Source organism: Paenibacillus sp. VT-400, assembly GCF_001029205.1.
In the GTDB taxonomy this organism is placed as follows: Bacteria; Bacillota; Bacilli; order Paenibacillales; family Paenibacillaceae; genus Paenibacillus; species Paenibacillus amylolyticus.
On the sequence record NZ_LELF01000067.1, the window covers coordinates 1,499,455 to 1,614,797 of the forward strand.

The 115,343-nt window shown below is 46.5% G+C and carries 112 protein-coding genes (1 of these 112 running past the window's edge); 103 read left to right on the forward strand and 9 right to left on the reverse strand.

Features of this window, described 5'->3' with window-relative positions; translation table 11 throughout:
• The 67 genes from EL84_RS17465 to EL84_RS17790 all read left to right on the forward strand — a co-directional run.
• On the forward strand, positions 1-161 hold the 3' end of the coding sequence (locus EL84_RS17465) for a chemotaxis protein CheC (protein ID WP_091017763.1). The gene continues 460 nt to the left of window position 1, outside the view; 161 of the gene's 621 nt are visible here — the last part of the coding sequence; its start codon lies off the left edge, out of view; its stop codon occupies positions 159-161.
• Complete coding sequence (locus EL84_RS17470; protein WP_017689162.1) at positions 154-651, forward strand: chemotaxis protein CheD; 498 nt, start codon at positions 154-156, stop codon at positions 649-651. Before EL84_RS17465 ends, EL84_RS17470 begins: the two co-directional genes overlap by 8 nt.
• Before the next feature lie 4 nt (positions 652-655).
• Positions 656-1,099 carry a hypothetical protein gene (locus EL84_RS17475; protein WP_047842493.1) on the forward strand — a complete coding sequence of 148 codons (444 nt, stop codon included), beginning with the start codon at positions 656-658 and terminating at the stop codon, positions 1,097-1,099.
• A gap of 15 nt (positions 1,100-1,114) precedes the next feature.
• Positions 1,115-1,903 carry a FliA/WhiG family RNA polymerase sigma factor gene (locus EL84_RS17480; protein ID WP_017689160.1) on the forward strand — a complete coding sequence of 263 codons (789 nt, stop codon included), beginning with the start codon at positions 1,115-1,117 and terminating at the stop codon, positions 1,901-1,903.
• Between the two features lie 62 nt (positions 1,904-1,965).
• Positions 1,966-3,375: a DUF342 domain-containing protein gene (locus EL84_RS17485; RefSeq protein ID WP_047842494.1), complete on the forward strand. Its 1,410-nt coding sequence runs from the start codon at positions 1,966-1,968 to the stop codon at positions 3,373-3,375.
• Between the two features lie 52 nt (positions 3,376-3,427).
• Positions 3,428-3,742: a hypothetical protein gene (locus EL84_RS17490; RefSeq protein ID WP_036609332.1), complete on the forward strand. Its 315-nt coding sequence runs from the start codon at positions 3,428-3,430 to the stop codon at positions 3,740-3,742.
• 65 nt (positions 3,743-3,807) lie between these two features.
• The gene (locus tag EL84_RS17495) at positions 3,808-4,392 is read left to right on the forward strand and encodes a hypothetical protein (RefSeq protein ID WP_036670381.1); all 585 of its coding nucleotides are present in this window, start codon (positions 3,808-3,810) and stop codon (positions 4,390-4,392) included.
• A gap of 3 nt (positions 4,393-4,395) precedes the next feature.
• Positions 4,396-5,022 (forward strand): endolytic transglycosylase MltG, encoded by a 627-nt coding sequence (locus tag EL84_RS17500; protein WP_047842495.1) that lies wholly within the window; start codon positions 4,396-4,398, stop codon positions 5,020-5,022.
• A 296-nt stretch (positions 5,023-5,318) separates the two neighbouring features.
• The gene (rpsB, locus tag EL84_RS17505; RefSeq protein ID WP_047842496.1) at positions 5,319-6,017 is read left to right on the forward strand and encodes a 30S ribosomal protein S2; all 699 of its coding nucleotides are present in this window, start codon (positions 5,319-5,321) and stop codon (positions 6,015-6,017) included.
• Positions 6,018-6,132: 115 nt separating this feature from the next.
• The gene (gene tsf / locus EL84_RS17510; protein WP_036609326.1) at positions 6,133-6,783 is read left to right on the forward strand and encodes a translation elongation factor Ts; all 651 of its coding nucleotides are present in this window, start codon (positions 6,133-6,135) and stop codon (positions 6,781-6,783) included.
• Positions 6,784-7,015: 232 nt separating this feature from the next.
• Positions 7,016-7,744 (forward strand): UMP kinase, encoded by a 729-nt coding sequence (gene pyrH, locus EL84_RS17515; RefSeq protein WP_017689153.1) that lies wholly within the window; start codon positions 7,016-7,018, stop codon positions 7,742-7,744.
• Positions 7,744-8,298: a ribosome recycling factor gene (frr, locus tag EL84_RS17520; RefSeq protein WP_036670384.1), complete on the forward strand. Its 555-nt coding sequence runs from the start codon at positions 7,744-7,746 to the stop codon at positions 8,296-8,298. The genes pyrH and frr overlap by 1 nt, the downstream gene beginning before the upstream one ends.
• An 89-nt stretch (positions 8,299-8,387) precedes the next feature.
• A complete protein-coding gene (locus EL84_RS17525) occupies positions 8,388-9,155 on the forward strand; it encodes an isoprenyl transferase (protein ID WP_017689151.1) in 768 nt (255 codons plus the stop codon).
• Between the two features lie 16 nt (positions 9,156-9,171).
• Complete coding sequence (locus EL84_RS17530; protein ID WP_047842497.1) at positions 9,172-9,966, forward strand: phosphatidate cytidylyltransferase; 795 nt, start codon at positions 9,172-9,174, stop codon at positions 9,964-9,966.
• A gap of 70 nt (positions 9,967-10,036) precedes the next feature.
• Positions 10,037-11,176 carry a 1-deoxy-D-xylulose-5-phosphate reductoisomerase gene (locus EL84_RS17535; RefSeq protein ID WP_036609320.1) on the forward strand — a complete coding sequence of 380 codons (1,140 nt, stop codon included), beginning with the start codon at positions 10,037-10,039 and terminating at the stop codon, positions 11,174-11,176.
• A gap of 113 nt (positions 11,177-11,289) precedes the next feature.
• Positions 11,290-12,561, forward strand: coding sequence for an RIP metalloprotease RseP (gene rseP, locus EL84_RS17540; RefSeq protein ID WP_036609317.1), 1,272 nt, complete (start codon positions 11,290-11,292; stop codon positions 12,559-12,561).
• A gap of 62 nt (positions 12,562-12,623) precedes the next feature.
• Complete coding sequence (proS, locus tag EL84_RS17545) at positions 12,624-14,078, forward strand: proline--tRNA ligase (RefSeq protein ID WP_036670387.1); 1,455 nt, start codon at positions 12,624-12,626, stop codon at positions 14,076-14,078.
• 382 nt (positions 14,079-14,460) lie between these two features.
• Positions 14,461-18,780, forward strand: coding sequence for a PolC-type DNA polymerase III (locus EL84_RS17550; protein WP_047842498.1), 4,320 nt, complete (start codon positions 14,461-14,463; stop codon positions 18,778-18,780).
• Between the two features lie 256 nt (positions 18,781-19,036).
• Positions 19,037-19,498: a ribosome maturation factor RimP gene (gene rimP, locus EL84_RS17555; RefSeq protein WP_047842499.1), complete on the forward strand. Its 462-nt coding sequence runs from the start codon at positions 19,037-19,039 to the stop codon at positions 19,496-19,498.
• Between the two features lie 123 nt (positions 19,499-19,621).
• A complete protein-coding gene (gene nusA / locus EL84_RS17560; protein WP_047842500.1) occupies positions 19,622-20,719 on the forward strand; it encodes a transcription termination factor NusA in 1,098 nt (365 codons plus the stop codon).
• A 25-nt stretch (positions 20,720-20,744) separates the two neighbouring features.
• Entirely contained in the window at positions 20,745-21,050 is a 306-nt protein-coding gene (rnpM, locus tag EL84_RS17565) for an RNase P modulator RnpM (RefSeq protein WP_017689143.1), read from the forward strand.
• Complete coding sequence (locus tag EL84_RS17570) at positions 21,043-21,372, forward strand: L7Ae/L30e/S12e/Gadd45 family ribosomal protein (RefSeq protein WP_017689142.1); 330 nt, start codon at positions 21,043-21,045, stop codon at positions 21,370-21,372. Before rnpM ends, EL84_RS17570 begins: the two co-directional genes overlap by 8 nt.
• Positions 21,365-23,950 carry a translation initiation factor IF-2 gene (gene infB / locus EL84_RS17575; protein WP_047842501.1) on the forward strand — a complete coding sequence of 862 codons (2,586 nt, stop codon included), beginning with the start codon at positions 21,365-21,367 and terminating at the stop codon, positions 23,948-23,950. The genes EL84_RS17570 and infB overlap by 8 nt, the downstream gene beginning before the upstream one ends.
• A 25-nt stretch (positions 23,951-23,975) precedes the next feature.
• Complete coding sequence (gene rbfA, locus EL84_RS17580) at positions 23,976-24,335, forward strand: 30S ribosome-binding factor RbfA (protein WP_017689140.1); 360 nt, start codon at positions 23,976-23,978, stop codon at positions 24,333-24,335.
• A 19-nt stretch (positions 24,336-24,354) separates the two neighbouring features.
• Positions 24,355-25,332, forward strand: a complete 978-nt coding sequence (locus EL84_RS17585) for a DHH family phosphoesterase (protein WP_047842502.1) — start codon at positions 24,355-24,357, stop codon at positions 25,330-25,332.
• Positions 25,326-26,249, forward strand: coding sequence for a tRNA pseudouridine(55) synthase TruB (truB, locus tag EL84_RS17590; protein WP_047842503.1), 924 nt, complete (start codon positions 25,326-25,328; stop codon positions 26,247-26,249). The genes EL84_RS17585 and truB overlap by 7 nt, the downstream gene beginning before the upstream one ends.
• Positions 26,250-26,319: 70 nt before the next feature.
• A complete protein-coding gene (locus EL84_RS17595; RefSeq protein WP_047844250.1) occupies positions 26,320-27,258 on the forward strand; it encodes a bifunctional riboflavin kinase/FAD synthetase in 939 nt (312 codons plus the stop codon).
• 159 nt (positions 27,259-27,417) lie between these two features.
• Positions 27,418-27,687: a 30S ribosomal protein S15 gene (gene rpsO, locus EL84_RS17600; RefSeq protein WP_036609297.1), complete on the forward strand. Its 270-nt coding sequence runs from the start codon at positions 27,418-27,420 to the stop codon at positions 27,685-27,687.
• Positions 27,688-27,946: 259 nt separating this feature from the next.
• Positions 27,947-30,049 carry a polyribonucleotide nucleotidyltransferase gene (pnp, locus tag EL84_RS17605; RefSeq protein ID WP_036670397.1) on the forward strand — a complete coding sequence of 701 codons (2,103 nt, stop codon included), beginning with the start codon at positions 27,947-27,949 and terminating at the stop codon, positions 30,047-30,049.
• Between the two features lie 175 nt (positions 30,050-30,224).
• Positions 30,225-31,220, forward strand: coding sequence for a polysaccharide deacetylase family protein (locus tag EL84_RS17610; protein ID WP_047842504.1), 996 nt, complete (start codon positions 30,225-30,227; stop codon positions 31,218-31,220).
• Between the two features lie 99 nt (positions 31,221-31,319).
• Complete coding sequence (locus EL84_RS17615; RefSeq protein WP_036670399.1) at positions 31,320-32,603, forward strand: M16 family metallopeptidase; 1,284 nt, start codon at positions 31,320-31,322, stop codon at positions 32,601-32,603.
• Complete coding sequence (dut, locus tag EL84_RS17620) at positions 32,563-33,009, forward strand: dUTP diphosphatase (protein ID WP_017689132.1); 447 nt, start codon at positions 32,563-32,565, stop codon at positions 33,007-33,009. Before EL84_RS17615 ends, dut begins: the two co-directional genes overlap by 41 nt.
• Before the next feature lie 157 nt (positions 33,010-33,166).
• Positions 33,167-34,066 (forward strand): dipicolinate synthase subunit DpsA, encoded by a 900-nt coding sequence (dpsA, locus tag EL84_RS17625; protein ID WP_036609288.1) that lies wholly within the window; start codon positions 33,167-33,169, stop codon positions 34,064-34,066.
• The gene (locus EL84_RS17630) at positions 34,063-34,659 is read left to right on the forward strand and encodes a dipicolinate synthase subunit B (RefSeq protein ID WP_017689130.1); all 597 of its coding nucleotides are present in this window, start codon (positions 34,063-34,065) and stop codon (positions 34,657-34,659) included. Before dpsA ends, EL84_RS17630 begins: the two co-directional genes overlap by 4 nt.
• Positions 34,660-35,036: 377 nt before the next feature.
• On the forward strand, positions 35,037-36,257 hold the full coding sequence (dapG, locus tag EL84_RS17635) for an aspartate kinase (protein WP_036670402.1): 1,221 nt from the start codon (positions 35,037-35,039) through the stop codon (positions 36,255-36,257).
• 47 nt (positions 36,258-36,304) lie between these two features.
• Complete coding sequence (gene dapA / locus EL84_RS17640; RefSeq protein WP_036670403.1) at positions 36,305-37,183, forward strand: 4-hydroxy-tetrahydrodipicolinate synthase; 879 nt, start codon at positions 36,305-36,307, stop codon at positions 37,181-37,183.
• Positions 37,184-37,658: 475 nt separating this feature from the next.
• Positions 37,659-39,338 (forward strand): ribonuclease J, encoded by a 1,680-nt coding sequence (locus tag EL84_RS17645; protein ID WP_036609284.1) that lies wholly within the window; start codon positions 37,659-37,661, stop codon positions 39,336-39,338.
• A 232-nt stretch (positions 39,339-39,570) separates the two neighbouring features.
• Positions 39,571-40,332, forward strand: coding sequence for a ClpP family protease (locus EL84_RS17650; RefSeq protein WP_036609439.1), 762 nt, complete (start codon positions 39,571-39,573; stop codon positions 40,330-40,332).
• Positions 40,329-40,559 carry a YlzJ-like family protein gene (locus tag EL84_RS17655; RefSeq protein ID WP_036670404.1) on the forward strand — a complete coding sequence of 77 codons (231 nt, stop codon included), beginning with the start codon at positions 40,329-40,331 and terminating at the stop codon, positions 40,557-40,559. The genes EL84_RS17650 and EL84_RS17655 overlap by 4 nt, the downstream gene beginning before the upstream one ends.
• 90 nt (positions 40,560-40,649) lie before the next feature.
• Positions 40,650-43,388 carry an FtsK/SpoIIIE family DNA translocase gene (locus EL84_RS17660; protein ID WP_047842505.1) on the forward strand — a complete coding sequence of 913 codons (2,739 nt, stop codon included), beginning with the start codon at positions 40,650-40,652 and terminating at the stop codon, positions 43,386-43,388.
• Between the two features lie 198 nt (positions 43,389-43,586).
• Positions 43,587-44,414, forward strand: coding sequence for a spore cortex-lytic enzyme (gene sleB / locus EL84_RS17665; protein ID WP_047842506.1), 828 nt, complete (start codon positions 43,587-43,589; stop codon positions 44,412-44,414).
• 127 nt (positions 44,415-44,541) lie between these two features.
• Complete coding sequence (gene yfmF / locus EL84_RS17670; RefSeq protein WP_047842507.1) at positions 44,542-45,822, forward strand: EF-P 5-aminopentanol modification-associated protein YfmF; 1,281 nt, start codon at positions 44,542-44,544, stop codon at positions 45,820-45,822.
• A gap of 4 nt (positions 45,823-45,826) precedes the next feature.
• Complete coding sequence (gene yfmH, locus EL84_RS17675) at positions 45,827-47,107, forward strand: EF-P 5-aminopentanol modification-associated protein YfmH (protein WP_047842508.1); 1,281 nt, start codon at positions 45,827-45,829, stop codon at positions 47,105-47,107.
• 1 nt (position 47,108) lies between these two features.
• Positions 47,109-47,879 (forward strand): elongation factor P 5-aminopentanone reductase, encoded by a 771-nt coding sequence (gene ymfI, locus EL84_RS17680; protein ID WP_047842509.1) that lies wholly within the window; start codon positions 47,109-47,111, stop codon positions 47,877-47,879.
• A gap of 164 nt (positions 47,880-48,043) precedes the next feature.
• Positions 48,044-48,307 (forward strand): DUF3243 domain-containing protein, encoded by a 264-nt coding sequence (locus tag EL84_RS17685; RefSeq protein WP_017689119.1) that lies wholly within the window; start codon positions 48,044-48,046, stop codon positions 48,305-48,307.
• Positions 48,308-48,504: 197 nt separating this feature from the next.
• Positions 48,505-49,272, forward strand: coding sequence for a DUF3388 domain-containing protein (locus tag EL84_RS17690; protein ID WP_047842510.1), 768 nt, complete (start codon positions 48,505-48,507; stop codon positions 49,270-49,272).
• Between the two features lie 66 nt (positions 49,273-49,338).
• A complete protein-coding gene (locus EL84_RS17695) occupies positions 49,339-50,385 on the forward strand; it encodes a helix-turn-helix domain-containing protein (RefSeq protein ID WP_047842511.1) in 1,047 nt (348 codons plus the stop codon).
• A 73-nt stretch (positions 50,386-50,458) separates the two neighbouring features.
• Positions 50,459-50,623 (forward strand): hypothetical protein, encoded by a 165-nt coding sequence (locus EL84_RS32295; protein ID WP_167350848.1) that lies wholly within the window; start codon positions 50,459-50,461, stop codon positions 50,621-50,623.
• 155 nt (positions 50,624-50,778) lie between these two features.
• Positions 50,779-51,270 carry a YajQ family cyclic di-GMP-binding protein gene (locus EL84_RS17700; protein ID WP_047842512.1) on the forward strand — a complete coding sequence of 164 codons (492 nt, stop codon included), beginning with the start codon at positions 50,779-50,781 and terminating at the stop codon, positions 51,268-51,270.
• 319 nt (positions 51,271-51,589) lie between these two features.
• Entirely contained in the window at positions 51,590-52,177 is a 588-nt protein-coding gene (gene pgsA / locus EL84_RS17705; protein ID WP_017689114.1) for a CDP-diacylglycerol--glycerol-3-phosphate 3-phosphatidyltransferase, read from the forward strand.
• A 107-nt stretch (positions 52,178-52,284) separates the two neighbouring features.
• On the forward strand, positions 52,285-53,541 hold the full coding sequence (locus EL84_RS17710; protein ID WP_047842513.1) for a competence/damage-inducible protein A: 1,257 nt from the start codon (positions 52,285-52,287) through the stop codon (positions 53,539-53,541).
• 243 nt (positions 53,542-53,784) lie between these two features.
• The gene (recA, locus tag EL84_RS17715) at positions 53,785-54,849 is read left to right on the forward strand and encodes a recombinase RecA (RefSeq protein WP_036609261.1); all 1,065 of its coding nucleotides are present in this window, start codon (positions 53,785-53,787) and stop codon (positions 54,847-54,849) included.
• A gap of 282 nt (positions 54,850-55,131) precedes the next feature.
• A complete protein-coding gene (locus EL84_RS17720; RefSeq protein ID WP_047842514.1) occupies positions 55,132-55,869 on the forward strand; it encodes a regulatory protein RecX in 738 nt (245 codons plus the stop codon).
• A gap of 310 nt (positions 55,870-56,179) precedes the next feature.
• Positions 56,180-57,721: a ribonuclease Y gene (gene rny / locus EL84_RS17725; protein WP_036670418.1), complete on the forward strand. Its 1,542-nt coding sequence runs from the start codon at positions 56,180-56,182 to the stop codon at positions 57,719-57,721.
• Between the two features lie 153 nt (positions 57,722-57,874).
• Positions 57,875-58,669: a TIGR00282 family metallophosphoesterase gene (locus EL84_RS17730; RefSeq protein ID WP_036609256.1), complete on the forward strand. Its 795-nt coding sequence runs from the start codon at positions 57,875-57,877 to the stop codon at positions 58,667-58,669.
• Positions 58,670-58,786: 117 nt separating this feature from the next.
• Positions 58,787-59,047: a stage V sporulation protein S gene (locus EL84_RS17735; RefSeq protein ID WP_007430104.1), complete on the forward strand. Its 261-nt coding sequence runs from the start codon at positions 58,787-58,789 to the stop codon at positions 59,045-59,047.
• Between the two features lie 85 nt (positions 59,048-59,132).
• Positions 59,133-60,134, forward strand: a complete 1,002-nt coding sequence (locus EL84_RS17740) for a dipeptidase (protein WP_047842515.1) — start codon at positions 59,133-59,135, stop codon at positions 60,132-60,134.
• A gap of 193 nt (positions 60,135-60,327) precedes the next feature.
• Complete coding sequence (pduL, locus tag EL84_RS17745) at positions 60,328-60,900, forward strand: phosphate propanoyltransferase (protein WP_017689107.1); 573 nt, start codon at positions 60,328-60,330, stop codon at positions 60,898-60,900.
• Positions 60,901-61,212: 312 nt separating this feature from the next.
• On the forward strand, positions 61,213-62,769 hold the full coding sequence (gene miaB / locus EL84_RS17750; RefSeq protein WP_047842516.1) for a tRNA (N6-isopentenyl adenosine(37)-C2)-methylthiotransferase MiaB: 1,557 nt from the start codon (positions 61,213-61,215) through the stop codon (positions 62,767-62,769).
• A gap of 299 nt (positions 62,770-63,068) precedes the next feature.
• Entirely contained in the window at positions 63,069-63,482 is a 414-nt protein-coding gene (locus tag EL84_RS17755) for a RicAFT regulatory complex protein RicA family protein (protein ID WP_197997748.1), read from the forward strand.
• Positions 63,483-63,691: 209 nt separating this feature from the next.
• Positions 63,692-64,096, forward strand: coding sequence for a PaaI family thioesterase (locus tag EL84_RS17760; protein WP_047842517.1), 405 nt, complete (start codon positions 63,692-63,694; stop codon positions 64,094-64,096).
• 78 nt (positions 64,097-64,174) lie between these two features.
• A complete protein-coding gene (locus EL84_RS17765) occupies positions 64,175-64,978 on the forward strand; it encodes an NUDIX hydrolase (RefSeq protein ID WP_047842518.1) in 804 nt (267 codons plus the stop codon).
• Between the two features lie 38 nt (positions 64,979-65,016).
• Positions 65,017-65,574 (forward strand): cysteine hydrolase family protein, encoded by a 558-nt coding sequence (locus EL84_RS17770; protein WP_047842519.1) that lies wholly within the window; start codon positions 65,017-65,019, stop codon positions 65,572-65,574.
• Between the two features lie 197 nt (positions 65,575-65,771).
• Positions 65,772-67,226, forward strand: a complete 1,455-nt coding sequence (locus EL84_RS17775) for a nicotinate phosphoribosyltransferase (protein ID WP_047842520.1) — start codon at positions 65,772-65,774, stop codon at positions 67,224-67,226.
• Between the two features lie 399 nt (positions 67,227-67,625).
• The gene (locus EL84_RS17780; protein ID WP_047842521.1) at positions 67,626-68,276 is read left to right on the forward strand and encodes a hypothetical protein; all 651 of its coding nucleotides are present in this window, start codon (positions 67,626-67,628) and stop codon (positions 68,274-68,276) included.
• Positions 68,277-68,387: 111 nt separating this feature from the next.
• Complete coding sequence (locus EL84_RS17785; protein WP_047842522.1) at positions 68,388-69,407, forward strand: oxidoreductase; 1,020 nt, start codon at positions 68,388-68,390, stop codon at positions 69,405-69,407.
• 74 nt (positions 69,408-69,481) lie between these two features.
• Complete coding sequence (locus EL84_RS17790; protein WP_047842523.1) at positions 69,482-70,036, forward strand: hypothetical protein; 555 nt, start codon at positions 69,482-69,484, stop codon at positions 70,034-70,036.
• A 68-nt stretch (positions 70,037-70,104) separates the two neighbouring features.
• Here the strand turns inward: EL84_RS17790 and EL84_RS17795 are convergent, their stop codons facing one another.
• On the reverse strand, positions 70,105-70,623 hold the full coding sequence (locus tag EL84_RS17795) for a molybdenum cofactor biosynthesis protein B (RefSeq protein WP_047842524.1): 519 nt from the start codon (positions 70,621-70,623) through the stop codon (positions 70,105-70,107).
• Positions 70,624-70,794: 171 nt separating this feature from the next.
• Between EL84_RS17795 and EL84_RS17800 the strand changes: the two genes are divergently transcribed.
• From EL84_RS17800 to EL84_RS17830, 8 genes are all read left to right on the forward strand, one after another.
• The gene (locus tag EL84_RS17800; protein WP_047842525.1) at positions 70,795-71,922 is read left to right on the forward strand and encodes a CobW family GTP-binding protein; all 1,128 of its coding nucleotides are present in this window, start codon (positions 70,795-70,797) and stop codon (positions 71,920-71,922) included.
• Positions 71,923-71,995: 73 nt separating this feature from the next.
• On the forward strand, positions 71,996-72,331 hold the full coding sequence (locus tag EL84_RS17805; protein ID WP_047842526.1) for a four-helix bundle copper-binding protein: 336 nt from the start codon (positions 71,996-71,998) through the stop codon (positions 72,329-72,331).
• Positions 72,332-72,453: 122 nt separating this feature from the next.
• Positions 72,454-72,588 (forward strand): hypothetical protein, encoded by a 135-nt coding sequence (locus EL84_RS32750; RefSeq protein WP_256704105.1) that lies wholly within the window; start codon positions 72,454-72,456, stop codon positions 72,586-72,588.
• 280 nt (positions 72,589-72,868) lie between these two features.
• Positions 72,869-74,599, forward strand: a complete 1,731-nt coding sequence (gene argS / locus EL84_RS17810) for an arginine--tRNA ligase (RefSeq protein ID WP_047842527.1) — start codon at positions 72,869-72,871, stop codon at positions 74,597-74,599.
• A gap of 6 nt (positions 74,600-74,605) precedes the next feature.
• Positions 74,606-75,661, forward strand: coding sequence for an ATP-binding cassette domain-containing protein (locus EL84_RS30890; RefSeq protein WP_053061519.1), 1,056 nt, complete (start codon positions 74,606-74,608; stop codon positions 75,659-75,661).
• Positions 75,658-76,368: a hypothetical protein gene (locus EL84_RS17820; protein ID WP_047842528.1), complete on the forward strand. Its 711-nt coding sequence runs from the start codon at positions 75,658-75,660 to the stop codon at positions 76,366-76,368. The genes EL84_RS30890 and EL84_RS17820 overlap by 4 nt, the downstream gene beginning before the upstream one ends.
• A 99-nt stretch (positions 76,369-76,467) precedes the next feature.
• Complete coding sequence (locus EL84_RS17825) at positions 76,468-77,013, forward strand: hypothetical protein (RefSeq protein WP_053061520.1); 546 nt, start codon at positions 76,468-76,470, stop codon at positions 77,011-77,013.
• Positions 77,010-77,636 (forward strand): YdcF family protein, encoded by a 627-nt coding sequence (locus EL84_RS17830; RefSeq protein ID WP_047842529.1) that lies wholly within the window; start codon positions 77,010-77,012, stop codon positions 77,634-77,636. Before EL84_RS17825 ends, EL84_RS17830 begins: the two co-directional genes overlap by 4 nt.
• 184 nt (positions 77,637-77,820) lie before the next feature.
• Here EL84_RS17830 and EL84_RS17835 read toward each other — a convergent pair whose 3' ends face one another.
• Positions 77,821-79,911 (reverse strand): ABC transporter ATP-binding protein, encoded by a 2,091-nt coding sequence (locus EL84_RS17835; RefSeq protein ID WP_047842530.1) that lies wholly within the window; start codon positions 79,909-79,911, stop codon positions 77,821-77,823.
• Positions 79,912-79,923: 12 nt separating this feature from the next.
• On the reverse strand, positions 79,924-81,669 hold the full coding sequence (locus tag EL84_RS17840) for an ABC transporter ATP-binding protein (RefSeq protein WP_036609220.1): 1,746 nt from the start codon (positions 81,667-81,669) through the stop codon (positions 79,924-79,926).
• Positions 81,670-82,154: 485 nt separating this feature from the next.
• On the opposite strand from EL84_RS17840, the gene EL84_RS17845 reads away from it, so the two are divergent.
• Positions 82,155-82,451, forward strand: a complete 297-nt coding sequence (locus tag EL84_RS17845) for a HesB/YadR/YfhF family protein (protein ID WP_036609218.1) — start codon at positions 82,155-82,157, stop codon at positions 82,449-82,451.
• 76 nt (positions 82,452-82,527) lie between these two features.
• The gene (locus tag EL84_RS17850; protein ID WP_047842531.1) at positions 82,528-82,977 is read left to right on the forward strand and encodes an NUDIX domain-containing protein; all 450 of its coding nucleotides are present in this window, start codon (positions 82,528-82,530) and stop codon (positions 82,975-82,977) included.
• 99 nt (positions 82,978-83,076) lie between these two features.
• Here the strand turns inward: EL84_RS17850 and EL84_RS17855 are convergent, their stop codons facing one another.
• The 3 genes from EL84_RS17855 to EL84_RS17865 all read right to left on the reverse strand — a co-directional run bounded on the left by EL84_RS17855 (position 83,077) and on the right by EL84_RS17865 (position 85,453).
• Positions 83,077-83,589 carry a hypothetical protein gene (locus tag EL84_RS17855; protein WP_036609214.1) on the reverse strand — a complete coding sequence of 171 codons (513 nt, stop codon included), beginning with the start codon at positions 83,587-83,589 and terminating at the stop codon, positions 83,077-83,079.
• Between the two features lie 416 nt (positions 83,590-84,005).
• Positions 84,006-84,449 (reverse strand): DUF441 domain-containing protein, encoded by a 444-nt coding sequence (locus EL84_RS17860; RefSeq protein WP_047842532.1) that lies wholly within the window; start codon positions 84,447-84,449, stop codon positions 84,006-84,008.
• 5 nt (positions 84,450-84,454) lie between these two features.
• Positions 84,455-85,453, reverse strand: a complete 999-nt coding sequence (locus EL84_RS17865) for a YpdA family putative bacillithiol disulfide reductase (RefSeq protein WP_036609210.1) — start codon at positions 85,451-85,453, stop codon at positions 84,455-84,457.
• A 178-nt stretch (positions 85,454-85,631) separates the two neighbouring features.
• On the opposite strand from EL84_RS17865, the gene EL84_RS17870 reads away from it, so the two are divergent.
• The 6 genes from EL84_RS17870 (at position 85,632) to EL84_RS32300 (ending at position 90,874) form a co-directional block, all read left to right on the forward strand.
• On the forward strand, positions 85,632-86,225 hold the full coding sequence (locus tag EL84_RS17870; RefSeq protein WP_047844253.1) for a metalloregulator ArsR/SmtB family transcription factor: 594 nt from the start codon (positions 85,632-85,634) through the stop codon (positions 86,223-86,225).
• A gap of 448 nt (positions 86,226-86,673) precedes the next feature.
• Positions 86,674-87,783: a ribosome small subunit-dependent GTPase A gene (rsgA, locus tag EL84_RS17875; RefSeq protein WP_053061521.1), complete on the forward strand. Its 1,110-nt coding sequence runs from the start codon at positions 86,674-86,676 to the stop codon at positions 87,781-87,783.
• A gap of 56 nt (positions 87,784-87,839) precedes the next feature.
• Positions 87,840-88,178, forward strand: a complete 339-nt coding sequence (locus tag EL84_RS17880) for a L,D-transpeptidase (RefSeq protein WP_047842533.1) — start codon at positions 87,840-87,842, stop codon at positions 88,176-88,178.
• A gap of 114 nt (positions 88,179-88,292) precedes the next feature.
• Complete coding sequence (locus EL84_RS17885) at positions 88,293-88,832, forward strand: GNAT family N-acetyltransferase (RefSeq protein WP_047842534.1); 540 nt, start codon at positions 88,293-88,295, stop codon at positions 88,830-88,832.
• Between the two features lie 169 nt (positions 88,833-89,001).
• Positions 89,002-90,477: an aldehyde dehydrogenase family protein gene (locus EL84_RS17890; protein WP_047842535.1), complete on the forward strand. Its 1,476-nt coding sequence runs from the start codon at positions 89,002-89,004 to the stop codon at positions 90,475-90,477.
• 244 nt (positions 90,478-90,721) lie between these two features.
• Positions 90,722-90,874: a hypothetical protein gene (locus EL84_RS32300; RefSeq protein ID WP_164783094.1), complete on the forward strand. Its 153-nt coding sequence runs from the start codon at positions 90,722-90,724 to the stop codon at positions 90,872-90,874.
• Between the two features lie 122 nt (positions 90,875-90,996).
• Here EL84_RS32300 and EL84_RS32565 read toward each other — a convergent pair whose 3' ends face one another.
• The gene (locus EL84_RS32565; RefSeq protein ID WP_074094612.1) at positions 90,997-91,236 is read right to left on the reverse strand and encodes a hypothetical protein; all 240 of its coding nucleotides are present in this window, start codon (positions 91,234-91,236) and stop codon (positions 90,997-90,999) included.
• A gap of 422 nt (positions 91,237-91,658) precedes the next feature.
• Here EL84_RS32565 and EL84_RS17895 point away from each other — a divergent pair, with 422 nt between their 5' ends.
• From EL84_RS17895 to EL84_RS17945, 12 genes are all read left to right on the forward strand, one after another.
• On the forward strand, positions 91,659-91,979 hold the full coding sequence (locus EL84_RS17895; RefSeq protein ID WP_036609203.1) for a hypothetical protein: 321 nt from the start codon (positions 91,659-91,661) through the stop codon (positions 91,977-91,979).
• Between the two features lie 54 nt (positions 91,980-92,033).
• Entirely contained in the window at positions 92,034-96,038 is a 4,005-nt protein-coding gene (gene essC, locus EL84_RS17900) for a type VII secretion protein EssC (protein WP_047842536.1), read from the forward strand.
• Positions 96,039-96,054: 16 nt separating this feature from the next.
• Positions 96,055-96,885, forward strand: coding sequence for a hypothetical protein (locus EL84_RS17905; RefSeq protein ID WP_047842537.1), 831 nt, complete (start codon positions 96,055-96,057; stop codon positions 96,883-96,885).
• 6 nt (positions 96,886-96,891) lie between these two features.
• Positions 96,892-97,440 carry a WXG100 family type VII secretion target gene (locus tag EL84_RS17910; RefSeq protein ID WP_017689072.1) on the forward strand — a complete coding sequence of 183 codons (549 nt, stop codon included), beginning with the start codon at positions 96,892-96,894 and terminating at the stop codon, positions 97,438-97,440.
• Between the two features lie 186 nt (positions 97,441-97,626).
• Entirely contained in the window at positions 97,627-97,902 is a 276-nt protein-coding gene (locus EL84_RS17915; protein ID WP_017689071.1) for a WXG100 family type VII secretion target, read from the forward strand.
• A gap of 158 nt (positions 97,903-98,060) precedes the next feature.
• Positions 98,061-100,136: a membrane protein gene (locus EL84_RS17920; RefSeq protein ID WP_047842538.1), complete on the forward strand. Its 2,076-nt coding sequence runs from the start codon at positions 98,061-98,063 to the stop codon at positions 100,134-100,136.
• A 33-nt stretch (positions 100,137-100,169) separates the two neighbouring features.
• A complete protein-coding gene (locus EL84_RS17925) occupies positions 100,170-100,922 on the forward strand; it encodes a vWA domain-containing protein (RefSeq protein ID WP_017689069.1) in 753 nt (250 codons plus the stop codon).
• 10 nt (positions 100,923-100,932) lie between these two features.
• Positions 100,933-101,775 (forward strand): protein phosphatase 2C domain-containing protein, encoded by an 843-nt coding sequence (locus EL84_RS17930; protein WP_053061522.1) that lies wholly within the window; start codon positions 100,933-100,935, stop codon positions 101,773-101,775.
• Positions 101,776-101,964: 189 nt separating this feature from the next.
• Positions 101,965-102,771 (forward strand): SDR family oxidoreductase, encoded by an 807-nt coding sequence (locus EL84_RS17935; protein WP_047842539.1) that lies wholly within the window; start codon positions 101,965-101,967, stop codon positions 102,769-102,771.
• A 153-nt stretch (positions 102,772-102,924) separates the two neighbouring features.
• A complete protein-coding gene (gene hrpB, locus EL84_RS17940; RefSeq protein WP_047842540.1) occupies positions 102,925-105,444 on the forward strand; it encodes an ATP-dependent helicase HrpB in 2,520 nt (839 codons plus the stop codon).
• 308 nt (positions 105,445-105,752) lie between these two features.
• Positions 105,753-105,881 carry a hypothetical protein gene (locus EL84_RS32755; RefSeq protein WP_268794688.1) on the forward strand — a complete coding sequence of 43 codons (129 nt, stop codon included), beginning with the start codon at positions 105,753-105,755 and terminating at the stop codon, positions 105,879-105,881.
• A 442-nt stretch (positions 105,882-106,323) separates the two neighbouring features.
• Positions 106,324-106,929, forward strand: coding sequence for a general stress protein (locus EL84_RS17945; protein ID WP_017689064.1), 606 nt, complete (start codon positions 106,324-106,326; stop codon positions 106,927-106,929).
• A 177-nt stretch (positions 106,930-107,106) separates the two neighbouring features.
• Here EL84_RS17945 and EL84_RS17950 read toward each other — a convergent pair whose 3' ends face one another.
• Positions 107,107-107,499, reverse strand: a complete 393-nt coding sequence (locus EL84_RS17950; RefSeq protein WP_235431543.1) for a YidH family protein — start codon at positions 107,497-107,499, stop codon at positions 107,107-107,109.
• A gap of 72 nt (positions 107,500-107,571) precedes the next feature.
• Here EL84_RS17950 and EL84_RS17955 point away from each other — a divergent pair, with 72 nt between their 5' ends.
• The 7 genes from EL84_RS17955 (at position 107,572) to EL84_RS17985 (ending at position 113,996) form a co-directional block, all read left to right on the forward strand.
• The gene (locus tag EL84_RS17955) at positions 107,572-108,720 is read left to right on the forward strand and encodes an acyltransferase (RefSeq protein WP_047842541.1); all 1,149 of its coding nucleotides are present in this window, start codon (positions 107,572-107,574) and stop codon (positions 108,718-108,720) included.
• Positions 108,721-109,233: 513 nt separating this feature from the next.
• Positions 109,234-109,608, forward strand: coding sequence for a helix-turn-helix transcriptional regulator (locus EL84_RS17960; RefSeq protein WP_036609188.1), 375 nt, complete (start codon positions 109,234-109,236; stop codon positions 109,606-109,608).
• Between the two features lie 2 nt (positions 109,609-109,610).
• Positions 109,611-110,618, forward strand: a complete 1,008-nt coding sequence (locus EL84_RS17965; protein ID WP_047842542.1) for a Gfo/Idh/MocA family protein — start codon at positions 109,611-109,613, stop codon at positions 110,616-110,618.
• A gap of 269 nt (positions 110,619-110,887) precedes the next feature.
• On the forward strand, positions 110,888-111,328 hold the full coding sequence (locus tag EL84_RS17970) for a ribonuclease (RefSeq protein ID WP_047842543.1): 441 nt from the start codon (positions 110,888-110,890) through the stop codon (positions 111,326-111,328).
• 14 nt (positions 111,329-111,342) lie between these two features.
• Positions 111,343-111,618, forward strand: a complete 276-nt coding sequence (locus EL84_RS17975; protein WP_047842544.1) for a barstar family protein — start codon at positions 111,343-111,345, stop codon at positions 111,616-111,618.
• Between the two features lie 262 nt (positions 111,619-111,880).
• A complete protein-coding gene (locus EL84_RS17980) occupies positions 111,881-113,170 on the forward strand; it encodes an MFS transporter (protein ID WP_047842545.1) in 1,290 nt (429 codons plus the stop codon).
• 133 nt (positions 113,171-113,303) lie between these two features.
• Positions 113,304-113,996, forward strand: coding sequence for an ArsR/SmtB family transcription factor (locus EL84_RS17985; protein WP_047842546.1), 693 nt, complete (start codon positions 113,304-113,306; stop codon positions 113,994-113,996).
• Between the two features lie 191 nt (positions 113,997-114,187).
• Here EL84_RS17985 and EL84_RS17990 read toward each other — a convergent pair whose 3' ends face one another.
• Complete coding sequence (locus EL84_RS17990; protein WP_047842547.1) at positions 114,188-114,754, reverse strand: TraR/DksA C4-type zinc finger protein; 567 nt, start codon at positions 114,752-114,754, stop codon at positions 114,188-114,190.
• Between the two features lie 198 nt (positions 114,755-114,952).
• Between EL84_RS17990 and EL84_RS17995 the strand changes: the two genes are divergently transcribed.
• Positions 114,953-115,330 carry a DivIVA domain-containing protein gene (locus tag EL84_RS17995; protein WP_017689054.1) on the forward strand — a complete coding sequence of 126 codons (378 nt, stop codon included), beginning with the start codon at positions 114,953-114,955 and terminating at the stop codon, positions 115,328-115,330.
• Positions 115,331-115,343 lie beyond the last annotated feature (13 nt).

A 115,343-nucleotide genomic window follows, 5' to 3' on the forward strand; every position in this document is an offset into this window, starting at 1 on the left:
GCTTGCTGCAATTTGGCGAGATGGGTGACGCTGCATTGTTGATTGACACATCTTTCTTTGAAGGTGAAGATCAAGTTGAGGGTCAGTTTTTCCTCATTCCGGATCCACCATCCTTTGCAAAGATATTTGAATCGCTAGGGGTGCCACTGAGCCATGATTGAGGACAAAAGCGTCGTTAAAGTCGGTATGGCGGATTTAAACATCGCTCATCTTCCTGGTGTAATCCGTACGACTGGCTTGGGTTCGTGTGTGGGATTAACAATGTATGACCCACATTTGAAGCTGGCTGGAATGGCGCATGTCATGCTTCCTACTTCAGAGATCGCCCGTGAAGGGAAACTGAACACTGCGAAATATGCGGATACGGCGTTGCCTGAGCTTTTGGAAAAGATGATTAAACTAGGCGCTTCTCACTCACGTATTGTGTCTAAAATGGCCGGAGGCTCTCAGATGTTTGCCTTTGCTGGCGCTGGAGATACAATGCGTATTGGACCAAGGAATGCAGATTCTTGTCGAGAGTGGCTTCAAAAACTCAATATCCCTCTTCTAGCAGAAGATACGGGTGGGAATTATGGACGAACGATTGAGATGGATTGTGAAACTGGACTTTTGACTATTCGAAGCGTACAAATGGGTGTAAAGGAACTATAAGACTATGATAGGAAACTACCGCATTAATCTTGGAGCAGGCATCGTTGGGTTTATTCTTACTTTTTTTGTAGCATACAGCAGCAATGTGCTGATGACCAGTTTAATTCGCGGATTGATCGGATTCGTAGCCTGGTTTGTCCTTGCATATGGTTTACGCTGGGGATTGGGATTGCTGCTGAGCCCTCAGATTGAGGGAAATGGGTATGGTTATGATTCACCAAGTGCTCAAGATCAAAGAGGTTCACAGGTGGACATTAAAATCGAAGACGATGGACAAGAGCTGAATGATTTGCTCAAGAGTGGACAGAACGCTTCATCTGGGGACGATCTTCCGCCATCTGAGACGAAAGCTCCAACGGGATTCGCCCCTTTGGATCCGCCTAAACTTGTCCGGACCAAGGATCCGGAGGAATTGGCGCAGGCCGTTCGTCACCTGACAGACAAATAAGGAGGGTGAAAGTAATTGAACGAGCGTAAAGCTTCACATTTGAACCATTCTGATCTGTGGGAAAAGTGGAAAGAACATGGAGATCTTGAAGCCAAGAAAACGTTGATTGAAAAGTATCTTCATATTGTAAATTATGTATCCGGTCGACTGGCTGTTGGTTTACCCAAAAATGTTCCCAAGGATGACTTGGAGAGCAATGGCGTTATGGGGTTAATTGATGCATTGGAGAAGTTCGACTATGAACGTGGTCTGCAATTTGAAACTTATGCATCATGGAGGGTCCGCGGAGCCATTCTTGACGGTCTGCGTCAAGGTGATTGGGTTCCGCGTTCTGTGCGTGAGAAGGCCAAGCGAATTGAAGACGCCTACCAACAGCTGGAACAAAGTTATCTCAGGTCTGTTAGTGATGAGGAAATGAGCGAGTACTTGGACGTATCCACTAAAGATTTTCAACATATGCTTCAGGAAGTGGCAGTCATGTCACTTTGCTCGCTGGAGGACCCAATTCGTGAGGAAGAGTCTGAGACTCGTCTGTCTTTGATGGTGGATGAGAAAGCCAAAAATCCTGATTATAAAGTGAATGAGTTTTATTTGAAGGAAGCTTTGGTGCAAGGGCTTGACAAGTTGACGGTAAAAGAGAGAACGGTTGTTTCACTCTTGTATTACGAAGATCTTTCTCTTAGTGAAATTGCTGAGGTTATGTCTCTTTCTCCGTCTCGTATATCCCAGTTACATTCCAAGGCAATATTACGATTACGCGGCACGTTGGACAAACAGAAAGATTTGTTGATGCGTAAAGATTAATAGAGAGAAGTAATATCATTGGAGTTTGGGGAGTGGAAAGTCTAAAAGGGGGAAGAATTGCGGTGACACAGCGGACTGCTTTGGAACAATGTTTAAACATTGTTTTATCGGACGACAAATGCACAGCCTACCTTGAATTTTCCAAAGAGGAAGAAGGCTTTGCTTGCACGATCGATGAACTTGAACAATTTGTGGCAAACAAGGGCATCAAACAAGGTGTATCGCGAGAGGCATTATTACTTTTTGTGAACAACCCTGAAACCTATTTGAAAGATAAATACAAGATTGCAGAAGGTGTCGCTCCCATTCAAGGAACAGATGGATTCATCAAGGTTCTGGTTGGAATGGACGATACGAATGAACGACGACCACTGGAGTCGGAAGATGGAACTGTCGATTACAAAGAAGTGACCCGGTTAAACAATGTCCGTAGTGGCCAGATCATTGCAGAGCGGATCGCTCCTAGCGATGGCATACCAGGCAGGGCAGTAACGGGTGAGGAAATTCCTTATCGTCCGGGAAAAGAAGCTCGGTTTAAAGTTGGGAAAAACGTTGTGATTAACCCGGATGGTTCTGCGATGTATGCTGCACTGGATGGGCTGGTTACCAAAACGGACGGTAACAAACTGAATGTGTTTCCGGTTTATGAAGTCAATGGTGACGTTGACTACAATAACGGTAATATCGACTTTGTAGGCACAGTTGTCATACGAGGCAATGTACTTACCGGATTTAAAGTAAAAGCAGCAGGTGACATTCGTGTCGTCGGAGGTGTCGAAGGAGCTGAACTGGAAGCAGGCGGCTCAATCGAAATTACCGGTGGTATTATTGGTTATAACAAAGGACTGGTACAAGCAGGCCATAATGTTAAATGTACTTTCATTCAAGAAGGCAACGTAGATGCCGGTGAAGATGTTCTGGTTTCCCAAAGTATTATGCATTCCAATATTCGTGCTGGCCACGGTGTCATCTGTGCGGGAACCAAAGGCCTTATCGTTGGTGGCTCGATCCAGGCTGGTCAGAACGTCTCAGCGCGTGTTGTGGGCAACAGCATGTCCACGGTCACTTCCATTGAAGTTGGTGTGCTACCAAAGCTGCGTAACGAACTCAATGATTTGCGCAAGGAAGTCAGAGAGCAGATGGATTCCTTGGACAAAACGAAGAAAGCTTTGACATTGCTGGATCAATTAGCTGCCGCTGGACAACTAAGTCCAGATAAGATGTCGATGCGAATCAAGCTGAATGCTACGCAGAAATCTGCTCTTCGTATAAGTGAAGAAACGAAAATGCGTATCTTTGAAATTGAAAAGGCACTTGAAGATACAAGTAATGCTCGTGTTGATATTCTGAAGATGATTTATGGAGGCTCTAAAATAGTTATCGGCAGATACACGAAATTTATTAAAGATCCAGTGAGTCGAATTTCATTTTATTATCACGATGGTGATATTACGATGGTTCCATACGTTTAAGTACAGCATTCAGGCACAGGAAGAAATCCATTCGAAACCGTGAGGTGAGCGTATGAGTTTCAAAGCAGTGGAGTTGCAGATTGCGGTACCACGAACAAGTGAAGCGGGACGTTATCAAAGTGAAGCCCAGCAGCGACCGATTACGGATCAGAATCTTTTGGCAGAGCAAACGTCGAAAGAAGCAAATGAAGCAAGGCAACGAAGTGAAGCAATGGACGAAACTTCACAGACTTCGGTGCGTGATGGTCATAACCATGATGGAGATCAGCAGAGTGGTTCCGATGGACAGGAGACGGCTCAGGCTCAAGAAACTGTCAAACCTGCAGAGCACCCGTACAAGGGAAAACACATAGATCTGTCTTTATAATAAATGGTTGTTATGGACATGCAGTCTTGCGCACCGATGGTTGAATCAGAAGGAGAGAACCCAATTTGTCACCATGGATCATTATTGTCATATTAGGGGCCTGCGCCATCGCCTACGCTTGTATTATGCCACGGAAAAACAAGGTGCAAGAGCCTGGGCATCAACTGGTGCAGGAGATGGAATCTACGCTTGAGCACTACATGACCGAGATCGAAAATGATAATGATGCTCTTATTCAACGTGTGGCTGAAATGAAGGGAGAAGCGACAGCAGCCGATCAACGTATGCAATTGCAACTTCAGGAATTACAGCAGCGGTTGGATCAGCTGGAACAGAGCAAAAAGAATGAAGCTGTCGCATCACCTGTTCCACACTCCGGTAATGTATCCGTACAATCTTCCGAAGGTTTGCAAGCACAAGCGCTCGTGAAAAGTGTACAAGCAGAGGCGGCCCAGCAGGCGTTAGAAGCAGACCAACAGACCAGTGAAGTCGAATCTTTGCCTGGGCGTGAATCGATTAAAGATCGATATGCAGAACTCTTTAATCTACATGCTGAAGGTAAGTCGATGGATGCCATATCCAAGCAGACAGGCATTCAGCGAGGTGAGGTACAGTTAATACTGCAACTGGCAGAACGGGAGGAAAGCTAAGTCATGGACAAGCGATCCTTATGGATTGGTCTGGGGAGCGGCATGATTATTGGTGCGGTTTTGCTTCAACTGGCCACAGTTGGACAAAATGCATTGTCGGATAGTAATCTGGACCCCGAGCAGACTGCCAATATGACCAAAGAACAGCTTGAAACGGCCGCGAAAACCTTGGATATGAAGTTGGTCGGTTCTGAAGAGGAACTATACACAGAAGCAGAGTGGGTGGCAAAGAAAAAGCAGGAGAGCAGTGAGTTGCAGGGGAGTACAGCAACACCGCCAGAGACAGCAACCTCTACGGAAACACCTACCGAGCCTGAGAAGCCACAAGAGCCTGCTGCAAGTGAAGGTGAAGGGCAGAAAGAGATAACTGAGCCGAAGACAACAGAACCTGTAACGCCAAGCAATCCGAAAGGCGCAACAGTATCATTTAAAGTACGTTCAGGCAACAGTCTGGCGATCGTTGCAGCAAACCTAAAAACTGCGGGAATCGTAAATGATGCTCAAGCATTCATAAAGGCTGGCAAGGCTGAGCGAATCAATACCAAAATCCAGGTGGGTACCTATGCGCTTGAAAAAGGCGAAAGTTTCAAATCCATTATCGCAAAAATCACGAAAGAACCGTCAAACTGAGCATGCTCGGACAGGACGGTTTTTGCGTATTAAACGGTACATTTTCAAAGCTTGATAATAATTAGCGCCTGAGTTACATATCAAGTTTAAAATGATTCGATACTAGCAAAAAACGAAAAGTAGATTTTAGCTTCAAAGACTGTTGCATCGGACAGTCAGTTATGCTATATTAGATAACGGTGTTAAAACACACGCATGTGCTAATTTTGTTGAGGGTGCTTTCCTTATGGAGAGTCTTGGCGAAAAATGATGCCGGCGGAGGACACAATAAAAACCATATTAGGAGGTGTGTGAAGATGGCAGTAATCTCCATGAAGCAGCTTCTCGAAGCTGGGGTACACTTCGGTCACCAAACTCGTCGTTGGAACCCAAAAATGGATCGTTATATCTTCACTGAAAGAAACGGAATTTACATCATCGATTTGCAAAAAACGGTGAAAAAAGTCGAAGAGGCTTACAACTTCGTTAAAGGAATCGCAGGAGAGAATGGTACAATTCTTTTCGTGGGTACTAAGAAACAAGCTCAAGATTCCGTTAAAGAAGAAGCTGAACGTGCTGGTCAATTTTACATTAACCAACGCTGGCTTGGCGGTACCCTGACTAACTTCCAAACTATTCAAAAACGTATTGATCGTTTGAAACAGTTGGAAGCTTGGGAAGAAGACGGTACATTCGCTGTATTGCCTAAAAAAGAAGTTATCTTGCTTCGCAAAGAAAAAGATCGTCTGGAGAAATTCTTGGGCGGTATTAAAAATATGAAAGGCCTGCCAAGCGCCCTGTTCATCATCGATCCACGCAAAGAGCGTATCGCTGTTGCGGAAGCTCGCAAATTGGGTATCCCAATTGTTGGTATCGTTGATACTAACTGCGATCCGGATGAGATCGATTATGTTATCCCAGGTAATGACGACGCGATCCGCGCTGTTAAATTGCTGACAGGTAAAATGGCTGATGCTGTAATCGAAGCTAACCAAGGCGAAGAAACTTCCGCTTAATAGATTCGAACATATGTTATAAACTAAATGAAAAGGGTGGTTGGCAGGTGGATAACCTCTCACTGCCCTTTTTTTAGAGTGTACGTACAATACTTAATGTTGGAGGGAATTTATAATGGCAGTTAATGCGAGTGCAGTAAAAGAACTTCGCGAAAGAACGGGCGCTGGTATGCTCGATTGCAAAAAAGCACTGGAAGAAGCAAACGGTGATGTAACAAAAGCGGCTGAATTGTTGCGTGAGAAAGGTCTTTCTGCAGCAGCAAGCAAAGCAGGCCGTGCAGCAACTGAAGGCGTTGTTGAATCTTACATCCACGCTGGTGGACGTATTGGTGTCTTGGTTGAAGTTAACTGTGAAACAGACTTCGTTGGTAAAACGGATCAATTTAAGGATTTCGTTAAAGATGTAGCTATGCAAATCGCTGCAGCTAATCCTAAATTCGTTACACGTGAAGAAGTTCCTGCAGATGAGCTGGAAAAAGAAAAAGAAATCCTGAAAGCTCAAGCTCTTAACGAAGGCAAACCAGAAAAAATCATTGAAAAAATGGTTGAAGGCCGTATCGGTAAATACTACGAAGAGTACTGCCTGCTGGAACAAACTTTCGTTAAAGATCCAGACAAAACGATCTCTCAATTGCTGAACGAAAAAATCAGCCAAATTGGTGAAAACATCTCCATCCGTCGTTTCGTTCGTTACGAACTGGGTGAAGGTCTTGAGAAAAAAGTAGACAACTTCGTAGAAGAAGTTATGTCCCAAGTAAACAAATAAGACGGTTTCTATAAACCGGCGAGCAGAATTGATTTTCGAAGATATAAGAATGATGAAACTTCGAAGCGTAAACTCCCTTATATCTCAGGAAAACAGTGCCTTACCGGTTAAACGTTTTTCCTAAAAGAGCGGAACACAACTGTGTTCCTTTCTTTTTAAGCAGGAGGCCATGCGCGAGAAGTTTTGTTGGTTGAACACCAAGCGTGTTCGATTCAAAGTGGAGGGTGAATAATTGGAACAGCCAGTATTTAAACGTGTTGTCTTAAAGGTCAGCGGAGAGTCTCTTTCCGGTCAAAACGGCTACGGTATTGATGCAGATACGATCTCGTCGATTGCCCAACAGGTAAAAGAGGTTGTTGCACTTGGTGTACAGGTTGCTATTGTATGTGGCGGCGGAAACATCTGGCGTGGAATTGCCGGTAGCGAAAACGGCATCGATCGTGCAACTGCCGATTATATGGGTATGCTGGCGACAGTAATGAACTCGCTGGCACTGCAGGATGCGTTGGAACAGATTGAAGTGCCTACGCGTGTACAGACATCTATTGCAATGCAACAGATTGCAGAGCCTTATATTCGTCGTAGAGCTATTCGCCATCTGGAGAAAGGCCGGGTCGTTATTTTTGCAGCAGGTACAGGTAACCCGTTCTTTTCCACGGATACAACAGCAGCACTGCGCGCAGCGGAGATTGAAGCAGAAGTTATCTTGATGGCCAAAAATAAAGTTGATGGTGTATACTCAGCAGATCCGTTTAAGGACAGTACAGCTGTGAAATTTGATCAGTTGACTTACATGGATATTCTTAACAAAGACCTTGGTGTAATGGATTCAACGGCATCCTCGCTTTGTAAGGACAACAACATCCCGTTGATCGTATTTGCCATTACGGAACAAGGTAACATCAAACGTGTTGTTCTGGGCGAACGTATCGGAACAATCGTTAAAGGGAGTGTAGATTAATGCCACAAGCGGTTAAACAACATGCCGAAGAGCGTATGGAAAAAGCAATTCAAGCATTGCGTCGTGACCTGGCTACTTTGCGTGCAGGCCGCGCAACTCCAGCTCTTCTGGACCGAATTCAGGTAGAGTATTATGGAGCAATGACGCCATTGAATCAACTCGCTAATATCAGTACTCCGGATTCTCGTACACTGATGATTCAGCCTTGGGACAAATCCTCCATGAGTGACATCGAGCGTGCCATCATGAAATCGGATCTGGGTCTTACTCCAGCCAATGATGGTAGCATGATCCGTTTGTCTATTCCGGCATTGACGGAAGAACGCAGAGCGGAGCTTGTTAAGCTGACGAAGAAGTTCGGTGAAGAAGGTAAAGTAGCGATTCGTAACATTCGCCGTGATGCGAATGATGACATCAAGAAACTGGAAAAGTCAGATATTTCTGAGGATGAATCCCGGAGACATCAAGATGATATCCAAAAATCGACCGACAAGTTTATTGCTGAAGTCGATAAGGTACTCGCTGCCAAAGAAAAAGAAATCATGGAAGTGTAAGACAAGCGCAGCCCCTCCAATACGGTGGGGTTTTGTCTCTTTTTCCAAGCTTCAGATAAAGAAACTTCAGGGATTTTGGAGGAACAGGAATGATCAAACGGGTTCGGTCGTGGTGGAATGGGGCTGACAAGCAGGAAACGCTGACTATATCCGAGGACAATATCCCGCAGCACGTCGCCATCATCATGGACGGCAATGGACGATGGGCCAAACGTTTGGGACTCCCGCGTATAGCCGGGCACCAAAATGGCATGAAGGCGGTCAAACGTGCGACCATCGCGGCGGATGAACTGGGCATCAAATATCTGACGATGTACGCTTTTTCGACAGAAAACTGGACGCGTCCAAAAGAAGAAGTGGATTTTCTGATGCGACTTCCGCAAGAATTTCTAGCTATAGAGCTGGATGAACTTATAGAAAAAAATGTGCGCATTCGCATGATGGGTCAAGAGGAACATTTACCTTCTCATACCATTAATGCCTTGCGGGAAGCCATTCGTCTTACGGAACATAATACAGGTCTCGTTTTGAACTTTGCAATGAACTATGGAAGTCGTCGTGAAATGACGGACTGTGTTAAACAGATCGCTCTGCAGGTGAAATCGGGGGAACTATCGGCAGAGGACATAACACCTGAACTCATTGATAGACATATGCTGACGGTTGACATGCCCGATCCGGATCTGCTGATCCGGACGAGCGGAGAGTTGAGATTAAGCAACTTTATGCTTTGGCAGCTTGCATATAGTGAATTATGGTTTACGGATATATACTGGCCCGAATTTGGCAAAAAGCATTTGCTTGAAGCAGTAGCCGAATATCAGCGCAGAACAAGGCGTTACGGCGGTTTGAAATAGATGGAGGATGAAGCCGTTGAAACAGCGATTAACGACAGGAATCATAGCAGGTGTGTTGTTTTTAGGTTTTTGCATGCTGGGCGGACCCTGGTACCATGGTTTGGTATTGCTTATGGCTCTCATCGGTTATTATGAATTTGTGAAAATGACCGGGGTGATGCCTTTTTCAGGTGTGGCCCTGATTGGATATGCTGGTGTTTTTGCCATTGTGTTTCCTTGGGAAATGCTGTGGGAGGCAAGACCGCTATCCTTGTTTCAGGTCATCTGGATAGTAATGCTTGTACTGATGACAGCTTCGGTTGTCACGAAAAATAAGGTTCCCGTGAATACAGTGGCCATGCTTTTCCTCGGCGTGTTGTATATAGGGATCGGTTTCTATTACATTGCAGAATCCAGACATCTGCTTCATGGGTTGTTCTGGACGTTCCTGTTGCTGGGCTCCATATGGGCCAGTGATGCAGGAGCTTATTTTGTAGGGAAACTCATTGGTAAAAACAAACTGTGGCCTTCTATCAGTCCAAACAAGACTATAGAGGGTGCACTGGGTGGCATCGTAATTGCAATTGTTACTTCTGTTATTTTTGCATTAGTATCAGATGGTTTGCTTTCCTGGCAGAGAGCGATTGTGATCGGAATTGCCTGTGCAGTTGTAGGTCAGATGGGTGACTTGATCCAGTCTGCATACAAACGTGTATATAATATCAAGGATTCAGGCAGTCTTCTCCCAGGGCATGGAGGCATTCTTGATCGGTGCGACAGCTGGATTGTTGTTTTTCCATTCGTACATATACTAATGCTACTGCCCTACTAAAGAAGAACATGAGTCTGAGATAACAGCATTGTTCGCCGTAGGCATTGGATAATTAAAGATGAGGTGCAGCATGAAGAAAATTGCGATTCTTGGGTCAACCGGTTCCATTGGAACCCAGACACTGGATGTAGTTGACATGCATCCAGAACTCTTTCAAGTGGAGGGACTGGCTGCCGGAGGCAATACAGACCTGCTGATCGAACAAACCAAACGTTACCGACCGAAGAAGGTATCGGTGGGGTCCAAAGAACTGGCGGAGAAGATAGCTCCACATTTGCCAGCAGGAACGCAACTATTTTATGGCAACGAAGGACTCGTAGAAGTTGCGGCAGGAACCGATGCGCATACGGTTGTTACAGCGGTGGTGGGCAGTGTTGGATTGGAGTCAACGCTTGCTGCCATAGACGCAGGCAAACAGATCGGACTGGCCAATAAGGAGACATTGGTTACAGCGGGGCATATCGTTACGACAAGAGCGGCTGCCAAAGGAGTCTCTTTACTGCCCGTTGATAGTGAGCACTCTGCGATATTCCAATGTTTAAATGGTGAAAACAGAGAACGCCTGACAGGCATCACGCTCACCGCTTCAGGTGGATCATTCCGTGATCTTACCCGTGAACAGTTGAAGAACGTGACTATAGAGGATGCACTTAAACATCCGAATTGGTCAATGGGCTCCAAAATCACGATAGACTCGGCAACGATGGTTAACAAGGGTCTTGAGGTCATTGAAGCACATTGGTTATTCGGTCTTCGATATGATCAGATTAATGTATTGCTTCACCCAGAGAGTGTTATTCATTCATATGTGGAATTTGATGACACAAGCATCATCGCACAACTGGGGAATCCGGATATGCGAGTTCCAATTCAATATGCACTGACTTACCCTGACCGCTTGCCATCACCAGCACAGCGTCTGTCTCTTGCTCAAGCTGGGAAATTACATTTCCGTGATATGGATATGGAACGGTTCCCGTGTTTAAGAATGGCGTATGAGTGTGGTAAAATGGGAGGAACCGCAACAACGGCGTTTAATGCAGCCAACGAGGTTGCTGTAGCCCGTTTCTTGCGTAAAGAGATTTCATTCCTTAAAATAGAAGATATTATTGCTTCTGTGCTGGAAGCACACCACAATGTGGACGAGCCTGATCTGCAGGAGATCGCACGTTGTGATCAGGAGAGCCGTAAGCTTGCGGCCAGTCTGTAATCTCTTTTTTTATAACAAATTGGAAGAAGTGATTCTCTTGTGCGGCATCAGAGAATAATGATAATCTAGAGGGACAGACTGCGGTATGTGCCGTGAAGGAGGATGGATAGGGATTGGAAACCATACAAGTGGTATTTCTAACGGTGCTCATGTTCTTTGTCATCGTGACGGTTCATGAATGGGGGCATTATTATTTTGCCAAACGCGCCGGTATTCTTGTACGGGAGTTTGCGATCGGTTTTGGTCCCAAATTGTTCTCATATAAAAGAAACGAAACCCAGTTTACATTGCGTTTGTTGCCTTTTGGTGGATATGCACGGATGGCAGGGGAAGATCCGGAACTGGTAGAGATCCAGGAAGGACAGACCATTGCGGTAAGATCAGCGGATGACCAGGTGAAGATGATCTATCTGGACCAGCTGGATAACCGTAAAAATGTAATACGTGGTGAAGTCATCTCCATTGATATGGAGAGAGCGCTGAAGCTTCAACTCGATGTAGATGGAGAGATTCAGGAGTATCGTATTCATCCTCAAGCAATGTTGGTAAGTCGTGGTAAACAAACGCAGATTGCACCGAAAGATCGTCAATTCGGCAGCAAAACTGTTGGACAGCGTGCATTGGCTATTTTTGCGGGCCCACTCATGAACTTTATCTTGGCCTTTGTGCTGTTTGCTGTATATGCGCAGATGGCAGGAGTTCCAGTGGAAAATCCAAAAAATCTTGTAATTGGTGAAGTGCTTGAAGGTGGGGCAGCCGATGAGGCGAACCTGCAAAAGGGCGATATTATCGAAACCATCAATGGTACTGCAATTGGTACGGATTCACAAAAAATGGTGTCGATGATTGCCGATTCCAAAGACAAGCCGATGGAATGGACGCTGCGCCGGGGTTCGGATACGTTTAATATAACGATTACTCCACGTGCTGTAGAAGGACAAGAGGGCGGTAAAGTGGGAATTGTACCTACGTTACCAACCCGATCTGTTGGATTTGTAGAGACATTTAAAGTCTCAGGCGTGGCCATGGTTGATACAACCAAAATAATATTTGAAGGTTTTAAACATCTGATCAATCAGTTCAACATGGATGATATCGGTGGTCCAGTTCGCACATTTGAAGTGACAGGACAAATTGCTAAACAAGGGATTGAACAGTTAACGAGATGGGCAGCGATTTTGAGTCTGTACCTTGGGATTTTCAACCTGCTACCAATACCTGCACTGGACGGCAGTCGTCTGGTATTTTTGGGAATTGAAGCGCTGCGCGGCAGACCTGTTGATCCCAATCGCGAAGGCATGGTGCATTTCGTCGGATTTGCGATGTTGTTTGTGTTGATGCTGGCAGTAACTTACAATGATATATTACGTTTAATTAACGGATAATTACGGTTGGACTACGCTCTGGACATTCAGAGATAGTCGTTATGGGAGGACGCTGGAGTCTTATGTCAAAGGAAAATGATAAACAGTTCGTGACTGAAATCACACCACAGGGTGAGGATTTCTCACGCTGGTACATTGATGTTATCAAAAAAGCTGATCTCATGGACTATGCACCCGTACGCGGTTGTATTGTGTTCAAACCAGACGGATTTGAAATCTGGGAACATATTAAGGATGAGTTGGATCGTCGTTTCCGGGAAACGGGTCATCGCAACGCATACTTCCCGATGTTCATTCCTGAGAGCTTCTTTCAAAAGGAAAAAGAGCACGTGGAAGGTTTTAACCCTGAATTACCATGGGTTACGGAAGCTGGCGGAGAGAAGCTGGAAGAACGTCTGGCAATCCGTCCTACATCCGAAACGATTATTGGTCACATGTATTCCAAGTGGATTCAGTCTTATCGGGATCTTCCGGTACTGATCAACCAGTGGGCTAACGTAGTTCGTTGGGAAAAAAGAACATTGCCTTTCCTTCGCACAAGTGAGTTCCTGTGGCAGGAAGGTCATACAGCGCATGAGACGGAAGAAGAAGCACGTGAAGAAACGATGAAAATGCTTCAGATTTATCGTGAAGTGGTTGAGGAATACTTGGCTATTCCTGTAATTGTAGGTCAGAAAACCAAGTCCGAGAAGTTTGCGGGTGCGGTGGATACCTACTCGATCGAAGCCATGATGAAGGATGGACGTGCAGTACAAGCAGGTACATCTCACTACATGGGGACGAACTTTGCAAAAGCATTTGAAATCCAGTATCTTAGCCGGAATAATGTGCTTGAGCTGGCTTACACCACTTCATGGGGAGTAAGCACACGTTTGATCGGAGCATTAATTATGGTTCATGGAGATGACCGTGGTCTCGTACTTCCTCCTAAAGTAGCACCAACACAAGTAGTCATGATTCCAATTGGACCTCCGAAAACGCGTGATGCTGTTGTTGGACGTGCAGATGAGTTGTTCACTGAGTTGAAAAAAGCTGGAGTCCGTGTGAAAATGGATGATCGCAGCGATGTTCGCCCAGGTTGGAAATTCAATGAATACGAGATGCGCGGTGTTCCGATTCGTCTGGAGATTGGTCCACGTGATATGGAAAATGGCGTTTGTGTACTCGTATCACGGATCACAGGTGAGAAGAAAGTTGTAGAACAAGCGAACCTGGTAGAGGAAATCCAGGCTATGCTGACACAGATCCAGGTAGATATGTTAGAGCGTGCTCGCACATTTATGTCGGATAACTTCTATTCCGTGGATACACTCGATGAGATGAAAGAACTGATGGAAAATAAACGCGGGTTTACACTGGCCGGATGGTGCGGTTCGGAAACTTGCGAAGATAAAGTAAGAGAAGTTACAGGTGCAACAAGCCGGAACATTCCGTTCCAGCCTGCGGAAGAAAAGCATACGTGCTTGGCTTGTGGTGAACAGGCAGAACACACGGTTGTGTTTGCAAGAGCGTATTAAGTCAGGATAACCTGACTTAATACATTGAACTAAACATTTACATGAGAACGTAGAGAACAGAAATAACCTGAAGAAGTGGAGCTAAAAGCTTTCTGAAAGAAAGCTACATCGGAAGCATACGCTGCGCCTTTATCCCCGGATTTTCCCCTTTGTAAATGGGAATCAAAAAATCTGGGGGTAACAGTGATCGGAAGGTTGTTCTGTTATCGGAGTGGTAAGTGTAAATATCTTTTTGTTCAATGTATATAACGGCACGTACGGACTGTAAGAGTAATGAATGGAGAGCTTCTGTCGGATAAAATGAGTCGGTGCGAGTTCGGATCGGTGACATTTTTGAATGCAGGGGCTTTTCATGCTTTAAGGGGGTACAAGGAGGAACACGATGAGCGGATTCGAGGAGAAAAGAAAACGGTTTGAGTTGTTGATGAAACAGGCAGAGCTTCCGGCCGGTCTGTTAGAGCCCTATTTTTTGGATGGATGGATTGAACAAGTAGAGACCAATCGAAGTAATCGGGAATGGAATATTCTGATTGCAAAGGATACGTTGGTACCCGCTCCAATCTATCGCACATTTTGCCTGCATATTCAAGAGAAAATGAATCATATCGCCAAAATTTCATTTGGCTTCAAATACACGGACCAAGTACAAAATGGGGATATCGTCAGTGAATATTGGAATCTGTTTCTGGAGTGGGTTACCCGTGAGATTCCATCTGTGAATGGTTGGATGAACCGGACAACCTTTGAATGTGAAGAGGATCTACTACAACTGACAATGAGTGATGCAACGTCGATGGAATTGGCTCGTAAGAAACAGATTGATCAAGCTATTACAAAATTCTATGAAAAATACTTTCATTTACCTCTTCGCATCAAGATGCAAGTGGGTGAAGTGGGAAGTAATAAAGAGGCCATGGAACAGTTCCAGGCCCAAAAACGTGTAGAAGAACTTGAGGTCATCGAGAAGATGATGAGTGAAGTGGACACAGAAATCCCGGTGGATGAGGAGCAGGGTGATCTGCGTTTGCAAATGGGTTATGACATCAAGGAACCTGCAGTACCCATGCAGGAAATCCAGGATGAAGAGAAAAAGGTCACGCTTCAAGGTTCGGTGTTTGGACTGGATCGTAAAGAACTGCGAAACGGAAATACGTTGTTTACCTTCTACCTGACCGACTTCACGGACTCCATGCAAATGAAGATGTTTGCCAAAACAAAAGAGGATGTTAAAATTCTCAGTTTGTTGGCTAACGGTAAATGGGTAAAAGTGCGTGGTCGTGTAGAATATGACCGGTTTATGCAAATTCCTGAACTCGCCATGATTCCTTCGGATTTGATTGAAGTTAAAGCACCGCCGTCTCGCAAAGATAATGCACCAGAGAAACGGGTGGAGTTCCATTTGCACTCTACGATGAGTACGATGGATGCTGTAACTTCAATTGACAAATACGTGAAAATGGCAGCGGAGTGGGGACATAAGGCGATTGCAGTCAGTGATCATGGTGGGGTGCAGGTATATCCCGAGGCTTCCAAGGCTGCTAAGAAAAACGGGATTAAGATGATCTACGGCCTTGAGGCCAATGTCGTGAATGACTCTGTTGCCGTTGTAATGGCTCCTCAGCCATTGGATCTCCAAACAGCAACATACATCGTATTTGATATCGAGACCACAGGTTTGTCGGTAACACAGAACAAAATCATTGAGATTGCAGCCGTGAAGATGCAAGATGGTAAAGAAATCGACCGATTTGCAACGTTTGTGAATCCGCATGAACGCATTCCCTACAACATTCAGCAGTTGACCAATATTAATGATGACATGGTAAAAGACGCACCTGAGCTGGAGCCTGTTATTCGTGAGTTTGTGCAGTTTGCTGGTGATGGTGTGCTTGTTGCGCATAATGCACGTTTTGACATGGGCTTTATCCAGGCTTCCCTGAAGCAAATTGGATTGCCTGAACTTCCTAACCCGGTTCTTGACACATTGGAACTGGCGAGATTGTTATTTCCAAAAAATAAGAACCACCGTCTGAATACGATGGCGGATAAATATAAGGTTGGACTCGAAAGTCATCACCGTGCCATTGATGATACGGTTGCACTCGCGGGTATACTGATCGGATTATTAAATGATGCTGCTCAGATGAAAGGTTTAACGAGGCTTGATCGCTTGAACGATTATGTAGGTGTCGACTTGTCGAATACAAGACCTTTCCATTGTGGAATCTATGCATTGAATGATGTCGGTAAGAAAAATCTATACAAGCTGGTATCTCTCTCTCATACGGAACATTTCAAGCGGGTACCGTGCATTCCCAAATCGAAACTGATTAATCTGCGTGAAGGCCTTGTTATTATATCGGGCTGTGAAAAAGGGGAGTTTTTCGAAGCGGTGCTTAACAAATCGCTCGAAGAAGCGGAAGAGATCGCTGAGTTCTATGACATACTGGAGATCCAACCACTTACCATGTATATGCATTTGGTGGATAAAGGGTTGGTGGCTACACCCGAAGAAATCAAAACAGCGATTCGTAAAGTCATTGATATAGGCGCAAAATTTAATAAACCGGTCATAGCCACAGGTAACGTGCACTATTTGGAACCGCGTGACAAGTTATATCGGGATATCACCATTCACGGAATTACAGGTTTTAGTCCACTCAAAGATCAACGTAAACCGGATGCACATTTTAGAACGACAGAGGAAATGCTGGAAGAGTTCCAGTTCCTGGGCCAAGATAAGGCTTACGAAGTCGTTGTTACAAATACGATAGAGTTATCTGATCGTTTTGAGGAAATTAAGTTATTCCCGGACAAACTGTTTACTCCAATTCTGGAAGGTGCGGACGAAGAAATCCGTAATACCTGCTATGACACTGCCAAGTCTATCTATGGCGAGGAATTACCAGAAGTAATCGTTGCACGACTAGAGAAAGAGCTCATTCCAATTATTAAATACGGTTTTTCTGCCAACTATTTGATCTCGGAACGCTTGGTTAAAAAATCGAATCAGGATGGTTACCTCGTAGGTTCGCGGGGATCGGTTGGCTCCTCTGTTGTTGCTACATTCCTGGGTATATCCGAGGTTAATCCACTACCTGCTCATTATATTTGTGTGAATTCAGAATGCAAACACAGCGAGTGGTTCCTGGACGGCAGTGTTCGGAGTGGATTTGACCTTCCAGAGAAAGAGTGTCCGGATTGTGGTGGCACACTTAAAGGAGAAGGCCAAGATATTCCGTTTGAGACCTTCCTTGGGTTTAAAGGAGATAAAGTTCCCGATATTGACTTGAACTTCTCTGGTGATTATCAGCCTCACGCACATAACTACACGAAAGTACTATTTAGTGAGAAGAGTGTTTTTCGTGCCGGGACCATCGGTACGGTGGCTGAGAAAACAGCATTTGGTTTTGCCAAGAAGTACGAGGAACAGCATCAGAAGAAATGGCGTGGAGCTGAATTGAATCGTTTGGCCTCTGGCTGTACTGGGGTGAAACGGAGTACTGGACAGCATCCCGGCGGTATTGTCGTAGTACCTGATTATATCGAGGTCGAAGACGTTACACCTGTTCAGTTTCCGGCTGACGACGTTAATGCGGAGTGGAAAACGACACACTTTGATTATCATGCTTTTGAAGAAAACTTACTGAAACTTGATATTCTGGGGCACGATGATCCAACTATGATGCGGATGTTGCAGGATTTGACAGGGGTCGATCCGACGTCCATTCCGATGAATGATCCCAAAGTCATGAGCATGTTTAACTCAACCGAAGCTCTGGGTGTTACACCGGAACAGATTAGGTCGCCAGTCGCAACGTTTGGCGTGCCAGAGATGGGAACGAAGTTTGTACGTCAGATGCTTGTTGAATCCCAGCCGACGTCTTTTGCCGATTTACTGCAGATTTCCGGATTGTCTCATGGTACAGGGGTATGGCTTGGAAACGCTCAGGATCTGATTAAGAACGGAACATGTAACATTAAAACGGTAATCGGTTGTCGGGATGATATCATGTTATTCCTGATCTATAAAACGGGAATGGACGCAAGTCTGGCATTTAAGATTACCGAGAGTGTTCGTAAGGGACGGGGCCTACCACAGGAATGGATTGACGAGATGAAGAATTGTAAAGTGCCTCAATGGTACATTGATTCGTGTCTCAAAATCCAGTACATGTTCCCGAAGGCTCACGCGGCCGCTTATGTTATTTCGGCAGTACGTACGGCGTTCTTCAAGCTGTATCATCCGATTGAATATTACGCAACTTACTTTACTGTTCGGGCTGATGAGATTGATATCGAACTGATGTGTCAGGGATATGACGCGATCTATCGCAAAATTACGGAAATTGAGCAATTAGGTTTCCAGGCACCTCCAAAAGAGAAAAACATGTTACCTGTCCTGGAAATGGGTCTGGAAATGGCAGCACGCGGATTCTCGCTGAAATCCATTGACTTATACCGTTCAGAAGCGACAAAGTTCATCGTTGACGGAAAATCACTAATCCCTCCATTTTCAGCTTTGGCAGGAATCGGGGATAACGCTGCTCGCAATATCGCTGCGGCAAGAGATCATGGTGAATTCCTGTCGGTGGAAGACTTCCAGCAGAAGTCGAAAGCAAGTAAGACTATTGTTGAACTTCTGTCGAATATGGGATGTTTCCGTGGCTTGCCAGAGAGCAATCAGCTTTCCCTTTTCTAGGATTGAATTTGGATCTAACCATAGCGATTGTTGGGGGAACGTAATTTTTCCTTCATTAGTAAGTAAACTGCCTGAAGCATCGCTTACTTGTCACTATTACCAGACTATGTTATAATTTTTGAAGTGAACGAGATAGTACGAATTTCTAAAGAGTGGGGAAACCCACTCTTTAGTCTTTGGTATACAAGAATCTTGGGTATTGAATAATCTGCCAGTGCTTTTTTGCTGGTGTAACCTAAGTTGGAGGTTATTGGTTTTGAGCACAACGAACATTAAATCTACCGTGGAAGAAATGATCCAACCCTACTTGAACGAACAAGGCTTCGAGCTGGTTGACATCGAATACGTCAAAGAAGGCAGCAACTGGTTTTTACGGGTGTATGTCGACAAAGAGGGTGGCATCGACATCGACGATTGTGTCTTGATCAGCGAAAAGCTGAGCGCCAAGCTGGATGAGAACGATCCGATTCCAACCATCTATTTCCTTGAAGTGTCTTCTCCCGGTGCGGAGCGTCCACTGAAAAAACCTGAGGACGTTACCAAAGCTGTAGGCAAAAATGTTTTTGTTACAACCTACGAGCCGGTGAACGGATTGAAGGAATTTGAAGGCAAGCTGCTTTCCTTTGATGACGAGGAACTCGTGATTGAAGCAGGTAAAAAACAGCATGCCATTTCTTATGATAAGGTTGCCAGTGCGCGCCTAGCTATTTTGTTTTAAGTGCCTTGTTCACTTTATTAATGAAAAAGACACATCTCACGATAACGGCAAGGTGCTCATGAGTTCAGAGCCTTTCGCCGTTTTACGTATGAGATGCCATGTTTGAAAGGGGGATCAACATTCATGAGTATGGATTTTATTGAAGCAATGAATGAATTGGAACGGGAAAAAGGGATCAGCAAGGATGTGCTGTTTGAAGCGATCGAGGCTGCACTAATTTCCAGCTACAAGCGGAATTTCAACACGGCCCAGAATGTGCGTGTTGACATGAACCGTAATACGGGAGTTATTCGGGTGTATGCCCGTAAATTGATCGTGGAAGAAGTCCTGGATTCACGTACCGAAATTTCATTGCCTGCTGCACGAGAAATCAACCCACACTTCCAGTTGGAAGATATTGCGGAGATTGAAGTTACGCCGCGTGATTTCGGACGTATCGCGGCACAAACTGCCAAACAGGTAGTGACCCAGCGGATTCGTGAAGCCGAACGCGGCCTGATCTACAACGCTTTCGTAGATAAGGAAGAAGATATCGTTACGGGAGTGGTGCAGCGTCAGGATTTGCGCAATATCTACATCGATCTGGGCAAAATCGAAGCGGCTTTACCGCTGACCGAATTGATGCCGAACGAGAAGTTTGTTCATGGTGACCGTATTAAGGCGTATATCACCAAGGTCGAGAATACGACAAAAGGGCCGCAAATCATTTTGTCCCGTACCCATCCGGGCCTCTTGAAACGTCTCTTTGAACTGGAAGTGCCTGAGATCTTTGACGGTGTAGTTGAAATTCGCTCCGTCGCTCGCGAAGCAGGGTTCCGCTCCAAGATTGCCGTTCACTCCCGCAACGAGGAAGTTGATCCAGTTGGATCTTGTGTAGGTCCTAGGGGAATGCGCGTGCAGACCATTGTGGGTGAGCTGCGCGGTGAAAAAATCGACATCGTTCGTTTCTCCGATCAGGTAGACGAATATGTTGCTAATGCACTGAGTCCTTCCAAAGTATTGGAAGTTCATGTATTTGAGGAAGAAAAGATGGCTCGGGTTATCGTTCCGGACTATCAACTGTCCCTCGCAATTGGTATCAAAGGCCAAAATGCCAGATTGGCAGCCAAATTAACCGGCTGGAAAATCGACATTAAGAGCGAGAGCCAGGCGGAACAGGAATTCGGCAGAGAAAAAGATTCTTCTTCTGAAATGCATCAGGATTCCGTCTCCGTCGACTAAAGTAAAGTACGGGGGGCGCTGACGTATGAAACCAAAAAAAGTGCCGCTGCGCAAATGTGTGGCATGCCAAGAAATGATGCCCAAAAAGCAGCTGATTCGCATTGTTAAAACGCCAGAGGATGAAGTGCTGATCGATTTGACTGGCAAAAAATCCGGACGTGGTGCCTATTTATGCGGCAAAGAGTCCTGTTTTAAGCTCGCACTCAAAAACCGGGCTTTGGATCGGGCGTTAAAAGGCAAAGTCTCACCTGAAATTTACGAGCAATTAGCAGCTGACTTCATCGCGGTTGAGGATGAATTCAAAGCAGCACAGGAGCGTGAACATGACTAATATTAAAACGCTGTCTTATTTGGGACTCTCTATGCGTGCAGGTAAACTTGTAACAGGTGAAGAAATTGTACTTAAAGCGATCCGTTCTTCCGAAGCTAAAATGGTTATTGTTGCGGGTGACGCCTCAGCCAATACACAAAAGAAATTTCGCGATAAATGCGGAACTTATAAGGTTCCTCTGTTGATCGGATTTGACCGGGATAGTCTGGGTTCAAGTATCGGTAAAGACACGCGTGTTGTTCTTGCAGTAACGGATCGAGGGTTTGCAAAAATGATCTCCAAGCAAGTCGGTATAATGTCGGAGGTGGAGTATATTGAGTAAACAGGAAAACAAGGATAAATTGCGAGTTTATGAATATGCGAAGTCCCTTAATATGAGTAGTAAAGAAATTATAACCATTCTTAAAAAGCTGGAAATTCCCGTAAACAATCATATGAGTGTCATGGAGAATGGTTCAGTCGGTAAGGTGGAACAATTTTTTAAAGATATAAAATCCACTGCTGCTTCGAAACAAGGCAACGATGCAAAACCAGTTGCTACTTCGGCAGTGCGCAGTGACAAACCAGTGGACAGCAACAAGCCGGCCGGCGGAGTGAACACGCCGAAGAGCAGTAACCCATCCGGTAGTCCCGTACAAACAAAAATACAACAGGAAAAGCAGGTAGGTATGAACAATAGACCAAATTCCAACAATAACAATGGCACCCAAAGACCCAGCGGCCAAGACAGCCGCAACAGAACGAACTCTTCCCAAGGCTCAAGCCAAGGAGGACAATCAACTAACCGTCCAAGACCAGCTCAAGGTGGACAAAGCAGTACTGCATCCCGTCCGCAAGGAACGGGTCAACGTCCGAATAACAGCGGTGGCGGTCAAGTAAGAACTTCAGGTCCTAACAGCGGTGGTAATACAGGTACTGCTGGCAACCGTAGCGGTGGCCAAGGTCAGAGCCAAGGACAAGGCCAACGTAGAAGCGGCCCAGGTGGTACTACTGGCAGCAACAACAATAGTGGTAACCGTTCGAACAGCGGTGGCGGTGGACGTCGTTATGATGACAACCGTGGCGGCAACTTCCGTGGTAACCGTGGTGGCAAGAACAACCGCAACAGAAATCAACAACAGTACCAACAACGTGAGAAAATTGATAACACACCTAAGAAAATCATCGTTCGTGGTGATATGACCGTTGGTGAAACAGCGAAGTTGCTCCATAAGGATGCTTCCGAAGTTATCAAAAAACTCATCGCTATGGGCGTTATGGCAACAATCAACCAAGAGCTTGATATCGAAACGATCCTTCTGCTTTCAGGTGAATTCGGTGTTGAGGTTGAAGTGAAGATTGTGCTTGAAGATGACCGTTTCGAAACACTGGAAGAGAATGATGATGCTGCTGACTTGCAGGCTCGTCCACCAGTAGTTACGATCATGGGTCACGTTGACCATGGTAAAACTACTTTGCTGGATGCTATTCGTTCCACGAATGTATCCGATGGCGAAGCCGGCGGAATCACGCAACATATCGGTGCATATCAAGTTGAAATTAACAACAAAAAGATCACGTTCCTGGATACTCCGGGTCACGAAGCGTTTACAGCGATGCGTGCACGTGGCGCACAAGTTACGGATATGACGATTATTGTCGTAGCTGCGGATGACGGTGTTATGCCACAGACCATTGAGGCGATTAACCATGCCAAAGCTGCTGGGCTACCAATCATCGTGGCTGTCAACAAAATTGACAAGCCGGGCGCTGATCCAGACAAAGTGAAACAAGAACTAACCAGCTATGAACTCGTTCCTGAAGAGTGGGGCGGAGATACCATCTTTGTTAACGTGTCAGCGAAACAAAGAATGGGTCTGGAAGGTCTGCTTGAAATGATTCTGCTCGTTGCAGAAGTGAACGAATACAAAGCGAACCCGGACAAACGTGCCCGTGGTACAGTGATTGAAGCCGAGCTGGATAAAGGACGTGGCCCAGTTGCACGTATCCTCGTACAGCACGGTACATTGAAAGTCGGCGATGCTTTCGTAGCAGGTAACTGCTTCGGTCGTGTTCGTGCGATGGTCAATGACAAAGGTCGCAAATTGAAAGAAGCTGGACCTTCAACACCTGTAGAAATCACAGGTCTGACTGAAGTTCCAGGTGCGGGAGATCCATTCATGGTGTTTGAAGATGAGCGCAAAGCGCGTTCCATCGCTGACAAACGTTCGATCACGCAACGTGAATCCGATCTGGGTACGCATACTCGTGTGACGTTGGATGATCTGTTCCAGCACATCAAAGATGGCGAGATCAAAGATCTGAACGTAATCATCAAAGGTGATGTACAAGGTTCGGTTGAAGCATTGAAAGGTTCCCTTGCGAAGATCGAAGTTGAAGGTGTACGCGTGAAAATCATTCATAGCGGCGCTGGTGCAATCACAGAATCCGATATCATTTTAGCTGCAGCATCCAATGCTATCGTGATCGGTTTCAACGTTCGTCCTGATAACCAGGCGAAATCAACTGCAGATCAAGAGCAAGTAGACATTCGTCTGCATCGCGTGATCTACAGTGTTATCGAAGAAATTGAACAAGCGATGAAAGGTATGCTTGATCCGATCTACAAAGAAAAAGTTATCGGTCATGCTGAAGTTCGGAGCACGTTCTCCATCAGTAAAGTGGGTACCATCGCTGGTTGTATGGTTACCTCGGGTAAAATTACGCGTTCTGCGGAAGCACGCCTGATTCGTGATGGCATTGTCCTTTACGAAGGTAAGCTGGATTCCCTGAAACGTTATAAAGATGATGCCAAAGAAGTAGCACAAGGTTACGAGTGCGGTATCACACTTGATAAATATAATGATCTCAAAGAAGGCGACGTTATCGAAGCTTTCATTATGGAGACAGTACAACGATAAGCAAGGAAGCATGAGGTGAACAACAATGGCTAAGATTCGTACAGGTAGAGTGGGCGAGCAGATCAAGAAAGAAATAAGTCTGCTCATCCAGTCTGAACTGAAAGATCCACGTATCGGCTTTATTACGGTAACGGGAGTCGAAGTGACAGGAGACTTGTCGCAAGCCAAAGTTTATCTGAGTGTCTTCGGTGAACAGGAACAAAAAGATAACACGCTCAAAGCTCTGGCAAAAGCAAATGGATTTTTGCGTTCCGAGCTGGGCAAACGTATCCGGTTCCGGCATGTCCCCGAGTTGATATTTAAGATTGACGAATCCATCGCTTATGGCAGCCGAATTGAGAAGCTGCTTGGCGATATTGGTTCCGACAAGAACGAATCCCAGTAACAGAATAGAGGAGACGGCAATGCACACTTATGAACAGGCGCTCCAGGCCGGAAAGCAATTTCTGCTGGAGCATGATGATTACCTGGTCGTGTCGCATGTACAGCCGGACGGTGACGCAGTCAGCTCGACGGTAACGGTGGGCTGGCTGCTGTCATGTCTGGGTAAGACATTCACGATGATTAATGAAGGTGAAATCCCCGGGCGTATGCAATTTTTGTGGGAAGCAGGCAACATTGTGAACATGACCGAACAACCACCGCAGCGAAAATATAAAGCTGTTATCTGTGTGGATTGTGCAGACTTTGCCAGAGTAGGTTTGACACGTCATTATTTCGAAGAAGATGCTGTTATCTTGAATATTGATCATCACCCTACAAATGACGGTTATGGTACAGTCAACATCATTAAGTCAGATGCTGCTGCTACGGCTGAAATCTTGTTCGATTTTCTTAACCTGTTCCAAGTAACATGGGATAAAGATGTTGCGACGGCAGTTTATACAGGATTGCTTACCGATACAGGTGGATTCCGCTATGCCAACACCAGCCCAAATGTTATGACAACGGCCTCCAGACTGCTTGAACATGGCGTGGATGGACCCTATCTCGCCCAGACCTTGTTGGAACAGGTGACTCTTCCGCAAGTTCGGATTTTGAATCAGGCACTATCAAGCCTGCAGATGACAGATGATGGAAAGATAGCCTGGGTTGTTATTACACCAGATGATATGGTGGCTTGTGGAGCAGCTAATGAAGATCTTGAAGGGGTAGTGAACTATCCACGCAACATTCAGGGCGTGGAAGTTGGTATCTTTTTCAAAGTCATCAACGAGAATGCAGTCAAGGTTTCTTTGCGTTCAGCTGGTAAAATTGATGTTGCTGCACTAGCACAGACCTTTGGCGGAGGCGGGCATGTGCTCGCAGCCGGATGTCGTCTGGAAGGCAGACTTGATGATATTATCGCAAAAGTACTGAAGCAGGTGAATTCACAATGGTAAAGCCATTTGAAGGTGTACTTCCGGTATATAAACCGGCGGGATTTACTTCTCATGATGTTGTAGCCAAAATGCGTCGCATTCTCAAAATGAAGCGCATTGGGCATACGGGCACACTTGACCCACAAGTTACAGGGGTTCTGCCGCTCTGTCTTGGACGGGCGACACGTGTGGTGGAGTACATGCAGGAGCTTCCGAAGGAATATCTGGCTACGCTGAGATTGGGACTGTCTACTGACACAGAGGATATGACAGGGGAAGTCATTGAGCTGGCTGAAACGACTGTGGAAGTAACACAGGAACAGGTTCAACAGGTGCTTGAGCAGTTTCTGGGCACGATCTCACAGGTACCACCCATGTATTCTGCGGTAAAGGTAGACGGCAAACGTCTTTATGAGCTTGCTCGTGAAGGTAAGACGGTAGAGCGTAAGAGCCGTGAGGTCACAATCTATGAGCTCGAACTTACTGGGATTGAGACTCAGGGTGAGACCACCGATATATCCTTCCGGGCCTTATGTTCAAAAGGTACTTATATTCGGACATTGTGTGTAGACATTGGCCGGCAACTCGGATATCCATCCACCATGGTTCAACTGGAGCGTACGATATCGGCAGGTATTTCTGCAGATCGTTGTCTGCGTATTGAAGAAGTGGAACAACTTATGGCTGACGGGACTTTGGCGGAGGCGCTGATTCCTGTTGACGAGGCTATTGCTTCAATTCCGGCTCACAAGGTTGGAGAAGAACAGGCCAAAGGAGCACTACAAGGTCAGAAACTGTCTGCACGTCTTCTGGAACCGCCTGTAGAGCAACCTGGTTTATTGCGGTTGTATGCTCAGGATGGTACGTTTCTGGGGATATTTGAACGGGATGAACTAAAACCAACGGTGAGGGCAGTTAAAGTCTTTTTGCCGGAATAAAGAGGTTTCGGGCTTGGAGTTGTGGTGATGCTCAAGCTTGGCCTATCTAGTGAAATGCAGGTGAATGATTGTGAAAACCGTAATGCTAACCTATCCGCAGACGTTACATTCGACTGAGCTGAGCACACTGCCCCAAGTGCTTGCGATTGGTCAATTCGACGGACTGCATCTCGGACATGCAAGTGTCATTTTATCAGCTGTCCGCATTGCGCGGGAAACGGGCATGCAGGCAGCGGTCATGACCTTTCATCCACATCCGAAGGAAGTTATGCGCAAAGGGGATTACGAGGGTTATTTAACTCCCTTGAGAGATAAAGAAGACATCTTGGCAGGAATGGGCGTTGATGTACTCTATGTGGTGGAGTTCAATGAGGATTTCTCACGTTTGACGCCGCAACAATTCGTACACGACTTGTTGATTCCTCTTCAGACACGAACAGCGGTGGTTGGTTTTGACTTCCGTTTTGGTCACAAGGGTGCAGGGGATGAACAACTTCTTCGTACTTTGGGAGAAGGAGAGATGACGGTGGAAACCGTTCCTCCTTTCTTGTTAAATGGTGAAAAAGTGAGCAGTTCTCTCATTCGTGGCCTATTGAAGCGTGGGGAGATGGACGAGGCCAGTCATTGGCTTGGCCGACCTTACAGCATCAGAGGAACAGTCATTCACGGGGAGAAGCGTGGACGAACGATTGGATTTCCTACAGCGAACCTTGAACTCACGGATCATTACGTTACCCCGTCGAAGGGTGTTTACGCTGTTCGTGTGCAGTATGGCGAACAGGAACTGCATGGCGTAATGAATCTCGGTGTGAAACCTACGTTTCACGAAAGTGGGATGAAACCTACGTTTGAAGTGCACCTGCTTGATTTTGATGGACACTTGTATGACCAGGAACTAAAGGTTGAGCTCGTTCACTATATTCGTGCAGAACGAAAGTTTGACTCCATTGAGGCATTGATTAGCCAGATTCGTGAAGATGCATTAACTGCCGGCCGCCTGTTATCTTAAAGGTTCAGGATTAAATGCATGTTTACATTTACTTTAACTAGGCAATTATGATATACTGTACTACGTTGTCGATTGAGGCAACATTAACCTTGGCTTGGTTGCTTGCTCTCACCGGCGGTGACGAGGCTAATGGCGATTATATTGAAGGAGGTGAACAGGATGGCATTGACTCAAGAACGTAAACAACAACTGATCGACGAGCACAAAACTCACGAGTCCGATACAGGATCTCCAGAGGTGCAAGTTGCTATCCTTACGGAAAACATCACAAGTTTGACAAACCACTTGCGTACGCATAAGAAAGACCACCACTCACGTCGTGGACTTTTGAAAATGGTAGGTCAACGTCGTAAGCTTTTGGCTTACGTGAAAAACAAAGATGTTAAACGTTACAGCGCACTGATCGAAAAACTCGGATTGCGTCGTTAATTATCGTACATGTTTTCAAAATCAACCTGGCTGTTATCCGTCATTCTTTTGTCTAAAAGGACAAGCGGAACTTACAGCCGGGTTGTTTTGTAGATGAACATGTTGCCATATATTTGTAGATGGGGCTCCGTGAGGAGCTTTTGTTGTGCAGGTTAGCATGTTGAAAGTTCCATACATAGCTAATGAATGCAGGACAAGCAGGAAATACTGTGAATATGCAGAATCCATTGAATTAGGAACGAATAAAAGGAGGGGTTTCATGGAACAGCGTGTTGAAATGCAGCTTGGTGGAAGAAAGCTTACGCTTGAGACCGGGCGTTTGGCCAAGCAGGCTAATGCTGCCGTTAAGGTAACATACGGGGATACCGTGGTATTGTGTACCGTGACAGCATCAAGTGAGCCGAAAGATCTGGACTTTTTCCCATTAACGGTGAACTATGAAGAAAGATTGTACGCCGTAGGTAAAATCCCGGGAGGATTTATTAAACGTGAAGGCAGACCGAGTGAGAAAGCGATTCTTTCAAGCCGTCTGACAGACCGTCCAATTCGTCCTTTGTTCCCGGAAGGCTTCCGGAATGATGTACAAGTTCTGAATATCGTTATGAGTGTGGATCAGGATTGCGAACCGCAAATCGCTGCAATGATTGGTACATCAGCAGCATTGAGCATTTCGGATGTTCCATTCAGCGGACCGATTGGTGGCGTGAAAGTTGGACGTATTGATGGCGAGTTCATCATTAACCCAACGATTGCACAGCTTGAAGTCAGTGATATTGAACTGGTCGTTGCAGGAACCAAAGATGCCATCATGATGGTTGAGGCCGAAGCAAACGAAGTGCCGGAAGAAGTGATGCTCGAAGCAATCATGTTTGGACATGATGAGATCCAAAATATTATTGCTGTAATCGAACAACTTGTGCAAGTTGCTGGAAAAGAAAAAATGGCTGTTAAGTTGCGTACCGTTAATGCTGAAGTTAACAGCAGTGTGCGTGAATTCGCCAGCGCTCGTCTGGTCGAAGCGGTTAAAATCGCCGAGAAACATGCTCGTCAAGATGCAATCGATGTAGTGAATGACGAAACCGTTGCTCACTTTGAAGAGAAATATATTGAAAGTCCGGAATTGTTCAAAGACGTGAAGGAAGTTCTGCACGATATCGTCAAAGAAGAAGTGCGTCGTCTGATCACGCATGATAAAGTTCGTCCAGATGGACGTGGACTTGCTGAAATTCGCCCAATCGAATGTGATACATCTCTGCTGCCACGTGCACATGGTACAGGACTGTTTACGCGTGGTCAAACGCAAGCACTTAGCGTTTGTACACTTGGTGCACTGGGTGATGTTCAGATTTTGGACGGAATCAGTCTTGAAGAAACGAAACGATTCATGCATCACTATAATTTCCCACCATTCAGCGTAGGCGAAGCGCGTCCATTGCGTGCTCCAGGCCGTCGCGAAATCGGACATGGTGCTCTGGGTGAGCGCGCGCTTTCCAAAGTGATTCCTTCCGAAACGGATTTCCCATACACGATTCGTTTGGTATCTGAAGTTCTGGAATCCAACGGCTCATCATCTCAGGCAAGTATCTGTGCCAGCACTTTAGCTATGATGGATGCAGGTGTACCAATCAAAGCTCCAGTTGCGGGTGTAGCTATGGGTCTGATCAAAGATGGAGATCATGTATCCATTCTGAGTGATATTCAAGGTATGGAAGATCACCTCGGTGACATGGACTTTAAAGTAGCTGGAACACCTGAAGGTGTAACTGCAATCCAAATGGACATCAAAATTGCTGGTATTAATCGTCAAATTTTGTCTGATGCATTGGCGCAAGCCAAAGAAGGCCGTATGCACATTTTGGGCAAAATGAACGAAATTTTGAAAACTCCACGTGAGCAGTTATCACAATATGCGCCTAAAATTACAACGATGCATATCAATCCGGACAAAATCCGTGATGTTATCGGTGCAGGTGGTAAAATTATCAATAAAATCATCGAAGAAACCGGTGTTAAAATTGATATTGAACAGGATGGACGTGTCTTTATCGCTTCTTCTAACCAAGAGATGAATGATAAAGCCAAAGCGATCATCGAAGGTATTGTGCGCGAAGTATTGGTCGGCGAGATTTATGTCGGCAAAGTAAAACGCGTAGAGAAATTCGGTGCATTTGTTGAAGTACTTCCGAACAAAGAAGGTCTGGTACACATCTCGCAACTGTCAACTGAACGTGTTGCCAAAGTGGAAGATGTTGTAGCTATCGGTGATTCCATTACGGTAAAAGTAACGGAAATTGACCCACAAGGTCGAATCAACTTGTCCCGTAAAGCAGTTTTGACTGCTGAAGCTCCGGCTCAATCCTAGGATACCGAAGCGACAGGTTATAAATGGATAGATTGAATGAAGAGACAGAATGTGAATTTCTGGCTCTTTTTTTAACGTTTAAATACGTAAAGCAAGGATGAAACCATGGCTCAGCATTCATATTTTTGCCCTTGTCCTCATATGATGGGGACAAAGACGGCGGGAGGATGGAGCTGTGGGAAACCAATCCAAAAAGCTGGCGGCTGTTCTGGCGGGTGTGACTGCGGTCATATTGATCGGACAAGTTGGCAGTGTACGTACATACATTACGGAGATCCGTGATGGGCCAGGTACGCAAAATGCTTTTGACATGTTTAAGGAGGCAACTGGAGAAGATGCGCTGTTGTCTGCGATTCGGGATAAAGCGGCTGAAACAAAAATTGCTCCGGTAAATGCCAGAGTGGATCGGGTATGGAAAGCGATTCCTGGTTATAATGGCATGGAGATTGATGTGGAAGCGACATACCGTAAGGCGCTGAGTGGAACGTTGAATACCAAAATAGCGTATGTCTACCGTCAGATTGAGCCGGAGATCCAGCTTAAGGATTTGGGTGCACATCCGATCTATCGGGGGAACGCAAACAAACCGATGGTTTCTTTTATGATTAATGTGGCCTGGGGGAACGAATACATCAAACCGATGCTGGATACGCTCGATGCCGAGAAAGTGAAGGCTACTTTTTTTCTGGATGGAAGTTGGTTAAGCAAAAATGTTGAACTGGCCAAAGAAATTCAGAAGCGTGGGCATGAGATGTCCAACCATGCATATTCTCACCCTAACATGAGTCGATTGAGCGCAGAACGGGCCAAGCTGGAAATTAGCAAAACCCAGGATCTGCTCCATAAAACACTGGGCGTAGAGAATCGTTGGTTTGCTCCGCCATCCGGTGACTTTAATCAGAAGACCGTTGACATTGCTTCATCCATGGGACTGCAAACCGTGTTATGGACAGTAGATACTGTGGATTGGCGTAAGCCAAGCCCGGATGCCGTTGTTGCCAAAATTGCTAAAAATACCGAGGCTGGAACGTTAATTTTAATGCACCCTACAGCTGCTTCTTCGGGAGCTTTAAAGGGCATGATTCAATCCATACGGGCCAAAGGTCTGGTGCTCGGAACAGTAAGTGAGACGCTGTCTTCGGAACGTGTAAACACCTCTGCGGTTGAGTGAACGTTGTTTTTTTGTTAATATCAAACAGTTGGAACCAAATGTCGATTTCAATTTCAAGGTTGAGATCAAGGCAATTATAGAGATGTAGGAGGGCCAACCATGAAAAAAATTCAGCTGGGCAATGGCCTCAGAGTTGTCATGGAACAGATACCGACCTGCCGTTCTGTGTCTTTCGGAATATGGGTCAAGACAGGTTCGCGTAATGAGCAACCTGCAAGTAACGGAGTATCACATTTTATTGAACACATGTTATTCAAGGGAACAGATCGTTATGATGCCAAGGCGATTGCGGAGCAGTTCGATGCGATTGGTGGTAACGTGAATGCATTCACTTCCAAAGAATACACGTGTTATTATGCTAAAGTATTGGATGAGCATTTGCCGATTGCGGTTGATGTATTGTCTGATATGTTTTTCCGCTCCAAAATGGATGATGGTGAATTGATCAAGGAGAAAAACGTCATTCTGGAAGAAATCTCGATGTATGAAGATACGCCTGATGATATGGTTCATGATCTGATGGCCTTGGCCGCCTATGGTGAGCATCCACTCGCATACCCAATCCTGGGTACGGAAGAACGTCTCAAAGCGATGGATTCCAGCCATCTGCGTGCATATATGAAGGAGCACTACACAATTGAGAACACGGTCATTAGTATCGCGGGTAACATTGATGACAGTGTAATCGATCTGATGGAGAAGCATTTTGGTGCTTTTGATGTAAATGGAGTATCGGAAGCAGTCACGATGCCAGCCTTCCAAAGCGGACAGCTCTTTCACAAAAAGAAAACGGAACAGAATCATATCTGTATCTCGTTCCCGGGCTGTAAAATCGGAGATCCGCTGCAATTCGCTATGGTTGTTCTGAATAACGCCATTGGTGGAGGCATGAGCTCCCGGCTGTTCCAGGAAATTCGTGAGAAACGGGGTCTTGCGTACTCCGTGTATTCCTATCATAGCTCTCATGCGGACAGCGGACTTTTCACGATATACGCGGGTACAGCACCGAAACAGACCAAAGAAGTGCTCGATCTGACCAAAGAGGTTCTACGCGACTTGGCTGTTAACGGCTTGTCCGAAGATGAACTTCGTAAAGGAAAAGAACAGCTAAAAGGTAGCTTGATTCTGAGCTTGGAAAGCACAGGCAGTCGCATGAATCGTCTGGGTAAAAACGAGCTCATGCTGGGCAGACACCATACACTGGATGAGATGATTGCCAAAATTGAGCAAGTTACCATGGACGATATTAACGCGGTACTTGATCTGATGTTTGCTGAACCTTTTGCACTTGCTATGGTTGGCGCTTCAGATAAGACGATCGCTGGATTGAGAAGGGATGATTTTGTTGCATTACGTTCAAATACAGAAACTGCCGGGCAATGAAGATATTAAACTGCCTCAAAAAATGTCGGAGCTGGCATCCGGCTTTGATGTAGTAGCTGCACTTCAGGAAGATGTTGTATTGCAGCCGGGTCAGCGTACGCTGATTCCTACCGGACTTGCGATGGCAATGCCAGCTGGATTGGAAGCACAGATTCGTCCTCGGAGCGGACTGGCTTTCAAACATGGTATTACTTGCCTCAACACACCGGGGACCATTGATGCGGATTATCGCGGAGAAGTTAAAGTTCTGTTGATTAATTTGGGTCAGGAACCGTTCACAATTGTACGGGGAGAGCGCATCGCACAGATCGTCTTCCAGACCGTGCCTGCGGTTGAATTGACTGAAGTGAATGAACTTTCGGAAACGGTACGTGGCGAAGGTGGATTCGGTCATACCGGGAAATAAGCAGCGTAAATATACCTATTCTTTAGAGTCGTCCCTGACAGGGGCGGCTCTTTTTTACATTTGAGAAACGGACGGTGGAATGCAATTATTGTTTTCACCCCCCTGTGGGCCCCTGCATACGATAAGGCATACATGTGGTGAAAGGAGTGACGTCCCGATGCTGACCGGAGTCCGGATTGTAGTCCTGGGCGGAGATGCGCGGCAGCTTGAAGTCATTCAAAAGTGCGCTGAGCTGGATGCAACGGTAAGTGTGGTGGGTTTCGATAAAATAGAGCGTTCCATTCCAGGGATCGAGCACCAGGAACTGGAGGATGAAGTGTTTGCTTCCGCAGATGTACTCGTACTGCCTGTTGTCGGTTGCGATGAGCAGGGAAAAGTAAGTACTTCATTCAGTGACACACCGATCTATTTGAAAAAGGAACACATTGCAGCATTACCAGAGCATTGTATTGTGTTCACAGGTATGGCAAAGCCGTTCTTGCGCGAACTTAGTCTTGAAAATGGGCTGCGACTTGTTGAAGTACTTGATCGTGATGATATTGCACTTTATAACTCTATTCCAACAGCTGAGGGAGCCATCGCCATAGCAATTCGGGAGACGGACTTCACAATCCATGGTTCGGAATGCATTGTGCTTGGCATTGGTCGAACAGGATTCACAATGGCTAAAACACTGCAGGGACTTGGAGCAAATGTACGGGTGGGAATCAGGCGGGAAGAGGATGCTGCCCGCGCTACAATAATGGGCTGGAAGCCTTTCATGACAACGGATTTGGCCGCTCAGACCGGGGAAGTTGACTTGCTTTTTAATACGATACCGACTATGATAATCACAGCACAAATCCTGTCCAGAATGCCGCAAAAGGCTGTCATTATCGACCTCGCATCCGCTCCTGGCGGCTGTGATTTCAGGTATGCCGAGAAACGCGGTATCAAAGCGCTACTTGCGCCAGGCCTCCCCGGCATTGTTGCTCCCAAAACGGCTGGCGGCATTATTGCCGACGCGTTGATCCGTTTGCTTTTGGAAGAACAGAACGCACGGGAGGTTAAATCATGAACTGGCAGGGAAAAACGGTAGGTTATGCAATTACGGGTTCTCATTGTACGTTTGAAGAGGTTATGCCGGTAATTAGCCGCTTCGTAGCTGAAGGTGCCAACGTCGTTCCGATTATTTCGAATTCGGTTCTGACGACGGATACACGCTTTGGTACGGCGCAAAATTGGCAAAAACAGTTGAAAGATATAACAGGTAATGATATCATTTCTACAATTGTTGAAGCGGAGCCATTAGGGCCTTCCAAGCTGCTTGATGTGCTGGTTATTGCTCCATGCACAGGGAATACAACAAGCAAGCTGGCTAATGCGATGACCGACAGTCCAGTGCTAATGGCAGCCAAAGCGCAGATGCGCAATCAGCGTCCACTTGTGCTCGCGATTTCCACGAATGACGGTCTGGGCTTGAATGCTGCGAATATCGCCAAATTGCTTGTGGCTAAATACTTGTATTTTGTGCCATTTGGGCAAGACGATCCAGTGAAAAAACCAAACTCGTTAGTCGCCAAAATGGAATTGATTCCAGAGGCTTGCTGGAGTGCTCTTGAGGGCAAACAGTTGCAGCCGATGATTGTGGAGCGTTCTTCACAGGCTTGATGGAACAATGATTCGGTGACAACGTTTATACGCTTGGAGAAATGAAGAAGGGTTCGAGAGACAAAGAAAATCATGGGGGACAATATGCTGGATTGAACAGCTACTATGTCCACGTTCCTGTCTATAAGGCATTCCTGCTTGCGGGCAGTACAGGTTAAGCAAGCGGGAGAGGTCTATTGTGAATGTATGCATCATGACCTCGATAACAACCGCGACCTTTGATTTGCGATTGTCCCAGACAATTACAGAAAATAAGGAGCGGCATGGAATGCCGTATAAAATGCTGAAATTATCGCATCAGAACGCTCCCTAGAGTGATCCATTTGTTGATTTGACCCGTGTCCAGTCTTCTTGCGTACACAAATGGAGGAATAAAGATGCGTATCATGGTACAGAAATTCGGAGGCACGTCTCTCTCCACTGTTCAGGCGAGAGAGCATGTGCTCCGTCATGTTAAACGTGAACTTGAAGCAGGATTGAGTCTGGTCATCGTTGTGTCTGCGATGGGGCGCCGCGGCGAGCCATATGCGACCGATACGTTGCTGGACTGGGCTGCACAGAACGGAAACGCACTATCCGCACGCGAAAAGGATTTACTGCTGTGCTGTGGTGAAATCATATCGGCGACAACGTTGAGCAGTTTACTCGAACATGAAGGCATTCCAACTACAGTGCTGACCGGTGCACAAGCAGGTTTTGTGACGGACGACAATTTCGGGAATGCCCGGATATTGGATGTCCGTCCTGTTCGTGTGTTGGAGCAGCTTCAGCTTGGCCGTGTCGTTGTTGTAACCGGATTCCAGGGGCAGACAGAGAACGGAGACTTCACGACATTGGGTCGTGGGGGAAGCGATACGTCTGCTACAGCTCTCGGTGCAGCATTACGTGCTGAAATGGTGGATATCTACACAGATGTGAACGGGATACTCACCGCTGATCCGCGAATTGTTGAGGATGCACGTCCACTGACTGTTGTGAGTTATGCAGAGATCTGTAACATGGCCCACCACGGGGCCAAGGTAATCCATCCACGTGCGGTTGAGATTGCGATGCAATCCCAGATTCCAGTGCGGGTAAGATCTACTTTTGCAGACACGGAAGGAACGCTGGTTACGCATCCGGAAGGATTCCAGGATGTGCAGACAGGCATTGTTGACCGTTATGTAACAGGCATCGCCTACGTGAGCAATGTAACGCAAATTACGGTGGATGTGCCTGGTGGTGGTGCAGATCGATTGCAACTCAAAGTGTTTAAAACCATGGCTGAGAATTCAATCAGCGTTGATTTTATTAATGTTACCCCCTCGGGAGTTGTCTATACGGTTTTTGACAGTGATTCCGAGAAAGCCATACAGGTATTGCAGGAGATAGGTCTCAAGCCACAAAGCCTGTCCGGTTGTGCCAAAGTGTCCGTCATTGGCGGAGGCATTAATGGTGTACCTGGAATCATGGCTCGAATCGTGGAGTCCTTGACACTGGCAGACATTCAGATCCTGCAATCGGCAGATTCGAATACAACGATCTGGGTACTCGTAAAAAAAGAAGATATGGTTCAGGCCCTGAGGGCACTTCACGCCTCATTCGAACTTCATTTGTAAATAACTGAAGTTAGAGGAGCCAAACCTGTTTTGAAGGAGGAATCGAATTGGACTTTGGAAGATTGATTACAGCAATGGTCACTCCGTTCAATGAACAAGGAGAGATTCATTGGGAGGAAACGGCACGTCTAATCGACTATCTGATTGTAGATCAAAAGTCGGAGACGCTTGTGGTTTCTGGAACAACAGGGGAGTCTCCAACACTTAGTGATACTGAGAAAGTTCAATTATTCGAATTTGCAGTGAAACATGCGGCCGGTCGGTGCAAAATTATAGCCGGAACGGGAAGCAATAACACGGCACATTCCATCCATTTGACACAGGAAGCTGAACGTGCCGGAGTGGATGGCATTTTGTTGGTTGTTCCGTATTACAACAAACCTAGCCAAGAAGGTTTGTTTAAACATTTTGAAGCGATTGCAGGCTCCACCAAGCTGCCAATTATGCTCTACAACGTGCCTGGACGTACAGTAACCAGCCTGTCAGCAGAGACAACGCTTCGTCTTGCACAGATTCCTAACATCGTCGCTACGAAGGAATGTGCGTCTATGGAGCAGGTTACGCTGATTGCAGCAAGTGCTCCAGAAAATTTTAGAGTTTATTCCGGTGATGATGCTTCAGGCTTACCAGCGATTGCGGTTGGAGCACATGGAATTGTCAGCGTGGCCAGTCATGTCGTAGGGGCAGAAATGAAGAAAATGATTGACGCCTTCTATGGCGGAGCACCTCTTCAGGCTGCTCAGATTCATCAGCAGTTGTTCCCGGTATTCAAAGGCCTGTTTGAGTGTCCACAGCCTCTACCAAACCCCGTAGCGGTGAAATATGCGCTGACATTGCGTGGTCTAGACGTTGGTTCCGTACGGTTGCCCCTTATTCCGCCAACGGAAGAGGAGCAGGTTTATATCAAAGGTTTGCTTAATTTGTAATCATTTTGGTTGTATATGGACTATTTTATTAATCATGGAATATCCTTCAGATCAGCAAAAGAACCGCTCCTCTTCGTAGAGGCTGCGGTTCTTTTTTTTACGAGTAATGTGAGGTTTCTTTTCCACTGCTAAGGGGAAACCTACAGGTTAACGAGAGAGTGACTTGTTTTTTTTGTTTTTAATCATGTATAATGATGTCAAGTGACTGGGTGCGGTATTTTTTTGAAATTGAAAGCGACATCGTTTGGTGGTGTAGCTTTGCGGTGAAAAAGGAAGGAACGGCTAAGAGGGAATTTCAACTCCAACTTGTTGGTTAAAGGGAATAACTTCGAAGAACTTCTTCCAAATATCGTGAATAAAGGTGTTCTTTTGCATTCATCCCGATAGGTGGGTATGTGATGTATGGACTACTTTTCTTAACTTACAATAAATAATAAGGTACGACGTCCAACTACCATAGGAGGTTTAGATTCATTTGTCTAAGAAAAATAATAACGATAAACTGATGATTTTTGCTTTGGGCGGCGTAGGCGAGATTGGTAAAAACATGTACGTCATCCAATACGCCAACGACATTGTAGTCGTAGATGCTGGTCTTAAATTCCCGGAAGAAGATATGCTTGGTATTGATATTGTCATCCCTGACATTTCTTACCTGACTGAGAACCGTGACAAAGTAAGAGGAATCATTCTTACTCACGGACATGAGGATCACATTGGTGGTCTGCCATATGTTCTCAAACATCTGAATGTTCCTGTATACGGAACAAGGCTTACGCTTGGACTTGTAGAAAACAAGTTGAAAGAAGCGAATTTGCTGGGTGATACAAAACGTATTCTGATTGATGCTGATTCCGAGATCCAACTTGGATCTGTTCTGAAAGCATCGTTCTTCGCTACTAACCATAGTATTCCGGATTCTGTTGGTGTATGTGTCGAAACACCGGAAGGTGCAGTTGTTCACACAGGTGACTTCAAATTCGACCATACTCCAGTCAATGGTCAATATGCAGATCTTCAGCGTATGGCACAGATCGGAACAAATGGCGTGTTAGCGCTGTTGTCCGACAGTACGAACGCTGAGAAACCTGGATTCACACCATCGGAGAAAAATGTGGGTATTGTTCTGGAAGATATCTTCCGTAAAGCAAGTCAACGTGTTGTTGTAGCGACATTTGCTTCCAACGTACACCGTATCCAACAGGTGATCAATGCAGCAGAAGTGACTGGACGTAAAGTTGCAGTTATCGGACGCAGCATGGTGAACGTGGTTGGTATTGCTTCAGAACTGGGTTATCTTGAGATTCCGGATGGCATGATCATTGAGCCTGAAGAAGTAGGCAAGATGGCAGCTGATCGTGTCGTGATTCTCTGCACAGGAAGTCAAGGAGAGCCAATGTCAGCACTGACACGTATGGCTCGTTCCACACACCGTAAAGTGGACATCCTGCCAGGTGACACTGTCATTATCGCAGCAACTCCGGTTCCAGGTAATGAGAAATATGTAGGCCGTACTATTGATGAACTGTTCCGTCTGGGTGCTAACGTGCATTACAGCGGTGCTAACAGTGGCGTCCACGTATCTGGTCACGGTAGCCAGGAAGAGCTGAAACTGATGCTCAACCTGATGAAACCGAAATTCTTCTTGCCGATTCACGGTGAATTCCGTATGCAGCGTCGCCACGCGGTTCTTGCTGAATCTGTAGGGGTAGAACCTGAGAACATTTTCATCACGGATATCGGTGAAGTGATTGAAATTCAAGGTGGAGCAGCACGTAGAGCAGGTAAAGTTACTGCAGGTAATGTGTTGATCGACGGCTTGGGTGTAGGCGATGTGGGTAACATTGTACTTCGTGACCGCAAATTGTTGTCACAAGATGGTATCCTTGTTGTTGTGGTAACACTGAGCAAACAGGATGGAAAAATTGTTTCCGGTCCTGACATCATCTCTCGCGGATTTGTGTATGTACGTGAATCGGAAGGACTACTGGATGAGGCCAACCGGATCGTTAGCAGCACATTGCAGAAGTTGATGAGTGAGAACGTTAACGAGTGGGCTTCACTCAAAACAAATGTTAAAGATGCACTGGGACGCTTCCTGTATGAGCAAACTCGTCGTAGACCGATGATTTTGCCAATCATTATGGAAGTTTAAAATAGGCTAAACAAAAACATATATTCAGGCACACAGTCGCCCCTTCTCTACGAGTAATATTGGACGGTTCCTCGTAGAGAAGGGGCTTTTTTTGCGTTTTCAGGAAGATCTGCGATAAGTCAATATGTGAAGCAATTTGATGCAGCGGGTATAAGGCGGTTGGAAAAATCCCCATACTAAGGAAATACATTAAATGTTTCTGGAGAAGGGGATTATTGAAATGAATGAACGTATGAATGACAAGCAGGCGTCAAGATCCAATCAACCGGAAGTTGAAGCGCCGGAAATTCCGATTCAGGAGGAAAAGGCCATCTCTCCCGTGACAGAGACTATTCAGCAATTTGGGCAGACACAGTCGCCTGCAGGTGAGTCGAATATTTTCTGTATGACCATTATTGGACAGGTCGAAGGGCATTTGATTTTGCCGCCACAAAATAAAACAACAAAGTATGAGCATATCATTCCACAGCTGGTGGCCGCAGAACAAAATCAGCGTATTGAAGGTATTCTTATCATTTTGAACACGGTAGGTGGAGATGTAGAGGCGGGTCTAGCCATTGCAGAGATGATTGCTTCTCTAAGCAAACCTACGGTTACTGTGGTCATTGGAGGTGGGCATAGCATTGGAGTACCGATTGCTGTAGCTTCAACATATTCCCTGATTGCCGGAAGTGCAACGATGACGATCCATCCGATTCGGATGAACGGCCTTGTCATTGGTGTACCTCAAACGTTTGAGTATATGGAGAAAATGCAGGAAAGGGTTGTTCGGTTCGTGACTTCTCATTCGAATATCTCTGAAGAGATGTTCAAAGAACTGATGTTTAAGACTGGTGAGTTGAATCGGGATATTGGTACAGCTGTAGGAAGCGCAGATGCAGTGAAACATGGATTAATGGATGCAGTGGGCGGGATTGGACAGGCTATTGCTCAGTTAAATCAGCTCATAGGAGACAAGAGACAGACTCTGCAAGCGGGAGGTTATACCCAATGACATTATATACAGTGATGCCCCCGGAACAACTCTGGTCGGGAATGTGGAAAGAAGGCGAAGATACAAAGGAGATCAAGATGAATGGTTTATTGATGCAGGTGAGACCTGTTAATGACAATGAAGCCGTTATCGTACGTTTGCTGGATTGTCCACTTGAAGCCTATCTCAATCCTGCTAATATGCCCGGTTCGACCATTCCGCTTTCGGGTAACTTGGGATCAGCATAACGCGACGAATTCAGACAAATTGAGCAGAAAAAGAACATATGTACGGATTATATTTGTATGGTATAATATTCTTCTGGGGGTGACCTGATTTTGGCCAGAAGAAAAAAGAGGAAAAAAAAGGGCGCTGGTTTTAGTGGCGTTTTAAAATATGAAATTTATGGGATTGTGCTTATTACCCTTGCTGTCATAGCATTATCGGGTGAAGCCACCGTTGGACGTTCGCTTTCCAAGATGTTCGGACTGATGCTTGGTAAGTTTTATTTTGCGATTCCACTTGTTGGTATTTATTATGGTCTCATGGTGATGATTCACCGGAAATGGCCGAGTGGTTGGACCACACGCAAGACAGGACTTGTTTTGCTGGTCTTTGCCTTAACCTTGATGAGTACTGTCTCTGCAATGCACCAGAAGCTCATTCCGGTTGGTGCGCTTGAGCCTGGTGCTGTGATTACGCAGGTACATAATGATATGCAAACCGAGTTGCTAACCCCTGCTGCGCCAGGTGAGAGGGACTCCATGCTTAACAAGGACATCAGCGGTGGTTATCTCGGAGCTGGGCAATTTGCTCTTTTCCTGTGGCTGTTCGGCAGCCTTGGGGCGAGACTCATCATGATTGTCATGTTTATCATCAGTTTTATGCTGATTACGAGTCTATCTTATGTGGATTTGATACGAATATTCCGAACAAAGATTTGGGATGCCGGGAGTTCGATGTACAAGAAGCTGGAGTCGAGGCCCTCTGCACGTTCTGCTTCAGCATCTGATGGAAGGAAGAAAGGTAACGCTCGTAAAGTGGTGCCTGTTCCTGTTGAAGATGACGAAGACGAGTATGAGGATGAATTAGAGGAACAGCATCTGCCAAAACGAAACTCGCCCATATTCTTCCAACTTTTCGGAAAATGGGGAGCTAAACGGGAACAGGCGACATCAGGACGTGAAATGGATGAGGTCGATTCGGCAGAAACAGAACAGATTGTGTACCGCGCCGAACAAGATCACAATCTAGAGGCGTGGCTGGATGCAACCGAAGACGTAACTAACAAATCAGCTTCATCACGTGTTCCTGTTCAGGCTAAACCTAATTCAGCGCCGATCATTCGAGACTTTTTCGAGCACGTCAGAACAGAAGAGGCAAGCATTGAAGATGATCTGGACGATGCTTATCCTTTCCCGGATAATCTGGCCGATCCAAACGTAGTACAACAGGGCGAGCATGCCATTAAAATAACGGATGAACTGGTAGAGACGGAGTGGTCCGCATCCGATGCGGGTACAAACGGGATGAATGCTGTGGATGAGATTCAGAGTGGAGAAGAAGTACCTAATGATGCAATGCAGGGAACAGATACTCCAACTCCTGAAGGGCAGGACACACCACCGGTGAAACCACCACCGCCACCTCCTAAGCCGTACAAGCTGCCATCATTCCGTCTACTTGCCAAGCCAAACAATGGGGGCAAGGCGGGTGACCAGAAGGATTATATGCAAACAGCACGTAAGTTGGAAGCCACACTGGAAAGCTTCGGTGTTCGTGCCAAAGTACTTGAAGTGGTTCGGGGTCCTGCCGTTACAAGATATGAAATTCAACCTGACATTGGCGTCAAGGTCAGCAGAATTGTCAGCCTAACTGATGATATCGCGTTGGCTCTGGCGGCAAAAGATATTCGGATGGAAGCGCCGATTCCCGGAAAGTCTGCTATTGGTATCGAAGTACCTAATGGTGAAGTATCGGTTGTAACGATGCGTGAAGTAATGGAGACAGCAACGTTCCAGGATGCAGAATCCAAAGTGACCATTGCATTTGGCCGAGATATCTCGGGACAGACGATTATTGGTAACTTGGCTCGTATGCCCCATTTGTTGGTTGCGGGTGCTACAGGTTCCGGTAAGTCGGTGTGTATTAACGGAATTATTACCAGCATATTGTACAAAGCCAAGCCGGATGAAGTGAAGTTCCTGATGGTCGATCCCAAGATGGTTGAGTTGAACGTATATAATGGGATTCCCCATTTGCTGGCACCGGTAGTAACTGATCCTAAGAGAGCGTCACTTGCTCTCAAAAAGATTGTGGTTGAGATGGAGAAACGATATGAACTGTTCTCCAAATCAGGCACTCGTAACGTTGAAGGTTACAATAATCTGATGAAAGATAATCCTGCGGCTGTTCTGCCTTATATTGTTGTCATTGTGGATGAGCTTGCAGATCTCATGATGGTTGCAGCCGGAGATGTTGAAGATGCGATTGCGCGGCTTGCCCAGATGGCTCGTGCAGCCGGTATCCATCTGATTATTGCTACACAGCGGCCTTCTGTGGATGTTATTACTGGCGTAATCAAAGCCAACATACCTTCTCGTATCGCCTTCGGTGTATCCTCACAGGTGGATTCTCGAACGATTCTGGATATGGGTGGGGCCGAGAAACTGTTGGGTCGCGGAGACATGTTATTCATGCCAATGGGCGCATCGAAACCGGTTCGTGTACAAGGTGCTTTTATGAGTGATGAAGAAGTGGAAAATATTGTTAATTATGTACGTGGTCAAGGTGAAGCACAGTATGATGAGTCCCTTGTACCTGAGGTGGACGACTCTATCCAGGCTGAAGATGAAGTACAGGACGAGTTATACGAAAAGGCAGTACAGATTATTCTGGAGGCCAAGCAAGCGTCTGTTTCTCTGCTACAACGTCGAATGCGAGTAGGATACACCCGTGCCGCACGTTTGATTGACTCCATGGAAACCCGGGGTGTAATCGGTCCTTACGAGGGCAGCAAACCAAGGGAAGTACTGGTTTCACTTGAACAGTATCAGCAGAATAAAATAAGTTCGTAGTTTAACATGTAAAATGGTTACAACGAATCGTTTAAGCCCTCAACCGTATTGGTTGAGGGCTTTTTGCTTGCTCAGCAGACTGAAGTTTTGCCATCTACTCCAAAGATCGGATGTTTTGGTGCATAGGAAACAAGCAGGCTTGTCATAATAACCTTAGCGATTCTGTTAATCCCACAAGAGAAAGGTAGAGCACAGTCGATGCGAAAAATGAACCTATGGCTTTTCACTGCTATTTTGCTGATATCCGCATTGGGAATTCGTTATTTGCTTCCTGGGAATACAGCAACTGAAAGTTCAGCCGAGCGTACACCGCAGGTAGAAGAAAAGGCCTTGCCTACGTTTAGCAGCAATACAGTGAAATATGGAAGTTACGGTCAGGATGTATATGAGCTTCAGGGGCGTCTGAAGTACCTGGGATTTTACAATGGTAAAATCGACAGTAATTTTGGCAGCAGCACACTGAAATCCGTCAAATGGTTTCAATCCGAGTTTGGCATGAAGGCAGATGGTGTGGTTGGAGCTGAGACCAAGCTCAAGCTGTACAATGCGTCAACCAAATGGTCGCCAACAGAGCCGCCGCTACACAAGGAATCCTCAGGTGGGGGTGGAGGCAGCAACAATACGGCAGATAAAGAGCAAGACAATATGGGATCTGCCAATGCCCTTGGTCTCTCAGAGAATGAACTCAAGATTATGGCTAACGCTGTATATGGTGAAGCCCGGGGTGAACCGTTTGAAGGTCAAGTCGCAGTAGCAGCAGTAATTCTGAATCGCGTAAATTCACCAAGCTTTCCAAGTACACCTTCTGGTGTAATTTTTCAACCAGGTGCATTTACGGCTGTAGCGGACGGACAGATCTATCTGGAACCAAACGCACAAGCCAAAAAGGCAGTTGAGCAGGCCTTGAATGGATGGGATCCGTCCGGTGGATGTCTCTATTATTTTAACCCGAAGACAGCAACATCCAAATGGATCTGGACCCGCCCACAAGTGAAAACAATCGGACAGCATATCTTTTGTATGTGATGATGTTGGAAGCAACCAGAAGGCGTGACTTCGGTTGCTTCTTGCCTTTTGAATGGGTTAAAATGGTTGTTACGTTTAAGCTTAATATGATTGCATGATAAATGACGCCGTAAAGGGGTTTTAACATTTGAATACATCAGGATTCGAACGAGGTAGTAAGAGAGAGTTTCGTATACATGTGCTTCCGACTAAACGTTTTAAAACGTTTGCTATATCGTTATATGCAGGAGTTCCCTTACGGGAAGATACAGTAACCAAAGTAGCGCTGACACCTTTTGTTCTGCGACGCGGCACGGAGTCCTATCCGGAAACAACGCAATTTCGTGAACAACTGGAGCATCTGTATGGAGCAGGTTTTGGTTTTGACGTTTATAAACGCGGGGATTACCAGATTGTACAGTTCCGAATGGATACCATTAATGATTCCTTTGTTGGAGGGGATGAACAGCTACTGGATCGTTCATTTGCCTTCTTAGGAGAGGTTCTTACCCGACCTGCACAGGAGAATGGACATTTCAGGACGTCTTATGTACAAGCAGAGCGAGAGACTGTTCGTAAAAAGCTGGAGTCTATCGTGAATGATAAAATGCGCTATGCCGCTGAACGCAGTATTGAGGAAATGTGCAAGAATGAGCCGTACCGTCTTCATCCATTGGGTGAGCGAAAGGATCTGTCTGGGATTGAGCCCGACACACTGACTGCGTCTTATCAGGAGTGGCTGCAGCAGGCGAGTATGGATCTGTACGTGGTAGGGGATACGACACTGGAGGAGGTCGAGAACCTTGTTCAGCGTCATTTCAATGTAGATCGAACGTCCTCCTCTGATTACAAGACACAGGCAGCGGTTCGAGGAGATAAGGAAGTGGAGACCGTTGTTGAGCGACTGAATGTGAGTCAGGGAAAACTCAATATGGGACTCCGTACATCTATCACTTATGGAGATCCTCAGTATGCCGCAGCACTAATGTACAACGGGATTCTCGGTGGTTATCCTCATTCCAAACTGTTTGTCAATGTTCGTGAAAAAGAAAGCCTGGCGTATTACGCTTCTTCAAGATATGACGGACATAAAGGCATTGCAACGATTCAATCCGGGATTGAAATCCCTAATTATGAGAAGGCTGTCACCATCATCAAGCAGCAGTTGGAAGAAATGAAAAGCGGTACAATCAGTGATCTGGAAATGTCTCAGACCAAAGCAATGATCCGCAACCTGCTTAAGGAAATGCAGGATTCTGCTTTTGAGATGATCGCTTATGACTTCAATCGACAGTTGTCTGGCAAAGAAAGAACGGCTGAAGAACTGTTGGCTCAGGTAGAACATATTAGCAAGGAAGATGTACGTGAGGCGGCAGAACAATTCCGTCTGGATACGATTTATTTCTTGCGGGATGAGAAGGAGGAATAATTCGGTGGAGAGCATTCGGTATGAGCATTTGCAGGAGACACTATATTACGAAGTAATGGATAACGGAATGCATGTCTATATTTTGCCTAAACCGGGATTCCAGAAAACGTATGCTACGTTTGCAACCAAGTATGGATCGGTGGATAATCATTTTCAGGTTGAAAGACAGGAAGAAGTAAAGGTTCCGGATGGGATTGCTCATTTCCTGGAGCATAAAATGTTTGAAGAACCAACAGGCGATATTTTTGCAACATTTGCGTCTCACGGTGCCTCAGCTAATGCATTTACGAGCTTTGATCAGACGGTTTATTTGTTTTCAGCGACCGAATATGTGAATGAAAATATACAAACATTAGTCAACTTTGTGCAAAATCCTTACTTCACGGATCAAAATGTGGAAAAGGAAAAAGGCATTATCGGACAGGAAATTGACATGTATGCTGATAATCCGGATTGGCGTGTTTATTTTGGGCTTATCGAAGCCATGTATCAGAAACATCCGGTGCATATCGATATTGCAGGAACCGTGGAATCCATCCGTACGATTACCAAAGAGATGTTGTATGAGTGTTATAACACCTTCTATCACCCGAGTAATATGCTCTTGTTTGTGGTGGGTGGTGTAGATCCACAGGAAGTCATTGATATGGTTCGATCGAACCAGGAGCAAAAGGATTATAAGCCACAGGGGAGCATTCAACGTTTCTTCGAACCGGAGCCTGAGCAGGTAGGAGAAGCCAGACGGGAAGCGAAACTGGCTGTTTCACTGCCCAAATGTCTGTTTGGATTCAAGGAGACGGACGTTGGACTTACTGGGGAACAATTGTTACGGCGAGATATGACAACGCAGCTGATGATGGACCTTTTGTTTGGCTCAAGCACACGATTATTTCAGAAGCTCTATGATGAAGATCTGATCTCGGACAGCTTTGGACATGAGTATAACAGTTCGCCGCAATATGCGTTTTCAGCCATTGGTGGTGATACAAAAGACCCGGATCAACTGCTTGCGCGTATACGTGAAGAAGTGGATGCCATTGTAGAAAAAGGGTTCGAATCCACGGATTTTGAACGTGCACGCAAAAAGAAAATAGGCGGATATTTGCGTATGCTCAATTCTCCGGAGAACATTGCGCATGAATTTACACGTCAGCAATTCCGTGGCGGTGATTTTTTCAATATGCTCCCGCTCTATGAATCGATTACACTGGAAGATGTAAATCTCAGACTGAGAGAGCATATTCGCTGGGATCAACTGGCTGTATCGCTAGTCGTGAGTCCTTGATATGGAGAGGGGAACAGGACAATTGAAGGCAATCGGGGAAATGACTGTACTGGTAACTGGCGCAAGCGGTGGTATCGGAGCGGCTATCGCAGAACGCTTCGCCAGAGTGGGAATGAATGTTGTTATACACTATATGAAATCGCATGAAGCAGCGAATGAAGCCGCCAGACGGTGCATGGAACAGGGCAGTGGAAAAATCATGACCGTGTCTGCGGATCTTCGCAGCCGGGATCAGATTGAGCGCATGCGTGAGAAGCTCGAGTCGCATAATCTCATGCCTGATATTCTTGTGAACAATGCAGGAATCTCGCACTATGGGATGTTGGCTGATGTTACAGAGGAGATCTGGGATGAAGTGATGGCGATTAACCTTAAAGGCACGTTTATGTGTACACAGGAAATGATGCCTCACATGATCTCCCAAAGGTATGGCCGAATCATTAATGTATCGTCAATCTGGGGACTGTCTGGTGCTTCTTGTGAGGTGCTGTATTCCACAACCAAGGGTGGGGTGAATGCATTCACCAAAGCGCTTGCGAAAGAACTCGCACCTTCCGGAGTAACCGTAAATGCCGTTGCTCCTGGCGCCGTTCAGACATCCATGCTGAACCATCTGGATCAGAGTGAACTGAGGATGCTGGAAGAGGAAATTCCGGCAGGAAGACTTGCTCAACCTGATGAAATCTCATCACTGGTTTATTTTCTGGCCCTCCCTGAATCGGGTTATATCAATGGGCAGATCATCAGTCCAAATGGCGGTTGGTTAACGTAAAAAAGCAAGAAAACTTGTCTGGCTGTGAACGAAACAGGTGAAGGTTGCTTGAGAAGCGACCGTCTTCCGGATTATTTTCAAAATGCTCGTATATAAAATGTCTCGAAAGCACATATTACAACTGTTGATTTTAAATCTCATGCGTCATCTAAGGAGGATTTATCATGTCAACAGAAAAAACAGTGCTCTCCAGTTTTGACACATGGAAGAAGTTCCTGGGTGACCGCGTACTGCAAGCAGAGAAGATGGGGATGAGTGAAGAAACCATCAACAAACTTGCGTATGAAATCGGCGACTTCCTTGATGAGAAAGTCGATCCGGCGAACCATTCCAACCGGGCATTGAAAGAGTTATGGGATGTCGGCGATGCAGATGAGCGTCGTACGATTGCGTGCCTGATGGTCAAATTGGCCAAACAAAACGCATAAGATTACAGATGAAGAGCTCCCGCAAGGGGGCTTTTCTCTAATGATTACAAACGGATTACAGAGCTGTTCTTGTAATTCATTTTCATTTTATATATCATTAACGTGACCCATTTGTAGAAGATGTCTCAGATTGTTGTCCAGTGGACACGTTCTGTTGCTGTCGAATAATGTGGAATAATGCATTACGGGGTGTTGAAATGGAATCTAAACAATGGTATATGGAATATAAAATACATAAGAACAGACCCGGTTTGTTAGGCGATATTGCCTCTATGCTGGGGATGCTTGAAGTGAATATATTGACCATTAACGGTGTTGAAGGCAAAACTCGAGGCATGCTGCTTGAATCGGATGATGATGAAAAAATCCGTTTGCTTGGTGAAATGCTTGGCAAAGTAAACAGCATCACCGTATCGGCTTTGCGGCAACCTAAATTGGTGGATATTCTGGCCGTGCGTCATGGCAGATACATTGACCGTGACTCGGATGATCGCAAGACATTTCGTTTTACACGAGATGAACTTGGGTTACTTGTGGACTTTTTGGGTGAAGTATTTAAGAGGGAAGGCAATCAGGTCATCGGTTTGCGCGGAATGCCTCGTGTCGGCAAAACGGAGTCAATTATTGCGGGCAGCGTATGTGCAATGAAGCGATGGACGTTTGTTTCCTCCACACTTCTTCGTCAGACGATAAGGAGTCAAATGTCCGAAGACGAATTGAACCCGAACAATGTCTTCATCATTGACGGAATTGTAAGCACGATTCGTTCCAGTGAGCGGCATTACAATTTGTTGCAGGATATTATGTCCATGCCTAGCACCAAAGTTATTGAACATCCGGATATTTTTGTGCAGGAATCCGAATATGATTTTAATGATTTTGATATTATTATTGAACTTCGCAACAATCCGAATGAAGAAATTATTTATGATACGTTTACGGCTAGCTACACCGACGAATTGTAAGGAACCGTACGGAATCATGAAATAGATTAGCAACAACTCAAGAGATAAACATAAGGAGGAGATGGCATGTCTGAACTGGGTCAGCAGTTAAGGGAGGCCCGGCTGCAAAAAGGGATGAGTCTTGACGATGTACAGGAAATGACAAAAATTCGCAAGAGGTATCTGGAGGCCATAGAAGCAGGAGACTACAAAGTGCTGCCGGGTAGCTTCTATGTGCGTGCTTTCATCAAAACCTATGCGGAGACCGTGGGACTGAACCCTGATGAGCTGCTGGAGGGACACAAAAAAGACGTACCCGCAGAAGAGACGGAAGCAACGATGGAACCGGTTATTCAGAAGCGTTCCAGCCGTCCGGTTGAGCGTAGTAATCGGTGGATGTCTGTCGCGTTGATGTGGACATTCCCTGTTTTGATCGTAGTACTGTTGTATGTATACGTGGTGTATAACAATGGTGATGAATCAGATAATCCGGGGCTTGATTCAGTCAAAATTACAGACAGTCAACAACAGCCTGAGGATAAACCGGATCCACCTGCCGACAACGGACAGGCATCTAATCCGCCTGCGACAGATTCAGGTACTGACGGGACTGGTGAGGGCGACGCTGGGGGTAATGGTGGCGGTACAGACACTGAAGGACAGACGGACGGTCAAACTGATGGCCAAACGGATGGACAGACGGATGAAACTGAGGAAAAACCAACTGACAATTCACCGTCTAATGTGACTGTGGCAGAAGATGGGAAATCAGGGAATATTACGAACTTTAAAGTTAACGGTAGTGCAGGGCAACCTGTAACGGTTACGATCAAAGCAACAGGTAATAGCTGGCTGGAAGTGTATAAAGGCGAAAACTCCAGTGGAGAGAAGTTGGAGTATGGTAACACAGCCGAAGGTGACAGCTATACCTTTGAGTTGGATAGTGTAGGCATGTATATTAAGTCTGGTTACGCTGCAGCGACCACGATTGAAGTTGGCGGGCAAGTTGTAACGGATGGCAAGGCGACCAATCGGATTCGTTTGAAGCTTGGTGAAGACAGTAGTAGTACTACTTCCACAGGTGTCGAAAATGGATCAACGGACGGTACAGGAGGTACCACGGGTAGCGAATAACCGGGTCAACTGCAGGAGACAATAATCGTGTCTTAACTTGCAGTTAACTTTTGGTGAAGTGAGGTGGATGGCTGTGACAGTCAGCTGGATCGTAACAGGTTTAGGGATCATTGTCAGCCTCCTGGGTTATTACCTGACTCCAAGTGCTTGGGGTTACGGAATATTGGGTTTTGGACTTGCACATGTACTTTTGGGTGTGCTCGATATGTTCAGACAGCCCAACCGCAGCCGCTATTAGGTTGGAAGCTGGAACAGCAAGCATTTTTGGCAACCACTTGAAGTGGAAGCCAAAAATGCTTTTTTCTTTGTGTAAAACAGCTTGAAATTAGACTTTTGCTTAAGGTATCCTCTATAATGTTACAGAACATACGATTAACTGAAAGGGTGACTGGTTTGAGCTCAGAAAATTCATTTGATATCGTGTCCAAAATGGACTTGCAAGAACTGACAAATGCCGTTACACAAACCGAGAAAGAAATTGGCGCTCGTTATGACTTCAAGGGCAGCAAGAGCAGCCTGAAACTGGATAAGGATGCGTTAACGATCGTATCTGATGATGAGACCAAACTCAAGGCTGTCATTGACGTGCTTCAATCCAAAATGGCGAAGCGTGGTCTACCATTGAAAAACATTGATTACGCAAAGGTAGAGCCAGCGTCTTCTGGTACAGTCCGCCAGCGTTTGAATTTTAAACAGGGGATTGATCAGGACATCGCCAAGAAAATCAATATCCTGATTCGGGATTCCAAGATGAAGGTGAAGAGTCAGATTCAGGGAGATCAACTTCGGGTAACTGGTAAGAGTAAAAATGATTTGCAAGCTGTCATGCAGTTGCTAAATGGTGCTAACCTGCCTCTGGATTTGCAATATACAAATTTCAAGTAATAAGGCCTTTTTGTAGCAAAAGTGTTTTTTGACACGGTATTGGGCGTATATTATACTAAGTGTGCATTGCTGGCAGTCAAGCATCAAGTCCAGTCCTCATCGTTTGCTGACTTTGTGAAAAGCAGTACATCTTCTGGAAGTCACCGGAACGTTTAAAGCGTTTTGCTTTTGAGCGGTTGACTTTATTTTTTGCGTTTCTACATAGTGGGATCATGTTAATATGGATTGACATTGAAATTGTACATTTCATGTTCCGGATGATGATAACGGGATTATGATGATTGTTTGGAGTAATGGAGGATATGAGGGAGGGCGTCTTGTGAATTTACCCAACCGGATTACGCTTGCACGAATTTGCTTAATCCCTTTTTTGATGGTGTTCCTGCTCGTGGATTTTCCATTTTATCCAGAGCCGTTGCAGCTTGGAAGCTTGTCGCTTCCGTATAATCAACTGATTGCTGCTGTTATTTTTATCATCGCCGCAAGCACAGATGGAATTGACGGATACCTTGCGCGGAAAAATAACATGGTTACCAATCTGGGGAAACTGCTCGATCCACTCGCAGACAAGCTGCTGGTTACTGCAGTTTTGATCTCGCTTGTGGAGATGGGCAAGCTGGATTCCTGGATTGCAGTTGTGATTATTAGTCGTGAATTTGCAGTTACCGGCTTGCGTCAAATTGCATTGCTGGATGGTTCGGTTGTTGCCGCCAGTGCTTGGGGCAAGCTGAAGACTGTAGTGCAGATTGTGGCGATTGTGCTGTTGCTGTTGAACAATTTCCCGTTTTCATACACGGGTATTCACGTCGATATTATCGCGGTATGGGCAGCAGCGCTTATTACCATCTGGTCGGGTATCGATTACTTTATCAAAAACAAAAACCTGCTTCATTTAACAAAAGCATAATGGTTTGTTCTTAAATGGGTAATCATGAAGGAAGCATTGGGTCAGGGGCAATAGGAAATTATCCTATTGCCCTTTGATCACTCACCACGTGTACAGGAGGATGCTCAATGAAGGCAGAAATCATTGCAGTTGGCACAGAGCTACTGCTTGGACAAATCGTCAATACCAATGCCAGATACCTATCCCGTGAATTGGCTGCGATGGGGATCGATGTATATTTCCAAACGGTGGTTGGGGATAACCTGAACCGACTTAGTGAAGCTATTCGCATTGCGCAGAGCCGTGCAGACGTTATTTTATTTTCCGGTGGCATCGGACCTACCCAAGATGATCTGACCAAGGATGCGCTCGCAGCTGTTCTTAACCGGAAACTGCATACAGATCGAATGGCAATGGACAAAATTGAGAGCTTTTTCAGAGATCGTAATGTGGATATGACAGAGAATAACCGACGTCAGGCGATCGTTATTGATGGCGGAACACCTCTGGCCAATGAAACGGGCCTTGCGGCAGGAAATGCGATTTCTGACAATGACAAATATTATGTTGTGATGCCTGGACCACCTAAAGAGTTGATTCCAATGTTTGAACAGGAAGTCAAACCTTGGCTGTTCCAGCATGTACTCACAGAAGAGATGCCGATCTATTCCCGAATGCTCAAATTCGCAGGTATTGGTGAATCTGCTCTTGAAGATCGACTTCTGGATCTGATTGACGCGCAGACAGACCCTACGATTGCTCCTTACGCGAGCGAAGGCGAAGTTACGGTACGTGTCTCCACAAAGGCTGCGAGTGAGGGAGAGGCGAAGCTGAAGCTGGATGCGATGGAGGTTCAGATTCGGGAGCGTTTGACAGAACATCTCTACGCGAACGAGGATGTGCCTATAGAGTACACGATTGTAACCATGATGTCTGACATGGGGCTGACGCTCAGCGCTGCTGAGAGCTGTACAGGAGGGCTTGTCATGCAAAGTCTGACCTCTGTACCCGGAAGCGCATCAATGCTCAAAGGTGGAATTGTTTGTTACTCCAATGAAATTAAAGAAAAGCTGCTGAATGTGCCTCATGATTATCTGGAAGGTGAAGATGCGCCTGGGGCGGTAAGTCCTGAGGTTGCAAAAGTGCTTGCTGAGCAGGTCCGCATGATTGGTGATGCTGATTTTGGCTTGGCTGTTACCGGTGTAGCTGGACCGGGATATTCGGAACGCAAACCACCGGGACTTGTCTTCATCGCTCTTGCTGAACGTGGAAAAGAGACGGAAATTCATGAGCTGCGTATTAATGGTAATCGCGAGACGGTTCGCATTCGTTCAGCCAAAGCGATTCTCTATCGCTTATGGCAAAAACTTGTGGCGATGGATTGATTAGTTAATAGCTTCGATTGCATTTACAGTTCCAAGCAAGTATAATTAAGGAAGACGGAAGAACCGTAGAATTAGGCTTTACAGCCTTGTTTACGGTTCTTTTTTCTGTTTAATGGAAAGTTTCCTTGAGGAAGAGGCGCCTCGGCCTTTACAAAAAAAACGAATGTATGTTCGAAAAAAAGCTTGGCAAACGTGTTAAAACAAGGTATCATTATCTTATAAACAGTAAAGGGTGTGAGCTTATTGTCAGACCGTCGTGCCGCGCTTGATATGGCGCTCCGTCAAATAGAGAAGCAATTTGGTAAAGGATCCATCATGAAACTGGGTGAGTCCACTCATATGAATGTGGAAATTATTCCCAGTGGTTCCTTGGCTTTGGATATTGCATTAGGAACAGGCGGCTTGCCTAAAGGCCGTATTGTTGAAATATATGGACCTGAATCCTCTGGTAAAACAACCGTAGCATTGCATGCTATCGCTGAAGTACAAAGAGCGGGTGGACAAGCTGCATTTATCGATGCCGAGCATGCTCTTGACCCACAATATGCAAGCAAACTTGGTGTTAATATTGATGAATTGCTTCTGTCTCAGCCAGATACGGGTGAGCAAGGGCTGGAAATTGCAGAAGCTCTTGTACGCAGTGGTGCAGTAGATATCGTCGTTATTGACTCTGTAGCCGCATTGGTTCCAAAAGCAGAGATTGAAGGCGAAATGGGTGATTCACACGTTGGTTTGCAAGCGCGTTTGATGTCTCAGGCGCTGCGTAAACTGTCTGGTGCAATCAGCAAATCCAAAACAATCGCAATCTTCATTAACCAGCTTCGTGAGAAAGTTGGCGTTATGTTTGGTAACCCGGAAACAACACCTGGTGGTCGTGCTCTGAAGTTTTATTCCACAGTACGTCTGGATGTGCGTCGTATTGAGAGTATCAAATCAGGCAATGACATGATTGGTAACCGTACTCGTATTAAAGTTGTTAAAAACAAAGTGGCACCTCCGTTTAAACAAGCGGAAGTGGATATCATGTATGGCGAGGGTATCTCGAGAGAAGGCAGTATCATTGACATTGGTACAGAGCTGGACATCGTTAATAAAAGTGGTGCTTGGTACTCCTACGAAGGCGAGCGTTTAGGACAAGGCCGTGAGAACGCAAAGCAGTTCATGAAAGAGCATAAAGATATTGCTGACATCATTGAACAAAAAATTCGTGTAGCCAGTAACTTGGTTACTGCAGTTCCTGCGCCAACTAGTGAAGAGCAACAAAAAGAAGCAGCAGAAGAACAAGAATTGTTTGAAATCAACGAGTAATCTCTCAAAACCTCTCTTGTAGGGAGGACCCTGAGGGTGTTCCCCACTGGACTCCGTAAACTTATCTGATTGAGCTTGGATCAATCTGGATAATGGATTGTAGTGGGAGTACTCGTGCTGTCTAACAGCCCCTGTCCCAATGGACAGGGGCTGTTAGCACGCTAACTGTGGAGTAAAGGCCGGGCAGAGTTCCCGGTCTTTTGTGTTATTGGTGTTCTTTGTCTTATGTGAAGATGTGCTTGGCGTAGTCAGAATGAAAATGTTATGAAAGGGGAGACCAGAATGGATCAACATGACGAGGATTTATATGAAGAAGCAGAACAGGATGGCCTATCCCAATTTCCGGACAACGAAGAACTTATTATTACACGTGTAGAACGAACGAAGAGCAGGCAAGCTCGTTATCGAATCACTTTTGGCATCCACTCCATTACGGTTCTTGAAGATGTGATGATTAAATACAGGATGACTCAAGGTAATACGTTTATGAAGAAGGATCTGGAGGAAATCATTGTAGCTGATGAGCGACAGCGGACGTATGCACAGTCTCTGCGTTTTTTGGAGCATAAGCCACGTACGCGCCATGAATTAAGTCAGAAACTTCGTCAGAAGGAGTTTGCTGCACCTTTGATTGAAGAGGCGCTGGATCGGCTTGAGCGGGAGAACCTGGTGGATGACGATCTATTTGCGAAGGAATGGACAAGACAGCGTATGGAGGGCAAGCGGAAGGGAAAACTGTGGATAAGGCAAGAGCTGCGTCAAAAGGGCATTGCCAATGATCTCATTGTTGAGGCACTAGAAGGGATCAGTACAGATGCGGAATTTGAGACTGCCTTGAGTGCCGGACGCAAAAAATGGAATCAGGTCAAAGGGGACGTCAAAGAGAAAAAAAATAAAACGCTTCCCTTCCTAATGAGACGTGGTTTTTCAATGGATATGGTGCGCAAGGTCGTGAATTGTTTAATTGAAGAAGATGAGGCTGGGGACCCTGAAGATGACGAAGCGTTGTTATGGGATTAGCAGACTAGAGTCTCTATACTGCATTCTCTTGACAATTTCTTTCGTCAAATACTAAAATGGACATGAGTCTGTAAGAAATGGACAACCCTTTTTCCTTCCAAAAAAGCGGTTTCGGTTTCTTAAGATTTATACCATTCTTAATTATGGGTTCGCTGGAAACAGTGAATAGTACGTGGAAACATGTACATGTGAAATGAAAATCGGCGGGGGATCGCCGTGAGTATTCGTTATTCCCAAACATATGTAAGGTTTGAAAACTGCAAATTGACCCAAGGAATGCCTTGGAGGAACCAACGAGGAGGTGAACAGTATGGAAATTGCAATCACGATCGCTCTCGTTGCAGCCGCGCTATTCATTGGGTTCGGAGTAGGATATTTTATTCGCAAATCTCTTGCAGAGGCTAAAATCTCTAGTGCGGAACAAGCTGCCGTACAAATCGTGGAGAACGCGAAGAAAGAGGCAGAAGCACTGAAGAAAGAAACGGTGCTGGAAGCGAAGGATGAAATCCATCGCATTCGCGCTGAAGCTGAAAAAGACACTCGTGAACGTCGGAATGAAATTCAACGACAAGAAAGACGATTGTTGCAAAAAGAAGAGTCGCTGGATAAAAAATTGGAATCACTCGAACGTAAAGAAGAGCAAGTGGCTAACAAAGAGAAACGAATTGATGAGACTCAGCAACAGATCGAAATGATTTACAAAAACCAGGTGACAGAGTTGGAACGTATATCCAACCTCACCATGGAAGACGCACGCAGTATCATACTGTCCAACGTAGAACAGGAAGTTCGTCATGAGACGGCTCAAATGATCAAGGACATTGAACAACAAGCGAAGGAAGAAGCGGACAAAAAGTCCCGCGAGATTATTACACTCGCCATCCAACGTTGTGCGGCTGACCACGTAGCGGAAACAACGGTATCTGTTGTTACCCTGCCAAATGAAGAAATGAAAGGCCGGATTATCGGTCGTGAAGGACGTAACATCCGTGCGCTTGAAACCCTTACAGGGATTGACCTCATTATCGATGATACGCCAGAAGCTGTTATTCTGTCGGGCTTTGACCCGATTCGCCGTGAAATCGCCCGTACTGCGCTGGAGAAACTGGTGGCTGATGGACGTATTCACCCGGCACGGATTGAAGAGATGGTTGAGAAATCCCGCAAAGAAGTGGATGAGCGCATCCGTGAATACGGTGAGCAAGCTACCTTTGAAGTGGGCGTGCATGGTCTGCATCCGGATCTGATCAAAATTTTGGGCCGGTTGAAGTTCCGTACAAGTTACGGTCAGAACGTCTTGAAACATTCCATGGAAGTCGCTTATCTGGCTGGACTGATGGCTGGCGAACTGGGAGAAGACGTAACTCTGGCAAGACGTGCAGGTCTATTGCATGACATCGGTAAAGCGCTGGATCACGAAGTGGAAGGATCACACGTCGAAATTGGCGTGGAACTGGCGAAGAAATACAAAGAACATCCGGTTGTAATCAACAGTATCGCGTCCCATCACGGAGATTGCGAAGCGACTTCGGTCATTGCCATGTTGGTTGGCGCAGCAGATGCGCTCTCCGCAGCAAGACCAGGCGCACGCCGCGAAACGCTGGAAACGTATATCAAACGACTGGAGAAGCTGGAAGAAATCTCAGAATCCTTCGAAGGTGTCGAGAAATCGTACGCCATTCAGGCCGGACGCGAAGTTCGCGTTATGGTACAGCCTGAGAAGATCGATGATGCTGAAGCTTTCCGCTTAGCCCGTGACATCACGAAGATGATTGAGAATGAACTCGACTATCCGGGTCACATCAAAGTCACCGTCATCCGGGAAACCCGTGCGGTTGAATACGCAAAATAGAGCATTACGGAAAAGTGGCCGCAGTAGTGGGCCACTTTTCCTGTTGATAGCCTGTTAAAGGCAACTACACATCATGGAGCATGAGATAGAGTCCTGCAAAGGTTCAACATTTGAAGTAAGAGGACTTTGCAGGAATTGAGGAGGCAGTAATCAATGAAAGTTTTGTTTATTGGTGACATTGTAGGCAACGTGGGACGTAAGGCATTAAAGGAAAATTTACCGTACCTGAAATCGAAGTATAAGCCACATGTGGTGATTGTGAATGGTGAAAATGCGGCAGCAGGTCGCGGCATTACCGGTGCAATCGCAAATGAGTTTTTCAACTGGGGTGTACATGGTATTACACTTGGTAATCATACTTGGGACAATAAGGATATTTTTGATTTTATAGATGATGAGCCCCGCATGATTCGTCCAGCAAACTTTCCACCAGGCACACCAGGACGAGGGTACACGGTTGTCAAAGGCGAAGGGAAAGAGCTAGCGATTGTCAATCTTCAAGGAAGAACGTTCCTGCCTGCTCTGGATTGTCCATTCCGTGTAGCTGATGAAATTGTAGATGAGCTGCGTCAAGACCATAAATGTATTTTGGTCGATATGCATGCTGAAGCGACGTCAGAAAAGATTGCCATGGGATGGCATCTGGATGGACGTGCGTCTCTCGTTGTAGGTACACATACGCATGTACAAAGTAATGATGATCGGATTTTGCCTGGAGGAACAGCTTACTTGACGGATGCAGGCATGGTAGGGCCTCGTGACGGCATATTGGGCATGGAGCGTGAGGCCGTGCTGCGTAAGTTCTACACTCAGCTACCTGTACGTTTTGTTGTGGATGATGGCAAATGGCACTTCCATGGTGTTTTTGTTGAAATTGATGAAGCCACAGGTGCGGCAACACGCATCGAAAAAATTCGTCTGACGGAGGACGAGTGGCGCATGGAATAGGGGTATTGTCCCAATTTGCAGGGAAACCCGTCTAAAAAGAAGGAATTTTTTTGCCTCCCGCGAATAACATCTAGTAAGTGGAAACAAACTTTCAACATTCCCAGGGAGGTACTTACCATGGATGTATTAAAAGTTTCAGCAAAGTCCAATCCTAATTCTGTAGCCGGCGCTCTTGCAGGGGTTCTTCGTGAACGTGGAAATGCTGAACTGCAGGCAATTGGAGCGGGAGCACTGAACCAAGCCATTAAAGCGGTAGCGATAGCCCGGGGATTTGTAGCACCAAGCGGAGTTGACCTGATTTGTATTCCAGCTTTTACAGACATTGTGATCGACGGCGAGGACCGAACGGCCATTAAGCTGATTGTGGAGCCCAGATAATACATGCAGTATGCATTGAACCTGTTTACGATGTAGACAGGTTTTTTTGCGTTTTTTTGCAATAACATATGGAGGAGGGTTTAAGATGTCCATGTCTGATTGGCGTGTAGCTGATTTTCACTGTGATGCACTGAGCAAAATTTTGATGCAGCCAGCTCTTTCATTCCAAGATGCCCCACAACTGGATGTGAACTTGCAACGTTTGAAAGAGGGGGATGTAGGGTTGCAGGCATTCGCCATCTATTTACCCGAAGTACTTGGCAGAGGTAAGTTTGAACATGTGATGGGGCAGTTGGAGATCTATCGTAGACGTGTGGAGAGAAGTCAGGAGCGGCCTGACGGCACACAGACGTTGTTATGGCGTGAACAGGTGGCTCAGGTGGGGCAAACAGAGGGTCTGTGGGGATTAATCACACTGGAGGGTGTGGATGGCCTGGAGGGCAACCTGTTCTATCTGGAGTTATGTTATCAGATGGGCGTTCGAATTATTGGACTAACGTGGAATTATGCCAATTGGGCGGCTGACGGAGTAATGGAGAAACGTGGAGCAGGTCTGACTGAGAAGGGGAAGGAACTGGTGCGCCAGTGTAATGAAATCGGAATGCTGCTCGACGTGTCACATCTGACAGAGAAAGGTTTCTGGGAACTGGCTGACTTGAGTAAACGTCCTTTTATCGCCTCCCACTCCAACAGCTACAGCGTATGTCCCCATGTGCGTAATCTGAAAGATGATCAGATTCAGGCTATCATTGCCCGGGAAGGGCGGATTGGACTGACGTTTGTACCCTGGTTTGTCAAGCAGGAGGGTGAGGTACGTATAGAAGATCTGCTGCCTCATATTGAGGAGATCTGTTCTCTCGGCGGGCAGCATCATCTGATGATGGGGTCTGATTTTGATGGAATTTCAACGTATATTCAGAGACTTGAACATTCAGGACATTATCCGAGACTGACGGAAATCCTGCTCAAGCATTATGATGAACATTTAGTGCGCGGCTGGTTGTGGGGGAATGCAATGAGTTATCTGGGGGAACACTTGCCAGAGAGCAATCCGAAGATGCAGATGAAGGGGAATTCCATGAAATAGTGAACTGGTGTGTGCTTTGAATGTGTTGAATTGAAACTTGTTTTCCAAATAAAGGAGGGGAATGATGGTGAAATAAGTGTATTTCATGAATTTTCACCAGTTCGTTTTCATTTCACTCCAAAAAGGGGTATAATACCATTGGATTGTTAAGAGCCTGAGTACAGGCCATAGATAAACAAGGAGTGAATTTACAATGAGTAAAACAGTACCTGTGGGCGTATCTGCCCGTCACATTCATGTATCCCAAGAGCACGTTGAAATTTTGTTTGGCAAAGGTTATGAACTGACTGAATTTAAACCTCTGTCCCAGCCTGGCCAATACGCTGCTAACGAAACTGTAGCGGTAATTGGTTCGAAAGGACAGTTTGATAAAGTGCGTATCCTTGGACCTGTTCGCCCTGAAACGCAACTGGAGATCTCCATGACAGATTCATTTGCGATTGGTGTTAAAGCACCTGTACGTGAATCTGGAAGCATTGAAGGTACACCAGGAATCACAATTAAAGGTCCTGCTGGCGAAGTAACGATTGATAAAGGTGTTATCGTTGCTGCTCGTCACATTCACTTCCATACTTCTGATGCTGCTAAATGGGGTATCGAGGACAAACAAATGTTGAAAGTTCGTCTGGGTGGAGATCGTGGTCTGGTACTGGAAAATGTACTGGCTCGTGTATCCGATTCTTTCGCACTGGACATGCATATTGATACAGATGAAGCTAACGCTGCTGGCGCTCGTAATGGCGACACTGCTGAAATCATCGATTAATTACATGTAATAGCTTCAGCCCCCAATTATGGCGGTCTGAATAACATATAAACCTGAGCACAGCCAACAGGGGCCGGTTAATTCCAGTCCTGATGGCAAGGCTCAGGTTTTTGTGTTTTCTGAGTGTTCTTCTGAGCATGGCATGTTTCGGATTAGACGAAGGGACATGCGCTTTGGATGTGGAACTACAGCCCAATTCATGCTATAATTTGCTGTAATGCTCTTTTAATGTTCCAAGCAAGATATTCATGTGGAACAGGGATGAATGAACGATTTTTTATTAATAGAGGCTGTAAGGAGTGACCGAAGGAAATGGCTAAAGACTCAAAAAAGGATTACTCCCAATATTTTGATTTCTCCGATGCCAAAGTAATTTCGCAAGATGAATTCAGCAAAAAGATAAGAATCCGGGGCCGTGAGATTAACATCAAATCGGAGCCCAATCATCGTCAGGAGAAACAGCGGGGCAAGGAAGACGTCCAGGTGCTTTACGAAAATGCCGTTCCCGATGAACTGAAAAACATAGGGAAAGGCAAACATTATATTGTATATACGTATGGATGTCAGATGAACGAGCATGACTCGGAGACTATCAAAGGACTCCTTGAGTCTATGGGATATCAGGCTACAGAGAATCGCAAAGAAGCTGATATTATCCTGCTTAATACGTGTGCCATACGGGAAAATGCGGAAGATAAAGTATTTGGTGAGCTTGGTCACCTGAAAACGCTAAAACTCGAACGTCCGGGATTGTTACTTGGCGTATGCGGATGTATGTCCCAAGAAGAAGGTGTCGTCAACCGAATCATGCAGAAGCATGGCTTTGTGGATATGATCTTTGGTACACATAATGTGCATCGACTGCCACATCTAATCCAGGAAGCGCTGTTCAGCAAAGAAATGGTTGTTGAGGTATGGTCCAAGGAAGGCGACATTATTGAGAACCTGCCGAAGAAACGTGAGGGTATGCGCGGCTGGGTGAACATTATGTATGGCTGCGACAAGTTCTGTACATATTGCATCGTTCCGTTTACGCGGGGCAAAGAACGCAGTCGTCGTCCGGAAGATGTCATTGCCGAAGTACGTGATTTGGCACGACAAGGCTTTAAGGAGATCACGCTGCTTGGTCAAAATGTGAATGCGTACGGCAAGGACTTCACCGACCTGAACTACAGTTTTGGTGACTTGATGGATGCCATTCGCCAAATTGATATTCCGCGAGTACGGTTTACAACCAGTCACCCACGTGACTTTGATGACCACTTGATTGAAGTGCTGGCCAAGGGCGGAAATCTGGTGGAGCACATTCATCTTCCGGTGCAATCTGGCAGTTCAGAAGTACTCAAACGTATGAGCCGCAAGTATAACCGGGAACACTATCTGAAGCTGGCTGACAAAATTAAAAAGGCCATCCCGGATGTTGTGTTGACAACTGATATTATTGTTGGTTTTCCGGGGGAAACGGAAGAACAGTTTGAAGATACACTTTCCCTTGTCCGTGAAGTAGGGTATGATTTTGCTTATACCTTTATTTATTCCCCGCGTGAAGGTACACCGGCTGCGGTGATGGAAGACAACGTACCGATGGAAGTGAAGAAGCAACGTTTGAAGCGCTTGAACGAAACGATCAACGAATACAGCCACCGAAGCAATGAAGAGCAACGCGGCAAAATCGTTGAAGTGCTCGTTGAAGGCGAGAGCAAACGGAATTCCGAAGTTCTGGCAGGACGTACACGCAGCAACAAGCTGGTGCATTTTGAAGGACCTAAAGATTTGATCGGTACTTTCGTACAAGTGGAAATCACCGATCCGATGACTTTTTATATTCGGGGCAACCTGCTCTCCGAGCCGGTAGCTGCCAATCAGTAATACACACACCAATAAGATGAATACTTTTTGCACTTAGCGGGTTACGGCCGAGCGTAGCGAAGGTGACGGAATCGATTCTGTAGAAGCGAAGCGTTCGCCTTTGTCTCCAAATTTTAACCATGAACAATTTCAATCGAAAAAATTCGGAGACAACAGCGATCAAAAGAACGATCCGACACCGCAGCGGTCACTCAGCAGTCAACTGAGCTTAATGCAACATTGAGTTTTCATCTTATATCATCTCATAGAATGGAGCGATTTCAGTGGCGCAGGAAGAAGTGCAGTACAACCATTATGGAATGCCAACCTACGATACGCGCAATCTGGTCATACGCGACGACATTATGGGAAAAGCCAAAGAATTGGCTGATATGCTCGGAACGAGTGAGGAAGTTAGACAGTTTCAACAGGCTGAAACCAAAATTCGGGATCATGAGCGCATCCAGCAGTTGATTGCAACGATCAAGAAAAAACAAAAAGAGATTGTTGCTTTTGAAAGCTTCAAAAATGTGGAGATGGTCAGCAAAATTGAACAGGAAATTGAAGATCTGCAAAGCGAACTGGACAGTATTCCATTGGTTACGGAATTCCAGCAGAGCCAGAGCGACATCAACTACTTACTGCAACTAGTGATCTCTGTAATCCGGGATACGGTTTCTGAAAAAGTAAACGTGGAGGCTGGAACGGATTCACCTCCGACCAGTTGCGGTTAAATGACGGAAGGGTGCGGACGCTGTCCGCGCCTTTTTTGACATTACATAACCGTTAACGTGGAGTGGCTATCGCCAAGTACTCGGAATATAATTCCAAGCAAAGCTCCACGCTGTGGGGTTATTTTGTGTGGCGCAGCTGATTTTTAATGATAAAGGCACATGACATCAAGAGAGCTTGATACGTACAGTGAATAAAGGAGAAATGAATAATGAGTATTTTGGACAAAATGGTGGAAGACGGAGACGGACGATTCTGGGGATTTCTAGGTTGTCGTTATATTAAAGGAGACGGAAAAGAAGTACAGATCGCGTTGACAGCAGGCGAACATCATACCAACTCCATGGGGATTATTCATGGGGGTGTATTAACTTCACTGATGGACCAGGCAATGGGTATGGTTGCAACAGCAGCAATGGAAGTGGATGGCTGTGTGACAACAAATCTGAACGTACATTTTCTTGCACCAATGAAACAAGGGGAATTAACGGTGACAGCTACGGTACTACATCAAGCAGGACGCAGTGTTACGACTCAATCGGAGGTTCGTGATGAATCGGGCACATTGGGATGTATGGCTACGGCGACATTCCGCATAGCACGCCCTAGAACGTAACGCACGAATCCTGCGGTTGACAAAAGATATTATTATGTCATAATGAAATTATCAAAATGAAAATAGTCGGTGGTGCCCATGAGCGAAAACTACGAACACTTCAATGCAGAGAGCGACGAACAAGCAGCACGTGCTTATAGTTCCCAAAAATATCGTACCCCCGATGGTGTTCCTGCGGATATCGTTATGTTCACCTTGACCAAGCGGGAGCGCAAGACGGTGACGAAGACACTTCCCATTCGGGAACTGAAAGTGATGCTGATCAAGCGCAAAGGCTGGCCTTTTGCAGGCAGATGGGCATTACCCGGTGGATTTTGTCAGGAAAATGAATCCATCTATGGTGCAGCTAAGCGTGAGCTGATGGAAGAGACAGGTGTAGATGGTGGACATCTGGAGTACTTGAATGTATACAGTCAGCCGGGTCGTGACCCAAGGGGCTGGATTATCTCTCACGCATTTTTCGCGCTTGTGGAAGAATGGATGCTGGATCAACGCCAAGCGGCAGATGATGCTGAGGATGTTGGGTTGTTCACGATTCAGGAGGCGCTGCAAGAACTGGAACTGGCCTTTGATCACAGAACAATCATTGAAGATGCTTATCGACGTATTCAACAGCAGATGCTGGAAACGACGATTGCTCGTCAGTTCCTGCCACGTGATTTTACATTAAGTGAATTATATCAGGTTATTCAAAGTGTTGTACCGGATTTTGAAGAACCAAACTTCATTCGCAAGATTACGTCTACCCGCAGCCGTAAAGGCATTGTGGAAGAAGTAAGAGATGAAGAGGGGAACCTGGCGAGTTCCAACCAGTACTCGCAGCGTCCGGCGCAGTTATATCGTTTTACAGAACTCGTACCACGCCTGTCCATCTACACGTAATCAGGATCAACCATTTCTGGGCTAAGGGAGTGTTGACGATGAAAGCACTGATTGTCATTGATTTTACGAAGGATTTTGTGACAGGTTCTTTGCCTGTAGGTCAGCCGGCAGTAGAGATCGAAGGGACGATTGCAGCTGTAACCGAGGCCTATTGTAAGAACAAACATGAGGTAATCATGGCTGTGGATCTACACGAAGAGAATGATCCGTATCACCCGGAGACTGTACTTTTCCCACCTCATAACATCAGAAATACGGAGGGAAGACAGTTATATGGTCGTCTTGCCCAAGTGATGGAAGAACGGAAAACAGATATACAGTGGATGGATAAGACGAGATATAGTGCATTCTGTGGGACCGATCTGGAACTCAGGCTGCGTGCACGTGGTATTACGGATATTGCACTGATTGGGGTATGCACGGATATTTGCATATTGCATACCGCAGTGGACGCTTACAATAAAGGTTTTCATATTACGGTATACGAAGATGCCGTTGCCAGCTTCAATCCGGCAGGGCATGAGTGGGCACTTGGACATTTTCGTTCCAGCCTTGGTGCTTCGGTGGTTAAGGCGAGCGAGACAGTCTTGGCTTAATTTACTCCATAGTCATGTTTGGTTGACTCCATGTTAGGAACCGGATGAATGTGGTGAATGGTGTATAGAGTTTTTTACGGGAGACTTGTTTGTTTAATACGGATGAACAGAATCATGAAGAATGAGTCTCCATATGTTAACCCGTGTTCACAGATGAAATCTGGGGGCACGAGCGGAAGTCAGAGAGGATGAGACAAATGCAGACAACTAGCCTGGCTTTACATACGGATAAATATCAGATCAATATGATGTACGCCCATTGGGTGAATGGTACTCACAAGCGGAAGGCGGTATTTGAAGCCTATTTCCGTAAACTTCCTTTTGGTAACGGATATGCGGTATTTGCCGGATTGGAACGTATTGTGAACTATATCAGCCAGCTTCGGTTTACGATGGACGACATCAAATTTTTATCCAAACAAGAGGAAAATTACGATCCGGTCTTTCTGGAAGAGTTGCTCCAGTTTTCATTTCAGGGGACGATTCATTCCATGAAGGAGGGTGCAATTGTTTTCCCTGACGAACCGCTCATTCGGGTAGAAGGCTCCATTATGGAGACTCAATTGGTGGAGACGGCGATACTTAACTTCATGAATTATCAGACGTTGATTGCAACCAAGGCTTCGCGGATCAAACAGGTAGCACAACAGGATACGTTGCTCGAATTCGGCACACGGCGTGCGCAGGAAGCGGATGCTGCCATCTGGGGCGCACGTGCCTCGTATGTAGCAGGCTTCGATGCAACGTCTAATATGCTGGCCGGAGAGCGCTTTGGGATCCCAACAGCAGGTACACATGCCCATTCCTGGGTACAGAGCTTTATGAGCGAACAGGAGGCCTTTGACGTGTATGCCAAAGTGTTGCCTGATCAGGTTACACTGTTGGTTGATACCTTTGACACATTGAACAGTGGAGTACCTCACGCCATCAAAACAGCCAAGAAGTTGGAGAGCCAAGGCAAAAAGATGAATGCGATTCGTCTCGACAGTGGTGACCTAGCGTACTTGTCGATTCAGGCACGTCAGATGTTGGATGAGGCTGGGCTGGATTATGTGAAAATTGTAGCATCCAATGATTTGGATGAAAATACGATTTTCAACCTGAAGGCTCAAGGAGCACGGATTGATACATGGGGTGTTGGTACACAGTTGATTACCGCTTCTGACCAGCCATCTTTGGGTGGAGTGTACAAATTGGTGGAGCGTGAAGTGGACGGTGCCATGCTGCCTACGATTAAAATATCTGCCAATCCTGAAAAGGTGTCCACTCCAGGTAAAAAGGAAGTGTTCCGGATCATTGATCCGAAACATGGCAAAGCGATTGCAGATTATATCTGCTATCCAAATGAAGAGCAGCCGCTACAGGGCGGACCGCTCAAGCTGTTCAACCCACTACACCCTTATCTGAAAAAGACCGTTACCCGCTACGAAGCGGTGAATATGCTGGAGCCAATCTTTGTGAATGGACGTAAAGTGTATGAACTGCCTAATCTGGATGAGATTCGGGCGTATCACAGGGAACAGATGAACCTCTTCTGGCCTGAATACCAACGGAAGCTCAACCCGGAGATCTACCGTGTGAACATCAGCCCTGCGGCATGGAATATGAAGCAGAAGCTCATTGCGGAACATGTGAAATCCACAGAGGAATAGTTCACACATAAGAATTACAGAGAGGCATAACCAGTGAGGGATACTGGCTTATGCCTTTTTGCTGCCTATAAAATGTATACGTTCTTAGCGGAGTTGAACGATTCGATGATCGCAAGAAGTAATTTCAGCTATACGGGTTCTGTCTTCTGTGAAAGTACGTCGATAGTTGATAGACGTTATTCTTATATGATCCTTATGGGATGGACCAGTGATGTAAGAAATCTCATGGACAGACTGCCAAGGTAGCAGGCTATACTGGATAATAGTCATCCCCAATTCAAGAGGTTGTAGGGGGAAAGCAGTAATTATTTCTCGGGAAAGCGCAGGAGCCGCCAAATTCTGCATCGCATTGTTTCAATCCCGTAGCTGTAGGGGATGAAAGTAAGAGGAGGTGCAGACATGAGATGGATATTAGGACTGGTCTGGATCGCTTTTATTGCCTATGCATTGTTGTTGGCACCGGGGCAGTCACCTGGAAGTGATCCGATATTCAAAGAACTGATTACAATGCAAAGCAAAGAACCTTGGTTACTTACGGTATTTTCGTGGTTAGGTATTTTCCCGGCAGTTTATGCCTGTATGCTGTTAAGAACATCTGCGAAAGAACGAGGCCGTGTTCCGGCTTGGCCGTTTGTCATACTTTCTTTTGGACTGGGTGCTTTTGCCCTGCTTCCCTATTATGCATGGTCATCATCCGCAAATAGAGCTTCGGGTTACGCAAGCTTGCATTTTGGTCGTCAGCGGGAGACGGGAATTGGACGGGTAGCAGCCCACAAGCTGACGCATGTAGTCCTTCTGCTGTTGACGCTGGGGACAGCTTTCTATGCCGTGACGCAAGGTCATCCGGATGTATATATGGAAGCATTCAAGCAATCTGCCTTTGTACATATCATGACGATTGATTTTGTGCTGCTGACCTTACTTTCCATGATTGCGATATACAGGGATACTAAACTGAGTCGACGTTCAGCAGCTTGGACCGCGGCAGGCATCATCCCTATTGTGGGTCCACTAATCTATCTGTTGACGCTCAGGAGAGACAGAGCTTGATCATCCACATCTGAAGAATCCAGAAGTAAAAGGTAGCCATTAAGCTTGAATGCGAACAATTCATGTGCTTAATGGAAAAATATATAAAATCCAAAGAAGGAGTGGCTATTGATGAAAAATCATTTTAACGCATATATTGTCCGTAAAGAAGAACAGGGCGGAGTGAAAGCTGCTATAGAGCAACTGAAGAAGGAAGATCTGCCAAATGGAGATGTAACGGTACAGGTGCAGTATTCCAGTGTCAATTATAAAGACGGACTCGCTACCCTTGAGAAAGGCGGCGTCGTTCGTGAGTACCCAATGGTACCGGGAATTGATCTGGCCGGAACGGTAGAGGAGTCGGTCAGTGGACGTTTTGCACCAGGAGATCGGGTGATCAGTACAGGATTTGAACCTGGCGTATCTCATTACGGAGGGTACAGCGAGTATGCTCGTCTGCGCAGTGAATGGCTGGTGCCTCTGCCACCGGGGCTCAGTGAGAAAGAAGCCATGGCAATTGGAACTGCAGGATTCACGGCTGCACTTTCGGTAGATGCGCTGTTACAGGCTGGAGTGACACCGGAGATGGGCAAGGTTCTGGTTACGGGTGCAACGGGTGGTGTTGGCAGTATGGCAGTTGCCATTCTGTCGAAACTTGGTTTTGAAGTAACAGCCAGCACAGGCAAAAAGGATCAGGAGGAGGCATTGCTCCGAAACTTGGGCGCCTCAGAGGTTATTACTCGTGAAGAAGCTGATGCTCCAGCTAAAGGAGCCATGGGGAAACAGCTATGGGCGGGAGTTGTTGATCCAACAGGAGGACCGGCTCTTGCGGACCGATTGAAACAGATTCAATACGGAGGTGCGGTAGCGGTATCCGGGTTAACTGGAGGCACAGCTTTTGAATCCACGGTACTTCCGTTTATTTTGCGTGGCATCCAGCTTGTTGGTATAGACTCTGTATATTGTCCGATGGAACGTCGGGAACGATTGTGGAAACTGCTCGGCGGAGAATGGAAACCGGAGCGCGCGCTGGAACTGGGAATTCGGGAAATTTCCTTGGATCAATTGCCTCTTACGCTGGAGACTATACTCCAAGGTGGTGCAGTGGGTCGTACGGTGGTCAATACAATATCAGATCTGCCATCCGCATAAGATTCTAAGTCCTTAGACATGCTAATTCTACCTGATTGGGTCACAGCACACGTGGCTGGAAAGGAAGGATTGGCATGTGGTTTGCTAGAAAAGGGCGAAGTCTGGTTGGAAAAACAATGAAGTCGGTACTTGTAAGTGGTGTGTTGATCACGAGTGTCTGGTCCCTGGCGGCTTGTTCGGCATCATCCATTGAGCAGGAGCGGAAGGTCTACACGCGCGAAGCGACGGATGAAGGAAATGTGCGGGCACAGAGTCAAGGACACGGATTAAACGGTGAATTGGTGAGTGAGATCAGTAAGAGTTTCGAAGCAAAGGGCATCCAGCTGATGAATAACATGTCTGCCGATGACGGCCATGGTGGGATCTCTTATATGTATTTGTTGAATGGAAGTGGCAGACACATCGTGAAAGTCCATATTTTCAGTGATGCTGCAACCCGGGCTGCCAGTATGAAACAAATGTATAGTGAGAATCGTGATGAGGCTGTCTTGGAGAATGCGCTTGGCCGGACAACGATTCGCAGCAAAGGATACGTCTCACTCGTTTATACAGCTTCTGGTGGGGAAAAGGACAAGTATGAACAGGATGTTATGCAGGTGTTCCAACATGTGCTGGGGCAACTAAGGTAAGTTGAGCGAGAACCCCTTCGTAATTTACCATACAGCTGAAAATAAACCCGAAAAACCCGTCTGATCTTTCAGACGGGTTTATATATTTCACGCATCACATGCCGCAGCTCGGGCAAAATGAGTTTTTCCATGGCCAATTTGACGGCTCCTTTGGAACCCGGCATGGAGAATACGGCTGTTCGTCCAATCGTTCCAGCGACGGCTCTGCTCAGGATGGCAGCGGAACCGATATCTTCGGTGTAACTGAGAAAACGGAAGATCTCACCAAAGCCCGGTAGTTCCTTGTCCAGTAGTGAGGATACTGCTTCGTAGGTTGTATCTCGGGGTGCAATCCCTGTCCCGCCGCTAAGTAGCACCGCTTCAATATCATCACGAACAGCTGCATCTTGCAGGATGCTTCGAATGTTCTCCGTTTCATCTGGTGTGATGATGTATTCAACGATCTGATAACCTGCTTCATTCAGAAGCTGGTGCATGAGCTGGCCACTGGTGTCAGTGTCTTTAGTGCGTGTGTCCGATACTGTAACAATCATGCACGATACCGTGGTTGGAGCTTCCTGGCGATGTTGTTCCACTGAATTAGTCATGAAACTTCCTCCTTCAATCAACATGTCCTCATAGCATAGACCATCCGGTAGAATCAGGCAATGTACTGGGGAAGAGTTGAACGTTATTGCACAACGAATGCGGGATGGTGTACACTCGCTAGATATAGATAGATCAGGTTACAAGAAGGACAATCAGAGAGGTGTATACGCATGAATGAAACGATTTTAAAAGAACAATCCATACCTGTATATATACTGTCAGGTTTTTTGGGGAGTGGCAAAACAACACTGCTTGTTCAGTTGATTGAACATTGGCAACAGCAGGGTTTGCGTCCCGCAGTGGTTATGAATGAGTTGGGCGAAGTCAATCTGGATGGTCAGATTGTGGATTCCACCGTTCCGATGACAGAGATGTTAGGTGGATGTATCTGTTGTACCGTACGTGGTGACTTGGGATTGCAACTTGCCGATCTCGTTCAGGAGGAATCACCTGATGTTATCATCATTGAAGCAACTGGTGCGGCGAATCCAATGGAGATTCTGGATGCGGTAACGGAGACTTCACTTTACATGCGGTTGGAACTGAAAAGTCTCATTACCGTTGTGGATGCAGCACATCTATCTGGTCTGTATCAGGAGCAGAAGGGGCAGACCTTCAAGCTAATGCAGGAGCAGATTCGTTGTGCGTCTGTGCTTCTCTTGAACAAAACGGATCGGGTGAGTGCACAGGAACTGAAGGATCTGGAGCAGCTTTTGGCAAAATGGAATGGCTTCGCCCCTGTAATTCCTACGGTCAAATGTGAGGTGGAGATGGATCTGTTGCTTCGCAGCGGGGCAGACGTACACGTACGTGATTCAGCTTCTGAAGCAGGTAAGCCGGCTCACCAAGAGCATCATGTGCATACGGAAGCTTGTGGTACACATGGCTGCAATCATGGTCATGAACATACAGATCATACAGATCATACAGTCCAAGGCGATGCTACGAATACTGACGCATCTCATAGCTATAGTCATGACCACGGACACGAGCATTCCGCTCCTCATGCATCACACGAACATGTCATGGTGTATACGCATTATTTCAGTCATCCGGTGAACAGCGAAGCATTTGAACAATTTGTATCTGCTTTGCCACGGGATGTATATCGAGCAAAAGGCATCTTATCGTTTAGTGACACGGCGAGCCGTTTCTGGTTCCAGTATGCCTACCGTGAATCGGATTACATGAAGATCACACCTCAGGGAGAGGTCCCTAATGTTGCTGTGTTTATAGGTGAACATTTTGACCAAACTGTCATTCGTGACCAATTACTGGAATTGGAAGCGATAAAGTAGGTTAGATGATTCAATATTCCTCCGAACTGGGTATTAAGATGCATAGCAAACTTTGCCTGGGAGGTAACTTTAAATGACACAACAACAATATCAACAATGTATCGATGCTTGCCTGGAGTGCATGAATGCATGCAACGTATGTTACATATCGAGTCTGAAAGAATATGATCTGGCGATGTTGCGTGATTGCATTCGTTTGAATCGGGAATGTGCGGAGATCTGCAGTTTTGCTGCACAAGCGATGACACGGGGAAGTGATTTCATTGCTGAAATATGCGAATTGTGTGTGAAAGCTTGTGAAGCTTGCGCCGCTGAGTGTGGCAAACACCACCATGATCACTGCCAAGCATGTGCAGAGGCTTGCCGCAGATGTGCAGAAGCTTGCCGGTTTATGGCAGCAGTGGCGTAAATATTATTTCACTGGAATATATAATTAAAACCGATAATGACCGTTGTCCCCTAAGGGAAGGCAGTGAACATAAGCATCTGAGACGATGTGCCTATGTGTTGCCTTTCAGTAGGGGATTTTTAATGCAGGTTGCCAAGTCTGATCGTGGTATGTATAATGATGGCAATGAATTGAAACGAAGAATATCAATGATCGGGAGAGTAGCCAGATCCATACATGACAGCGAGCCGGGAGAGGTGGAAGCCGGTATGACATGACCTGAGTGAACCGCACCCGTGAGATGGTTATCCGAAAAGAGGTACGTACCCCGATTGGGGATAGGCCATATCTGTCTGAGGGTAACCCGGCTTGCGACCGTTATACGCATCGAGCGGAACAGGTTCTACTGGTATGCATGTTGATGCATATTAAGAGTAAGCTGTTCACCTAGAGTGGTACCGCGGGAACTGTTAAGTCAGCTCTCGTCTCTTATTTAGAGACGAGAGCTTTTTTTGTGTTTATTTTCAGCCAATAATGAATGGATAAGGAGTGTTTGGCATGTTGATGAAGCAGGCTGCGGCCGATATTGCCCCTTTAACGGGATTGAATGAAGAAGAGGTTCTGAGATTATTGGAAGTCCCACCTCAGGCGGAGATGGGGGATGCAGCATTCCCTTGTTTTGCATTAGCGAAGTTATTAAAGAAAGCACCGGCAGTTATTGCAACTGAGCTCGCAACGGGATTGCAGGCATCTGGAATTGAAGCGAATCCCGCCGGGCCGTATGTAAATATCCGTTTTAATCGGGAGAAGCTCGCGCCGAATCTGCTGAAAGAACTGGGGAATGCGGCATTTGGTAAGCTTCAGCTTGGTCAAGGTTCACGTGTTGTGATTGATATGTCTTCCCCTAACATCGCAAAACCCTTCGGAATCGGACATTTGCGTTCTACTGTAATCGGTGCAGCACTGTATCGGTTGTATAACGAAGCGGGTTATACCTCTGTAAGTGTGAATCATCTGGGAGACTGGGGAACCCAGTTTGGCAAGCAGATCGCAGCGTATAAACGGTGGGGCAATGATGAAGCGTTGCAGGCAGACCCGATCCGTACGTCACTGGAACTGTATGTGCGCTTCCACGATGAGGCGGAGAACGATCCTTCTCTGGAGATTGAGGCACGCGACTGGTTCCGCAAGCTGGAGCAAGGGGATGATGAAGCACAGCGGTTATGGGCGTTCTTTGTGGAAGTGAGCATGAAGGAATTCAACCGGATGTATGAACGTCTGAATGTGCAGTTCGACCATACGCTGGGGGAGAGCTTTTACAATGACAAGATGGGTGCAGTGGTTGAAGAACTGAAGGCAAAAGGTTTACTTGAAGAGAGTGATGGAGCACTCGTGGTACGTCTGGAAGATGAGAACATGCCCCCGTGCCTGATTATCAAAAAAGATGGAACAACAATCTATCCTACTCGGGATTTGGCTACGGCAGTCTATCGTCATGAGGTGATGAAGGCAGATCGGTTGTTATACGTGGTCGGAGGCGAGCAGAAGTTACATTTCCGGCAGGTATTTGCGGTCCTATCCCGGATGGGTCATGAATGGTCTGCGAATTGTGAACATATCCCGTTTGGATTAATGCGTTTTGAGGGACGGAAAATGTCTACCCGCCGCGGTAAAGTCGTCTTTTTGCAGGAAGTGTTGGATGAGGCAGTTGCTCGTGCTTTGCAAATTATTCAGGAGAAAAACCCGAATCTGGAGAACCCTCAGAAGGTGGCTGAGGCGGTCGGTGTAGGGGCCATTGTCTTCGGTGATCTGCGTAATAATCGGTTAAACGATGTGGACTTCTCCTTGGAGGATGCGGTGAGTTTTGAAGGAGAGACCGGACCTTATGTGCAGTATACCCATGCCCGGATTCAAAGTGTGCTTGCCAAGGCAGAAGAGGCGATCCCCGTGGAAAATGAAAACCCTCTGCCTAACCCCAGCCTTGCGGATGGTGAGAATAACACAGTAACCACTCTACCCCCTATCGGAGATACCTCATGGGCATTGCTGAAACTGCTTGGTGATTATCCCGAGTATCTGGAAAAAGCAATTCATCGGAATGAGCCTTCGGTCATTGCCAAATATACAATAGATGTCGCTCAAGCGTTCAACCGCTTCTATCACGCCGAACGCATTGCGGATGCGTCATCTGATGTAAGATCCTTCCGAGTGGCATTGGCCAAACGGACTGCCGAACGCCTCGCGTACAGTTTACATTTGCTAGGTGTGCAAGCTCCAGAGCGGATGTGATCCCAGGTGATAAGGAGTACACGTGGACTTTTCAAGAAAGCCAATCAAGATGTACCAGACTCATCAGGTCGAGGTATGTTGCTTCAACGAGTGAGCAAGCGATTAGGTAATGCTCAAGTACTTGATGAAATTAATCTGGAAGTGAAGCAGGGAGAATGTGCTGTACTTATTGGCAGAAACGGTTCTGGCAAAAGTACGTTGCTACGTATGTTGGCAGGTATTTTGTTACCCGATACAGGATCGATCCAGCGCACAATGAAGGGTTCTGATGGGTATGCAGTAGATGGTCTGCCACGTTTACCCTTTACCTCTGGAGAGTACTTGTGGGATATGGGTCGTATTCGGGGCATTAGCCCCGAAGTACTGCGTGGGCGGATTAGAGAACTTAGTGAACTTTTATATCTGGATACCGCGATCGATCAGAAGTTACCCTTATTATCGAAGGGCACACTGCAAAAAGTGAATTTGATTCAGGCCCTGTTACCTGGACCGGGTGGTCTTTTGTTGCTGGATGAACCTTTATCAGGCTTGGATATTCCAGCTCAAGAGGCAGTGGTATCCTTATTGGGACAATGGAAGGATGAAGGGACATCCATCGTTACAGCTTGTCATGAACCGTTGCTAATTGAACGTTTGGCAGACCAGGTGATTGTGTTGAAAAAAGGCAGCGTGCTCCGCTACTGGAGTCGTGAAGATATACTTCAAGCTGGCGAACCCGTTGTATGTATTCAAAGTCTGACGAAAGCTGGAGAGGATCTGGTTAACGATCTATCTATTGTACAACAACCGGGAGTGCTGTCTTTAGTTCGTAATACAAACTCGGAGAAATCCAATTCCTGGTTGTGGGATTGGAAAGTGGTTCAACAATCAACAGATGATGTCCTCAGAATGATTCTGGCATCCGGAGGTTCGGTTGTGTCTGTACAACAGGAAGAAAGTCAATTACATATGGAAAGTCTGCTGGAAGGACAACATCCAGCTGTACATGCGAGTCGTAGAGGTGTCACAGAATCTGTGGACTTAAGCTCTTCCATGGATGATGCGGGGGGAGAAGCCAAATGATCTATCTGACCCGATATTTGTTAAGGCATCACATTCGCTCACAGAAATATTTTGCACCGGTTATCTTTTATATCATCGCCATGCTGCTGATCTATTCCTACAAACCCAACCCTATTGCGGACAGTTACAGTGTCACGGCTATGCTGTTATTTCTGGCAGCTGCTTGGCTCGGAGTAATGGTGATGAATACCGAACCTGCAAAGCAGTATCAATTACTCGTCCTTCATGCAGGAAGCAGGCGTAAGGTGGTAACAAGTCAACTCATCTGTGCCTGGATAATGCAATTCATGCTCACCGCAATCACTGTGCTGTATCCCGTGTTCGCGGGAATGTTCGAGAAACAACCTACAGGTGAGGAGTGGATGATGACTTGGTTAGGACATCTGGGGTTATCGTTGCTGGGATTGGGCATTAGTGTATTCTTTCAAAAATCGTACATTCCCTTGCTTAGTCGAAGTATGCCTGCTCTCATTATTGTATTATTACTATCGTTTATCCAAGGTTCCTTAAGTGAACGTTTGCCTGAATCGTTAGAATGGCTTGGCCGCATTCTTCCGCCAGCTTTTTATCTGGTTCGTGAGATGATGTTATTTGATGAATCAAAGATGGACTCTTTTGTTTCGGTTATGCTGTGGACTGTGCTCTATGCATTAGGGTTACTAATCATCCATGTGTGGCTGTCCGGAAGAAGAGATCTGCGGAGTTAGAAGACGCGCTTCCCGATAACTTGAATGTTGCTCTTGGTTTGGTTAGGATAGAGGGACATGGAATAGTTAACATTGTACGGTTGAAGGGGGCGCTCGCATATGCAAAATACAGATATCCAGAATGGTGACATGCTGGACAGCGAACACTCCAGGGAATTGTTTGCCTATTACGGATTGGCAGTGTACTACGGGCAGGCGCTTGAACAGCAGCTGGTCAATCTGATTTTATTAATGAAAATGTCTCAGGGCAAAGCCGTGTCTGAAGAGGATCTGGAAGATCTGTACGAACGAAAGATGAGCAGTTCACTGGGGCAGCTCATTCACGAAGTGCGCCATCATTTTACATTCTCTGAGGAAGAGACTCGCCAGTTGAATGAGTTATGGCAGCAACGTAACCGTATCGTACATCATTATTTCAAGGAACGAATTCACGAGACATTCAGTCCGGAAGGACGATCACGCATGATTAAGGAATTGGAGGATTTCAAAGACCGTGCACAGGAGTTGGAGATCCGTCTTCAGCAATATACGGGTGCCTGGATCGCAGAGCTTGGTCTGGATGCCGAATCCGCAGCAGCTCTGCAAACGCTGGAGCGTATGCATACCGAGAGTATGCAAGCAAGGGCTTTGGAAGAGGATGAATGACAAGCAAACGGATAACGAAACGCTGGATATTAAAGACGGTTCTGGCTGTAGTATTGGTTGGAATCCTGTGGACTGTGGTTACCGCAATCCGTATATCTACATATACGGATGAGGATTCATCCAGGATATCGGATGCAGCAATCATTCTGGGCGCAGCCGTGGCGGGGGATAACCCTTCACCTGTATTTCGCGAACGTATTGAACACGGGATTGAATTATACCGTCAGGGTACCGTTCGTAATCTGCTTTTCACAGGCGGGTCAGGTGATGATGGAGAACATACGGAAGCTGAAGTGGGTCAGAAGTATGCCATCGCACATGGAGTAGATCCTGCGGACATTCGCATCGAGACCAAATCCAGAATTACCGAGGAGAATCTGGTCAATTCAATTCCAATTGGTGAACAGGCCGGTTATCAAACCTATACGATTGTGAGTGATCCATTACATATGAAACGTGCCATGAAGCTGGCTGCCGGACTGGGTATGGATGCCGTACCTTCTCCGACACGAACAACGGCTTATCGAACCTGGCGCAGCAAGTTTCCTTTTCTCGCAAGAGAGACCGTGATGTATATGGGATATACGATCAAAGGATGGATAGACAATCCGCAGCAGCCATGAGGTTGCACGCGGATTGTTTTTTTGTCTGGACGAAATAAACAGTAACGGAACATGCCTCCAGATGAAAATACACAAAAACCGATCTACACCGCAAACCCTGAGGTAGCTGTGTAGATCGGTTTTTGTTTTGCCGTCGAGTACATCATTTTGATCGGTTACTTAAAGAGCTTTCTGTTTTACTCTGTTATGCATTGCCTCCGGCAAAGGAGGTTGAGGTTGGAATGATCTCACCCGACGGATTTCCGTTGGTTGCACTCGCTGCTGCTTGCGCACCTTGTTGAAGCTGATACATCTTATAATAGCGGCCTTTAAGCTCCATCAGTTCATCATGTGCACCTTGCTCAACGATACGCCCGCGATGCAGAACCAGAATCTGATCTGCCGAACGAATAGTGGAGAGACGGTGAGCAATGATGAAGGTGGTACGTCCTTTTTTGAGGACTTCGAGTGCGTTCTGAATTAATGCTTCCGTTTCCGTATCAATATTGGCTGTCGCTTCATCCAGAATGAGGATGGCCGGATCAAACGCCAGTGCACGAGCAAAGGAGATCAACTGACGCTGTCCAGCAGACAATGTACTTCCTTTTTCGATGACAGGTTCGTCAAAGCCTTGAGGCAAATGAGCCAGGATACGTTCAGCGCCTACATCACGCAGCGCCTGTTCAATTCGTTCACGGGAGATCTTCTCATCGCCGAGACTGACGTTGGAAGCAATTGTGCCTGTGAACAGATACGGGTCCTGCAATACAATCCCCATATGCTCGCGAATCCACTGTTTAGGCAGATCTTTGACGTTCTGACCGTCAATCGTGATCTTGCCTTTTTGCGGGTCATAGAACCGGAACAGCAGGTTGATGATTGAGCTTTTACCCGAACCGGTATGACCGACCAGAGCGACCGTCTGACCTTGGGATGCTTTGAACGTGATGTTGTTGAGCACATAATCTTTTTTATAGGCAAAGGATACATCGTCGAAGACAACATTCCCTTTGTATCTTGGCATAGAGCCATCGGTTACGGCTTCTCCCTTTTCATCCATCAGCTCAAAGACGCGACCAGCGGATACGAGGGAGGAGTCCAGGTTGGCGAGCTGATTCACCATACCGGTAATCGGCTGGAACAAGCGACCCAGAACATCAACGAAGGCATACAGAACACCTAATGAGATAATACTTGTGCCATCCAGCACACTGGAACCAAAGTACCACAGGACCACCGCAAAGGCGATATTCCGTAATACGTTAACCAGATTGTGTGAGGTGAAGGCATTCAGGTTCAGCATTTTGTTCTGGTGTTTCATATAGTCATCATTCAGATCTTCGAATTCCTGTTTGGTTTGTTTCTGATGGCGGAATACGCGGATAATGGACATCCCCTGAATGGACTCGTTAATGATTGCATTGATTTCACTCAGTCGGGATCGAATGATCGTGTTGTAGCGAGTGGCGAATTTGCGATAGAGCACAATCCACGTAATGAGCATCGGCACAACGAATAATGAGATTAGACCCAGGCGAACATCAAGCAGGAAGAGTGCGACATACACACCTGTAATCGTGATGATTCCTGAGAAAAAGTTCGAAAGAACAGCAACGAACAGATCCTTGACGGCTTCTGTGTCGTTTGTGACCCGAGATACAACTTTACCTGCCGGCAGGTTATCAAAAAAGTGCACCGGCAGTCGCTGAATATGGGCATACACATCGTTACGCAGTCTTTGAATGACCTTGTTGGCCGAGGATTGCAGCCAGAAAGTTTTACCAAACTCCATAATGACCGAGATCACGAGGAAGATCATGTAATACACAATTAATTGATAGATGCTGGGCATCTCTGGTTTGTAAAAAGCAAACAGTTCACCCGCGGACAGGGGTGTTGCCGCATATTGGCCTGTTACCTCACCTGCGCGTGTAACCGTGAGGGTTCCATCCGTATATGTGCGGTCCCCGTCAGGTGCGCTTACCGGTTCGTTTACAAAATAAAAACTTCTGCCGGCTTGTAATACCCGCACTTCGGAACCTTTGTTTTCATCCGGTTCGAACAAGCCTTCGCGTTTGTAGTTCTTACCGTTGTAGACTGCGGCTTCATCAGAAGCTGTTGTCTCATAGAAAGGCTGCTCAATCGCGAGCAAGTGATTATCGATCATGGATTTGGCGATGAACGGCCCGGCAAGCTCGGCCGCAACACCAATGGTAAGCATAATTAATGCAGCGATAAATGTTCCTTTGGCTTTCAAGGCGTAATCAAGCAGCCTTTTGCCTGTATTAGACTTCAATGAATTGACCTCCTACGTGGACAGATTGGACTCGACCTGTTGCCGTTCATACTGTTCACGGTACCAGCCGTTCATGGCTAACAATTCCTGGTGAGTGCCTTCTTCCGTAATTTTCCCGTGCTCCAGTACGATGATTCGGTCAGCATGTTCAATAGCAGACAGGCGATGAGTCGAGATCAGCGTGGTTTTGCCCGAGCGTTTGTTGCGTATATTTTCAATGATTTTGGCTTCAGTACGTGCATCGACCGCAGATAAGGCATCATCCAGGATCAGAATATCAGGATTAGCAATAAAGGCACGCGCCAGCGATACCCGCTGTTTCTGTCCACCTGACAGAGAGATTCCTTTTTCACCAACGAGTGTATCCAGTCCATCGGACAAAGTCCCCAGATCCCCGTCAAAAGCAGCGGTACGAATGGCTTCCATGATGACTTCATCACTGGCCCCAGGTTGACCAAATTGAATGTTTTGACGAACTGATTTGGAGAACAGAACTTGTTCCTGTGGTACGTACCCAATCCAGCTGTGCAAGTCATCTTTGGCGATATCCTGAATCGGATGACCCGAGATGCTTAATGTGCCCGAACCGGCAGGGTATTCATGAAGCAGTTGTTTGAGCAAAGTAGACTTACCGCTACCCGTACGACCCACAACACCCAATGTTTGACCCCGTCGTAGCGAAAAGCTGATATGACTGAGATTGTCGACAGTGGAACTTGGGTAACGGAATGTAACATCCTGCATCGCAATTTCTTCCGGATTCGTAACGTGAGCAGGTTGCTCCACATCTTGTACGGCAGGTTCTACTGATAAAGTCTCGTTGACCCGATCAAGCGAAGCGCTACCACGTTGCATCAGGTTAATTAATTCGCCGATGGCAAACATGGGCCAGATCATCATCCCCAGGTACATGTTAAACGATACGAGATCCCCCAGGGTAATTTCATTATGAAATACAAGATATATGCCGTAGGCAAGTGCAATCACATAACTGAGTCCAACGAAGAGGCGGATGGTGGGTTCAAATAGGGCATCCATTCTGGCAACAGCCAGGTTTTTGCGATACACATCTTCGGTCACGTCGGCGAACCGTTTCTCGTCCAGACGTTCCTGCACATAAGCACGCACGACACGAATCCCGGCGATGGATTCCAGCACCTGATCGTTCATATCTCCGAATGCATCCTGTGCCAGGGTGTAACGTTGATGTACAGCTTTACCATAGATCATCATGGCAATGGCGATAAAAGGTAATGGCAGGATTGCCGCCAAGGTCAGTTTCCAACTAACCAGGAAACCCATGGCGAACAATACGGTGGCCAGAAAGGCTGTAGAGTCTGTTAAGGTCAGCATGCCGAAGCCTGCTGTAGTGGCAATGGAACGAAGATCATTGGTGGCCCGAGCCATTAGATCTCCTGTTCTGTTTTTCTCAAAAAAGGGAGGAGTCATCCGTAACAAGTGGTCCATAAAGCGTGAACGAAGCAGCCGCTCCACTAGGTTGGCACCACCAAACAGTTTGTGCATCCAAACGTATGTAACCAGATAGATAATGATGACCGTTCCTAGAATAAGCAAAATATAACGCGTAAGTGAGGTGCCGGTAATGGAACCGCGCACAATCTCGTCGATGGCATTACCAAGAAGACGAGGAGGCAGCAGTTCGGCAATGCCCACCAGAATAAGCAAAATGACACCGGTTAGGTATCGTTTGCGTTCCAGCCGGAAGAACCAGGCCAGGTTTTTAAGTACAGAGAACAAGTGTTATCCCTTCCTTTCGATGTCCGAGAAATGCAAATTCCGTTCATGAATGCCGAAATGTACCCACAAAAAAAGACATACCGCACGCAGGCGGTATGTCTTCATATAATCATACGGCAGCATGGCTCAGAGAACAGAGCCGTCACCATATATAAGTTCGATTGTGAGTATACATCACAGAGGTTCTAATGAAAGATCGCCTGTCATGCCGACTTATGAACGGAATAATGATTTCGGGTGTGCTCCGGTATTTAGTTGTGTGCTGAATTGACCTATCATATGTTTGTTAAACACCGTAATCACCCTTTCTTTTTTTGGAAATAAATACAATGTAGACCTCGTATGTTTGCATCTTAACACCGGCTTTTACAATCTGTCAAACATTTTTCACAACTTATTTTGTCTTTATGTGGTCACTCGGGTTTGTATTCAAGTCCCTGTCGAGATATGATGGAACATATATATACAGAAGGAGCTGACACCAAATGAGTACCATACATGTATCCGATCAAGCTGCTCGCTGGTACAAGGAAGAGCTGAATTTGAACGAGGGAGACAGCATTCGATTTTTTGCACGTTATAGCTCTGGCGGAGGTCTTCACCCTGGATTTTCGCTAGGTATTGCTGTAGAGAAACCGAGACATCCTGCGGATCAAACCGAAGTGTCGGGGATTCAATTCTTCATGGAAGATCACGATTATTGGTATCTGAAAGGGCACCAACTGCATGTGGACATCGTTGATGAAGGTCAGGATATCGAATATCGTTATACCGAAGTCTAATCCTTGAAGTATTCTGCTAAGCAATAGATGGATTACAGGTCGCCACCGGCTTCCGAGTAGGAGGAGGGGATAAGCAGTGAATCTGCCACCACGAGATTTGGCCCAGTATATCGCAAAACGCTCTCATATTGTTGTAAAAGCGGCGGTGCGGGCTGAGAACGAACAAGGTGAATTACTGCTGATTCAGCATGCTGAACATGGTCACTGGCGGTTGCCAGCAGGTGAGATGCGCCCGGGTGAGGCTATTGAAGATGCTGCACATCGGGAGTTATGGGAAGAGACAGGTTGGACTGCTGATACCATGACACTGGAAGGTCTCTATTCGGGGCCTGACCTTCGGTATCTGCATTCAAGCGGAGATGAAGAGTATTATGTCATTGCCATGTTTCGGACAGTGATCATTCAGGATGACCTTGTGGAGTCGCGTGTAAATAGTGATGCAGGTCTGAAGTTTTTTGCGCTGGAGTCGTTACCACTTCTTAATCAGATTAGCCGAATCCTGTTAGCGCGGGAGATTGCAGAATAAAATAAGTGTTGACCGCAAAAAAATGACCTTGGCATGCACGATAAAGTGGATGCCAAGGTCATTTTTTAAAAAATCCGATTCTGGTGCTCAGAGCATGAATTACACCTGATCCAGTGGTTCATCATCCATCGCAAAATCAAAATCATCAATATCGAATACCTGTACAGGTGATTCAGACTCAATTATGCGTGCAATCAGTTCAACCTGATCGGTGAGAATCGGGATACTCAGGCGCTGAGATGTCAGCAGCAGTTCGGTCTCAATGGGATCGAAATACTCCCCGTACTGTGCCGTATCTATTGCATTGATAATGGCAATGGATACTTGGTCACCAAATAAAATGGAGGGGCTTTTGGCCCATGGAACAAGTAACGCACGCTCTATTTTTTTCTTATTCAGCGGTTCCTCGAAATAAGAAATCATTTCATTGATTTTGGATTTCACATGCTGATCATCTGCCGGGTTATCCATCATGGGATCAGGACTGGTTTGGAATTCATATAGCTCAAGGATGGTGGTATAAGGAACAATATATTCAACAGGCGCGGGCGGCGCTAGCAATTGACCGTAAATCGCCACCATCACGGCTTCTGTAATAAACTGACGTGACATGGTTCCTTAATCCTCCTGCGCCATTAATAGTTGCAAAGTGAATCTATACGTTTATGCAACAGCATAACCATAATAGTACGTGTTCAAATAGGACGGTTTTCAGTACCGAGAAGATGGGATGAAGCTAGAAATGGAGTAGCGGAGCGTAGGGAAAACTACGTGAGCAACCGCAATGTTTCCAAAGGAAACATACTTCGTAAGCCTCCCGCTTATTTCGGCTGAATTCCATATTCGATGCTGATGATGCCTTTAGGCATCCTTCGTAATCAAAAGCGGACTTTTTGAACAACCTCTAATGTGGATTATTCTGCTGTAGACTCGTGTACATGATTTGCATGAATAGAAGTATATCACACAACGGTGGGAAATACAGCCAATCTGCATAGCATGTAAGGTCACAAGCTTCACAATTTGATTCAGGATTTGCCCAGCAGCAATGATAAAATTCCCGCCGCAATCAATGGACCCACAGGTACACCCTTGAATAGGGCAACCCCAAGTACCGTTCCGATTAACAGCCCTGCAACGACAGTTGGCTGTGTACCCATCAACGTAGCACCACGTCCTCCGAGATATGCCACCAGTAATCCTACGCCAATGGCGAGCAGCGATTTCCAGTGCAGGAAAGACTCACCGATCGTCTGCAGACTCATCTTTCCACTGGCAAGAGGTGCCATCACGCCAATGGTCAGAATGATAATGCCCAGTGTAAGTCCGTATTTTTCAAGCCATGGAAATACCTGATTCAGGTTCAGGACTCGTAGCAACAACAGAAATACCATCGCTACGGTCACAGGTGTGTTGCTGCTGATAATCCCGAGAGCCGCAAATACGAGCAACAGCAGGGAAGTCATATCCATTGTTTTCATTTCCCTTCAGTCTGTCCACGTTGTTTGCTAACGATATGTTCCGCAATGTAACGTCCATGCCAGCGCCCGGATTCAATAAAGACTTCATTGGCATTACGCCCCGAAGCGATGACTCCGCCCACATATACACCAGGTACGCTGCTTTCCATCGTTTGTGCATCATATAGAGGTTTATCCATATCATCAGACATCTCCACACCTACCGACGTGAGTAGTTGACGATCTGGACGGAAACCGGTCATTGCCAGTACGAAGTCATTATCCAGTTCCCGAGTGGAACCATCCGCGTGTATCAGGCGAATCGAATCATCCAGTATTTCATTCACGCGTGATTCCAGGTGGAGTGTGATATGACCTTTTGTCACCATGCTCTCGAATAGCGGACGTACCCATGGTTTAATATGCTGGGACAGACCACTGCCGCGATAAACCATATCAATATGTGCTCCGACCCGAACCAGTTCCATGGCCGCATCCACGGCTGAGTTGCTTCCGCCAATAATGGCGACACGTGTACGGGTATACGGGTGGGCTTCCCGGAAGTAGTGGGTTACCTTATCTTTATCTTCTCCAGGGATGCCGAGATAGTTAGGATGGTCAAAATAACCGGTAGCTACAACTACATTGCGTCCAACATGTACGATGGCTTCCCCGCGGCGATTGAGCGTATGTACCTCAAACGTACCATCATCCTTGCGTTTAATTTCACGGGCTTCCTCATAGTTATGAACACGCAGACCAAAATGTTCGGCTACCCTACGATAATAGGCAAGTGCTTCATAACGAAACGGTTTATCATTAGGTGTGCTGAACGGAACGTTTCCGATCTCAAGCAGCGGGGCTGTGCTGAAAAACTGCATATGGGTTGGATACAGATAAATAGATTGAACGATATTGTATTTCTCAACGATCACAGCGGACAGTCCCAGCCGCTCACATTCAATGGCAGCAGACAGACCGCATGGGCCTCCGCCGATAATAATGACATCTTCCATGTTCTTAATCCTCCTTATTTCAAGCAATATAATCCTACCGTAAATAACGAGCCAATGCCAGTTCGAGCGTGGAGTTTAATTAGACAAGCTTACTTGAAACCAAAGGAGTTGACGTGTAGAGAAGAAAAGACTAATATCAAATTAGATATATATCTAATTGAAAGCGAGATGAACGATGATGCAGCTGGAGAAAATTGTGGCTTATCATAAAGCGTTGGCTGACCCGACCCGGCTTCGCATGCTGCTGTTGTTGGCACAGGGTGAACTACACGGACAGGCACTTGCCGAGCGGCTGAATCTGTCACAGCCAACCGTGACACATCATGCATCCAAGCTGAGAGAGGCGGCGCTGATTAAGGAACGACGGGAGAAAAATACAGTGTATTTCACACTCAATCCTTCGTTTATCCGCGAGAATGCACAGGCTTCGGTTGATTTTATCTTTGATCGAGAGGAGGTTACGGATATGAGTGATGTGAACGAAACATTGAAAGCGTCGGTCATGAGAAATTTTTTCTCCAAAGATGGACGACTGCGTCAGATTCCGGCTCAATACAAGAAAAAACTGATTGTACTTGGTCATCTGGTCGAGCAGCTTGAATTTGGTCGGAAGTATACAGAAAAAGAAATCAATACATTTATACAGCAATACCATGAAGACTTTGCCACGATTCGTCGGGAATTTATCATGCATCAGTTCATGTATCGGGAAGAGGATATCTATGAATTGAATCCGAAGGAAATGTGGACACGCTGGGATCAGGTCAAATAGAGTAGCTGGTGGTAAAAAAAGTTTGGGCTTGACAACTGTAAAGCTCAGTGTGTAACATAATGGATAATTCTACAAGGGAGGCGATTGTTTATGACAAATTTAAATGCAGTATACGTTAATTTGAATATGAACAGCGTCTCCGGAACGGATCAAAGCATGTAATTTTGCGTTAGCTGGATAGCAGTATCCATTGTAACGTGAAGTATCGCATGCTCAGATGAAGCCACGGGTGACGCACCCGTGGCTTTTTTGTTTGCCGATAAAAGGGTGTTCCTGAATTGTTTATATCGGAGGATTAAGTGTTTTATCCGGTAGATCTACAAGAAGGGATGATCTTTGGTTCGGCTAACTACCTATTGCCACGGGTGTATTTCTACTCGTGGTTTTTTGTTTTGATCTGAACCGGAGATGATTGTTCACTCGGCTTGAATGAAGTAAACAACTTATTTTGGGAGGAATTTTTATTTTAGATAACCATATTGAGAAGTACGGCTGGTCTGCAAAGTGGCAGGAACTGTGGCAAGAGACAGGGATGGAAGAACAGGAGAAAAAGCCAGCCAGAATTATCGCAGACCATGGACATCTGCAACGTTTGATCACAGAAGAGGGCGAATGCTGGGGAAGAATTTCGGGCCGAATGCGTCATGATAGTCTGGAGACCAGCTTGGCACCAGCGGTTGGAGATTGGGTGGCCATTACAGGTCAGGCAGGTGAAGAAGCAATTATTCACAATCTGGTGCCCCGTCGGAGCAGGGTATCAAGACAGGCGGCAGGTCCAGTGACCAAGGAACAATTAATCGCCGCAAACGTAGATACACTGTTAATCGTGGCTGCACTTAATCATGATTTCAACCTTAGACGACTCGAAAGGTACGTGATGATGGCTTGGAATGGTGGCGTAAGGCCAGTCATTGTCTTGAGCAAAAGTGATCTGTGCAACAATGTGGAAGAACAGATCCGAAGTGTAGAAGGGATTGCTCCAGGCGTTGAAGTGCTTGCGATATCTGCAGTGGAGGGTCAAGGTAAATCCTTACTGGAACGATACTTGCAGTCAGGGCTGACTGTTGCGCTCACAGGATCTTCTGGCAGTGGCAAGTCTACGCTGGTGAACTGGATGATGGGTGAGGATGTGCAGCTTACGCAATCCGTCCGCGAGGGAGATAGTCGTGGGAGACATACGACAACACACCGGGAGATGTTTGTACTTCCACAGGGAGCCGTATTGATCGATACTCCAGGAATGCGCGAGCTTAATCTCTGGGATGAGGGCAATGATGGGCTGTCGCATGCATTTGGAGAAATTGAAGAACTTGCGGCCACGTGCAGATTTCTGGATTGCAGTCATACGCGGGAAGCAGGATGTGCAGTGAAAGAGGCCATACAGGATGGTTCATTGGATGAAAAAAGACTGAATAATTATCTGAAAATGCAGAAGGAATTGCAATATCAGCAGCGCAAGGAAGAAGTGGCATCCAGAAGGCGTACCGCTTCCAGCAAACCGGCCAATAGTCGCAAACCCAAGCACTCCCGTAGTGTGAAAGAGTGGGAGGAAGCCTGAAATCAGGCGGGCATCATCCGGTATCTTGCATAAGATAGGTCAGGAGGGATGTCATTATGCCAGATTACAGGATTATTGTAGATCTGTCTGACCACATGTTATATCTTCTGGATGGCAATCAGGTGATTAAGGGCTATCCCGTTGCCACCGGCAAGATGCTCACGCAGACTCCAAACGGGGAGTTCACTATTATTAACAAACAATCGAATCCAGGTGGGCCATTTGGCGTGATCTGGATGGGGCTGTCTGCTCCCCATTATGGCATACACGGAACCAATGAGCCCTGGTCTATTGGCAAATCTGTCTCCCACGGTTGTATACGCATGTACAACTCGGATGTACTGGATCTGTCTTCCAAGGTATCTGTAGGCACTAGGGTAACGATCCGGCCGTAGGGCCGGATTTTACTTTTATAAGAGGTAGTTTAGTGGATGAATTTGGAATTATAGAAAGAAGAACATATAATATGGTAAAGCTACGGCAGTTTCGAGAGAAAGTGAGTGATAGCTATGCTGATCAGGCGGGCGCGTGAAGGGGATGCGCAGGGGATAGCCCATGTACATACGGAGAGTTGGAAAACAACGTATCGGGGAATTGTGCCTGACGATTTTTTGGATCATTTGACTATAGAATCAAGATTGCCCCAGTGGGAGAAGACCATTCGTTCTGGCGAAAAGGATCAGATCTTGGTGGTAGCTGAACAGGATGATGGGAACATTGTCGGATTTGCTTGTGGGGGTAAGGAGCGTGAAGGAAAATTACCTTATGATGGAGAGTTGTATGCTATATATTTGCTGAAGGAAGTACAACAAAAGGGGATAGGTCAGCAACTGGCGACACATGTCGTTCATCATCTGCAGACCCACAATATGAAACGTTTGATCATATGGGCTTTGGAGCGTAATTCAGCTTGCCGCTTCTATGAAAAGATGGGAGGCACTCCAGTCCAGACACAGTCCCTCCGCATTGGTGGTCAAGATCTGATCGAAGTTGGCTACGGATGGGAAGACTTGAGCCTCTTTGGAGAGAAGAGCCTGCCCGACTGTTGAAAGACGTCCAGATGCTGAGAGAATAGTGTGGGTTGTATTGTTTCCTTAAGTTTAAAGAATGGAAGAGTTAATTCAGATCTTCACGTTTGCGTAATTCTGAACAAGGTTAATGATGTATTACACCGTGATGCAGGTGTGACATTTAATCTTGATCAGGAGGCGTATTCACATGACTTTAATGGACACTGAACATACAACATGGACGAAACAATATATTAATGGCAGCTGGGTAGATGGCTCCGGTGAGAAAACAATGGAGAATATCAATCCTTATTCGGGAGAAGTAATTGCCACATGGCGCTCTTCCAATAAGAAAGACATAGATAAGGCTTATGAGTCAGCTCAGAAAAATTCGATTGAATGGGCGAAGTCATTGCCTGCTGCGAAAGAAGAGGTATTGCGTAAAGTTTCATCCCTGATGGTAGAGCGAAAAGAGGAGATCATTCAACTGTTGATCACGGAATCCGGGAGTACCCGGATCAAATCGGAGGCGGAGTTTGCAGCGGCTAAACGCATTGTGGATGAAGCAGCATCTTTTCCTTATCGAATGAAGGGTGAGATTATTCCGTCCAATACCCCTGGCAAAGAGAACCGTGTGGTTCGTGAGCCGAAGGGAGTGATTGGTGTTATCGGGCCATGGAACTTCCCTTTGCATCTATGCCTGCGATCTGTAGCTCCAGCGATTGCTCTTGGTAATGGTGTGGTGATTAAACCAGCATCAGACACTCCGATTACGGCAGGTTGGCTCATTGCCGATTTGTTTGAACAAGCCGGTCTGCCTGAGGGCGTGCTGAATGTCGTTGCGGGAAGTGGCAGCGAGATCGGGGATTACTTTGTCGCTCATCCGGTTCCCAAAGTAATTTCATTCACGGGTTCCACCGAAGTTGGACAAGGGATCGGTAAACTGGCGGGTGAACATTTAAAAGAAACGGCACTGGAACTGGGTGGCAACAACGCCATGGTTGTGCTGGAAGATGCGGACATTGAACGTGCTGCTGAAGCGGCGGTCTTTGGCAAGTTTCTGCATCAGGGACAGATCTGCATGGCGCTGAATCGTATCATTGTGCATGCCGATATTTACGACCAATTCGTCGAATCATTTGTGGCCAAGACGAAGAATGTTCAGGCAGGTGATCCGGCGGATGTTAACACACTCGTGGGTCCTCTCATTCGGGAAAAAGAGGTAGAACGATTGCTGGAGCTTGTGAACAAAACCAAGGCCGAAGGTGCACGGTTATTGCTCGGAGGGACCAGTAAAGGCAGTGTGCTGTCTCCTACTGTACTTGCCGATGTTAAACCTGAACAGGATATCGTGCAGCAGGAATTGTTTGGCCCAGTGGCAGTGATCATGAAGGCTCATGATGAGCAGGAAGCTGTACGGCTGGCGAATGATACTCCTTATGGACTTAGTGGTTCCGTATTCACCAAAGATCTGAATCGAGGATATCAGGTTGCCCAGCGCATTGAATCGGGTATGGTGCATGTAAATGATCAGTCTGTGAACGATGAAGCGCATGTGATGTTTGGCGGTGAAAAAGCTTCAGGGATTGGACGTTTCGGTGGGGATTGGGCGATTGAGAAGTTTACACGTACTCGTTGGATCAGCATTCAGCACCAATATCGGGAATATCCGGGAGTGAAATAAGTCGAAAAAGAGTAAATTAGCAGGGGCATTTATGAATGATTAGAGTGGGTTATAAAAAGATCGACAAATCATGCGAAAGTCCGTCTCCAGCTTGGTGGGACGGGCTTTTTGCACAATATTACACCTCGGCAAAGTACGGCTTAATATAAGAGTGGAAAAGCTGTTTGGGGGTGACGCTATCTGGTTATTTATGGATACACGGAAGAATCGATCCGTAAATCCAATGGCAAAGGGGCTTAAATTCATGTCCATTGACCGCTTTATTCTGAGGAAATTGAATACCTGTCAGGAAGAACATACACGTGCCAATTTGGTTCGGCTGTTTGTCATTCGTATTCGTAAAGCCGAGATTGCGGAAGAACATGATGCCGCCTATGTCCTGAGCAAACTGCACTGAGCGATGGCTGATAATAATTGCGAACCGCTGTTAACGTGTATACAACTCAAAAAAGGAAGCTTGTCTATAACGACAGCTTCCTTTTTCATGTCTTGTAATGAATGTGTCTTGGTTGACTCCTTTTAATATAACGATAAAGCAAGGGAGTCGTTTTCACTTCGACTGTGGAGAATAGCTTCTCCATTAACAATCTCAATACTAATTAAAGAATGCAGACATTTTTGAATGGCGCGTTTACCGTTGCTAATTTTATGCTCAAGAGCACTGCTAAGCAATCTTAATGTCTTCTGCATAGGTTGTTTGTTTTCTTGATTAAAATATACAGGGATTGATTTGTTTTGAAAGGTTATTAGGGTTCTCACTTGAAATCACCTCACGGTTGTTATTTCATACAGCTAATATTAAATTCCAATGCTTAAAATTACCTTAAAATCAGCTTATGAAAACATAAAGGTGGGTAATGTTTGAAAAGTGTTCACAATTCAATTGTGAGCGAAGGAATAAAAGTCCTGAAAAACGTAACTTAATTACCATTTAAATGGAACGAAAAACGATAATTTTCGTATCCTCGCAATATTAAATTGCATAACTGCCACAAAAGTTCTGAGTCGAATGTACGATATTTTAATATATACGTGGGTCATATGTAACAAAATTACAGGTGGTACATTGCAAACAGGGTGTTTATGTAAGAAAATAGGGTTGATATAACGATTCATTCTCTTTTTTTTGATTTAATCTGACATTAGGACAATTTACATATGAGACCATGGGAGGGATTCGGATGATTCTAACCGTGCATTCCGGCCGCGAGGAAGGAGAATGGTTCGACATCGATGTTCCGGACGAATGTACCATCGAACATTTGAAGACATTACTCGGCGTTCGCATTTTTGGACAGGCACCGGGAGACGGCATTCAGTACATCCTTGAAGCCAAGTTTCCAGAAGGTCTGTGGTTCTCTCCGCAGAACGCACAGCAGTTAATGGAAACAGGGCTGCGACAGGGCAGTTGCGTACGTGTCCAGCGGGCTTTTTCAACAACTTCGGAAGAAGCGCCTGTATATGGAAGACGTTCATTGTTTCAGCAGGACAGCAACGAATAGGGCTTTTGAACGTATACATTCATTATTGAACGAACTAAAGGAGGTCTTCTCTTCGTGAATGTGTTATATCAGCGTTCTCCAAGAATGACACCGGTTCTCAAGGAAGAGAGACTCGAAATACTCAGGCCTCCAACAGAACCGAGCAAACCCACGTTTTCCATGATATCCATTATTGTGCCGATCATGATGACTATGGTCAGTATTGGTTTCTACGTATATATCAATATGACCGGCAAAATGAATAACAGCAGTTATATGATGTTTCAGATGATGACGGTCATGATGATGCTTACTTCTTACACCATTCCATTCTTCGTGTATCTGAGCAACAAGAAATCATATCGCAAAAAATTGGAAGAACGAAAAATAATGTATCTTGCCCAACTGGACAAACACCGGGAAGAACTGAAAGAAGCTCAGGCGGAGCAAGTGAAGAGCCTGTACGAAATTCATGGTGATCCGGGTGTGTGTCTTCAAGTGGTGAAGAACCGGAACAGTTCCTTGTGGGAGCGTTCACCAGAGGATGATGATTTCCTTCAGGTGCGCATTGGTACGGGAGAGATTCCATTCCGAATCAAACTTCAGGTTCCGCGGATTGATGGTTATGAGAAGGATGAGCTGATTGAAGCGGCCCATGAACTTGCGGCTGAATTCCAGACGGTACCGGATGCTTCCATTACATTGCCTTTGTTCCAATCGAAGGTTATGGGACTTGTCGGTGATCGGGAGGAGGTACTTGCTTCCCTGCGAGTCATCATCTCACAACTGACGGTACGCCATTCCCCGGATGAACTGAAGCTTGCTGCTTTCTATGAAGAAAAGGACAGCAAGGAATGGGATTGGCTTCGCTGGATGCCCCATATCTGGGATGAAGACCAAGGACAACGCTATATGGCCGACAGGCACAGCGGTGCGCATCAATTGGCGGACAGCTTGTTTTCCGTGTTGAATCGGCGTCGTAACAATAAGGAAGACCGCTACAAGAAAAGCGTACAAACGCCGTGCTACGTTGTAATTCTCTCCGATACGCAATTAATTGAAGAAGAACCGTTGCTTCCGCTGCTGCTGGAGTCGGCTCACGAGATTGATGTATGCACCATCATACTGGCTAATCGCAAGGAGTCTCTACCGATGCATTGTCAGTTGATCATGGATGCCTCCAAAGGCAAAGGGGTGTATATCAAAAAAACGGAAGATGCGGATGTTATTCAACAAACGTACAAGCCTGATGTGATCTCGAAGGAGATGGCAGAGGCGCTTTCCCGTTATATGTCACCGATCCGGTTGAAGCGGTCATCTGCTTCAGATATCCCGCAAGTGCTTCCGTTATTCGATATGCTGAGTACATCACGCGTGGAAGATCTGGATGTGGTGTCCAGGTGGGGACAGACGAGATATCCTGATACGCTGCCTGTACCAATGGGTGTACGCGCTGGTGGCAAAAAAATTGCGATAAACCTGCATGACAAAATTGAACGTCAGGGTCATGGTCCCCATGGTCTGATTGCAGGTACAACTGGTTCAGGTAAAAGTGAAGTTATCCAGTCCATCGTAGCTTCACTCGCTGCAGAATTCCATCCACATGATCTGGCCTTCATGCTGATTGACTATAAAGGTGGCGGGATGTCCAATACATTTGTTGATCTGCCTCATGTGGTAGGGACAATCACCAATCTGGATGGGAATTTGATCGAGCGGGCGAATATTTCACTTCGTGCCGAACTGGTCAGAAGGCAAAAAATATTAAATGATGCGGGAAACCTCCAGCATATTGATGAATATTACAAGATTCTGCGTTCCAGACATGAACAGCCACTTCCACATCTGGTTATTATCATTGACGAGTTTGCTCAATTGAAGCGGGACCAGCCGGAGTTCATGGATGAATTGATCAGTATCGCGGCCATTGGCCGGACACTTGGGGTTCATCTAATTCTGGCAACCCAAAAGCCAGCCGGTGTTGTGGACGATAAAATATGGAGTAATTCGCGCTTCCGGATCTGCCTTCGCGTACAGAGTGAGGGAGATAGCAGGGATATGATCAAGATTCCAAATGCTGCCTGGATTACAAAGCCTGGTCGTGGATATTTCCAGGTTGGTAGTGATGAAGTGTTTGAAGAAATGCAATTCGCTTGGAGTGGTGCACCGTATAACCAGCAGGAGGATTCAACAACGGTATTGCCTGTTATGGAAGTGCGCCTGAACGGTAAGCGGGAGCCTCTGTTAACTGGAGAGCGCAGAGCCGTTCTCAAAGGTGAAGATGTTCCGAAACAGCTTCAGGTATTTATTGATTATGTTGCGCAGTCTGCAGCGGATGCGGGTATCCGTCGTTTGCCAGGACCATGGTTGCCACCTTTACCAGAGACACTGGAATGGGAAGGTCTTCAGGAATGGCAGGAAGAAGAGAATCGGGATCTGCTGCTTGATGGCGGAGCGAGTGGTCTGAAACCACTGGTTGGTTTGCTGGATGATCTCCCTAATCAGCGCCAACAACCGCTCGCATTGCCTGTGGATCAAGGCCATCTGATCGTGTACGGTATGCCAGGACTGGGCAAAACAACATTTGTTCAGACCTTGCTTATGTCTTTGGCCCGTTCCCATAGAACTGAACCTTGGCATGGTTACATTATCGATATGGGCCGTATGATGAAAGACTTTGCAGCATTACCTCAGATCGGTGGTGTGATGATGGCTGAAGAGGAAGACCGGATCAAGCGGTTATTCCGTTATATTCTCAAGCTGTCAGCACAACGTAAAGATATCATCTCGGAGGCGGGCGTTAAAACGATTTCGGCCTACCGCCGGACAGCTCACGCGGCTGTCCCGCAGGTTGTGGTCGTTATTGATGGTTATCTTTCATTCCGCAATGCCTATCCGGAAGAAAATGAACTTCTGGAGACGATCCTGCGTGAAGGCGGAAGTCTGGGTATTACCTTTGTGCTCACCGCCAATCGGGTAACAGATGTATTTGAAAAATTCAGAAGCAATATTCCCAATGCGGTTTCATTTGAGTTATCCGATCCAAGCGATTATTATTATGCCGTGGGAAGACCTTCCAAGGCGCCAAGCCAACTTCCGCCAGGAAGAGGTCTGGTCAAAGGGCAAGTGCCTCCGTTAATGTTCCAGGCGGCATTACCTTCTTCAGGGGCAGATGAGGGCAAGCGTTCATCGGCACTGCGCCGTACGATTGCTGAGATTCGCCAAGGCTGGACAGGAGAAGAAGCGCCGCGGATTGCTCCACTTCCGGAAGAAATCAAACTCAAGGATCTGCTCATTCGGACAGGATCATATGGTCAGGCTTGGGATACATCGTCTGTAACTGTCCCTGTGGGACTGCTTACGGATGATCTGGAACCATTCGAGCTTAATCTGCGTGAAGGTCCGCATTTCATGGTAACGAGTCCGATGGAAGGCGGCAAAACGACATTTTTATTGACATGGATGTTATCACTGGCTTATCATGCTTCTCCGGAAGATGTGCAAATATACACAGTAGATATGCGTTATGGCTCAGGTGGGCTGGGGGAAATCAGCAGTTTGCCCCATGTCCGTGGACATGTATCGCGAGAAGAACAGCTTGCACCTGTCATTCAACAGTTGTACGATGAAGTTCTGAAAAGAGGCGAGATTTCCGGTGGACCGGAACTTGTGCTCGTCATCGACGATGCGGACACCTTGTCCAAGCAGCTAAACGATTTTAATGTAAAAGATCATTTGGGAGCGATTGTTCGTCAAGGAAGGGATCGCGGTGTACATGTGATTCTTTCCGGGGTTCCGGCAGACTTCCCAACCTTTGGTTCTGACTGGGTAACGGATGTGAAGGCTTCCCAGAGCGGAATGCTGTTCGGGACTTTAGACCCTAACGATCTCTCGTTCTTCCGTATACCTTATTCCGAATCTGGAGGTAGTTCAGGTGGGCTGAAGGTACTGCCTCCGGGTCAAGGTTATTATGTAAAACGTAAATATTCCAGGGTTAAAGGTGCAGTTCCATGTGATGACAGCTGGAAAATGACCGATTGGATTTCTGAAATTCGTGACCGATGGCATGTTGTAGTTTGAGGGGAGGTGGCTCATAATGTTGACGGTTCATGATTCTAAGCAAAAGGTAGTCACGTTGCAAACAAAGGAACTTTTTTTCCTGGCTGGTATTCTCGGTTCAGACCGACTGCTTGGTGTGGAAGATCCGTTTCGCGGCTATATGGCGGAGGATATCGCGATGGAGTGGGAGCGTGTCAAAACCTCCCTGCTTGACAAAGGATATCTGATTCGGGATCAGGATACCGATGAGCTGATCATGACACCGACCGTTTTCTCCAGGGTAGCCATTGCCGGATTGTCCGACAGAGCTTGTTGGATTCGCTACACGATCAACGGCAAGTCGTATGAGAGTTATATACATTGCACGGATGAGCGGGTCGTTGAAGTTTCCCGTGTTGACGACGTACCGGACTCGTTCCGGCTCAGCGATCTGGGAAGTGTTCGTGAAGCCATTGATGTTCTGATAGAGCGGATGAAATGGAGCGGCCATTCTCCTGCGGAGAAACCGGCCCTAATGTGCTCCAAGAAAAAATTTTATGATGTCATGAATGAGCTCGAAAACAGCGGAGTACAGACCGTAGCAGCGGAACTCGAACAGGAGACAAGTGATCCTGAGGGCTCACTTGCACTGGCACGCTGTCTGGTGGGTAAGGAGTCAGACGGGGAGCTCAGGTTGCTTGTATGGAATGAAGACGGTTGGAAGTCGCAGTCGGCAGCATTTGCTGCAAGTGCGGTATCCAACTGGTTGTTCCGGATGAGCACTGCGGCTTCAGATGATTGGCTTGTTGCAGCACTAACGACTAGAGAACAGTTTCACGAGATGCTGCTGGACTGGCTTAAACAGCCTGCAGGGGAAGAGGAAAGGTGATGGTAAATGCGCATTCGTGTGGAACCGGATGTGCTTCGGGCACTGAGCAAGCAGATTCAGTATGCAGCGGAGCAAATACAGCAAAAGATGACAGTGTTGGATCAGGCGATTCATTCGCTGGAGTGGGAGGTTGAATCCCGCGCAGCGGTGATGAATGAATGGAATCACAGTAAACGACTGGGCGAGGATGCGCTACGTCGATTAATGGACTTAAGCGTACAGCTGGGACGCAAAGCGTTGTTATTCCAGCAGGCAGACATGGAGTATCGTTCCGTGCTGAGTCATGTGAACACAGCCTATGGTAATGCGGTCAATATGCTGAATGTTCTTCAGAACAATCGTACAGGAGAAATCATGCCTGCACATTCTGCAACTGTAGCTGTAGTATCCGATCCCCTTTCCGCAATGGCGGCCGTATATCGTGTACAGGATGCCGCTCCGCCTGATGGCTCCCCGGCTACACTGGTGCAGGCTATGCAGCCTGAGCCTGTAGCATGGAGATTCACAGATCCTTCCTTTCGGGGAAGAAGAGGGACCGAGCCTGTTGTTTCCTGAACAGGGTGAATAAAAGTAACAGCAGAAAGTGAATATTTTTTTGTAAATAGGCTGTTAGGAGAAGTTTCAAGTGCTGAAAATGGGGTAAATAGGATTAGGTCCTTCGGCTTTTGTCCGATCGATCCTGGTATAGTACAATTTGAACAAGTAAAAATTTAATTGCACAAACCAAGGAGGAATTTACAAATGGCAGGACGTATTTTAGTTACCCCAGAGCAGCTTGATCAGGTTTCCAACCAATTTAAACAAAGCGGTGAGCAAAGTCAGCAAATCGTATCTACATTGACTCAATCCATCACAAGCATGGAAGGACAATGGGAAGGTATGACAAAGCAACGCTTCTTCCAAGAGTTCCAAGAAGCTAGCAAACAAATGCAATCATTCGTTCAAACGCTGAACAGCATCAGCGCTGAACTTACAGCTATTGCTAACAAATTCCGTACAGCTGACCAAGCTCGTTAATCTGCTTTACATAGATCAGGCCGATGTGAAGTCTGAATTCGTCCTGAATTATAGGTGGATAGCAAGCTGAAGATGTACAACTACAGCAAAAACCGGGCGTTGTCACAACACCCGGTTTTTGTTGCAACTATGACACTAGGACAGAGAGAGGGATAAGCATGTCTTTTCAACCAAATCCCGGGGATGAAGTGGTGATTAACGACATTGCCTATACGATTGGGCAACATCCGGCTGCGCCGGGTCTGGCTTATGCCCAAGCCGGAAGGCAGGGGATTGTTTATCAGTTGTTACCCCGAAATGGTTCCATTCATGGGGCCAAAGCACTAAAAGTATTTTTTCCTAAGTTCCGTATTCCGGCTATGGTATATCAGTCTGAGCATATGGAGTCTTATAGTGAACTGCCAGGTTTGCAGGTATGCAAGCGTGATGTGCTCACTCCGGAAAGAAACGGAGCGCTCATTGGAAAACATCCCGATCTGTTATATGCGGTGTTGATGCCATGGGTGCAAGGTCAGACCTGGTTCGATGTGATCAGTGATCAGAGACAGTTGACGGCTGAGGAGAGCCTGAAGCTGGCTAGAGCGCTTGCTGGAACAGGTTCGGCTATGGAACAACGTGGACTGGCTCATTGCGATATGTCCGCTCCCAATGTAATGATTCCGTTTTTTTCCGAAGTGGAGAACCTGGGGAAGATGTCTGCGGTAGAACTGGTGGATGTCGAGCAGATGTACGGTTCCAAGATGGATCGTCCGGATGCCCTGCTTGCCGGGTCACCCGGTTATGCAGCCCATCGAACAGTGCACAGCGGTTTGTGGAGTTCATATGCTGACCGATTTGCCGGAGCTGTTATCATTGCTGAAATGTTAAGCTGGTCCGACCCTGTGATTGTAGAGAAAGCGTGGGGCGAAAGTTATTTTGATCAGCATGAAATGCAAACGGTGAGTGAACGGTATTTTGCGATGCGGGAGTCCCTTGAGAAGCGTTGGGGTTCCAAACTGTCCGATCTGTTTATTCGAGCTTGGGAAAGTCACGATCTGAGCAGCTGTCCGACGTTTGGTGAGTGGTATGTTGCATTGGCTGCGGTAGACGTGGATCAGGCCAATGCGGCGGCTGCTGTGACAGCGGAAGAAGAAGCTGCCAATTCGTCCGAAGCTGATGTGAATCTGAAAAAGAGCTCAGAACCAGTAAGTGAACCGGTGAATACGCAAGACGGGAACCGTCCTCAAACGCCGCACTCTCCCGATCAGGAAGCGGTTGTGAACCGTCTGTTCCTTCAAGCAAGAGCCCTGGAGGATGAAGATAAACCGGCTGCAGCACTGGAAGTGTACCGCTCGCTTTATCATTTTATTCCTCATAACAGCGCGATGCAGATGGAAGTCGAGGCTGCAATCAAGGAACTGGATGCCAAGCTTAATCCAAAAGAAGACACAGACAAGCCCGTACCTGTGCCATTCTACAGATCCAAAAAGTTCATGATTTCCTCCGCTGTGCTTATTGTATTGCTGGCAGGTGGCGTGCCAACGGTCAAAATACTCGCCGATCAGGCAGAGGTGAAACAGAAAGAACAGCAGGAAGCCACACGACTGGCAGATATCAAAGCTGCGGAAGAGGCTGAAGCAGCAAAGGCAGCTGCGCTCAAACAGCAGGAAGAACAAGAGAAGCAAAAGGCCGCAGATGCTGCAAAACTGGACGCAGAGGAAAAGAAAAAGCTCGCTGAAGCCAAGCAGAAGGCAGCTGAAGCAAAGAAAAAAGAAGAAGAACGTAAGGCGTTACAGGCCAAGTACGACAAACAGGCGAAATATGAGGCCTTTCTGGTGAAGCAGGAACAGCAGAAGAAAGAAGCCGCCAAGAGAGCGCAGCAGGAAAAGTACGATAAACAGGCAAAATATGAAGCTTATCTGGTCTGGAAAAAAGAGAATGATGCCAAACTTGCAAAACAGGAAGCGGAGCGTAAAGCGGCAGCTGAAGTTAAACGTCAACAGGAGATTGCTCAGAAAGCAGCTCTGAAGAAAAAACGTGCCCAGAATGTGGTCACGCTGATTGCTCATTACAATAAAACGTATAACGCGCAAAAAGGCAGAAAAATTGAAAATGCGGAATCATATGCCCGTGATTTCAAAAATCTTTACAATACCGATGCTTCCTATTTCAAAGGTGTCGGAAAAGTGGCCGCTCGAATGAGTGCCATTAACAAATTTCTGAGCAATAATAGCTACACGTTGCCCAACTTATAAATTAATGTGAATGATGGAGGTGACTCACCCTAGATGAACTACACGATTCAAGCATCACAGCGTACACCTGCACTTATTATCTATTTAATTGATATTAGCGCCTCCATGAACATGGTTCTGGAAAATCGTCGACGGATTGACGTCGTCTATGATGCCTTATCTCTCGCGATCCGCCAAATGGTATTTCGCTCTACCAAGGGAAATCGTCTGACACCTCGCTATCGTATAGCCATATTGGCTTACAGCGATGATGTATATGACTTGTTGAACGGAATCAAAGGGATTGACGAGATCGCTGCAGTTGGTTCTTTGCCTGACCTGACACCGAGACGGTTTTCAGATTCTGCGAAGGCTTTCCTGCAGGCGGAAAAGATTCTACAGGCTGAAATTCCGAATATGCAGGATTGTCCTGCGCCACTTGTATGCCATATGACCGACGGGGTAGCTACAGGTGAAGATCCCGAACCGATTGCCAAAAGAATCATGGGTATGAGTGTACCTGACGGCAATGTACTGGTGGAGAATATTTTTATATCGGATCATCTGCTGGAAGGACCAATTGCTGAACCTAGAAGATGGAAGGGAATCTCTTCGGAAACGAATCTACAGGATGAGCATGGAGAGAAGCTGCGGAATATGTCATCCGTCCTGCCCGAAAGTTATCGGGAAATGCTTGTTGAAGCTGATTATTTGCTTGCACCCGGTGCACTCATGATGCTGCCAGGTACATGTGCAGAATTGGTATCAATCGGGTTCCAGATGTCCGCTGCTACGCCTGTGAGATAGGAGGGGAATCATGAGATCGATGCGTTTGGCAACATTGTCTGCTGGAGATAAGGGGGGCCATGCCGAGCAACGGCATGGCAACTTTCGCTATGTGAGTGTACAGACCGGGGAACAGCCGCTAACTCGCTATCAGGGTACATTTAAGTGCAGATATGGTTATGGCAGAGCGGCTGAGACGGTACATCAGGGAGATACCGGACAGGACTTTGCTGCGGTACGTATGAAAGGGAATATCTGCAATTTTGTTTTGTGTGATGGCGTAGGCATGAGTTACCTGGGCGATTTTGCAGCGCGTTTTCTAGGGAATGCTTTGCTGGATTGGTTGGAAACGACGCAACACACAACGGTAGAGGGTGTTGAGCGTCTTCTCCATGATCTTACCCTTCCCGCATCGGAGCAATTGGAGAAATTACAGCCACTGGAAAGTTCCCCTTTGTTGCTGCGTGAAGTGTTGATGGAAAAGCGAAGTCGGGGCAGTCAGGCCATGTATGTCTGTGGGCGGATTGAGCTCACGGGAGGCGGCTGCAAAAGTCGGGTATGGCTTGCGTGGCAAGGAGATTCCCGTATTCGCCTGTGGCGTAATGGTCAGGAACAGTCTGAATTATTTCAGACTCACTGCAAGACAAATGAGCGTTGGTCTACCCTTGAAGGACCTGTTGGTGGTAAGCCGCACATCTGCGAGATGAAAGGGTCCGCAGGAGATTCACTGCGTCTTCAGTTATATACGGATGGACTGAACGACCTGGATGCCATTCAAGCCTATGTCCCGGATGAACACATTCAGGTACTGCTGGATGCGACACATACCGGCGGTCTTGAAGATGATGCCGCTTTCATTGAGCTGGAATGGTGAGTGCCGGATATCAAGATGTGGATCGATCCTGATGAAGCTGTGACAGCGGCGAAGATCAACTGTGAAAAAACTTGCTGGTGTTGATTTAAAAGACACTCTTTTTGGGTAATCTTGTGAAGAATTGGCTTTCACGATGAGTATGAACGTACATTCTTACATAATTGCTAAAATGAAGGAGTGGAATGGATAATGACACAACATAACGGCAAGTCACGGTTCCAAGGCAAGGTTGCGATTATTACCGGAGCAGGCTCCGGAATTGGGAAGGCCACTGCGGTCAAGCTGGCTAAAGAGGGTGCACATGTTGCATTGTTTGATCTGGTGAATGATCGGATCTCGGAAACGGAAGCAGAGATTAATGCACTGTACCCCGGTGCGGCAAGAGCATTTGATGTAGACATTTCCGATCCGGCACGTGTGGAAAAGGCGGTACTGGAAACTGTTGAGTTATTCGGCGGTTTGGATATTGTTTTTGCCAATGCGGGCATTAACGGTGTATCGGCACCGATTGAGGAAATTCAGGTTGAAGATTGGCAACAGATTATTACAACCAACCTGAATGGTACGTTTTTCACGATTAAATATGCATTGCCTCACGTGAAAAAACGGGGTGGCGGCAGTATTATCATCACGAGTTCGATTAATGGCAATCAACGCTTCTCAAGCTTTGGCATGTCGGCATACAGCACGTCCAAGGCAGGACAGGTTGCTTTTGCCAAGATGGCTGCGCTTGAGCTGGCGAAGTTCAAGATACGTGTGAACGTGATCTGTCCAGGAGCGATTGCAACAAATATCGATCAAAGTACGGTCAAAACGGATGATCTACAGCAGATCATTATTCCGATGGAGTTCCCGGAAGGACAGCAGCCACTTGCGGACGGGCCGGGTCAGCCGGAACATGTTGCCGATCTGGTAAGTTTCCTCGCATCGTCCGAATCCAGACATATTACCGGAGCAGAGATCGTTATTGATGGTGCCGAATCATTGCTCAGCTAAGTGAGTATTCTGGATAAATTTCATTTTTACTTAGGTGTGTCTTAGGGTGTGTCTGCGATAGTCGTTCCTCTGGAACGGCTTTTTTTGTTATAATGCTAACATTCGAATAGAGATACTGAAGAGCAGTAGGGTACATTCATTAGGAGCGATTATATGCATATAGAGTTACCGATACAAGAGGTTATTCCTGAGTTAAGACAGTTATTTCGGGATCAAGATACAGGTGTGTTAATTGCAGAGCCAGGAGCGGGAAAAACGACTGTTGTACCGCTGGCTTTGCTGGAGGAGCCGTGGATTGCTGGACGGAAAATCATTATGCTGGAACCCCGAAGGCTGGCTGCGCGTTCGGCTGCATCGCGACTGGCGGCTACGCTTGGAGAAAAAGCGGGTCAGACCGTAGGATATCGTGTACGCATGGATACCCGGGTGAGTCAGGCGACGCGAATTGAAGTTGTGACGGAAGGGGTATTGACCCGGATGTTGCAACAGGACCAGGGTCTTGAGGATACGGCGATGATTATATTTGATGAATTCCATGAGCGGCATCTACACGGGGATTTGGGCCTGGCTTTGGCCTTGGAATCGCGAGCGATGTTACGTCCAGATCTGAAATTGCTGGTGATGTCGGCGACCCTTGATCCTGTTCCGGTCTGTGCATTGCTAGGTGAAGGCACACAATCAATTCACTGTCCGGGCCGCACGTTTCCGGTGGAAACACGATATGTGCCAAGACCGGCAGCCATGCCACTGGAACAATTCACGGCTCAGACGGTGACCAGGGCATTAGCTGAACAGGAGGGAGACGTGCTTGTTTTCCTTCCTGGCGCAAGAGAGATACACCGTACAGAGCGAGAGTTATTAAACGGTTCTCTTCCTGGACATGTGAAAGTTCATTCCCTGTATGGCAGTATGCCGGTGGAACAACAGGATGAGGCCATACGCCCGGCGGCTGAGGGCTCGCGCAAAGTTGTGTTGTCCACCTCCATTGCGGAATCCAGCCTTACACTAACTGGAGTCAAGATTGTGGTGGATGCGGGGCTGAGTCGTGCATCGGCATTTTCGCCGCGCACGGGCATGAGCCGACTTGTCACCCTGCCGGTGTCCAAGGCGTCAGCCGATCAACGGCGGGGGCGTGCAGGGCGAATTGCCCCAGGGGTATGTTACCGGCTATGGAGCGAAGAGGTTCACGGGGGACTGCCTGAGGCAGCTCGCCCGGAGATCACCTCCGCGGATCTTGCGCCGCTGGCGCTGGAGCTTGCCGTCTGGGGTGTCCAGTCCCCAGCAGAGCTGCAATGGCTGGACACCCCGCCTGACGCCGCCTACGGCCAGGCACAGGCGCTGCTGCGCCAGCTAGGCGGCCTGGACGACGCAGGCCGCATCACGCCCTTCGGGCGGCGGATGAACACGCTTGGCGTGCATCCGCGACTGGCCAGCATGTTGCTCCGCGCGGCGGAGCTTGGGCTGGCCAGCTACGCCAGCATGCTGGCGGCACTGCTGCAGGAGCCTGCCGGCCTCCGCAGCAGTGGTAGTGCAGGCGCGGGCACGGACCTCCGCCCGCGCGTAGAGGCGCTGCTGACCGCGGACAGCAGCGCCATGCCGCAAGCGGCAGCGGCTGTCGCAGACGGCGCGGCCGTGCGGCGCATGCTCCAGGAGAGCCGCCAGCTGCGCTCGGCGCTCGGCCCGGCGGCCGATCCGGTGCGGCCGGATGAGGACAGCTGCGGATTGCTGCTGTCCTTCGCCTATCCGGACCGGATCGGGCAACGCCGGGAGGACGGCCGCTATCTGCTGAGCAGCGGCCGCGGCGTACGGCTCGCAGCGACAGAATCGCTGAGCCGTTCAGCGTATCTGGTCGCAGCCGAGGCAGACGACCAGGGCGCAGATGCGCGCATCCTGCTGGCTGCGCCGTTGCAGGAGCAGACATTGTTGCAGGCAGGTCAGCACTTGCTGCACAATGAAGTGCAAGTGGCCTGGGATTCCAATACCCGCAGTGTGCGGGCACATAAGAGACTTCGTATTGGAGCCCTTGTGATTAAAGAGAGCAGTATTGCACAGCCACCTGAAGATCAGGTGCTGGAAGCACTGTTAAACGGGATACGGATGGAAGGGCTGGATTGTCTGCCCTGGACAAAAACGTCCAAACAACTTGCGGACAGGCTACGTTTCCTGCATCTCCATCTACCTGAGTGGCCTGACCTGATCGAAGATGATCTGACCGAAGAGCTGGCAGAACATCTTACCCCTTATCTGACAGGCATGCGATCGGCAGCCGACCTGAAGAGATTGTCGATGCAGGATGTATTACTGGGTGGATTGAGCTGGGCGCAACGACAACAACTGGACGATGAAGCTCCGACGCATATACAGGTGCCCAGTGGCTCACGTATTCCTGTGGACTACAGTCGTCCAGAGGACCCGGCGCTTGCAGTAAGATTACAGGAGATGTTTGGACAACAGGAGACACCGCGTATAGCGGGTGGGCGAGTCCCGTTGACCATCCACCTATTATCACCCGCTCAGCGACCTGTACAGGTCACACGAGACTTGGCGAATTTCTGGCGAGAGACGTACTTTGACGTCAAAAAAGATCTGAAAGGTCGTTATCCGAAGCATTACTGGCCGGATAATCCACTTGAAGCGGTCGCCACAAATCGGGCTAAACCACGGGGGAAATAGATGAATTATTTCGTTTTTTAAGACATCAACTATTTGGCTCCCCAAGGGCGCTCTTCATCAGGCTCAGACTCTCCTGAACAACCTTCAGTTTTGGAGCTGATCGAATCATTCTCTTCCTTAAAGAATCACCCTTTATCTAGGACGTGTCTCAAAACACGCTAACGTGCATCTTCTACTACCTTTTCGCTCCATGTTACGTCACTTTGCCTTTTTGTCCCATGCTGCGTCACTTTCCCCTGACGTGCCCCGACACGCCTGCTGAGAACTTCCGGCACGGAAGGAGAATTCAGCAAAATCGGATGAGAATTATGCCCAATCTGCTTCCTTCGAAGTTTGAAGACACCATTGAGCGTGCCTTCAAACCTGCCGAATGCCGGAGCGTAAATGGACGTGCGTGGAGCCAAACAACATGGAGCGGAGCGCTAACGAACTTGTGACGTCTTATTCAGCGATTTGAAGCGCCCACAGTAACCTAAGGAATCTGAAACACGCTATATTTGAATAACCATCCATTTACAACGGGTTTGTCAGGTGATTTTGGTAAATAACGTGTCTCATGTTCCTTACAAAATATTAGGAGGGCCCGAAGGATAAATAAGACGTCCTCGGTTCCTTAGAAAATTGCCTGGGACAATCCGCCAGGATCAGCCAGCCTAGACTTCAAGATGTTCTGGACGCCGACGTGCTTCAACGTAGAACATGCCTAATAACGTATCACATACCTGAGTTTGAAGGCACACCCTGATGAGGATTAATAAGGAATGAACTTCAGCAATTTTTTACTATCAACACATAGTATATTGACTTGCAAACGTTTAAAAGAAACTTAGGCGGGTAATAACATAGCGAACCACTCAATAATATGAGGAGGGATTCACTATGCAGAAGAAAATCGTAGGTGTGTTTAATACAGAACGTGAAGCATCGCAGGCTATCGAGGGTCTGAAAGCACAAGGATTCACTTCAGACGAAATCTCCGTTGTTACACAAGATCGGGACGAACTGAAGGCAATTCGGGAAGAGACAGGTACCAAAGCCCCTGAGGGCGTGGCTGCTGGTGCAGCAACAGGTGGTGTACTTGGTGGTGTAGCCGGTCTGCTCGCAGGTATCGGTGCACTAGCCATACCCGGCATAGGACCGATTCTGGCCGCAGGCCCTATCGCAGCAGCATTTACCGGTGCAGCTGTGGGCGCAGGAGCTGGCGGATTGGTGGGTGGACTTGTGGGTCTTGGTATTCCGGAAGAGGACGCTAAACAGTATGAGGAGTATGTACAGAATGGTAAAATCCTGTTGCTCGTAGATTCTACGGATCGGGACTCCGATGTGTACGATGTGTTCAGTGGCAACAGCCAGCTTAACCGAGACAGAGCCGAAGCAGCTCATCGCGGAGATGTGCCAGCCGAACGTCCGGATCTGGATATGGAAGAACGCAGATTGGAAGCCCAAAACAAGGCAGCGCGATTCGGTAACAATACATTCCTGTAATCTTGCCGCGAATTTAATCGATATGAAATAGAACCCAATGACTTATTATCTGCAAAATGGAATGACATATATGATCCACCAGATGGTCATTAGCCGGTTTCCTTAAGGGAAGCCGGCTTTTGTCCCTGTGTTGCATATGGGTGGGTGTCAATAATGTTGGATGGTGTTTTTACCCAGTTAAGCAGGGAATAACAATACATATAACAGTACAGCCAAAGCGAGTCCAATCACCAGTAACATCATGGTAAGAAACCGGATTAATCCGGTCGATGCCTGAAACGTCTGTTCATTGATTTGTGTACGCTTCCGATGATACGCTGCTGCCGAATACACAATGATGGATATGCCGCCAATCAGAGAAGTGATACCCGTAATAATCGCCGCAATATGTGCAAGCCGATCATACGCCGACGAATTGAAGCCAAATCCGGCAGCAAGAAAGCCGATGCCCGCCATGGCAATACCGGTGCGTACCCAGGCCAGAAAAGTTCGCTCGTTAGCCAGATGTTGCTGGACATACTTGGAATCGGTAGTGGTTATGTCTTTGTCTGTTAAAGAAATGTGAATCAACTCCGTTCATTAAATATACGGCTTCATTGTACTTTGTTTTTATCGCAAAACCAAGAAAGGATGGCTGAATGTATGCCTCGCAAAGAACGAATTACAGAAATAGAGAGCTTAAGGGGAATTGCCTTTGGAGCGGTGGTTCTCCAGCATTCCATCGCACATTACTCTTTAGTCCCGGAAACGAGACTGGAGGATGGCGTGTTACTGGCCATACTGCTGATGCTCTCCAAATTTGCAGTTCCTTTATTCATATTCATAACAGGGATGGTGCTGTTTTATAACACGGGAGACAAGCTGCATTACGGCAAGTTTATGAGAAAAAGAGTAAACGACGTGATCGTGCCTTACCTGATCTGGTCACTCATTTATTTTACACTTGCACCGCGGGGCTGGACCGGATTTGGATGGAATGACATCCCGGACCTAGGCCTGAAGTTGCTTACGGGCAAAACGACTTCACACTTTTGGTACATCATTATGTTGATTCAGTTTTATCTGTTATTTCCGCTCTTTTTGCGAGCCATTCGTTATGTATATAACCGATATGAGGCCAAGGGGCGCTTGATCGCATTATTGATTTCTGGTGTGGTGTATCTTGTACTTGCGGATCAATTAAGAAACATCGCCAAGTTCATGGAACGGCTGAATATCCCGGTGCTGACAGATGCTTTTACAACGTATGCAGACCGTAATTTCCTCTATTTCTTTATTTATTTTATACTTGGTGCAGCAGCGGGGTTATCCGTCCAGCACTGGAATGAATGGATTCATCGATTGCGCTGGATATACTGGACAGTGTTTATTGTTCTGGGTCTGCGGTTTACTTATTTATTAATGCTGGAGTTTCAAAAGCCGGAGGGAATCAAAATTACGTTCTACACAGTCAGCTTGATCCGCCCTGATATGGCACTCTTTCTGATCGCTTCCATTATGGTCATGTACCAGCTGGCCGGAAAACTTCACAACCTCAGGGCTACACGATTGCTGGGATGGATTGGTGGTGTATCGTATGGCGGTTATCTGATGCATATGTTGATGCTGCGGTATAGCTACATTCCGGATGAGTTGTTTTACGTTGCTATGGGTTGGAACCCTGTCGTCCGAATGATCATCACCTGGTTGTTGGCTCTTACATTATCCTGTGTAGTGACATGGCTTATCTCGCGTGTAAGCTGGGGCAAATGGATTGTGGGAGCCGTACCGAAATCTGTCCGCAATAAATGAAAACATCAACATATGAAAAATTCACAATAGATCACCACAGCCGCACAGAAGTGTACGGGAGTACGAGAGTATACGAACACAAGATACAGAGCACAGGTATTACAGCTTTTACAGATTCTGCACAGACTTTCTTGTCATTAAAATTCGATCTCACGACTCCCTGAGCCCTGAAATAAACAACTTTTGAACAATTTCATAACTCACTAAAAATGAATTTCTGTAACTGGATATAGACAAATTGAACCGTTTCGATCTATATCCAGCCTTGATTGAAGCAGCTAAAGGTATTATGAAATTGATTCTTTTGAATAAAAAATAAAATTTCATTACATGAAAAATTCACAACAGAAAACCTTTTTCCGTGCTTCCCCCAGGTTAACGCGTATTCACACGATTTCTTGCTCGCCCTCCTTGAAGATAGATAAAAGGGAGGCAAAGCGGAGAAAGATGGCAGAACCCGAACATAAGTTTTATAATACTAGATATATAGGTTCTGACAGGAGGGGAAAGAACGTGGCTTTTATGATTGCACAGCGGGCATTTATCAAGCTGTATCTGATTACGATGGTTGAACAGCACAGAGGGTATGGTTACGAGATGCTGGAGGCGATGAAGCAGGAATTCAAAGACTACGGTTATGTACCACCACAGAGCGAGGTATATCGGGCATTACATGAATTGGTACAACAGGGTGTATTTTATCGAACGAAGAAGCTGAAGGGTAACGATCCAAAGGTCGATTTTCAGGAAATCGTTTTATATCATTTCACGGATGATGGTGCGGAAAAAGCTGAGTTATACAAGAAACAGGTCAAAACGGATCTGGATCGTTGTCTCGGCATGTTACACAAGGCAGAAGAGGACAACTACGGTACGAAAGGAAGATGAGCATGAACAGACAGTTACAGTGGGGTGTACTCGGTACGTCAACCATTGCCAAAAATGCAGTCATTCCGGCGATCCAGCAGTCTGAACGTGGTGAGGTGTTGGCGATTGCCAGCCGTAGCAAGGAAAAAGCGGAAACCCTTGCCGAAGAACTCGGCATTGCCAGATCGTATGGCAGTTATGAAGAGCTCATCGCTGATCCGGACATTGAAGCCGTCTATATTCCTTTGCCTAACCATATGCACAAAGAATGGACCATCAAAGCGGCACAGGCTGGTAAACACGTGTTGTGTGAGAAGCCTGCTGCCTTGAATGCAGATGAATCGGCAGAAATGATCGAGGTATGTCATCAGCAAGGTGTTCTTTTTGCAGAAGCAATTATGTATCGATATCATCCCAAGCACAGACGTGTGCAAGAGATTATAGCTAGTGGAGAGATTGGTATCGTCAGAGCCATCCATGGTAACTTTACCTGTAATACCGCTGATGACAAGGAGAATGTAAGGTTCAAAAGAGAGATGGGCGGCGGATCATTATTCGATCTTGGCGTGTATCCGATCTCGGCGGCCCGGATGTATCTGGGACAGGAACCGGAAGCGGTGACAGTTCACGCTCTATTCTCGGACGAGCATGATGGCGTGGATATGATGGCGTCGGGACTGGTAGAATTTCCGAATTCGGTAGCTTTAACTTTTGACTGTGGCATGTGGGCTTCAGGTCGAGCGGAGATGGAGATTCTCGGGACGGAAGGGCGGATTGAACTACCAAAAGTGTTTGGCTGGGAGAACAGTGATATTCCACCTCAGATTATTGTGCACACCGATTCGGTCAGCCGTGAGGAACGTGTATCCGTGTCGAATTCCTATGTGCTTCAGGTGGAGACGTTTGCAACGGCTGTGTTTGAAGGAGAGGCCTTACCTTTCAGTCCGGAAAATACCATTCAAAACATGCGCGTTATTGATGCGTGCCTGGAATCGGCTCGAACTCGTCAACGTGTGAAATTGATCGGTTAGATTAGGTCAGGTCAGTTTAAACATAGTAGTAAATGCAGACTCCATCTTCAGGGATGAGAGTCTTTTTTCTGTCTTAAAATGTTACCATTATAATATTTTACAAATTCAACGTCTTTATTTGATATTTCTACCAAAATGATGTGATATAAATAGTCATGAGATGACTTGTTTACTATAATCTAGCAGAACATACAACTAGACCGTTACAGCTTGCAGAACGCATATCGTGACAACGTTCATCTACTTTGAGGGATCGGGAGGCCGGATTGATGAAAAAGTTGATATCCACCGCATTACTGGCATTGTTGTTAACGTTTGTTTTCCTCACAGGTTCACAGTTAACTCCAGTCGCACAGCAGAAGGCATCTGCTGCAACATGTACCATCATCAATACGTTTACGGGTGTAGCAAACTATTTGAGTGCAAACGGAACGTTGCCATGTAACTTTATTACCAAATCACAGGCAACAGGACTTGGCTGGGTAGCGTCAAAAGGAAACTTGGCTGTAGTTGCTCCTGGCAAAAGCATCGGTGGGGATACATTTGGCAATCGGGAGGGGCTTCTGCCTTCGGCCAGCGGACGTACATGGCGCGAAGCGGATATTAACTATACTTCCGGCTTCCGTAATTCGGATCGGATTGTGTACTCCAATGATGGACTCATCTACAAAACGACAGATCACTATGCATCATTTACACGTTTGAAATAGAGGAAGGAGCAGCCATGAATACCGTGATTCTGGATGGAGAAGACTTTGCTAGTAGCGTTGAACTTCATCAACAATTAAAGGTTAAGCTTAAACTGCCGGATTTTTATGGCGGTAATCTTGATGCATTGTGGGATTGTCTGACGGGTACGATTGAACTTCCACTTGAGCTAAAATGGACCAACTACAAAATCAGCGAAGAACGCTTGGGAAATGAAGCAAACCGGGTACGTGATTTGATGTTGGAGGTACAGGCTGAACAGGCTGGATTTCAATTGCTTGTTGAGAAGTAGGTAGCAAATAAAGAGAGTTCAAATACAATACGTCCAGCCGAGCAGACCACATGTGGTCTGTTTTTTTGTGTTATAGGAGGTTGTTCAAAAAGGTTGTCCCAAAAGTCCCTGTGTTGATTACGAATTCTCTGAAAGAATAGCGGATTTTTTACTTTACTTACTTGTCGTTAAAATTATTTTCACGGAGGTATTGATTTCTGCATAACTTACGTTAAAATAAAATTAACATGAAAAATATTTTAACGTTGAGGAGTGAAAAGGGATGAGTGATAACACAGCAGTTGGCAAGCAAGGTATGGGTGAGTTAATACGAATCAGACCGTACATGCAATTTATGCTTAGTAAAGTTGTATCCAGATTTGGTGATTCGATTGACTCGATTGCCTACAGTTGGATGGTGTACATTCTAACCGGTTCGAAAGTGCTGATGGGTACGTTACTGGCGGTGAATTTTTTGCCCAATATCCTTCTGGGTCTGTTCGCCGGGGCTTTGGTTGATCGCATGTCTCCCAAAAAAGTGATTGTGATTACGAATACGGGTCGCGGGTTGTTGGTGGGTATTACAGCTTTACTGTTTGGATTGGGCCAACTTGAAGTCTGGCATCTGTTTGTCATGACGATTCTGAATTCTTTGCTGGAATGCTTCACTAGTCCTGCGGAAGTGTCCAGTGTCCCCCGATTGCTTCCCCCATCGATGCTGCTTTCGGGTAATGCGATGTCCTCTTCCGCAACCAGAGTGGCCGAACTCGCAGGACTTGCAGTGGCGGGTGCCCTTATTGCTACAATAGGCATTGCCTGGACGATCCTGATTGATGCGGGGTTGTTTGCGCTAAGTGCTTTAATGATGAGCCGAGTAGGCTACCCTGAAGTCTCAACATCTGCTAACAATGAAGATAAAACATTAGCTGAAATGAATTCTCTTTCATCCGACAAAAGTAGTATATTCTCCGAAATGGCGGAAGCTTTTCATTTTCTTCGTAAACATGCCTTACTGTTAATTGTCTCCATCCTGTTTGCTTTCGTTAATTTCTGCCTGATGCCGTTTAATGTTCTTCGTACACCCTATGTCATTGAAACGCTGCATGCTGGCGCTGGGGGATTAAGTCTGCTTAGTGGGCTGATGGTGGGAGGTATGTTGCTCAGTGGTGTATGGTTGACACAAAGGGGAGCGAATTATCGTAAAAGTGTGCTGGTCATCAGCGGTATTGTCATGTTGGGTCTCAGTTATGCGATGACGGCACTACCCGCTTATATGACTTCCTTCCAACTGCCGGTTGCAGCGGCCTTTTGTCTACTGATGGGTATGGGGATTCCGCTGGCTACAACACCGCTGGCCACCTATCTTATGGAAGTGACCCCTTCGGAGATGCTGGGTAGAGTTTATGCCCTTCAGAGTATGCTCGTCTTGAGTGTTGCACCACTTGGCAGTCTGGTTTCGGGAGCACTTGCAGATTGGATGACCATGCCTGTTCTTTTTATCGTTTTCGGTATTATGCTTGCCATGTCAGCAGGTATGCTGTTATTTAGCAAAAGTTTTCGAAGTGCCCTGTGAAGATATTCAGAAGTGATCATTAGCCAATTTTCTGTATCAAGTCATTTCTCGCTCGTTTTGACCGAAGTCCTGACGCAACGTTATAATAGAGATATCGATGGACAACAGGTACCCCGGAAATGAGGATACAGGGATGGCGCACAAGGTTCTTTCAACAATTGAAGAAATTAAAATCTACTCCGATCCGTATCGGATACAGATTATGAATATGTTTAACAAGCAGGGCAGACCATCCACTGTCAAAGAGATCGCCGACCAGATGGGTGAGGTACCAGCCAAAGTTCACTATCATGTAAAAAAGCTGGAGAAAATCGGTCTGCTGACGATCGTTTCCACACGTGAGATTAATGGGATTATCGCAAAATACTACGAACCATTCACCGGAGAGATCCATCTCCGTCACGAAGATGAAGACAAGGAAAACTCTCCATTGAAACAGGTGTTTCGGTCCGAGACGCTCAAATTATTAAATGAGATGTTCGAACAGAGTCGTCAGCGATTCATGCATCAGGCGGAAAACGAAGATCGGATGTTTCTCTCGGACATCACGCTCTATGCAACACGTGAGGAAGTAGAGCAGTTGTATAAAAACATCATAAAACTCTGTGAACCCTATACAACAAAAGAGAATCGGCAAGGGGAACATGAGGTTTTTCAGTTATTCTCTGCTCTCTCTAAACCTATAGTGAAAATACCTGCTTCTAAGACAAATGCAAAAGAGAAAAAGAAAGCTACTTCTGATAAGGACAAAGCAACTACGAAAAAGTCTCGATCTGTGTCTAAGCGGCAGGAATCTTCATCATCTGGTAGTGAGTCGGAAGAATAAACGAACGGAATATATGGGTTCAGCCTTATCGCTGGAAGCAAGTAACGGCAAACGTGAGAGACTGCTATGGAGAAAACTAGAAAAAGCCGCCCAATGGCGGCTTTTTAATGCGTGATGAGGAAGGTTAGTGATGGAGCAGCCTATTGAATCCAATTCAATTTTGACGCATCCCGTTTCAATTCATAACAAAGTTACATGTTCTCATCGTAGCCCTTCACATCACGTTTGGCTGCGGTTGCGGGGGAGTTGGATGTACCATATTCTTCGACCGCTTCCCAGGCATCTGCGTTATCGAACTTGCCGGCCCGCTGCTGTCTTCCTTCTCCAGCACCACTCGGAGGCAGGGTCATCACTTCTTCTTCAACGGGGCGATCGTTGCTGATCTCCCGATTAGGTGTGTCGTCAATACAGTAAGCGGTATAAGGGATGGCCTCCAGTCGTTCGAAGGGAATATCTTCGCCGCACGTTACACAGGTTCCATATGTACCTTGCTCCATACGTTCCAATGCATCGTTCACTTGATTGAATTCGTCTGTTAATGTATCGTCAATCGCCAGATCACGGCTACGTTCAAATGTTTCCGTACCGGCATCTGCCGGATGATTATCGTAGGAGGACAGCTCACCGGTTGAATCTTTCAGCGACTCGACTGGAGCACCGTCTTCCATGCTGGATTCAAAATGACGCTGTAAGTTTTCACGTTGCTCCAAAAGGGCGTTTTTCAGTATTTGATGTTGATCTTTAGTTAATGTACTCATAAGGACATGCTCCTTTCCCGTTGTGGGGTGTAGTGTGTCTTTACCCGAATTGGATGAAAAGCAATCATTTTCGTGAGGAATAGGGCTGTATCGTTTTATATCTGACGGATTATGTGTTATAAAAAATAGAGAGAGAAAATGCCGTATGTTATTCACAGGAAATGAAACACGGCTTGGCTTATAATGGAGGTTGTCAATATGGATGAACATATGAAACGAAGATTGGATAAACAGAGACAATTGTTCAAACAATTGGGTGTGCAGCTAGATGCGTTATCGATACATGAAAAACAATTTAATTATAAACTTCGTGGTTATGATCCGGATGAGGTAGATGCTTATCTTGATCTGGTCATCAAAGATTACGAACGTTTCTATGCCAATATTGCAGATCTGATGGACAAATGGCAAGAACAGCAGTTAACGATCCGTGATCTCAAGTCGTCCGCGAAACCGGTGGAAGATCCAACCAAGATTGATCGCAAACAACTGGATGATATTGTGAAACAACTGGAATACAGTGTGCGACAGCTCAAGATCAGAGCACGTCCCGAAAAGGATCTGTTCTCTGAATAAGCTCAGCATGTCC

What these genes read in the sequence shown, in the direction of transcription:
- EL84_RS17470 (WP_017689162.1), top strand. Translation starts at nt 154, where the DNA reads ATGATTGAGGACAAAAGCGTCGTTAAAGTCGGTATGGCGGATTTAAAC.
- EL84_RS17475 (WP_047842493.1), top strand. Translation starts at nt 656, where the DNA reads ATGATAGGAAACTACCGCATTAATCTTGGAGCAGGCATCGTTGGGTTT.
- EL84_RS17490 (WP_036609332.1), top strand. Translation starts at nt 3,428, where the DNA reads ATGAGTTTCAAAGCAGTGGAGTTGCAGATTGCGGTACCACGAACAAGT.
- EL84_RS17500 (WP_047842495.1), top strand. Translation starts at nt 4,396, where the DNA reads ATGGACAAGCGATCCTTATGGATTGGTCTGGGGAGCGGCATGATTATT.
- rpsB (WP_047842496.1), top strand. Translation starts at nt 5,319, where the DNA reads ATGGCAGTAATCTCCATGAAGCAGCTTCTCGAAGCTGGGGTACACTTC.
- tsf (WP_036609326.1), top strand. Translation starts at nt 6,133, where the DNA reads ATGGCAGTTAATGCGAGTGCAGTAAAAGAACTTCGCGAAAGAACGGGC.
- frr (WP_036670384.1), top strand. Translation starts at nt 7,744, where the DNA reads ATGCCACAAGCGGTTAAACAACATGCCGAAGAGCGTATGGAAAAAGCA.
- EL84_RS17525 (WP_017689151.1), top strand. Translation starts at nt 8,388, where the DNA reads ATGATCAAACGGGTTCGGTCGTGGTGGAATGGGGCTGACAAGCAGGAA.
- EL84_RS17535 (WP_036609320.1), top strand. Translation starts at nt 10,037, where the DNA reads ATGAAGAAAATTGCGATTCTTGGGTCAACCGGTTCCATTGGAACCCAG.
- proS (WP_036670387.1), top strand. Translation starts at nt 12,624, where the DNA reads ATGTCAAAGGAAAATGATAAACAGTTCGTGACTGAAATCACACCACAG.
- EL84_RS17550 (WP_047842498.1), top strand. Translation starts at nt 14,461, where the DNA reads ATGAGCGGATTCGAGGAGAAAAGAAAACGGTTTGAGTTGTTGATGAAA.
- nusA (WP_047842500.1), top strand. Translation starts at nt 19,622, where the DNA reads ATGAGTATGGATTTTATTGAAGCAATGAATGAATTGGAACGGGAAAAA.
- rnpM (WP_017689143.1), top strand. Translation starts at nt 20,745, where the DNA reads ATGAAACCAAAAAAAGTGCCGCTGCGCAAATGTGTGGCATGCCAAGAA.
- EL84_RS17570 (WP_017689142.1), top strand. Translation starts at nt 21,043, where the DNA reads ATGACTAATATTAAAACGCTGTCTTATTTGGGACTCTCTATGCGTGCA.
- rbfA (WP_017689140.1), top strand. Translation starts at nt 23,976, where the DNA reads ATGGCTAAGATTCGTACAGGTAGAGTGGGCGAGCAGATCAAGAAAGAA.
- EL84_RS17585 (WP_047842502.1), top strand. Translation starts at nt 24,355, where the DNA reads ATGCACACTTATGAACAGGCGCTCCAGGCCGGAAAGCAATTTCTGCTG.
- truB (WP_047842503.1), top strand. Translation starts at nt 25,326, where the DNA reads ATGGTAAAGCCATTTGAAGGTGTACTTCCGGTATATAAACCGGCGGGA.
- rpsO (WP_036609297.1), top strand. Translation starts at nt 27,418, where the DNA reads ATGGCATTGACTCAAGAACGTAAACAACAACTGATCGACGAGCACAAA.
- pnp (WP_036670397.1), top strand. Translation starts at nt 27,947, where the DNA reads ATGGAACAGCGTGTTGAAATGCAGCTTGGTGGAAGAAAGCTTACGCTT.
- EL84_RS17615 (WP_036670399.1), top strand. Translation starts at nt 31,320, where the DNA reads ATGAAAAAAATTCAGCTGGGCAATGGCCTCAGAGTTGTCATGGAACAG.
- dpsA (WP_036609288.1), top strand. Translation starts at nt 33,167, where the DNA reads ATGCTGACCGGAGTCCGGATTGTAGTCCTGGGCGGAGATGCGCGGCAG.
- EL84_RS17630 (WP_017689130.1), top strand. Translation starts at nt 34,063, where the DNA reads ATGAACTGGCAGGGAAAAACGGTAGGTTATGCAATTACGGGTTCTCAT.
- dapG (WP_036670402.1), top strand. Translation starts at nt 35,037, where the DNA reads ATGCGTATCATGGTACAGAAATTCGGAGGCACGTCTCTCTCCACTGTT.
- EL84_RS17650 (WP_036609439.1), top strand. Translation starts at nt 39,571, where the DNA reads ATGAATGACAAGCAGGCGTCAAGATCCAATCAACCGGAAGTTGAAGCG.
- EL84_RS17655 (WP_036670404.1), top strand. Translation starts at nt 40,329, where the DNA reads ATGACATTATATACAGTGATGCCCCCGGAACAACTCTGGTCGGGAATG.
- sleB (WP_047842506.1), top strand. Translation starts at nt 43,587, where the DNA reads ATGCGAAAAATGAACCTATGGCTTTTCACTGCTATTTTGCTGATATCC.
- ymfI (WP_047842509.1), top strand. Translation starts at nt 47,109, where the DNA reads ATGGAGAGGGGAACAGGACAATTGAAGGCAATCGGGGAAATGACTGTA.
- EL84_RS17685 (WP_017689119.1), top strand. Translation starts at nt 48,044, where the DNA reads ATGTCAACAGAAAAAACAGTGCTCTCCAGTTTTGACACATGGAAGAAG.
- EL84_RS17690 (WP_047842510.1), top strand. Translation starts at nt 48,505, where the DNA reads ATGGAATCTAAACAATGGTATATGGAATATAAAATACATAAGAACAGA.
- EL84_RS17695 (WP_047842511.1), top strand. Translation starts at nt 49,339, where the DNA reads ATGTCTGAACTGGGTCAGCAGTTAAGGGAGGCCCGGCTGCAAAAAGGG.
- EL84_RS17710 (WP_047842513.1), top strand. Translation starts at nt 52,285, where the DNA reads ATGAAGGCAGAAATCATTGCAGTTGGCACAGAGCTACTGCTTGGACAA.
- EL84_RS17720 (WP_047842514.1), top strand. Translation starts at nt 55,132, where the DNA reads ATGGATCAACATGACGAGGATTTATATGAAGAAGCAGAACAGGATGGC.
- rny (WP_036670418.1), top strand. Translation starts at nt 56,180, where the DNA reads ATGGAAATTGCAATCACGATCGCTCTCGTTGCAGCCGCGCTATTCATT.
- EL84_RS17730 (WP_036609256.1), top strand. Translation starts at nt 57,875, where the DNA reads ATGAAAGTTTTGTTTATTGGTGACATTGTAGGCAACGTGGGACGTAAG.
- EL84_RS17735 (WP_007430104.1), top strand. Translation starts at nt 58,787, where the DNA reads ATGGATGTATTAAAAGTTTCAGCAAAGTCCAATCCTAATTCTGTAGCC.
- EL84_RS17740 (WP_047842515.1), top strand. Translation starts at nt 59,133, where the DNA reads ATGTCCATGTCTGATTGGCGTGTAGCTGATTTTCACTGTGATGCACTG.
- pduL (WP_017689107.1), top strand. Translation starts at nt 60,328, where the DNA reads ATGAGTAAAACAGTACCTGTGGGCGTATCTGCCCGTCACATTCATGTA.
- miaB (WP_047842516.1), top strand. Translation starts at nt 61,213, where the DNA reads ATGGCTAAAGACTCAAAAAAGGATTACTCCCAATATTTTGATTTCTCC.
- EL84_RS17755 (WP_197997748.1), top strand. Translation starts at nt 63,069, where the DNA reads ATGCCAACCTACGATACGCGCAATCTGGTCATACGCGACGACATTATG.
- EL84_RS17760 (WP_047842517.1), top strand. Translation starts at nt 63,692, where the DNA reads ATGAGTATTTTGGACAAAATGGTGGAAGACGGAGACGGACGATTCTGG.
- EL84_RS17765 (WP_047842518.1), top strand. Translation starts at nt 64,175, where the DNA reads ATGAGCGAAAACTACGAACACTTCAATGCAGAGAGCGACGAACAAGCA.
- EL84_RS17770 (WP_047842519.1), top strand. Translation starts at nt 65,017, where the DNA reads ATGAAAGCACTGATTGTCATTGATTTTACGAAGGATTTTGTGACAGGT.
- EL84_RS17775 (WP_047842520.1), top strand. Translation starts at nt 65,772, where the DNA reads ATGCAGACAACTAGCCTGGCTTTACATACGGATAAATATCAGATCAAT.
- EL84_RS17780 (WP_047842521.1), top strand. Translation starts at nt 67,626, where the DNA reads ATGAGATGGATATTAGGACTGGTCTGGATCGCTTTTATTGCCTATGCA.
- EL84_RS17785 (WP_047842522.1), top strand. Translation starts at nt 68,388, where the DNA reads ATGAAAAATCATTTTAACGCATATATTGTCCGTAAAGAAGAACAGGGC.
- EL84_RS17790 (WP_047842523.1), top strand. Translation starts at nt 69,482, where the DNA reads ATGTGGTTTGCTAGAAAAGGGCGAAGTCTGGTTGGAAAAACAATGAAG.
- EL84_RS17795 (WP_047842524.1), bottom strand. Translation starts at nt 70,623, where the DNA reads ATGACTAATTCAGTGGAACAACATCGCCAGGAAGCTCCAACCACGGTA.
- EL84_RS17800 (WP_047842525.1), top strand. Translation starts at nt 70,795, where the DNA reads ATGAATGAAACGATTTTAAAAGAACAATCCATACCTGTATATATACTG.
- EL84_RS17805 (WP_047842526.1), top strand. Translation starts at nt 71,996, where the DNA reads ATGACACAACAACAATATCAACAATGTATCGATGCTTGCCTGGAGTGC.
- EL84_RS32750 (WP_256704105.1), top strand. Translation starts at nt 72,454, where the DNA reads ATGCAGGTTGCCAAGTCTGATCGTGGTATGTATAATGATGGCAATGAA.
- argS (WP_047842527.1), top strand. Translation starts at nt 72,869, where the DNA reads ATGTTGATGAAGCAGGCTGCGGCCGATATTGCCCCTTTAACGGGATTG.
- EL84_RS17820 (WP_047842528.1), top strand. Translation starts at nt 75,658, where the DNA reads ATGATCTATCTGACCCGATATTTGTTAAGGCATCACATTCGCTCACAG.
- EL84_RS17825 (WP_053061520.1), top strand. Translation starts at nt 76,468, where the DNA reads ATGCAAAATACAGATATCCAGAATGGTGACATGCTGGACAGCGAACAC.
- EL84_RS17830 (WP_047842529.1), top strand. Translation starts at nt 77,010, where the DNA reads ATGACAAGCAAACGGATAACGAAACGCTGGATATTAAAGACGGTTCTG.
- EL84_RS17845 (WP_036609218.1), top strand. Translation starts at nt 82,155, where the DNA reads ATGAGTACCATACATGTATCCGATCAAGCTGCTCGCTGGTACAAGGAA.
- EL84_RS17855 (WP_036609214.1), bottom strand. Translation starts at nt 83,589, where the DNA reads ATGTCACGTCAGTTTATTACAGAAGCCGTGATGGTGGCGATTTACGGT.
- EL84_RS17860 (WP_047842532.1), bottom strand. Translation starts at nt 84,449, where the DNA reads ATGGATATGACTTCCCTGCTGTTGCTCGTATTTGCGGCTCTCGGGATT.
- EL84_RS17865 (WP_036609210.1), bottom strand. Translation starts at nt 85,453, where the DNA reads ATGGAAGATGTCATTATTATCGGCGGAGGCCCATGCGGTCTGTCTGCT.
- EL84_RS17870 (WP_047844253.1), top strand. Translation starts at nt 85,632, where the DNA reads ATGCAGCTGGAGAAAATTGTGGCTTATCATAAAGCGTTGGCTGACCCG.
- EL84_RS17880 (WP_047842533.1), top strand. Translation starts at nt 87,840, where the DNA reads ATGCCAGATTACAGGATTATTGTAGATCTGTCTGACCACATGTTATAT.
- EL84_RS17885 (WP_047842534.1), top strand. Translation starts at nt 88,293, where the DNA reads ATGCTGATCAGGCGGGCGCGTGAAGGGGATGCGCAGGGGATAGCCCAT.
- EL84_RS17890 (WP_047842535.1), top strand. Translation starts at nt 89,002, where the DNA reads ATGACTTTAATGGACACTGAACATACAACATGGACGAAACAATATATT.
- EL84_RS32300 (WP_164783094.1), top strand. Translation starts at nt 90,722, where the DNA reads ATGTCCATTGACCGCTTTATTCTGAGGAAATTGAATACCTGTCAGGAA.
- EL84_RS17895 (WP_036609203.1), top strand. Translation starts at nt 91,659, where the DNA reads ATGATTCTAACCGTGCATTCCGGCCGCGAGGAAGGAGAATGGTTCGAC.
- EL84_RS17905 (WP_047842537.1), top strand. Translation starts at nt 96,055, where the DNA reads ATGTTGACGGTTCATGATTCTAAGCAAAAGGTAGTCACGTTGCAAACA.
- EL84_RS17910 (WP_017689072.1), top strand. Translation starts at nt 96,892, where the DNA reads ATGCGCATTCGTGTGGAACCGGATGTGCTTCGGGCACTGAGCAAGCAG.
- EL84_RS17915 (WP_017689071.1), top strand. Translation starts at nt 97,627, where the DNA reads ATGGCAGGACGTATTTTAGTTACCCCAGAGCAGCTTGATCAGGTTTCC.
- EL84_RS17920 (WP_047842538.1), top strand. Translation starts at nt 98,061, where the DNA reads ATGTCTTTTCAACCAAATCCCGGGGATGAAGTGGTGATTAACGACATT.
- EL84_RS17925 (WP_017689069.1), top strand. Translation starts at nt 100,170, where the DNA reads ATGAACTACACGATTCAAGCATCACAGCGTACACCTGCACTTATTATC.
- EL84_RS17930 (WP_053061522.1), top strand. Translation starts at nt 100,933, where the DNA reads ATGAGATCGATGCGTTTGGCAACATTGTCTGCTGGAGATAAGGGGGGC.
- EL84_RS17935 (WP_047842539.1), top strand. Translation starts at nt 101,965, where the DNA reads ATGACACAACATAACGGCAAGTCACGGTTCCAAGGCAAGGTTGCGATT.
- hrpB (WP_047842540.1), top strand. Translation starts at nt 102,925, where the DNA reads ATGCATATAGAGTTACCGATACAAGAGGTTATTCCTGAGTTAAGACAG.
- EL84_RS32755 (WP_268794688.1), top strand. Translation starts at nt 105,753, where the DNA reads ATGCCCAATCTGCTTCCTTCGAAGTTTGAAGACACCATTGAGCGTGCC.
- EL84_RS17945 (WP_017689064.1), top strand. Translation starts at nt 106,324, where the DNA reads ATGCAGAAGAAAATCGTAGGTGTGTTTAATACAGAACGTGAAGCATCG.
- EL84_RS17955 (WP_047842541.1), top strand. Translation starts at nt 107,572, where the DNA reads ATGCCTCGCAAAGAACGAATTACAGAAATAGAGAGCTTAAGGGGAATT.
- EL84_RS17965 (WP_047842542.1), top strand. Translation starts at nt 109,611, where the DNA reads ATGAACAGACAGTTACAGTGGGGTGTACTCGGTACGTCAACCATTGCC.
- EL84_RS17970 (WP_047842543.1), top strand. Translation starts at nt 110,888, where the DNA reads ATGAAAAAGTTGATATCCACCGCATTACTGGCATTGTTGTTAACGTTT.
- EL84_RS17975 (WP_047842544.1), top strand. Translation starts at nt 111,343, where the DNA reads ATGAATACCGTGATTCTGGATGGAGAAGACTTTGCTAGTAGCGTTGAA.
- EL84_RS17980 (WP_047842545.1), top strand. Translation starts at nt 111,881, where the DNA reads ATGAGTGATAACACAGCAGTTGGCAAGCAAGGTATGGGTGAGTTAATA.
- EL84_RS17985 (WP_047842546.1), top strand. Translation starts at nt 113,304, where the DNA reads ATGGCGCACAAGGTTCTTTCAACAATTGAAGAAATTAAAATCTACTCC.
- EL84_RS17990 (WP_047842547.1), bottom strand. Translation starts at nt 114,754, where the DNA reads ATGAGTACATTAACTAAAGATCAACATCAAATACTGAAAAACGCCCTT.
- EL84_RS17995 (WP_017689054.1), top strand. Translation starts at nt 114,953, where the DNA reads ATGGATGAACATATGAAACGAAGATTGGATAAACAGAGACAATTGTTC.